The organism is Sphingomonas sp. NCPPB 2930 (genome assembly GCF_042867205.1).
Taxonomy (GTDB): Bacteria; Pseudomonadota; Alphaproteobacteria; order Sphingomonadales; family Sphingomonadaceae; genus Sphingomonas.
The window spans coordinates 115,343-227,244 of the sequence record NZ_JBHZQU010000001.1 but is presented as its reverse complement, the minus strand read 5'-3'; the positions used below and the strand labels follow the sequence as shown (position 1 = coordinate 227,244).

General features: G+C 68.1%; 109 protein-coding genes, 2 other RNA genes and 1 pseudogene (2 of these 112 running past the window's edge). 55 read left to right on the top strand and 57 right to left on the bottom strand.

Going from position 1 to position 111,902, the window contains the following annotated elements; translation table 11 throughout:
* Together ACFX59_RS01000 and ACFX59_RS00995 are read left to right on the top strand one after the other, a co-directional pair.
* Positions 1-1,898, top strand: the 3' portion of a protein-coding gene (locus ACFX59_RS01000) for a PAS domain-containing protein (protein ID WP_387428772.1). 670 nt of this gene lie to the left of the window's left edge; only the last 1,898 of its 2,568 coding nucleotides appear in the window; the start codon falls outside the window, past its left edge; it ends in the stop codon at positions 1,896-1,898.
* 93 nt (positions 1,899-1,991) lie between these two features.
* Complete coding sequence (locus ACFX59_RS00995; protein WP_307100087.1) at positions 1,992-2,687, top strand: HAD family hydrolase; 696 nt, start codon at positions 1,992-1,994, stop codon at positions 2,685-2,687.
* A 7-nt stretch (positions 2,688-2,694) separates the two neighbouring features.
* Here ACFX59_RS00995 and ACFX59_RS00990 read toward each other — a convergent pair whose 3' ends face one another.
* Together ACFX59_RS00990 and ACFX59_RS00985 are read right to left on the bottom strand one after the other, a co-directional pair.
* The gene (locus ACFX59_RS00990) at positions 2,695-3,630 is read right to left on the bottom strand and encodes a cell wall hydrolase (RefSeq protein ID WP_387428768.1); all 936 of its coding nucleotides are present in this window, start codon (positions 3,628-3,630) and stop codon (positions 2,695-2,697) included.
* A gap of 99 nt (positions 3,631-3,729) precedes the next feature.
* Complete coding sequence (locus ACFX59_RS00985) at positions 3,730-6,162, bottom strand: TonB-dependent receptor (RefSeq protein WP_387428766.1); 2,433 nt, start codon at positions 6,160-6,162, stop codon at positions 3,730-3,732.
* A gap of 174 nt (positions 6,163-6,336) precedes the next feature.
* Between ACFX59_RS00985 and ACFX59_RS00980 the strand changes: the two genes are divergently transcribed.
* On the top strand, positions 6,337-8,007 hold the full coding sequence (locus tag ACFX59_RS00980; RefSeq protein WP_387428763.1) for an alkaline phosphatase D family protein: 1,671 nt from the start codon (positions 6,337-6,339) through the stop codon (positions 8,005-8,007).
* A 27-nt stretch (positions 8,008-8,034) separates the two neighbouring features.
* Here the strand turns inward: ACFX59_RS00980 and ACFX59_RS00975 are convergent, their stop codons facing one another.
* Positions 8,035-8,784, bottom strand: coding sequence for an AcvB/VirJ family lysyl-phosphatidylglycerol hydrolase (locus ACFX59_RS00975; RefSeq protein WP_387428761.1), 750 nt, complete (start codon positions 8,782-8,784; stop codon positions 8,035-8,037).
* A gap of 190 nt (positions 8,785-8,974) precedes the next feature.
* On the opposite strand from ACFX59_RS00975, the gene ACFX59_RS00970 reads away from it, so the two are divergent.
* Positions 8,975-12,277 carry a glycosyltransferase gene (locus tag ACFX59_RS00970; protein ID WP_387428759.1) on the top strand — a complete coding sequence of 1,101 codons (3,303 nt, stop codon included), beginning with the start codon at positions 8,975-8,977 and terminating at the stop codon, positions 12,275-12,277.
* A 107-nt stretch (positions 12,278-12,384) separates the two neighbouring features.
* Here the strand turns inward: ACFX59_RS00970 and ACFX59_RS00965 are convergent, their stop codons facing one another.
* From ACFX59_RS00965 to ACFX59_RS00955, 3 genes are all read right to left on the bottom strand, one after another.
* Positions 12,385-13,659, bottom strand: coding sequence for a HAMP domain-containing sensor histidine kinase (locus ACFX59_RS00965; protein ID WP_309696676.1), 1,275 nt, complete (start codon positions 13,657-13,659; stop codon positions 12,385-12,387).
* 77 nt (positions 13,660-13,736) lie between these two features.
* Positions 13,737-14,426, bottom strand: a complete 690-nt coding sequence (locus ACFX59_RS00960; RefSeq protein WP_307100074.1) for a response regulator transcription factor — start codon at positions 14,424-14,426, stop codon at positions 13,737-13,739.
* Positions 14,395-14,823 carry a hypothetical protein gene (locus ACFX59_RS00955; RefSeq protein ID WP_387428755.1) on the bottom strand — a complete coding sequence of 143 codons (429 nt, stop codon included), beginning with the start codon at positions 14,821-14,823 and terminating at the stop codon, positions 14,395-14,397. The genes ACFX59_RS00960 and ACFX59_RS00955 overlap by 32 nt, the downstream gene beginning before the upstream one ends.
* Before the next feature lie 328 nt (positions 14,824-15,151).
* On the opposite strand from ACFX59_RS00955, the gene mprF reads away from it, so the two are divergent.
* Positions 15,152-17,773 carry a bifunctional lysylphosphatidylglycerol flippase/synthetase MprF gene (gene mprF / locus ACFX59_RS00950; RefSeq protein ID WP_387428753.1) on the top strand — a complete coding sequence of 874 codons (2,622 nt, stop codon included), beginning with the start codon at positions 15,152-15,154 and terminating at the stop codon, positions 17,771-17,773.
* Between the two features lie 132 nt (positions 17,774-17,905).
* Here mprF and ACFX59_RS00945 read toward each other — a convergent pair whose 3' ends face one another.
* A complete protein-coding gene (locus ACFX59_RS00945) occupies positions 17,906-18,937 on the bottom strand; it encodes a N(4)-(beta-N-acetylglucosaminyl)-L-asparaginase (RefSeq protein ID WP_387429605.1) in 1,032 nt (343 codons plus the stop codon).
* Between the two features lie 357 nt (positions 18,938-19,294).
* Here ACFX59_RS00945 and ACFX59_RS00940 point away from each other — a divergent pair, with 357 nt between their 5' ends.
* Complete coding sequence (locus ACFX59_RS00940; protein WP_309701573.1) at positions 19,295-22,351, top strand: TonB-dependent receptor domain-containing protein; 3,057 nt, start codon at positions 19,295-19,297, stop codon at positions 22,349-22,351.
* 126 nt (positions 22,352-22,477) lie between these two features.
* On the opposite strand, the gene ACFX59_RS00935 is transcribed toward ACFX59_RS00940, so the two are convergent.
* From ACFX59_RS00935 to ACFX59_RS00925, 3 genes are read right to left on the bottom strand one after another with little or no spacing between them, the layout of a single operon-like run.
* Positions 22,478-23,419: a Gfo/Idh/MocA family protein gene (locus ACFX59_RS00935; RefSeq protein WP_387428751.1), complete on the bottom strand. Its 942-nt coding sequence runs from the start codon at positions 23,417-23,419 to the stop codon at positions 22,478-22,480.
* A gap of 5 nt (positions 23,420-23,424) precedes the next feature.
* Positions 23,425-24,054, bottom strand: coding sequence for a 2-dehydro-3-deoxy-6-phosphogalactonate aldolase (locus tag ACFX59_RS00930; RefSeq protein WP_387428749.1), 630 nt, complete (start codon positions 24,052-24,054; stop codon positions 23,425-23,427).
* Positions 24,051-24,950: a 2-dehydro-3-deoxygalactonokinase gene (locus ACFX59_RS00925; RefSeq protein ID WP_387428746.1), complete on the bottom strand. Its 900-nt coding sequence runs from the start codon at positions 24,948-24,950 to the stop codon at positions 24,051-24,053. The genes ACFX59_RS00930 and ACFX59_RS00925 overlap by 4 nt, the downstream gene beginning before the upstream one ends.
* A 105-nt stretch (positions 24,951-25,055) precedes the next feature.
* Between ACFX59_RS00925 and ACFX59_RS00920 the strand changes: the two genes are divergently transcribed.
* Positions 25,056-25,547 (top strand): GAF domain-containing protein, encoded by a 492-nt coding sequence (locus ACFX59_RS00920; RefSeq protein ID WP_387428744.1) that lies wholly within the window; start codon positions 25,056-25,058, stop codon positions 25,545-25,547.
* A gap of 126 nt (positions 25,548-25,673) precedes the next feature.
* Positions 25,674-26,675, top strand: coding sequence for an RcnB family protein (locus ACFX59_RS00915; protein WP_387428742.1), 1,002 nt, complete (start codon positions 25,674-25,676; stop codon positions 26,673-26,675).
* A 115-nt stretch (positions 26,676-26,790) separates the two neighbouring features.
* Here the strand turns inward: ACFX59_RS00915 and ACFX59_RS00910 are convergent, their stop codons facing one another.
* From ACFX59_RS00910 to ACFX59_RS00880, 7 genes are all read right to left on the bottom strand, one after another.
* Positions 26,791-28,053 carry a M20/M25/M40 family metallo-hydrolase gene (locus ACFX59_RS00910; protein ID WP_387428740.1) on the bottom strand — a complete coding sequence of 421 codons (1,263 nt, stop codon included), beginning with the start codon at positions 28,051-28,053 and terminating at the stop codon, positions 26,791-26,793.
* Positions 28,054-28,212: 159 nt separating this feature from the next.
* Entirely contained in the window at positions 28,213-29,079 is an 867-nt protein-coding gene (locus tag ACFX59_RS00905; RefSeq protein ID WP_387428737.1) for a manganese catalase family protein, read from the bottom strand.
* Positions 29,080-29,110: 31 nt separating this feature from the next.
* The gene (locus tag ACFX59_RS00900) at positions 29,111-29,632 is read right to left on the bottom strand and encodes a ferritin-like domain-containing protein (RefSeq protein WP_387428734.1); all 522 of its coding nucleotides are present in this window, start codon (positions 29,630-29,632) and stop codon (positions 29,111-29,113) included.
* A 25-nt stretch (positions 29,633-29,657) separates the two neighbouring features.
* Positions 29,658-30,515: an SDR family oxidoreductase gene (locus ACFX59_RS00895; RefSeq protein WP_307100048.1), complete on the bottom strand. Its 858-nt coding sequence runs from the start codon at positions 30,513-30,515 to the stop codon at positions 29,658-29,660.
* A gap of 75 nt (positions 30,516-30,590) precedes the next feature.
* Positions 30,591-31,418, bottom strand: a complete 828-nt coding sequence (locus tag ACFX59_RS00890) for a serine aminopeptidase domain-containing protein (RefSeq protein WP_387428732.1) — start codon at positions 31,416-31,418, stop codon at positions 30,591-30,593.
* Positions 31,406-32,101 (bottom strand): hypothetical protein, encoded by a 696-nt coding sequence (locus ACFX59_RS00885; protein ID WP_309696648.1) that lies wholly within the window; start codon positions 32,099-32,101, stop codon positions 31,406-31,408. The genes ACFX59_RS00890 and ACFX59_RS00885 overlap by 13 nt, the downstream gene beginning before the upstream one ends.
* A complete protein-coding gene (locus ACFX59_RS00880) occupies positions 32,098-32,346 on the bottom strand; it encodes an acyl carrier protein (RefSeq protein ID WP_387428730.1) in 249 nt (82 codons plus the stop codon). Before ACFX59_RS00880 ends, ACFX59_RS00885 begins: the two co-directional genes overlap by 4 nt.
* 322 nt (positions 32,347-32,668) lie before the next feature.
* On the opposite strand from ACFX59_RS00880, the gene ACFX59_RS00875 reads away from it, so the two are divergent.
* The 12 genes from ACFX59_RS00875 to ACFX59_RS00820 all read left to right on the top strand — a co-directional run bounded on the left by ACFX59_RS00875 (position 32,669) and on the right by ACFX59_RS00820 (position 48,127).
* A complete protein-coding gene (locus tag ACFX59_RS00875; RefSeq protein WP_387428727.1) occupies positions 32,669-34,159 on the top strand; it encodes an AMP-binding protein in 1,491 nt (496 codons plus the stop codon).
* Positions 34,156-35,382, top strand: coding sequence for a pyridoxal-dependent decarboxylase, exosortase A system-associated (locus ACFX59_RS00870; protein ID WP_387428725.1), 1,227 nt, complete (start codon positions 34,156-34,158; stop codon positions 35,380-35,382). Before ACFX59_RS00875 ends, ACFX59_RS00870 begins: the two co-directional genes overlap by 4 nt.
* An 88-nt stretch (positions 35,383-35,470) precedes the next feature.
* A complete protein-coding gene (locus tag ACFX59_RS00865) occupies positions 35,471-36,109 on the top strand; it encodes an XrtA/PEP-CTERM system exopolysaccharide export protein (RefSeq protein WP_307100038.1) in 639 nt (212 codons plus the stop codon).
* 14 nt (positions 36,110-36,123) lie between these two features.
* A complete protein-coding gene (locus tag ACFX59_RS00860; RefSeq protein ID WP_387428723.1) occupies positions 36,124-37,632 on the top strand; it encodes an XrtA system polysaccharide chain length determinant in 1,509 nt (502 codons plus the stop codon).
* Positions 37,629-38,672 (top strand): AAA family ATPase, encoded by a 1,044-nt coding sequence (locus tag ACFX59_RS00855; RefSeq protein ID WP_387428721.1) that lies wholly within the window; start codon positions 37,629-37,631, stop codon positions 38,670-38,672. The genes ACFX59_RS00860 and ACFX59_RS00855 overlap by 4 nt, the downstream gene beginning before the upstream one ends.
* Complete coding sequence (locus ACFX59_RS00850; protein WP_387428719.1) at positions 38,669-40,363, top strand: hypothetical protein; 1,695 nt, start codon at positions 38,669-38,671, stop codon at positions 40,361-40,363. Before ACFX59_RS00855 ends, ACFX59_RS00850 begins: the two co-directional genes overlap by 4 nt.
* A 19-nt stretch (positions 40,364-40,382) precedes the next feature.
* Entirely contained in the window at positions 40,383-41,720 is a 1,338-nt protein-coding gene (locus ACFX59_RS00845) for an ExeA family protein (RefSeq protein ID WP_387428717.1), read from the top strand.
* Positions 41,710-42,576 carry an XrtA system polysaccharide deacetylase gene (locus ACFX59_RS00840; protein WP_387428715.1) on the top strand — a complete coding sequence of 289 codons (867 nt, stop codon included), beginning with the start codon at positions 41,710-41,712 and terminating at the stop codon, positions 42,574-42,576. Before ACFX59_RS00845 ends, ACFX59_RS00840 begins: the two co-directional genes overlap by 11 nt.
* Complete coding sequence (locus tag ACFX59_RS00835; protein ID WP_387428712.1) at positions 42,573-43,604, top strand: FemAB family XrtA/PEP-CTERM system-associated protein; 1,032 nt, start codon at positions 42,573-42,575, stop codon at positions 43,602-43,604. The genes ACFX59_RS00840 and ACFX59_RS00835 overlap by 4 nt, the downstream gene beginning before the upstream one ends.
* A complete protein-coding gene (locus ACFX59_RS00830) occupies positions 43,601-44,758 on the top strand; it encodes a TIGR03087 family PEP-CTERM/XrtA system glycosyltransferase (RefSeq protein WP_387428709.1) in 1,158 nt (385 codons plus the stop codon). The genes ACFX59_RS00835 and ACFX59_RS00830 overlap by 4 nt, the downstream gene beginning before the upstream one ends.
* A complete protein-coding gene (gene xrtA / locus ACFX59_RS00825) occupies positions 44,755-46,239 on the top strand; it encodes an exosortase A (protein WP_387428708.1) in 1,485 nt (494 codons plus the stop codon). Before ACFX59_RS00830 ends, xrtA begins: the two co-directional genes overlap by 4 nt.
* 4 nt (positions 46,240-46,243) lie before the next feature.
* The gene (locus ACFX59_RS00820) at positions 46,244-48,127 is read left to right on the top strand and encodes an XrtA/PEP-CTERM system amidotransferase (RefSeq protein WP_387428705.1); all 1,884 of its coding nucleotides are present in this window, start codon (positions 46,244-46,246) and stop codon (positions 48,125-48,127) included.
* A 46-nt stretch (positions 48,128-48,173) separates the two neighbouring features.
* Here ACFX59_RS00820 and ACFX59_RS00815 read toward each other — a convergent pair whose 3' ends face one another.
* The 4 genes from ACFX59_RS00815 to ACFX59_RS00800 all read right to left on the bottom strand — a co-directional run bounded on the left by ACFX59_RS00815 (position 48,174) and on the right by ACFX59_RS00800 (position 51,878).
* Positions 48,174-49,157, bottom strand: a complete 984-nt coding sequence (locus ACFX59_RS00815; RefSeq protein ID WP_387428703.1) for an alpha/beta hydrolase — start codon at positions 49,155-49,157, stop codon at positions 48,174-48,176.
* A gap of 106 nt (positions 49,158-49,263) precedes the next feature.
* Positions 49,264-49,410 carry a hypothetical protein gene (locus tag ACFX59_RS00810; RefSeq protein WP_309696624.1) on the bottom strand — a complete coding sequence of 49 codons (147 nt, stop codon included), beginning with the start codon at positions 49,408-49,410 and terminating at the stop codon, positions 49,264-49,266.
* Positions 49,410-50,459: a deoxyhypusine synthase gene (locus tag ACFX59_RS00805; protein WP_309701615.1), complete on the bottom strand. Its 1,050-nt coding sequence runs from the start codon at positions 50,457-50,459 to the stop codon at positions 49,410-49,412. The genes ACFX59_RS00810 and ACFX59_RS00805 overlap by 1 nt, the downstream gene beginning before the upstream one ends.
* Positions 50,460-50,642: 183 nt before the next feature.
* On the bottom strand, positions 50,643-51,878 hold the full coding sequence (locus tag ACFX59_RS00800; RefSeq protein ID WP_387428700.1) for a type III PLP-dependent enzyme: 1,236 nt from the start codon (positions 51,876-51,878) through the stop codon (positions 50,643-50,645).
* A 141-nt stretch (positions 51,879-52,019) separates the two neighbouring features.
* On the opposite strand from ACFX59_RS00800, the gene ACFX59_RS00795 reads away from it, so the two are divergent.
* The 4 genes from ACFX59_RS00795 to ACFX59_RS00780 all read left to right on the top strand — a co-directional run bounded on the left by ACFX59_RS00795 (position 52,020) and on the right by ACFX59_RS00780 (position 54,690).
* Positions 52,020-52,982, top strand: coding sequence for a threonine/serine dehydratase (locus ACFX59_RS00795; RefSeq protein WP_387428698.1), 963 nt, complete (start codon positions 52,020-52,022; stop codon positions 52,980-52,982).
* Complete coding sequence (locus tag ACFX59_RS00790; protein WP_387428695.1) at positions 52,979-53,146, top strand: hypothetical protein; 168 nt, start codon at positions 52,979-52,981, stop codon at positions 53,144-53,146. Before ACFX59_RS00795 ends, ACFX59_RS00790 begins: the two co-directional genes overlap by 4 nt.
* Before the next feature lie 212 nt (positions 53,147-53,358).
* On the top strand, positions 53,359-54,033 hold the full coding sequence (gene mtgA / locus ACFX59_RS00785) for a monofunctional biosynthetic peptidoglycan transglycosylase (protein WP_387428693.1): 675 nt from the start codon (positions 53,359-53,361) through the stop codon (positions 54,031-54,033).
* 255 nt (positions 54,034-54,288) lie between these two features.
* Positions 54,289-54,690, top strand: a complete 402-nt coding sequence (locus tag ACFX59_RS00780) for a hypothetical protein (RefSeq protein ID WP_387428691.1) — start codon at positions 54,289-54,291, stop codon at positions 54,688-54,690.
* A 22-nt stretch (positions 54,691-54,712) separates the two neighbouring features.
* Here the strand turns inward: ACFX59_RS00780 and ACFX59_RS00775 are convergent, their stop codons facing one another.
* The 8 genes from ACFX59_RS00775 to ACFX59_RS00740 all read right to left on the bottom strand — a co-directional run bounded on the left by ACFX59_RS00775 (position 54,713) and on the right by ACFX59_RS00740 (position 60,384).
* Complete coding sequence (locus ACFX59_RS00775) at positions 54,713-54,967, bottom strand: hypothetical protein (protein WP_219020342.1); 255 nt, start codon at positions 54,965-54,967, stop codon at positions 54,713-54,715.
* Between the two features lie 75 nt (positions 54,968-55,042).
* A complete protein-coding gene (locus tag ACFX59_RS00770; protein ID WP_307100000.1) occupies positions 55,043-55,366 on the bottom strand; it encodes a YbaB/EbfC family nucleoid-associated protein in 324 nt (107 codons plus the stop codon).
* Between the two features lies 1 nt (position 55,367).
* Positions 55,368-57,047 (bottom strand): DNA polymerase III subunit gamma/tau, encoded by a 1,680-nt coding sequence (locus tag ACFX59_RS00765; protein ID WP_387428688.1) that lies wholly within the window; start codon positions 57,045-57,047, stop codon positions 55,368-55,370.
* 206 nt (positions 57,048-57,253) lie between these two features.
* Positions 57,254-57,351: signal recognition particle sRNA small type (gene ffs / locus ACFX59_RS00760), an RNA gene on the bottom strand.
* Positions 57,352-57,421: 70 nt separating this feature from the next.
* Positions 57,422-57,745, bottom strand: a complete 324-nt coding sequence (locus tag ACFX59_RS00755; RefSeq protein ID WP_307099996.1) for a hypothetical protein — start codon at positions 57,743-57,745, stop codon at positions 57,422-57,424.
* Between the two features lie 97 nt (positions 57,746-57,842).
* Positions 57,843-58,148: a 2Fe-2S iron-sulfur cluster-binding protein gene (locus ACFX59_RS00750; protein ID WP_309696605.1), complete on the bottom strand. Its 306-nt coding sequence runs from the start codon at positions 58,146-58,148 to the stop codon at positions 57,843-57,845.
* Positions 58,145-59,218 carry a cysteine desulfurase family protein gene (locus ACFX59_RS00745; protein WP_387428684.1) on the bottom strand — a complete coding sequence of 358 codons (1,074 nt, stop codon included), beginning with the start codon at positions 59,216-59,218 and terminating at the stop codon, positions 58,145-58,147. The genes ACFX59_RS00750 and ACFX59_RS00745 overlap by 4 nt, the downstream gene beginning before the upstream one ends.
* Positions 59,215-60,384 (bottom strand): cysteine desulfurase family protein, encoded by a 1,170-nt coding sequence (locus ACFX59_RS00740; protein ID WP_387428681.1) that lies wholly within the window; start codon positions 60,382-60,384, stop codon positions 59,215-59,217. Before ACFX59_RS00740 ends, ACFX59_RS00745 begins: the two co-directional genes overlap by 4 nt.
* Here ACFX59_RS00740 and ACFX59_RS00735 point away from each other — a divergent pair.
* Positions 60,371-61,027: an alpha/beta hydrolase gene (locus ACFX59_RS00735; RefSeq protein ID WP_007404127.1), complete on the top strand. Its 657-nt coding sequence runs from the start codon at positions 60,371-60,373 to the stop codon at positions 61,025-61,027. The two genes, ACFX59_RS00740 and ACFX59_RS00735, sit on opposite strands and share 14 nt — an antisense overlap.
* Before the next feature lie 65 nt (positions 61,028-61,092).
* Here the strand turns inward: ACFX59_RS00735 and ACFX59_RS00730 are convergent, their stop codons facing one another.
* From ACFX59_RS00730 to ACFX59_RS00715, 4 genes are all read right to left on the bottom strand, one after another.
* Positions 61,093-61,788, bottom strand: coding sequence for an aspartate/glutamate racemase family protein (locus tag ACFX59_RS00730; protein ID WP_387428679.1), 696 nt, complete (start codon positions 61,786-61,788; stop codon positions 61,093-61,095).
* 56 nt (positions 61,789-61,844) lie between these two features.
* Positions 61,845-63,068, bottom strand: a complete 1,224-nt coding sequence (locus ACFX59_RS00725; protein ID WP_387428677.1) for a flavin monoamine oxidase family protein — start codon at positions 63,066-63,068, stop codon at positions 61,845-61,847.
* Positions 63,069-63,070: 2 nt separating this feature from the next.
* A complete protein-coding gene (gene rpoH, locus ACFX59_RS00720) occupies positions 63,071-63,976 on the bottom strand; it encodes an RNA polymerase sigma factor RpoH (RefSeq protein ID WP_007404166.1) in 906 nt (301 codons plus the stop codon).
* A 68-nt stretch (positions 63,977-64,044) separates the two neighbouring features.
* Entirely contained in the window at positions 64,045-64,992 is a 948-nt protein-coding gene (locus tag ACFX59_RS00715; protein WP_387428674.1) for an RluA family pseudouridine synthase, read from the bottom strand.
* 17 nt (positions 64,993-65,009) lie between these two features.
* Here ACFX59_RS00715 and ACFX59_RS00710 point away from each other — a divergent pair, with 17 nt between their 5' ends.
* The 9 genes from ACFX59_RS00710 to rnpB all read left to right on the top strand — a co-directional run bounded on the left by ACFX59_RS00710 (position 65,010) and on the right by rnpB (position 72,681).
* Complete coding sequence (locus ACFX59_RS00710) at positions 65,010-65,414, top strand: Mov34/MPN/PAD-1 family protein (RefSeq protein ID WP_387428671.1); 405 nt, start codon at positions 65,010-65,012, stop codon at positions 65,412-65,414.
* Between the two features lie 44 nt (positions 65,415-65,458).
* Positions 65,459-66,103, top strand: a complete 645-nt coding sequence (locus ACFX59_RS00705) for a histidine phosphotransferase family protein (RefSeq protein ID WP_387428669.1) — start codon at positions 65,459-65,461, stop codon at positions 66,101-66,103.
* Between the two features lie 59 nt (positions 66,104-66,162).
* Positions 66,163-68,487 (top strand): chemotaxis protein CheA, encoded by a 2,325-nt coding sequence (locus tag ACFX59_RS00700; protein ID WP_387428667.1) that lies wholly within the window; start codon positions 66,163-66,165, stop codon positions 68,485-68,487.
* Positions 68,487-68,915, top strand: a complete 429-nt coding sequence (locus tag ACFX59_RS00695; RefSeq protein WP_309696583.1) for a chemotaxis protein CheW — start codon at positions 68,487-68,489, stop codon at positions 68,913-68,915. Before ACFX59_RS00700 ends, ACFX59_RS00695 begins: the two co-directional genes overlap by 1 nt.
* An 83-nt stretch (positions 68,916-68,998) precedes the next feature.
* Entirely contained in the window at positions 68,999-69,364 is a 366-nt protein-coding gene (locus tag ACFX59_RS00690; RefSeq protein ID WP_307099978.1) for a response regulator, read from the top strand.
* 32 nt (positions 69,365-69,396) lie between these two features.
* The gene (gene cheB / locus ACFX59_RS00685; protein ID WP_387428663.1) at positions 69,397-70,500 is read left to right on the top strand and encodes a chemotaxis-specific protein-glutamate methyltransferase CheB; all 1,104 of its coding nucleotides are present in this window, start codon (positions 69,397-69,399) and stop codon (positions 70,498-70,500) included.
* 8 nt (positions 70,501-70,508) lie between these two features.
* Positions 70,509-71,390: a CheR family methyltransferase gene (locus ACFX59_RS00680; RefSeq protein ID WP_387428660.1), complete on the top strand. Its 882-nt coding sequence runs from the start codon at positions 70,509-70,511 to the stop codon at positions 71,388-71,390.
* A 66-nt stretch (positions 71,391-71,456) separates the two neighbouring features.
* Positions 71,457-72,146, top strand: a complete 690-nt coding sequence (locus ACFX59_RS00675; RefSeq protein WP_307099972.1) for an N-acetylmuramoyl-L-alanine amidase — start codon at positions 71,457-71,459, stop codon at positions 72,144-72,146.
* A gap of 153 nt (positions 72,147-72,299) precedes the next feature.
* Positions 72,300-72,681: RNase P RNA component class A (gene rnpB / locus ACFX59_RS00670), an RNA gene on the top strand.
* A 22-nt stretch (positions 72,682-72,703) separates the two neighbouring features.
* Here rnpB and ACFX59_RS00665 read toward each other — a convergent pair.
* The 3 genes from ACFX59_RS00665 to ACFX59_RS00655 form a co-directional block, all read right to left on the bottom strand.
* Positions 72,704-73,780 (bottom strand): hypothetical protein, encoded by a 1,077-nt coding sequence (locus tag ACFX59_RS00665; protein WP_387428658.1) that lies wholly within the window; start codon positions 73,778-73,780, stop codon positions 72,704-72,706.
* Between the two features lie 61 nt (positions 73,781-73,841).
* Complete coding sequence (locus ACFX59_RS00660; RefSeq protein WP_387428655.1) at positions 73,842-74,480, bottom strand: carbonic anhydrase; 639 nt, start codon at positions 74,478-74,480, stop codon at positions 73,842-73,844.
* Positions 74,477-76,057 carry a SulP family inorganic anion transporter gene (locus ACFX59_RS00655; protein ID WP_387428652.1) on the bottom strand — a complete coding sequence of 527 codons (1,581 nt, stop codon included), beginning with the start codon at positions 76,055-76,057 and terminating at the stop codon, positions 74,477-74,479. The genes ACFX59_RS00660 and ACFX59_RS00655 overlap by 4 nt, the downstream gene beginning before the upstream one ends.
* A 185-nt stretch (positions 76,058-76,242) precedes the next feature.
* On the opposite strand from ACFX59_RS00655, the gene ACFX59_RS00650 reads away from it, so the two are divergent.
* Together ACFX59_RS00650 and ACFX59_RS00645 are read left to right on the top strand one after the other, a co-directional pair.
* Positions 76,243-76,782, top strand: a complete 540-nt coding sequence (locus ACFX59_RS00650) for a J domain-containing protein (protein ID WP_307099963.1) — start codon at positions 76,243-76,245, stop codon at positions 76,780-76,782.
* On the top strand, positions 76,779-77,075 hold the full coding sequence (locus ACFX59_RS00645) for a (2Fe-2S) ferredoxin domain-containing protein (protein WP_387428650.1): 297 nt from the start codon (positions 76,779-76,781) through the stop codon (positions 77,073-77,075). The genes ACFX59_RS00650 and ACFX59_RS00645 overlap by 4 nt, the downstream gene beginning before the upstream one ends.
* Before the next feature lie 242 nt (positions 77,076-77,317).
* Here ACFX59_RS00645 and ACFX59_RS00640 read toward each other — a convergent pair whose 3' ends face one another.
* From ACFX59_RS00640 to ACFX59_RS00600, 9 genes are all read right to left on the bottom strand, one after another.
* Positions 77,318-77,719 (bottom strand): SufE family protein, encoded by a 402-nt coding sequence (locus tag ACFX59_RS00640; protein ID WP_307099959.1) that lies wholly within the window; start codon positions 77,717-77,719, stop codon positions 77,318-77,320.
* Positions 77,720-77,825: 106 nt separating this feature from the next.
* Positions 77,826-78,065 (bottom strand): hypothetical protein, encoded by a 240-nt coding sequence (locus ACFX59_RS00635; RefSeq protein ID WP_307099956.1) that lies wholly within the window; start codon positions 78,063-78,065, stop codon positions 77,826-77,828.
* A 33-nt stretch (positions 78,066-78,098) separates the two neighbouring features.
* Entirely contained in the window at positions 78,099-78,356 is a 258-nt protein-coding gene (locus tag ACFX59_RS00630; RefSeq protein ID WP_307099954.1) for a hypothetical protein, read from the bottom strand.
* 27 nt (positions 78,357-78,383) lie between these two features.
* Positions 78,384-78,683, bottom strand: a complete 300-nt coding sequence (locus ACFX59_RS00625; protein WP_309696564.1) for a hypothetical protein — start codon at positions 78,681-78,683, stop codon at positions 78,384-78,386.
* Positions 78,684-78,696: 13 nt separating this feature from the next.
* Positions 78,697-78,993, bottom strand: a complete 297-nt coding sequence (locus ACFX59_RS00620; RefSeq protein WP_307099949.1) for a hypothetical protein — start codon at positions 78,991-78,993, stop codon at positions 78,697-78,699.
* A gap of 40 nt (positions 78,994-79,033) precedes the next feature.
* Positions 79,034-79,417 carry an envelope stress response membrane protein PspC gene (gene pspC, locus ACFX59_RS00615; RefSeq protein WP_307099947.1) on the bottom strand — a complete coding sequence of 128 codons (384 nt, stop codon included), beginning with the start codon at positions 79,415-79,417 and terminating at the stop codon, positions 79,034-79,036.
* Between the two features lies 1 nt (position 79,418).
* Positions 79,419-79,712 carry an envelope stress response membrane protein PspB gene (pspB, locus tag ACFX59_RS00610; RefSeq protein WP_307099945.1) on the bottom strand — a complete coding sequence of 98 codons (294 nt, stop codon included), beginning with the start codon at positions 79,710-79,712 and terminating at the stop codon, positions 79,419-79,421.
* A 1-nt stretch (position 79,713) separates the two neighbouring features.
* Positions 79,714-80,382, bottom strand: coding sequence for a phage shock protein PspA (pspA, locus tag ACFX59_RS00605; protein WP_387428644.1), 669 nt, complete (start codon positions 80,380-80,382; stop codon positions 79,714-79,716).
* A 29-nt stretch (positions 80,383-80,411) separates the two neighbouring features.
* Positions 80,412-80,558: a hypothetical protein gene (locus tag ACFX59_RS00600; protein WP_307099942.1), complete on the bottom strand. Its 147-nt coding sequence runs from the start codon at positions 80,556-80,558 to the stop codon at positions 80,412-80,414.
* 175 nt (positions 80,559-80,733) lie between these two features.
* Between ACFX59_RS00600 and pspF the strand changes: the two genes are divergently transcribed.
* Positions 80,734-81,780 carry a phage shock protein operon transcriptional activator gene (pspF, locus tag ACFX59_RS00595; RefSeq protein WP_309701660.1) on the top strand — a complete coding sequence of 349 codons (1,047 nt, stop codon included), beginning with the start codon at positions 80,734-80,736 and terminating at the stop codon, positions 81,778-81,780.
* Positions 81,781-81,846: 66 nt separating this feature from the next.
* On the top strand, positions 81,847-82,458 hold the full coding sequence (locus tag ACFX59_RS00590; protein ID WP_387428641.1) for a superoxide dismutase: 612 nt from the start codon (positions 81,847-81,849) through the stop codon (positions 82,456-82,458).
* A gap of 195 nt (positions 82,459-82,653) precedes the next feature.
* Here the strand turns inward: ACFX59_RS00590 and ACFX59_RS00585 are convergent, their stop codons facing one another.
* The 3 genes from ACFX59_RS00585 to mtaB are packed head-to-tail and all read right to left on the bottom strand — an operon-like array spanning position 82,654 to position 85,441.
* Positions 82,654-83,268: a septation protein A gene (locus tag ACFX59_RS00585; protein WP_387428638.1), complete on the bottom strand. Its 615-nt coding sequence runs from the start codon at positions 83,266-83,268 to the stop codon at positions 82,654-82,656.
* On the bottom strand, positions 83,265-84,200 hold the full coding sequence (gene ftsY / locus ACFX59_RS00580) for a signal recognition particle-docking protein FtsY (RefSeq protein WP_307099935.1): 936 nt from the start codon (positions 84,198-84,200) through the stop codon (positions 83,265-83,267). The genes ACFX59_RS00585 and ftsY overlap by 4 nt, the downstream gene beginning before the upstream one ends.
* Positions 84,197-85,441 (bottom strand): tRNA (N(6)-L-threonylcarbamoyladenosine(37)-C(2))-methylthiotransferase MtaB, encoded by a 1,245-nt coding sequence (mtaB, locus tag ACFX59_RS00575; RefSeq protein ID WP_387428635.1) that lies wholly within the window; start codon positions 85,439-85,441, stop codon positions 84,197-84,199. The genes ftsY and mtaB overlap by 4 nt, the downstream gene beginning before the upstream one ends.
* On the opposite strand from mtaB, the gene ACFX59_RS00570 reads away from it, so the two are divergent.
* Entirely contained in the window at positions 85,440-86,015 is a 576-nt protein-coding gene (locus tag ACFX59_RS00570) for a DUF924 family protein (RefSeq protein ID WP_387428632.1), read from the top strand. The two genes, mtaB and ACFX59_RS00570, sit on opposite strands and share 2 nt — an antisense overlap.
* Here the strand turns inward: ACFX59_RS00570 and ACFX59_RS00565 are convergent.
* On the bottom strand, positions 85,990-87,534 hold the full coding sequence (locus ACFX59_RS00565) for a putative bifunctional diguanylate cyclase/phosphodiesterase (protein WP_387428630.1): 1,545 nt from the start codon (positions 87,532-87,534) through the stop codon (positions 85,990-85,992). The two genes, ACFX59_RS00570 and ACFX59_RS00565, sit on opposite strands and share 26 nt — an antisense overlap.
* 242 nt (positions 87,535-87,776) lie before the next feature.
* Between ACFX59_RS00565 and ffh the strand changes: the two genes are divergently transcribed.
* The 4 genes from ffh to rimM all read left to right on the top strand — a co-directional run bounded on the left by ffh (position 87,777) and on the right by rimM (position 90,450).
* Positions 87,777-89,297, top strand: coding sequence for a signal recognition particle protein (ffh, locus tag ACFX59_RS00560; protein ID WP_387428627.1), 1,521 nt, complete (start codon positions 87,777-87,779; stop codon positions 89,295-89,297).
* 56 nt (positions 89,298-89,353) lie between these two features.
* Positions 89,354-89,737, top strand: coding sequence for a 30S ribosomal protein S16 (gene rpsP / locus ACFX59_RS00555; RefSeq protein ID WP_307099925.1), 384 nt, complete (start codon positions 89,354-89,356; stop codon positions 89,735-89,737).
* Positions 89,738-89,843: 106 nt separating this feature from the next.
* Positions 89,844-89,984 carry a hypothetical protein gene (locus ACFX59_RS00550; protein ID WP_309701672.1) on the top strand — a complete coding sequence of 47 codons (141 nt, stop codon included), beginning with the start codon at positions 89,844-89,846 and terminating at the stop codon, positions 89,982-89,984.
* A gap of 13 nt (positions 89,985-89,997) precedes the next feature.
* Complete coding sequence (gene rimM, locus ACFX59_RS00545; RefSeq protein WP_387429602.1) at positions 89,998-90,450, top strand: ribosome maturation factor RimM; 453 nt, start codon at positions 89,998-90,000, stop codon at positions 90,448-90,450.
* On the opposite strand, the gene ACFX59_RS00540 is transcribed toward rimM, so the two are convergent.
* Positions 90,440-91,348 (bottom strand): NAD(P)/FAD-dependent oxidoreductase, encoded by a 909-nt coding sequence (locus ACFX59_RS00540; RefSeq protein WP_387428622.1) that lies wholly within the window; start codon positions 91,346-91,348, stop codon positions 90,440-90,442. The genes rimM and ACFX59_RS00540 overlap by 11 nt on opposite strands.
* An 86-nt stretch (positions 91,349-91,434) precedes the next feature.
* On the opposite strand from ACFX59_RS00540, the gene ACFX59_RS00535 reads away from it, so the two are divergent.
* The 4 genes and pseudogenes from ACFX59_RS00535 to rplS all read left to right on the top strand — a co-directional run bounded on the left by ACFX59_RS00535 (position 91,435) and on the right by rplS (position 93,203).
* Positions 91,435-91,707 carry an AbrB/MazE/SpoVT family DNA-binding domain-containing protein gene (locus ACFX59_RS00535; protein WP_387428620.1) on the top strand — a complete coding sequence of 91 codons (273 nt, stop codon included), beginning with the start codon at positions 91,435-91,437 and terminating at the stop codon, positions 91,705-91,707.
* A complete protein-coding gene (locus ACFX59_RS00530; protein ID WP_309696536.1) occupies positions 91,700-92,083 on the top strand; it encodes a type II toxin-antitoxin system VapC family toxin in 384 nt (127 codons plus the stop codon). The genes ACFX59_RS00535 and ACFX59_RS00530 overlap by 8 nt, the downstream gene beginning before the upstream one ends.
* Positions 92,080-92,795: pseudogene (gene trmD, locus ACFX59_RS00525) on the top strand (tRNA (guanosine(37)-N1)-methyltransferase TrmD); the annotation flags it as partial. The gene ACFX59_RS00530 and the pseudogene trmD, both read left to right, overlap by 4 nt.
* Positions 92,796-92,810: 15 nt before the next feature.
* A complete protein-coding gene (rplS, locus tag ACFX59_RS00520; RefSeq protein ID WP_058733020.1) occupies positions 92,811-93,203 on the top strand; it encodes a 50S ribosomal protein L19 in 393 nt (130 codons plus the stop codon).
* 226 nt (positions 93,204-93,429) lie between these two features.
* On the opposite strand, the gene ACFX59_RS00515 is transcribed toward rplS, so the two are convergent.
* From ACFX59_RS00515 to ACFX59_RS00490, 6 genes are all read right to left on the bottom strand, one after another.
* Entirely contained in the window at positions 93,430-94,071 is a 642-nt protein-coding gene (locus ACFX59_RS00515; RefSeq protein ID WP_354296781.1) for a peptidylprolyl isomerase, read from the bottom strand.
* 73 nt (positions 94,072-94,144) lie between these two features.
* Positions 94,145-94,603, bottom strand: a complete 459-nt coding sequence (locus ACFX59_RS00510; protein WP_387428616.1) for a GNAT family N-acetyltransferase — start codon at positions 94,601-94,603, stop codon at positions 94,145-94,147.
* Between the two features lie 139 nt (positions 94,604-94,742).
* Positions 94,743-96,767, bottom strand: a complete 2,025-nt coding sequence (gene rpoD, locus ACFX59_RS00505) for an RNA polymerase sigma factor RpoD (RefSeq protein WP_307099910.1) — start codon at positions 96,765-96,767, stop codon at positions 94,743-94,745.
* Between the two features lie 142 nt (positions 96,768-96,909).
* On the bottom strand, positions 96,910-98,757 hold the full coding sequence (gene dnaG / locus ACFX59_RS00500) for a DNA primase (protein WP_387428612.1): 1,848 nt from the start codon (positions 98,755-98,757) through the stop codon (positions 96,910-96,912).
* A 114-nt stretch (positions 98,758-98,871) separates the two neighbouring features.
* Positions 98,872-99,201 carry an endonuclease domain-containing protein gene (locus ACFX59_RS00495; protein WP_387428609.1) on the bottom strand — a complete coding sequence of 110 codons (330 nt, stop codon included), beginning with the start codon at positions 99,199-99,201 and terminating at the stop codon, positions 98,872-98,874.
* A gap of 250 nt (positions 99,202-99,451) precedes the next feature.
* Positions 99,452-99,904, bottom strand: coding sequence for a GatB/YqeY domain-containing protein (locus ACFX59_RS00490; protein ID WP_309701688.1), 453 nt, complete (start codon positions 99,902-99,904; stop codon positions 99,452-99,454).
* Positions 99,905-100,044: 140 nt separating this feature from the next.
* On the opposite strand from ACFX59_RS00490, the gene carA reads away from it, so the two are divergent.
* The 5 genes from carA to ACFX59_RS00465 all read left to right on the top strand — a co-directional run bounded on the left by carA (position 100,045) and on the right by ACFX59_RS00465 (position 106,287).
* Positions 100,045-101,226: a glutamine-hydrolyzing carbamoyl-phosphate synthase small subunit gene (carA, locus tag ACFX59_RS00485; protein ID WP_387428606.1), complete on the top strand. Its 1,182-nt coding sequence runs from the start codon at positions 100,045-100,047 to the stop codon at positions 101,224-101,226.
* Positions 101,227-101,240: 14 nt separating this feature from the next.
* Complete coding sequence (locus tag ACFX59_RS00480) at positions 101,241-101,741, top strand: hypothetical protein (RefSeq protein ID WP_387428604.1); 501 nt, start codon at positions 101,241-101,243, stop codon at positions 101,739-101,741.
* Positions 101,741-105,073, top strand: a complete 3,333-nt coding sequence (gene carB / locus ACFX59_RS00475; RefSeq protein WP_307099900.1) for a carbamoyl-phosphate synthase large subunit — start codon at positions 101,741-101,743, stop codon at positions 105,071-105,073. The genes ACFX59_RS00480 and carB overlap by 1 nt, the downstream gene beginning before the upstream one ends.
* A 94-nt stretch (positions 105,074-105,167) precedes the next feature.
* Positions 105,168-105,644 (top strand): transcription elongation factor GreA, encoded by a 477-nt coding sequence (greA, locus tag ACFX59_RS00470; protein WP_183953050.1) that lies wholly within the window; start codon positions 105,168-105,170, stop codon positions 105,642-105,644.
* A gap of 4 nt (positions 105,645-105,648) precedes the next feature.
* Positions 105,649-106,287, top strand: coding sequence for a rhomboid family intramembrane serine protease (locus ACFX59_RS00465; RefSeq protein ID WP_307099897.1), 639 nt, complete (start codon positions 105,649-105,651; stop codon positions 106,285-106,287).
* A gap of 157 nt (positions 106,288-106,444) precedes the next feature.
* Here ACFX59_RS00465 and ACFX59_RS00460 read toward each other — a convergent pair whose 3' ends face one another.
* On the bottom strand, positions 106,445-106,660 hold the full coding sequence (locus ACFX59_RS00460) for a DUF4170 domain-containing protein (protein ID WP_307099894.1): 216 nt from the start codon (positions 106,658-106,660) through the stop codon (positions 106,445-106,447).
* 140 nt (positions 106,661-106,800) lie between these two features.
* Here ACFX59_RS00460 and ACFX59_RS00455 point away from each other — a divergent pair, with 140 nt between their 5' ends.
* The 3 genes from ACFX59_RS00455 to ACFX59_RS00445 form a co-directional block, all read left to right on the top strand.
* Entirely contained in the window at positions 106,801-108,057 is a 1,257-nt protein-coding gene (locus ACFX59_RS00455) for an NAD(P)/FAD-dependent oxidoreductase (RefSeq protein WP_387428599.1), read from the top strand.
* 357 nt (positions 108,058-108,414) lie between these two features.
* Positions 108,415-110,532, top strand: coding sequence for a TonB-dependent siderophore receptor (locus tag ACFX59_RS00450; protein WP_387428596.1), 2,118 nt, complete (start codon positions 108,415-108,417; stop codon positions 110,530-110,532).
* A gap of 67 nt (positions 110,533-110,599) precedes the next feature.
* Positions 110,600-111,902, top strand: partial view of an alpha-galactosidase gene (locus tag ACFX59_RS00445; protein WP_387428594.1) — the 5' portion only. 935 nt of this gene lie beyond the right edge of the window; the window shows 1,303 of its 2,238 coding nt (coding positions 1-1,303); it begins with the start codon at positions 110,600-110,602; its stop codon lies off the right edge, out of view.

Below are 111,902 nucleotides of genomic sequence, written 5' to 3'. Positions count from 1 at the left end.
AGCGCGTCCAGGCCGAGGTCGCTGTCGCGATGGCGGAGACCGGCATCGGCCGGGAGGGGCGCTTCATCTCCGAATATCGGCTGGTCGAGGCCGATGGCACGGTCCATTGGGTGTCGGCGCAAGGCCGCTGCATTCCCGACGCGACGGGGCGCTGCGTCCGCTTTCCGGGTGTCAGCTTCGACATCACCCAGCGGATCCGCGTCGAGCACCAGCTGCGCGAGAGCGAGGCCCGCGCCCGTCAGAATGCCGAGCGGGTGCAACTGGCGCTGGAGGCCGGGGCGATCATCGGCACCTGGTTCTGGGACCTGCCGACCGACCGTTTCACCGTGGACGAGCCGTTCGCGCGCACCTTCGGATTGGACCCCGCGCTCGGCCATGACGGGCTGAGCCTGGCGCAGGTGGTGGAGACGGTCCACCCGGACGACCGCGCGGGGCTGGCCGAGGCGATCGACGAGGCGATCGCACGGGGCGGCGCCTATGCGCATCAATATCGCGTGCGCCGCCGCGACGGCCATTATCACTGGCTGGAGGCGAACGGGCGGGTCGATCATGCGCCCGACGGCACCCCGCTGCATTTCCCCGGCGTGCTGATCGATGTCGGCAGTCGCCGGGCGCTGGAGGCGGAACGCGACTGCGCGATCGCCGAACTGCGCGCGCTGACCGACCAGCTCGAACAGCGCGTGGCCGACCGCACCGCCGAGCTGATGCGCGCCGAGGAGGCGCTGCGCCAGTCGCAGAAGATGGAGGCGGTGGGACAGCTGACCGGCGGGCTGGCGCATGATTTCAACAATCTGCTCGCCGGTATCTCGGGCTCGCTCGAACTGATGGCGTTGCGGCTGTCGCAGGGGCGCATCGCCGATGTCGACCGTTACATGGACGCGGCGCAGGGCGCGGCGCGACGGGCGGCGGCGCTGACCCACCGGCTGCTCGCCTTTTCGCGGCGCCAGACTCTCGCCCCGCGCGCGACCGATATCGCCGCGCTGGTCGGCGGCATGACCGACCTGATCCAGCGCACGGTCGGCCCGGCCATCACGCTGGAGACGCGCGGCGCGGACGATCTGTGGACCGTGCTGGTCGATGCGCCGCAGCTCGAGAATGCGCTTCTGAACCTGTGCATCAACGCGCGGGACGCCATGCCCGAGGGCGGGCGGATCACGATCGAGATGGTCAACCGGCACCTCGCCGATGACAATGCGCGCTTCGGCGACATACCCGAGGGCGACTATCTGGTGCTGTGCGTTACCGATACCGGGACCGGCATGACCCCCGACGTCATCGAAAAGGCGTTCGACCCCTTCTTCACCACCAAGCCGCTGGGGCAGGGGACCGGGCTGGGGCTGAGCATGATCTATGGTTTCGCCCAACAGTCGGGCGGCCAGGTCCGCATCCAGTCGACGCCGGGCGAGGGGACGACCGTCCACCTCTATCTGCCGCGCCATGACGGCCTGGTCGAGACGGAGCAGTCCGGCCCCGCCGCCGCGCGCGAAAGTGCAAGCGGCGCGGGCGAGACGGTGCTGATCGTCGATGACGAGGCGACCGTGCGGCTGATGATCGCCGACGTGCTGCGCGACATGGGCTACCGGGTGATCGAGGCGGGCGACAGCGCCGCCGGGCTCGCCCTGCTCCGCTCGGACCGGCGGATTGACCTGCTCGTCACCGATGTCGGGCTCCCCGGCGGCATGAACGGGCGACAGATGGCCGAGGCGGGACGGGAACTCCGCCGCGATCTGAATATCATGTTCATCACCGGCTATGCGGAGAGCGCGGTGCTGAACAGCGGGCATCTGGCGCCGGGGATGCAGCTGCTGACCAAGCCCTTCACGGTGGATGCGCTGGTCACGGGCATCCAGGCGGCGATGGGCGCGGGCGCGCGACGGTACGATCCCCACGCGTCGTGATCCGCCGTGACGGCACCCGGGCGCGCGCCCGGCCGGGCTTGCGCATCATCCCTGAAACGTGATGGAAAGCGGCGCGTAACGGGAGATATGGGCATGGCGATCGAACTCATCTGCCTGGATGCGGACGACACGCTCTGGCACAATATGCGGCATTTCGCCGAGACCGAGGAGGCGCTGGTCGGCCTGCTCGCCCCCTTTGCCGAGGCGCGGGTGGCGCGCGCGACGCTGGAGGCGTGCGAGGGGCGCAATCTGCGGCTCTATGGCTATGGCGCGAAGGGCTTCACCCTGTCGATGATCGAGACGGCGGTGGAACTGGCCGGGCCGACCCTGCCGACCGAGCTGGTCGCACGGCTGCTGGAGGCGGGGCGGCGGTTGCTCGCGCATCCGGTCGAACTGCTCGACGGCATCGCCGAGACGATGGCGGCGCTGGCCGGGCGGGGGCGGCTGGTGCTGGTGACCAAGGGCGACCTGCTGCATCAGGAAGCCAAGCTGGCGGCCTCCGGGCTGGGGGCGCATTTCGCCGATGTCGCGATCGTCAGCGACAAGACGCCCGATACCTTCGCGCGCATCTTCGATCGCCACGGCGTCGCGCCGGAAGCGGCGGTGATGGCGGGGGACTCGATGCGCTCGGACATCCTGCCCGCGCTGAAGGCGGGGGCCTGGGCGGCCTATATCCCCCAGCCGCTGGCCTGGAGCCATGAAGCGGGGGAGGTGCCGCAGGATCATCCGCGCTTCCGGCAACTCGACCGGCTGGGCGACCTGCCCGACTGGATCGACACGATCGGCTGAGCGGGCTTCAGCCCGGATCGCTTTCCTCGCCGACAATGGCCCCTTGCGAAACATCGGGGCGGTCATGCGCGAAACCGTTGCGATGGATGCGGACCCCGGCGGTCGTCACCGGCACCTTGAGCGCGGGCGCCATCTCGGGGCCGTCATCGGCGACGAGGCGCGAGGGATCGCCCCGATGGATGGTCACGCCGTTGACCGCCTCGGGCGCGACGGCGGCGATGCTGTCGGCCATGGCCGGGGCGGCGGCGCGGACTGGGATGGCGGGCTCGACACCGGCATAGCCCTGTCGGAAGGACAGGTCGCGCTCCAGCGCGCCGCGCCAGCGATAGAAGATATGGCTGCCCACCGCGCCGATCCGGTTCAGGCTGGAGGCCCACCAGGGCAGGACGTAATTGGCGTGGTAGAAGGTCGCCGCACCGACCGGCGCATAGACGAGCCCCGCCAGCGCGCCCTGCGCCACCGCCGCCGCGCGGGCCCAGGCGTTGGGGTCGCGCGGCTGGTTCATCGACCCGTCGCAGGTGAAGCTGAACTGGCACCCGGTCGAGCGATCCGAACCCTGATAGACGACGCCGCAGATGCTCTTGGGAAAGGCGCGGTCGCGCACGCGGTTCAGCACCACCTGTGCCACCGCACGCTGGCCGTCGACCGGCTCGGAGCGCGCCTCGTAATAGATGGCGGCGGTCAGGCATTCGGCTGCGCGCGCCGCGTCCCGCGCGGTGCGGGCGATGCCGTGGAAGGCGGGGGCGGCGGCCATCTCGATCGGGGTGCCCGGCGCCAGCGTCTCGGGCAGGTCGGTCTCGGGCACGTCGAGCGCGAGCTGGCGCAGCAGCGTCCGCGTGGTCGGCGGCGGCACGTCCAGCGTCAGATGCGGACGGGCCCGGCGCACCGGCGTGCACGAGGTGGCGACCGCCAATGTCGTGATCAACATCAGCCAGCGCCGCATGACATCCGCTTTCCAGCCCGCCCGTTCATGGACGCCGCTCTAGGGCGGACAGGGTTAGAAAGCGGTTAAGTCACCGGAAACGGACGCGTCTGTTCGCCGTCAGAAGCGCGCGCCCGCCTCCAGGCCATAGAAGCGCGGCTCGCCCGCGATATAGGTGGGCGCGTCAAACATGCCGCCGGTATTCCCGGCATCGATCAGATAGCGCTTGTCAGTCAGGTTGCGCGCGAAGCCCCCGACATGGAACCGGCCCCGGTCGCCGAATTCCAGCCCGGCGCGCAGATTGACCAGCGTATAGCCCCCCTGCGAAATCGCCGCGCTGTTGGGCAGCTCGAAGAACACCTTGGAGCGATAGGTCGCGCTGGGCGTCGCATAGAAGGTCGCCGACGCGCCGACGGGAATGCGCAGGCTCGCCCCGCCCGAGGCGGTCGTATCGGGCTGGAGCCGGAAGCGGTTGCCCGCGAACACGCCATTGGCCGGATCGTTGGCGATGCCGCCATCGATATAGGCGAAGGTCGCGAACAGGTTCAGCCAGCGATGGACCGCCAGATTGCCCTCCAGCTCGACCCCGATATTGTTCGCCGAGCCCGCGCTGCGCGTGACGGTCAGCCCGTTTTCGAAGACCGAGACCTGGAAACCCTTGTAACGCTGGTAGAAGACCGAGGCGGCGCCGGAGAAGGGGCCGACCCGCCCCTTGATGCCGCCCTCGTAATTCCAGACGCTTTCCTCGGGCACGATCTGCAACCGGGGCACCGCGCCCGAATTGGCGACGCTGAGCGGCACGACGCGCTGCGCATCGAGCTGGACCACCGGCGAGCGGCGACCCTTGCTGATCGTCGCATAGAGGTTCACCCCGCCGCCCAGCCGATAGAGCGCGTTGAAGCGCGGCAGGATCGCGGCATAGCTGCGCTGCGCGGTGAAGACCTGTCCCTTGGTATTGGCCGCGCCGAGCAGGCTGGTGAAGATGCCCGCGCCCGCCAGCAACCGGCTGTCGGGCATGACCGAGCTATAGGCCGAACGCCGGTCCTCGATCAGCACGCGCGCACCCGCGGTCAGCTCCAGCGCCGGGGTGGGCATCCAGCTGGCGTCGCCGAACACCGAATAGCTGTTGTTGCGCCCGTCATTGGCGAAGCTGGCGCTATAGGGCAGGACGGTCGCGGCCCCGCGCGACAGGATCGCGGTGGCGCGTGTCGCCGGGATGGTGCCGTTGGCCGCGACGCAGGCGGTGCCGGTCGGCAGTCCGGCGGCGTTCAGCATCTGGCGGATGGGGGCGAAGTCGCGCGCGACCGAACAGGCCAGATAGGTGCCTTCCTCGGTCGAGAAGGGCACCCGCTGCTGCCCGTTTTCGAAGAAGGCGTTCCAGCCGAACGAGGCGCGAGCCTTGGCTCCCTCGAAGGCGAAGCGGCCCTCATGGCTCCACTGGTCGCCGCGCGCATCCTCGCCGAACTCCAGATACCAGGCGGGGCCGCCATCGGCGTCGAAGACCTCGAGCGCATCGAACCGGCGATAGCCGTTGACCGTGGTGAAGGTGATGCCCGGCGCGACATCGACCGCGACGGTCAGGTTGGCGTCATAGACGTTGCGCGTCAGCCCCAGCTTGCGCGCGCCCAGCACTTCGGCGGAGAAGGGCGAACCCGACAGCTCGGCATAGCCGTAATCCCCCGTCTGTCCGCCGGTGGGGGCGAAGACCCGGCTCTTGAACGCGGTGCCGGGATTGCGCTGTCCGTCATAGGTCAGGATCAGGTCGGCGGTCAGCGAACTGTTGGGCGTCCAGCGCAGCGATCCGCGCAGGCCGCGCTGGTCCTGTCCGTTCAGGTCGTCCTGGTCGACGCGGCCCTGATTCCGGTTGGGGATTTTCGGGTCCCCCGCGATGTTGCGGACATAGCCGTCGCGATATTTATAGGCGAAGGCGATGCGCCCCGCGAGCACGTCGTTGCCCGCATTCAGGAAACCCGACACCTGGCTGCGGTCGAAATTGCCATAGGAGGCGACGATCCCGCTTTCGGTCCCCGCACGGGGACGCGCCGAGATGATGCTGATCGCGCCGACTGCGGCGGCGGTGCCGAACAGCGTCGCCTGCGGTCCCTTGGCGACCTCGATCCGTTCGATATCGTACAGGTCCTGATAGGCGCCCTGCTTCCGGCTGGTGTCGATGCCGTTGTAATAGACGGTGACGCGCGCGCCCTGCTGCGCCGAGCCGGAGTCCGACGTGATGCCCCGGATTACGAAGCCGGGGCTGTTCGCGCTCTGCTCCTGGATCTGGAGGCCGGGGATATATTGCGCGACCTCGGACAGCGAATTGACGCCCAGATCGGCCATCCGCGCGCCGGTGACGGCGGTGACGGTCAGCGGCACGTCCGCGATCCGCTGCTCGCGCTTCTGCGCGGTGACGATGACGTCGGCCTTGTCGTCCGCATCGCGCGGATCGCTTTGCGGCTGGATCATCGCCTGCGCCCCCGCCGGTGCGATGAGGGCCGTCTGCGACAGGCCGAGCAGGATTGTGGCCACCGTCAGGCGGCCTGTGGTCGAATGCATTTTTCCCCCCGAAGGACTTTGTTTCGGGCTTCGTAGTTAGCAGGGATTACCAGTCGGTGTCCGGCTTGTTTCAAATCCGTGACGGCGTTCCACCGGTGTCGCCAAACCGTCATCCGCACGCCATCCCCCTGTCGTGGGCGGGGATTAGCCGTGCCGTCCGAAAGGACTGACACGATGACGATCATGAACCGACGCCGCGCGATGGCGCTGATGGGAAGCGGGGCCGCGCTGGCCATGCCCGCCGGAATGGCGCAGGCCGCGACCGGCGCGGTGCGCTTCGACCATGGCGTGGCGAGTGGCGACCCGGCTCCCGACGGCGCGATCCTGTGGACTCGCGCCACCCCGGCGGAGGACGATGCGGCGCGGGACGTGGCGCTGACCTGGCATGTCGCGCCGATCGGCGGTCATGATGCGGTGGGCCTGCGCACGGGCCGCGTCTCCGCACGCGCCGCGCGCGACCACACCGCCAAGGTCGAGGTGACCGGCCTCCAGCCCGGCCGCGATTATCGCTACTGGTTCGAGGCGGCGGGCCTGCGCTCGCCCGAGGGGCGGTTCCGCACCCTGCCGCGCGGGGCCGTCGAGGATGTCGTGCTGGCAGTGGTGTCGTGCCAGCTCTATCCCGGCGGTTTCTTCAATGCCTATGACGCGATCGTGAAGACCGAGCGGCTCGACGCGGTGCTGCATCTGGGCGACTATATCTATGAATATGGCGCGGACGGCTATGGCACGGATCGCGGGCACAAACTCAACCGCCTGCCCGAACCCGCGCACGAGATCGTGACGCTCGCCGATTACCGCCAGCGTCATGCCCAGGTGAAGCGCGACCCCGACATGCAGGCCGCGCATGCCCGCGCCGCCTTTATCTGCGTGTGGGACGATCATGAGGTCGCCAATGACGACTGGATCGGCGGCGCGGAGAACCACCAGCCCGCGACCGAGGGCGACTGGGGCCGGCGCAAGGCGGCGGCGATGCAGGCCTATTTCGAGTGGATGCCGATCCGCGATCCCCGGCCCGGCCAGCCCTGGGAGGCGATCAACCGCAGCTTCGACTTCGGCGATCTGGCGACGCTGGTGATGGTCGAGACGCGGCTGCTCGCCCGGTCGAAGCAGGTCCATGCCAAGGGCGCGGCGCCCGAGCCGGACGAATATGCCGCGATGATGGCCGAGCGGGCCCGACCCGACCGCGAACTGCTGGGCGCGGACCAGCTGGACTGGATCGAACGGACGCTGACCCGCTCGGTCAAGGCGGGCACGCCGTGGCAGGTGATCGGCAACCAGGTGGTGATGGCGCGGATCGACGGCCCCGATCTGGAAAAGCAGATGGGCCCGGCGGGCTATGCCAGGTTGACCGAACGCCTGTCCGAAACCGAGCATCGCAATCTGGCCAAGGCGCAGGCTGGGTATCGCGCGGGCCTGCCGCTCAACTTCGACAGCTGGGACGGGTATCCGGCGGCGCGCGAGCGGCTCTATGCCGCCTTTCGCCGCGCGGGCAGTCGGCCGGTCGTCCTGTCGGGCGACAGCCATGCGGCCTGGGCGAACGACCTGTACGATGCGAACGGCACGCTGGTCGCGGCGGAGTTCGCGGGCACCTCGATCACCAGCCCATCCTGGGGCGACATGATGCCCGGCATCGGCCGCGAGATCGCGGCGGCCAATCCGAAGGTCGTCCGCTTCTGCGACCAGGAGGACAAGGGCTGGCTGCATCTGACGCTGACCCGCGACAGCGCGACGGCGCGCTACATGACCGTCTCGACCGTCATGGCCAAGCCCTATGCGCCGGGCTGTGCGGCGATCTGGCGGACGCGGACCGGCGCCGTCGCGCCGATCGAGCCGCTGCCGGTCTGACCGGCGGCGCGCGCCCTTCCTCCGTCGTTACCGTCGGGCGGCGGGGGAGGGGCCGCCGTGCACCGCCGCCAGCACGGCGGCGACCAGCTTTGCGTCATCATGGTCCAGAAAATGATTGCCGGGCAGGCCGATCACCCTGGCCGGACCGCCCTTCAGCAAGGGGCACAGGCTGTCCTTTTCCTTCAGCCCGTAGATGCAGGTGAGCGGGGCCCAGTCGATCGTACGCGCGGTGGTGATGGCATAGCTGTCCGGCTTGCCCATATAGGCGATCCCGGTCGGGTCGGAGCGGAAGAAGGCGGTCTGCCCCGGCACCACCAGCACGATCGCCGCCACCCGTGCGCGCAGATCGGCGGGCAGGTGCGCCAGCCCGGTCTGGAGCATGTCCGCGCCATAGGATTGCCCCACCAGCACCAGCCGCCGGTCGCCCGCCTCCGCGACGGCGCGGCGGACCGCGTCGGCGATGACCGCATCGACCTGTTCGCGCGTCCGGTGAATCCGGAACAGCACCGGCGAATTGATGCCGATGACCTCGATCCCCGCCGCGCTCAGGCCGCGCGCCACCACGCCCCCCATGCCATAGCGCAGCCCCATGTCGCCCGACAGGGACAGGACCAGGATCGGCTGTGCCCGCCCCTGCGCCGGAAAGCGCGTGACCGGGTCGCGGGCAAAATAATTGCCTGAATAGAGCAGGATGGCGATACCGCCGACGAGCAATGCCGCAACCCCGGCAAGGATACGCCCCCGATGGCGGCCAAGACGTGAAAGTAGAACGGACATAACCTTTCCTAAAGGGTCGGGCGGCTACTTGCCATGCATCGATGTGTCGGGGCGCGGCCGTCACATGAAAAATCTGTAATATCGCGATCACCCGCTCTATGCGCGACGTCTGCCATCGGCGGGGGGATGGAAACATGCGGGCGGCATAGGGGCACCCGCATCATATGGTAACGAACCGGGGACCGACGCAGTGACCAAGCCGATCTTCTTTGACCCGACGGGCCGTCGGGGCGCGTGGGCGCGGCGTGCGGTGGCCGTCCTGATCCTGTCGGTGATCGTCGCCGCGATCGCCTTTGCCACCACCCTGGTCGCGGTGCCCAACTCGGGCGTGCTGCCGCTGCCCTTCGCGCGGCGCCAGGCGATGACGCTGGAGCCGACCGCGCAGCTGAAGGGGCGGCGCGGCGCATGGTTGCCGCGCCGGTCGGTCGCGCAGGGGCATAGCCCGCTGACCATCGCCTTCTACACGCCCGGCAATGACTCGGCGCTGGCGTCGCTCCATGCGCATATGGGCCAGATCGACTGGCTGGTGCCCAGCCTGATGAACGTCGCGGGCGCCAAGGGCGAACTGACGATCAGCAACGATCCCAAGCTCGCCACCCTGTTGGCCCGCGCCGCCCGGCCGCCCCGGCTGTTGCCGATGGTCCAGAACCTGACCGCCGACGAATGGGACGGCACGACGATCGCGCGGATCATCGCCAGCCCGGCGGCGTCCGAGAAGCTGGCGACCCGGCTCGGCCAGTCGGTGACGGCCAACCGCCAGTCGGGCCTGGTCATCGACTTCGAGAACCTGCCCGCCAGCGCCATGGCGGGCTATCCCCGGCTGCTCCAGCGGATCAAGGCGCATCTGCCCAAGGGCGCGGTGCTGGCCGTCACCGTCCCCGCCGAGGACGAGGCGTGGCAGTTGCAGCGGCTGGCGCGCGTCGTCGACCGCATCATCCTGATGGCCTATGACCAGCATTGGCAGACCGGCACCCCCGGCCCGATCGCGGCGCAGCCCTGGTTCCTGCAATCCTCCGAAAAGGCGCTGCGCGAGGTCGGCCGCGACAAGCTGATCGTCGCGCTCGGCAGCTATGCCTATGACTGGCCCGCCAAGGGCCCGGCGGAGTCCAAGTCGATCGAGGAAGCCTGGCTGATCGCGCATGACAGCCAGGCGAAGGTCAGCTTCGACCCGGCCAGCGGCAATGCCGGTTTCGCCTATGACGAGAATGGCGAGCATCACACCGTCTGGATGCTCGACGCCGCGACCAGCTGGAACCAGCTCCAGGCGCTGAAGCGGCTTGGGATCGACGATATCGCCTTCTGGCAGCTGGGGTCGGAAGATCCTGGCCTGTGGGCGGATTTCGCCGCGTTCCGCAGCACGGCGCGCGGGGTCATCCCGCGGCTGGGCGCGGTCGCCTCGCCGCTGAACGTCGATGTCGAGGGGACGGGCGAGATCCTGCGCATCACCGCGCAGCCGACCGAGGGGCAGCGCGACCTGCGCTATGACAAGGATGGGGTGATCCGTAATGAGGTCTATCGCACCTATCCGACCCCCTATGTCGTGCAGCGCGCCGGTGCGCTGCCCAAGACGGTCGCGCTGACCTTCGATGACGGGCCCGATGCCGAATGGACGCCCAAGATCCTGGACGTGCTGGAGCGCGAGCATGTGCCCGCCACCTTCTTCGTCATCGGCGAGAACGCGTTGCAGCATCCCCAGCTGCTCCGCCGCATCGTCGCAGGCGGCAGCGAGCTGGGCAACCACAGCTATACCCATCCCAACATGGCGACGACGGGCGCGCGCACGATCAAGCTGGAGCTGAACGCGACCAAGCGGCTGATCCAGGCCTATACCGGCCGGTCGACGACGCTGTTCCGCGCCCCCTATTTCGGCGACGCCGAGCCGACGACGGCCGACGAGATCGACCCGGCGCTGGTCGCGCAGAATCTGGGCTATACGGTCGTCGGGCTGCACGTCGATCCCAATGACTGGCAGCGTCCCGGCACCGACCAGATCGTCCGGCAGACGATCGATCAAGTCAACGGCGCGACGGCCGATAATTCGGCCAATGTCATCCTGCTGCACGATGGCGGCGGCGACCGCGAGCAGACGGTCGAGGCGTTGCCGCGCATCATCGATACGCTGCGCGCACAGGGCTATCGCTTCGTGGCCGCCTCGCAACTGGTCGGGGTGAGCCGAGACCAGGCGATGCCGGTGGTCGACGGCAAGGACCTGCTGGCGGTGCGCACCGACGTCGCGATCTTCGTGGTGCTGGCCTTCCTGTCCGCATCGCTCGCCTGGCTGTTCTACCTGGCGATCGCGCTGGGCATCGCACGCGCGGTGGTGATGGCGGGGCTCGCCTGGTTCCAGGGGCGCAAGTCCAAGCCGGTGCCGCCGGAATATACCCCCAGCGTCTCGGTCATCATCCCGGCCTTCAACGAGGAACGGGTGATCGCCCAGTCGGTGACCCGCGTGCTGGCCAGCGACTATCCGGGATTGCAGGTGATCGTGGTCGATGACGGATCGAAGGACGGGACCAGCGCGGTGGTGCGCGAGGCCTTTGCCGACGAGCCGCGCGTCCGGCTGCTCACCCTGCCCAATGGCGGCAAGGCGGCGGCGCTGAACCGCGCGTTGCAGGACGCGGCGGGCGAGGTGGTGATCGCGCTCGACGCCGATACCCAGTTCGAACCGGACACCATCGCCAAGCTCGCCCGCTGGTTCGCCGACCCGAAGCTGGGCGCGGTGGCGGGCGATGCGCGGGTCGGCAACCGGGTGAACCTCGTCACCCGCTGGCAGGCGGTCGAATATATCACCGCGCAGAATCTGGAACGCCGCGCGCTGGCCGGATTCGACGCGATGACGGTGGTGCCCGGCGCGGTGGGGGCGTGGCGGCGTGCCGCGCTCGACGCGGTGGGCGGCTATCCCGAGAATACGCTGGCGGAGGATCAGGACCTGACCATCGCGATCCAGCGGGCTGGCTGGCGCGTCACCTATGACCCGCGCGCCGTCGCCTGGACCGAGGCGCCCGAGAGCTTCAAGGCGCTGGCCAAGCAGCGCTATCGCTGGGCGTTCGGCACGCTGCAATGCCTGTGGAAGCATCGCCGGGTGATCCGCACCGGCCAGCCCGCCGGGCTCGCGCGCGTGGGTCTGCCCCAGGCCTGGCTGTTCCAGATCATCTTCGCCGCGATCTCGCCGCTGATCGACCTGGCGCTGGTCCTGTCGATCATCGGCACGGCGGTGCGGGTGGCGCAGCATGGCTGGGCGCAGACCAGCACCGACGTATTCCAGATGGCGGCCTATTGGACGGCGTTCACCGCGATCGACGTGCTGTGCGGCTGGCTGGCCTATCGGCTGGACGGCAACCGGGTGCGCTACCCCGCACATCTGCTGGTCGCGCAGCGGCTGGTCTATCGCCAGATCATGTACTGGGTCGTGTTGCGCGCGATCAGCTCGGCGATCGGCGGGTGGATCGTCGGCTGGGGCAAGCTGGAGCGGACGGGGAATGTCGGGGCGTAAATTCCCTGACGACCACCGTTCGTGCTGAGCGAAGTCGAAGCACAGGTCACGCCGTTTGCCGTCGAGCGTGGCCTTCGACTTCGCTCAGGCTGAACGGAGGTGGTCGTTCAGGCAGAACGGGCGTCGGGCGCGAGCGTCATCCGGACCCGCAACCCCGGCGCATGATCCTCCAGCGCCAGCGTCCCGCCATGCAGATGCGCGACCGCGCTGGCGAGCGACAGGCCCAACCCCGCGCCGCTCTCGCTGCGCGCGGCGTCCAGCCGCCCGAAGCGTTTCAGCGCCTCGTCACGCCGCTCGGGCGGGATACCGGGGCCGTCATCGGCGACGATCAGGACCGGGCCCGGCTCGACCCGCACCGTCACCGCGCCCGACCCGTATTTCAGCGCATTGTCGACCAGATTGGCCAGCGCCTGGCCCAGCAGTTCGCGGTGGACCAGCGCCACCAGCCGGTCGGGCGCCTCGGCCCGGATCGTCATGCCGCGATCCTCGGCCAGCGGCTCGAACATATCGGCCACGTCGCGCGCCATGGCGGCGAGATCGGCCTCGACAAAGGCGTCGCGGCCCAGCCCCGCCTCGGCCCGGCTGATGCGCAGCGCGGTGTCGAGCATCGCGAGCAGCCGGTCGCCTTCCTCCAGCGCGCGCCCGACCGACACCCTGGCGCTTTCGTCCTGGGTCTCGGCCAGCGCGCGTTCCAGCGTGGCGCGCAACCGGGTCAGCGGCGAGCGCAGGTCGTGCGCCAGTCCGTCGGTCGCGATCTTGAGTTCGGTCATCAGCAGCGCGATCCGGTCGAGCATCGCATTGACCGCCCCCGCCAGCGCGTCGAAGGCGTCGTCGCCGCCCTTGGTGACGACCCGCCGCGACAGCTCGCCCGCCGCCACCGCATGCGCGGTCGCCACCGTATCCTCCAGCCGCCGCTCGATCATCCGTGCCGCGATCCAGGCGGCGAGCGCGGCCAGCACGATCGCCGCCGCCATGCCGACCGCCATCGCCTCTTCCATCGCGCGGGCGACGCGCAGCTCGCTTTCGACGACATGCCCCGCCAGCATCCGCGATCCATCGGGCAGGCGGGTGGCGAGCACGCGCATCCGTTCGGGCTGCGAATGGCCGATGCGGAAGATCTCGATCGTCGCGGCGCCGGGGGTAGGGACGTTGGGCGGCCATTCGGCGATATTGCCGGTGACGAAGCGGCCGCGCGCATCGGTCAGCAGGATGACCGACAGCGGCACCCGGTCGGTGGTCAGCCGCCGCGCGACCGCGGCGCGCACCGCCGCCTGTCCGCCGCTGCGCCACATGCCCGCCAGTTCGTCGCTCAGGTCGCTGGCGGCGTCCTCGGCCTGGTCGGCGATCTCGCCGCGGGTCAGGTGGCGGACGGTCGCCACCATCGCGCCCGCGCCGACCAGCTGGAGCGCAAAGACCAGCAGCGCGAAGCGCAGCGTGGTCGAACGGAAGACGCCCGAGGCTATTTCTCGACCCCCAGCTTGTAACCCGACCCGCGCACCGTGTGGAGCAGGGGGCGGGCAAAGCCCTCGTCGATCTTCTTGCGCAACCGGCTGATATGCACGTCGGTGACGTTGGTGTTGGGGTCGAAATGGAAATCCCACACCCCCTCCAGCAACATGGTGCGGGTCACGACCTGGTCGACATGCTGGAGCAGATATTCGAGCAGCCTGTATTCGCGCGGCTGAAGCTCGATCGGCTTGCCCGCGCGCCGGACGCGGTGGGCGAGCAGGTCCATCTCCAGGTCATCGCACACCAGCTTGGTCTGCGGCGCGTTGCCGGTCGTGCCGCCGCGCCGGATCAGCAGCCGGATGCGCGCCAGCAGTTCGGCGAAGACGAAGGGCTTGGTCAGATAATCGTCCGAGCCGGAGGTCAGCCCGGCGACCCGGTCCTCGGGCGAGGACATGGCGGACAGGATCAGGACCGGCGACTCGATCCCGGCGGCGCGGATCGCGGCCAGCACCGCCATGCCGTCCATGCCGGGCAGCATCCGGTCCAGCACGACGCAGTCATAGGTGCCGTCGGTCGCATGGAACAGGCCGTCGCGCCCATTGGCCGCATGGTCGACCAGGAATCCCTCTTCACGCAAGCCGTTGGCGATATAATCCGCCGTCGAGCGATCATCTTCGATCAACAAAATCCTGTTGGCCACGCAGTCCTCCCGATCCGGTCCTTAGCAGCGTGATCGTGTGGAGGCCATGGTCGCGCATGATACGCAGCCGGAGCGGGGCTTCGGGATTGCGAAGCGCCTCGTCGCGCAGCAGCGAGAAGGAGGTGGCGGGGCGACCGTCGACCGCCACCACCGTATCGCCGACGTGCAGCGGCAGATTGTCGATCGTGCCGGGGTCGCCGTCCAGGTCGCTGCGCAGGCTGGTGACGACCAGGCCCGGCCGGTCGTCGCCCATCGGCACGAAGGTCGCGCCATAAAGCGTCGTGCCCGTCCGCATGCCCGCGCGAAGCGGCAAGTGCCCGACGAGCAGCGCCATTGCGCCCGCGCCCAGCAGCGCGACGGCCGCCGCGCCCCAGCCGACGATCCGCAACCCCTTCACGACGCCCGTCCGGCCGGGACGCGCCGATCCATGGCCGCAGGCAGGGCGGCATGGGCGGAGGCAGGGCGGGCGAGGCGTTTCACACCTGTCCTTCTATCGATCGCGACCTGAGGGGAGGGTGGGCGAGACGTGACGCTTCTGTCATCAAATCGCTTGTATCCACATGACACACTTGTCAGGTGGCCGAAAGGTGACAGGGGCAGGGACGGTCCTATGGCCATGGCGGGTCGCTGCGTCGTGCAGGGGTGTGGGCGGGCGATGGGTGGGTGTGCGTAGAGGATGAAAGGTTTGCGGCCATGACGGGCCATCGGGCGGCGGGCGGCGATCTATGCCGTCTCGTCGTGTCGCGTTCGCCGGGGGGCGGCGCATGACGGAGGGGGCGGGGGACATGGGATGGCTCGACCGGGCGCTTGGCTATGCCAAGGCGCGGCGCGGCTATCTCGCGGTCGCGGCCGTGGTGCTGCTTGTCGCGCTGGGGCTGTCGGCGCTGCATCATCTGACCCGCCAGATCCGGCTGGCCGATGTCCGCGCGGCTTTCTACGCGATCGACCCGCACCAGATCATGCTGTCGGCGGCGCTGACCGTCGCCAGCTATATCGCCCTGACCTTTTACGACGTGATCGCGCTGCGCGTGATCGGGCGGCCGCTGCGCTGGCGGACGGCGGCGATGGCGTCCTTCACCAGCTATACGCTCAGCCACAATCTGGGGCTGGCGCTGCTGACCGGCGGGTCGGCGCGCTACCGCGTCTATGCCGCCGCCGGGCTGGACGGTCCCGACATCGCGCGCGTCATCGCGATCGCCAGCGCGACCTTCTGGTTCGGGGTGTTCAGCGTCACCGGCTTGGGACTGCTGTTCCATGAAGGGCCGGTCACGCTCGACGCTTTGGTGCTGGGGCAGAGCGCGGTCCGCTGGGTGGGCGCGGCGGTGGTGGCGGGAGCGCTGGCGCTGATCCTGCTATGCGCATTGCGGCCGGGCAAGCGGGTCGGCTGGCGCGCCTGGAGCGTGCCGCTGCCCACGACCGGGCAGGCTTTGGCGCAGATCGGCATCGCCTCGCTCGACCTGCTTTGCGCCAGTGCGGCGCTGTTCGTCCTGTTGCCGGGCGCCTCGCCCGAGCTGCTGCCCGCCTTCGTCCTCGCCTATGCGCTGGCGATCATCGTCGCGCTGGTCAGCCATGTGCCCGGCGGGATCGGCGTGTTCGAGGCGGTGGTGCTGGCGACGGTGCCGGTCGACCGGACCGAGCTGTTCGCCGCGCTGATCGCCTACCGCGTCCTCTATTATCTGTTGCCGCTCGGCCTGGGCATCGCGCTGCTCGCCTGGGACGAGGCGCGGCGGCGGCCGATCAAGGCGTTGCGCGACATTCGCCGCGTCCTGCTGGGCGTGGCCCCGACGTTGCTCAGCGCGGCCTGTTTCGGGGGCGGGGCGATCCTGCTGCTCTCTGGGTCGCTGCCCGCCATTCCGCAGCGGGTCCATCACCTCGTCCATATCCTGCCGCTGCCCTTTATCGAGGCGTCGCATTTCGCCGCCAGCCTGGTCGGCACCGGGCTGCTGCTGCTGGCGCCGGGGCTGTACCGGCGGCTGGACGGGGCGAGCCTGGCGGCGCGCGCGCTGCTGGTCGCGGGCGCGGTCTTCTCGCTGGCCAAGGGGATCGATTACGAGGAGGCTGCGGTCTGCCTCTCCATCGCGCTGCTGCTCCAGATGAGCCGCCGCGCCTTTTACCGGCGCACCTCGCTGGTCGCGCGGCCGCTGTCGCCCGCCTGGCTGTTCAGCGTCGCGGTGGTGATCGTCGGGACGGGGTGGATCGGCTTCTTCGCCTATAAGCATGTCGACTATCAGGAATCGCTGTGGTGGCGGTTCGCGCTGTCCGACGATGCCTCGCGTTTCCTGCGCGCGGCGCTGGGCGTGGCGGTGATGCTGGCCGGGGCGGGGCTGTGGCGGCTGTTCCTCGCCGCGCCGCCGGGGGAGACCGACCACCCCGCGATGGACCGGGTGCTGGCGATCGTCGGGCAGGCCGAGCGGACCGACGCCGCGCTGGCGCTGCTCGGCGACAAGCGTTTCCTGTTCTCGCCCGAGGACGACGCCTTCGTGATGTATCAGGTGCGTGGGACCAGCTGGATCGCGATGGGCGATCCGGTCGGGCCGCGCGCCGCCTGGGCCGACCTGCTGTGGCAGCTGCGGACGATGGCCGACGCCGCGCAAGGCCGGCTGATGCTCTATCAGATCACCCCCGACGCGCTGGAGATCGCGATCGAGATGGGGCTCCAGATCATCAAATATGGCGAAGAGGCGCTGATCGACCTGGGCGGCTTTGCCCTGGAGGGCGGGCGGATGCGCGGGCTTCGCCAGACGCTCAACCGTTTCCGCACGCGCGAGAATGCCAGCTTCGCGATCCTGCCCGCCGCCGAGGTGCCGGCGATCCTGCCCGAACTGCGCGCGGTGTCCGACGACTGGCTGATGGCCAAGGGGCATGGCGAGAAGGGGTTCAGCCTGGGCCGCTTCGACCCCGCCTATCTGGCGATGACCGATTGCGCGCTGGTGCGGGTGGAGGGGCGGATCGTCGCCTTCGCCAATCTGTGGGAGGCGGGGGATCGGCGCGAGCTGTCGGTCGACCTGATGCGCCATGTCGAGGACGCCCCGGGCGGGGTCATGGACTATCTGTTCGTCGAGTTGATGCTGTGGGGGCAGGCGCAGGGCTATGCCCGCTTCGCGCTGGGCCTGGCGCCGTTATCGGGCGTGGGCGGGCGGCGTATGGCGCCGACCTGGGCCAAGCTGGCCTCGCTGGTGTTCCGGCATGGCGAGCGTTTCTACGGCTTTCGCGGGCTTCGGGCGTATAAGGAGAAGTTCCAGCCGGACTGGGCGCCGCGCTATATCGCGGGGCCGCGCGGGCTGGGGCTGGTCAAGGCGCTGCGCGACCTGAACGCGCTGATCGCCGATGGGGGCGAGCGGGAATAGATCCTCCCCGGCACGGGGAGGGGGACCGCCGCGAAGCGGTGGTGGAGGGGGCTTTCCGCAAAGGACGTCCTGCGTGGAAGCCCCCCTCCGGCAGGCCTTCGGCCTGCCACCTCCCCTTACAGGGGAGGAAGGTTATGCCTTGAACAGCGACGGGGCCTTTTCCACCCGCGTCCGCCCGGCAGCGTCCGTTACCGCATAGGTAAAGCCCGGCAACAGGCAGAAGGCGCCGATCCGTCCCGCCGTGTCCATCGCCAGGAAGCCGACCTGCACCCCCTTGATCGCATCGCCGCGCAGCGCCGCGATATGCCGGGCGGCTTCCTCGCAGGCCGCCTGCGGGCTCAGCCCATGGCGCATCGAGGCGACGACGCGCGCGGTGCCGACGGTGCGGGTGACTTCCTCGCCCAGCCCCGTGGAGGTCGCGCCGCCGATCCCGCGCTCGACATAGAGGCCCGAGCCGACCTGCGGCGAATCGCCCACGCGCCCGCGCATCTTGAACGCCATGCCAGAGGTCGTGCAGGCGCCCGCCATCCGCCCGCCCGCATCGCGCGCCAGCATCCCGATCGTGTCATGGTCGAGCGCGCCGCCCGGCGTGCCGGGGCGGCCCGCGCCGTAAGTGCCGGTCTCGCTATTGGCGACGGGCTTGTAGTTTTGCGTCTTCAGCCATTCGCGCCACGCCTTCTCCGCCTCGGGCGTCAGCAGGTTGGTGCGCGGGAAGCCCCGATCGCGCGCGAAACGCGTCGCGCCCTCGCCGACCAGGAAGGTGTGCGGCGTATGCTCCATCACCGCGCGCGCGACCGAAATGGCATGGACCGTATCCTCCAGCGCGGCGACCGCGCCGACGCCGCCCGCATCGTCCATGATGACCGCATCGAGCGTGACATGGCCGTCGCGGTCCGGATAGCCGCCATAGCCGACCGAATGGTTGTTCGGATCGGCCTCTGGCACCTTCACCCCCGCCTCGACCATGTCGATCAGCGATCCGCCCGCCCGCCCGGCGGCAAAGGCCGCGTCATTGGCCGGTGCGCCGAAATCCCAGGTCGACACGATCGTCGCGCGCGGCCCGGCGGCCTGTGCAAAGGCGCGGGCGGGCGCGGCGGCCAGCCCCGTACCGATCCCCGCCAGCGTGGCGATCCCACCCAGAAAACCCCGTCGACCTTCTTCCATCACGCTTGCTCCCCCCGCCCGCGATCGCCGGGCGTTTCGTCGCCCGATTGTGCGCGGCCCCGCGCGGAGCCGCAAGCCTGCAAACCGATATAACACCAATTGCCCGCCCCGGCGTAACCGTCGGTCAGTCGGTGGGCGAGTCGGCGGCGTGCGGCCGTCCGGGACCGCCGGGGAATATGGCGGCTCTGTCATGCAAAGGTTTCAAATCGTTAATAATTGTGTCTTTCCGGTTACAGTTCCAGGCCAATGCCATCCTTGGGGGCATAAAGGTATGGTTTAGGTATTGACCAAATTCCTCAAAATGTTTGTCTTTCTCCCGCGCCCGACAAAATCAGCCTTGGGCCTTAGGGGAGACGTATGAGAATCCAGCAGTCCGCATCATGGTTGGCCCTCTCGGCCGCGTCGATGATGCTCGCCGCGCCCGCCATCGCGCAGCAGACCGGAACCTCCGGTGCCCAGGCGGACGCGCCGCAGACCGGCGCCGACCAGAATCCGGGCGATCTGAGCGCGAATGCCGCCGCCACCCGCTCGGCCGCGATCACCGGCACCCCGCAGGCCAGCCCGGGCGGCGGCGACGTCGTCGTGACCGGCACGCGCATCACCCGTCCCAACCTCGCCTCCGCCGCGCCGATCACCTCGGTCACGCGCCAGGACATCCAGGCCCAGGCCGCGGTCAATGTCGAGGACGTGCTCAACCGTCTGCCGCAGGTCGCGCCCGACAGCCAGCAGACCTATAACGACTCCGACGGTCGCCAGCGCATCAAGCTGCGCACCCTGGGCTTCGAGCGCACGCTGGTCCTGATCGACGGCAAGCGGCTGGGCACCCAGAACGGCCAAGACGTCGGCATCATCCCGACCTCGCTGTTGCAGCGCGTCGACGTGCTGACCGGCGGTGCCTCGTCGGTCTATGGCTCGGACGCGGTCGCGGGCGTCGTCAACTTCGTCCTGCGCAAGGATTTCGAGGGCGTTCAGCTCGACGCGAACTACAACTTCTTCAACCATTACAACAAGGACACGATCGTATCGCCGCTGGCGCGCGCCGCCGGTTTCGGCAGCGCACGGGGCCTGACCAATGACGGCGGCCGCGCCGACCTGACGCTGACGGCGGGCACCAAGCTGTTCGACGACAAGCTGCACGTCAGCGGCTTCGTCAACTATCGCCAGACCAACGAGATTGCGCTGACCTCGCGCTCGAACGCGGGCTGCTATCTCACCCAGTTGCAGCTCAACGGCCCGCTGTCCTGCGGCCTGACGCCCAGCAGCTCGACCAGCGGCCTCATCACGCCGCAGTCGGGCCCGAATGCGGGCGCGCAATATGTCAACAATCCGGACGGAACGCGCACCTTCGTGCCGTTCGGCGCGGGGCAGGGCAATGCGTCCAACTATTTCAGCGGTTATGCCTATCAGCGCCCCTCGGAGCGCGTGAATGCGGGCGGCTTCGCCACGCTGGACCTGGCGCCGGAAGCCGAGCTCTATGCCTCGGGCATCTGGTTCCGCGACAAGTCGTACACCAACTATCCGACGATCGCGAGCGGCACCGTCAACGTCAACTGCAACAACCCCTATCTGTCGGGGACGCAGGCGACCGCGATCGGATGCGCCACCGGCGTGACCAGCGTGCCCGTCACGCTCGCCTATCGCCTGGGCGAGAATAACGACCGGCCCGACACCTTCATCAACACCGGCGTCCGTCTGACCGGCGGCGTCCGCGGCAAGGTGGGCGACGCCTGGACCTATGACGTCGGCGGCGTCTATGCCCGTAACCATCAGGACTATACGCCCAGCTTCCGCGTTCCCGGCACGCTGCAGAATGCGGTGAATGTCGGCGGCACGGCGGCCAACCCGGTCTGCGCCAGCGGTGCGGCGGGCTGCGTGCCCTTCGACATCTTCAGCGCGGGCAACAACAACCCGGCGCTGATCAACTATCTGTTCGGCACCGGCACGTCGGAAACCACGGGCACGCTGTACGACGTCCAGGCCAATGTCACCGGCGACCTCGGCAAGTACGGCATCACCTCGCCCTTCGCCGAACAGGGTCTGGCGATCGCGCTGGGCACCGAATATCGCAAGGACACGCTGACGTCGCGCGCCGACAGCGCCTATCGCGCCGCGCTGGGCGGCACCGACACGAACCTCAGCCAGGATGTGGTCGAGGCCAATATCGAGGTCCAGGCCCCGCTGATCGAGCACAAGCCCTTTGCCGAGCTGGTGCAGGTCAATGGCGGCTATCGCGTCTCGAAGTACAGCAGCAATCCCAAGGCGTTCAACACCTGGAAGATCGAGGGCGTCTATGCCCCGGTCAGCGACCTGACCTTCCGCGCCTCGTTCAACAAGGCGCAGCGCGCGCCGACCGTGGTCGAGATCCGCCAGGCGAGCAATGTCGAGTTCGTGGGCGGCGGATCGGGCACCTTCACCGACTTCTGCGCCCCGACCGTGACCACCGGCGCCAATGGCGTCACCTATGGCGCGCCGATCGCATCGCGTGAGGTCTGCCGCGCCACCGGCCTGTCGGACGCGCTGTACGGCAGCCGCGACCTGTTGTGCAGCAACGGCACCACGCCCAACGGCAGCAGCGCCTGCGCGGTGCGTTCGGGCGGCTTCACCGCCGATCCGGAAACCGCCTATACCCAGACCTATGGCCTGGTCGTGAAGCCGCGCTTCATCAAGGGGCTGGTCTTCTCGGTCGATCGCTATCGCATCAAGATCGACAACTCGCTCGGCTATAACGACTACAGCTATTACACCGATGGCTGTCTGCGTTCGGGCGGCGACCAGTTCTTCTGCCAGGGCATCGTCCGCAACGCGACCACCGGCCAGCTGTTCAACGGCGGCTATATCCGCCAGGGCACGACCAACTATTACACCTCGATCGCGCAGGGCTGGGACTTCCAGGCGCAATATGCGCTGACGCTGGAGTCGATCGGCCGTCTGGACTTCGGCTTCAACGGCTCGCTGACCACCGCCGCCGGTGGCCAGGACTCGCCGCTTCAGCCCGAGCGTAACTGCGCGGGCTATTACGGCAATGGCTGTGGCCAGTTGATCCCGAAGTGGAGCCATGGTCTGCGCACGACCTACACCACGGTCGACAAGAAGTTCAGCGCATCGCTCAACTGGCGCTATGTCGGCTCGCTGACCAACGCCAACAATTCGGGCGACTCGGCGATCGGCGGCACGCCGGATCGTGTGCTGACCAACTATTACCGCGTCGCGCCGCAGAATTATTTCGACCTGGCGCTCAACTTCGCGATCGCCAAGCAGTTCTCGCTGCGCCTGATCGCGAACAACCTGTTCGACAAGTCCGCGCCGATCGTGCCGGATTCGTACAATATCAGCCTGGCGCGGACCAACACCATCCCGCAGCGTTACGACACGCTGGGTCGCAACATCGCGATCGGGACGACGATCAACTTCTGATCCACGCCCCTGGCGGAGTGCTCCGGCACTCCGCCGATCCTCGAACGGAAAAGGCCGGTCGTCCCTGCGGACGGCCGGCCTTTCCTTTATACCGTCCCCTCGGCTCAGGCTGAACCGAGGTTCGGTTTACTCCACGAAATCCTCAACCTCGCGCCGCTTGCCGCGCATGAAGGCGTCGGCGACGTGGCGCAGCGGGGCGATGTCGACGTCCGAGCGGCCGCCCTTCACCAGTTCGGCGAAGCGGGCATAGAGCCCCGGATATTCGCCGTGCAGCCCCTCTTCGCGATGCGGGGTCGAACCGTCGGGCAGGGTCAGCACCGCGCCGCCCTCGGCCAGCCTGAGCGTGCCGTCGGTCGTCTCGACGACGATGTCCCAGCTTTGATGCCCCTCCTGCCGCCAGTCCAGGTCGAGCGTGACCGGCGTGCCGTCGGTCGTCCGGAACGCCACGTCGGCGGCGATCGGCGCGTCGCGATTGGCGGGGAAGTCCAGCGTCGCGCGTTCGATGAAGAAGGGCTGGGGCATGATGTGCGTCGCGATCGACAGCGCGTTGATACCCGGATCGAACACGCCGAAGCCGCCCGCTTCCCAGATCCAGGCCTGGCCCGGATGCCATTGCCGCACATCCTCGCGCCAGGTGATCGCCGCCGACGTGACCTTGCGGGCGGACAGCCATTCGCGCGCGGGCTCGACCCCCAGCGCGTAGCGGGAATGCCAGCTGGCGAAGAGCGTCACGCCCGCCTTGGCCGCCAGTTCCTCCAGCACCGCCACCTCGGCCAGCGTCGCGCCCGGCGGCTTTTCGAGGAAGACGTGCCAGTTGTTCTCCAGCGCGGCGGCGGCGATGGCGTGGCGGACCTGCGGCGGGGTGCACAGCGCCACCGCATCGACCGTCACGTCGCTTTGCGCGAGTTCCGCGATGTCGTGGAAATGCGGCACGCCCTCGACCCCATTGGGCGAGCGGCTGACGGTGGCGACCAGTTCGAAGGCCGGGTTTCCCGCAATGGCGGGGACATGCTGGTCATGGGCGATCTTGCCCATGCCGACCAGCGCGAGGCGGATCGTGTCGGTCATCGGTATCAGCGTGCCTTTTCGACATAAGCGCGCGCCGACACGGCGACATCCGCCGCCGGCTTGCCCGCGCGATAGAGGTTGGAGCCAAGGCCGAAGCCGTCCGCGCCGTGGGCGCGCCATTCGGCCATGTTGTCGGGCGTGATGCCGCCGACCGCCAGCACCGCGACCTCGCGCGGCAGGACGGCGCGCTGTGCCTTCAGGAAGGTCGGCGAAGCGCCCTCGGCGGGGAACAGCTTCAGCCCGTGCGCGCCCGCCTTCAGGGCGGCAAAGGCCTCGGACGGGGTGAAATAGCCGGGCAGCGAGATCAGCCCTTCCGCCACGCTGTGCGCGATGACCTGCGTGTCGGTGTTGGGCGAGACGATCAGCGTGCCGCCCGCCGCCTTCACCCGGTCGACCTGCTCGGTGGTCAGCACCGTGCCCGCGCCCACGATCGCCTTGTCCCCGACATGCGCCGCGATGGCGGCGATGCTGTCATAGGGCTGGGGCGAGTTCAGCGGCACCTCGATCAGCGTGAAGCCCGCCTCCACCAGCGCATCGGCGACGGGGATCGCCTCGTCGGGGGTCAGGCCGCGCAGGATCGCGACGAGCGGGCAGGCGGCAAAGGCGGTGGCGAACCGTGCGGCGGGGTCGGTCATGACAAATGCTCCCGAATGGCGTGAAGTCCGGCGAGGAAACCGGCATGGCTGTCGAGCGCGACGACGGTGCCGCCCCGCGCCGCGATCCCGATGGTGTAGAGGTCGGCGAGCAGGCCGCTGGACAGAAGGTGGACGGTGCGCCCCGCCATGTCCGGCACCGCGCCGATGTCGCTGCCGATCAGCAGTCCGCTGGCATAGGCCGCCGCGTCCTCGGGCGCGATCCGGCCGAGCAGGACCGAGGCGCGCACCCCGAACAGCGCCGCCGTCAGGTCGCACGCGCCGAAGCCCCGCGCCAGGCCGTCGCGAAAGGCGGGGCCGTCCGCCACGGGGCCATCGAGCATCCCCGCCAATATGCCATGCCCCTTGACCAGCGCGAACAGCTCGCCGGTCATGGTGGTGGCGAAGTCGGTGATCCGGCCGCCCGTGGTGTGCACCCATTTGTTGTGCGTCCCCGGCTGCGCGAACAGCGCGTCGGCGGGGGCGAGCCCGGCGGCGATCGCGCCCAGCACCTGCACCTCCTCGCCGCGCATCACATCGGCGCGGGTCGCGGTCAGCAGCGAGATGCCGGGGACGATGGTGACGTCCTGATCGGCGATGCGGGTCGCCGCACCGGCCAGCATCGCCAGATCCGCTGGGGCGGGGACATAGGCCGCCTCGCGCCAGCCGCGCGTCGACCCGACCATCCCCGCCGCGACGATCGGCAGCTTGCCGAACCGCGTCCGGATCGTGGCAATCTCATCGGGATAGGCATCCGGCTGCATCGACAACACGCCGCGATCGTCGCGCACCGTGTCCAGCATCGTGCCGTCATCGGCCAGGATATAGAGGCGGCGATTGGTGGTGCCCCAGTCGATCGCGATATAGGCGGGCGTCACGTCTGATGGCACGGTGGGCACGGCCTCTCCTTATCTTGTCGGGTGATTTGTAGGACAATAAAATGCCCGGCGCAAGCTGGTCGGCGGGGGGATGACGTCGCGCCCGCACCCGCCTACATTCGGGATATGTACCAATTCGATATCGCCGCCGGATCCAAGGCGGAGCTTTACCGCGACCTCCATGCCGCGCTCGACGCGCTGACCGCCGGAGAGGCGGATGCCGTCGCCAACATGGCCAATGCCTCGGCGCTGATCTGGCAATATCTGCCCGATCTCAACTGGGCCGGTTTCTACCGCATGGTGGGTGGCGAGCTGGTGCTCGGCCCGTTTCAGGGCAAGGCGGCGTGCATCCGCATCCCGGTGGGCAAGGGCGTGTGCGGTGCCGCGGTCGCGACCCGCGAGACGCAGCGGGTGGACGATGTCCATGCCTTTCCGGGCCATATCGCCTGCGATGCGGCCAGCCGGTCGGAACTGGTCGTCCCGGTCCTGCATGACGGCCGGGTGATCGGTGTCCTCGATCTCGACAGCCCCGAGCCGAGCCGTTTCGATGCCGAGGATCAGGCGGGGTGCGAGGCGCTGGTGACGCTGCTCGCGCCGCGACTGGCGGCGGCCGACTGACCCGGCTGATCCGATTCGGGACGCGGGGCGGCGCTATCGGCGATGGTGGCGCGCTGGTATCAAAGCGTGTTTCGGCAAAGGCGTTTAGGGGACGTCCTTCGCATTGATACAGGGGAATTTTACGCCATGCGCACCACCTCGCCTCTGATCGCCCTTACGCTGACCCTGGCGCTCGGCGCGCCGGTCGCGGCGCAGGGGCAGGGGCCCGGCCGGGCCGGGGCCAGCTATCCGCGCCCCGGTCTCGACGCCGCGTCCGCGCCGGTGGCGGCCCCGATTGTCTCGACCAGCACGGTCGGCGTGCCGCCGGTCCGCCGGGATCGCTGGGGCAGCAAGGTCGGCGGACGCTGGTGGGGCGGGGCCAATGCGCCGGGCGGCTGGCCCGCCTATCGTCGGCCGGTGCGCGGGATGGTCGTGCCAGGCTATTGGAACAGCCCGCGTTTCGGCGTGTTGGACTGGGCGGTCTATCGCCTGCCGCAGCCGCCGGTCGGTTATCGCTGGACGCGCTATTATGACGACGCGGTCCTGATCGATCCGCGCGGGGCGGTCTATGACAGCGTCTATGACGTCGATTGGGACGGAGCGGGGTGGGCGGGCCATGCCGGTGGCTATCCGCCGCCGCCGCCCCCGCCGGTCCGGCGTGACGACGGGCTGGGCGGCGCAGCCATCGGCGCGGTCGCCGGGGGTGTCGCGGGCAATCTGGTGGCGGGGCGCGGCGACCGGCTGGGCGGGACGCTGATCGGCGCGGGCGTCGGTGCCGTGGCGGGCTATGCCATCGACCGGGCGGAAGATCGGCGGCGTCGGATGCCGCCGGGCCATGACGATTACGGCGCCCCGGATTATGGCTATCCCGGCGACTATCCGCCCCCGCCGCCTCCGCCGCCACCGGCCATGGGGCGGCGCATCGTGACGCGGGACGGGACCACCGTGACCACCACGACGACCGTCGGCACGCTCGCCGAAGGCCAACCAGGTTATTATGATAGCGGCTATTATTATCCCGCTCCCACAGTGACAACGATTGTGGTACAGGGGGCACCTGTTACCACGACAACGACGACCACCACGACCGAAGTCGTGCGCCAGGCACCGCGCCGGGCGCGGATACGGAGCAAGTTGGTCCGTCGCTGAAGCCTTCCCCCAGGGGGGATTTTCGACCCGAGAGACGCCGGGTCGATAATCGGGATGCCGCTCCGTCTACTCCCACGGGGCGGCATCCCAACTGATGGACGGGGATGCGGCGGCGTCAGCGCCCGCCGAAGGTGACCAGGCTTTCCGATCCGTCCGCCGCCACCGCCGACACGCCGACGAAGTGATCGTCGACCGGGGTCTGGGTCAGCACGGTCTTCGTCTCGGTCACGTCGCGCGACTGGCTCCACTGGCCCGTGTCGTTGCGCCGCCAGTGGACGCGATAGCGGACCGCGCCCGGCACCGGGGCCCATTCCACCTGCGTATCGCGCGACAGCGCCCCGCTGATCGTCACCTTGTCGGGCGCGGGCGGCGCGGCGGCCAGCCGGGCCAGCGTGGCGATGTTGATCGCCGTCACCTTGGCCAGATAGGGAAAGTCCATCTTGTCGATGGTGTCGCCGAACGCGACATTGCCTTCCTTGCGCAGATCCTGGTGCTGCGCGTCCCAATCCTCGTTGGCGACCGAGAAGCGGACGGCGGGATAGCCGAGCTTCAGGAACGGCTCATGGTCGCCGCCGCGCCCGAACCGGTCGGGCCGCCGGTCGAGGAAGACGTCGAGTCCGCCAAGCTTGTCCGCCACGCCGTCGATCGCCTTGGCGAGCGCGCGGCTGGGGCCGTCATCCTCGCCGCCATTGCCGCGCCGCTGGATCTGCTGGGGCAGGTCTTCGGACGCGCGAATCCCCTCGGAGAAGACGCGGACCCAGCGCGCCTCGCGCACGCCGCCCTGGCCGATGGTGTTGCCGACGATGTCGTTGTTCAGCATCGCCGAGACGCGCCAGTTCCGCTGTTTGGCGGTGTCGGCGAGCAGGGTGGCGCCCCACAGTCCCTGTTCCTCGCCCGAAAAGACCGCATAGACGATGGTCGCGTCATAATGCTGCTTCGACAGGATACGCGCCGCCTCCAGCACCAGCGCCACGCCCGAGGCATCGTCATTGGCCCCCGGCGCGTCGGAGGTCGCATCCATGACGTCGGTGACGCGGCTGTCGATATGTGCGCCGACGATGACCACGCGGTTCGGGTCGCGCCCGCGCTGGATGCCCAGCACATCCTCGACCATCACGCCGTTCGGCGCGCGCGGGCCGGTGAAGCGGCGGTTGATCCGTTCGACGGTGATGCAGCCGTCACAGCCTTGCCCGATCGCCTCGAACTGTCGCGCGGCCCAGTCGCGCGCGGCGCCGATCCCGCGCTTGGGGTCGGTGGTGGTCGACAGGGTGTGGCGCGTGCCGAAGCCGACCAGCGTTTCGACATCGGCCTTCAACCGGGCGGACGAGGGGGTGGCGGCGGCGGACGCGGCGGCGGCGAGCAGAAGCGGAAGGATCATCGCGCCAGACTGGCGGAGAGGCGAATGCGAGGCAAGTGGCGGATTTCCCGAGGGATAGCCGCCTGGATGCCTGACGCGACACCGCCCCGGTCGGTGTGGACCGGGGCGGCTTGGGCGTCGATCCCTCCTTCTCGAAGCGGGAAGAAGGGGGAAGCGATCTTATGCGACCGGCTTTTCCGCCATTTGCTCGGCCTGGGCGCAGCTGTCCGGCCGGGCGGGGCCGAGGACCGGCTCCTCGCCCATGGGTTCGTTGCGGAAGACCGAGAATTCGGCGCGCCCGTCCAGGCTCGGTCCCTGCGTCCAGCGCCCTTCGGGATAGGTGCCGTCGACCGAGGTGACGAAGAAGTCGTAATTATGCTCCTGGTTTTCCTTCGCCTGCGGGAAGGAATTGGGAATGGGGAGCGCATCCTTGCCGCCCAGTTCCTCGATCACCGCCAGCCATTGTTCTTGGTGCATGGTGTCGCGGGCGATCAGGAAGTGGAGCATGTCCTTCATCCCCTGATCGTTCGCGGCGTGATAGAGGCGGGTCGCCAGCACCCGGCCGGTGCTTTCCGCCGCGACATTGCAATACATGTCGGCGGCGATGTTCCCGCTGGCATAGATATGGCTCATGTCGAACGGCACCCCGTCCGAATCCGACGGATGCGCCGCCAGGCCGGTCGACAGGATATGCTTGTGGAGCGTGCCCTCGATCGCGTGACGGGGATTCTCGCCGCCCATCACCGCGCCGACGATGCTGTCCGCCGCACCTTCCTCCTGAAGCGAGGCGGGCGCCTTGTCGAGATTGAGCGCGACCGCGGTCGCCAGCATCTCGATATGGCCGATCTCCTCGGTCGCGGTGTTCAGCAGCATGTCGCGATATTTCGGGCTGGGCGCGCGATTGCCCCAGGCCTGGAAGAAATATTGCATGCAGACGCGGATCTCACCCTCCACGCCGCCGATCGCCTGTTGCAGCATCCGGGCGAAGAGGGGATCGGGACTGTCGACCCGGACGGGATATTGCAGGCGCTTGTCGTGATAATACATGGTCGGCCTCGCTTGGTTCGGGGGTGTCGGATCAGTGGCTGGCGGTGTCGCCTGCGGCGCGGCGTTCGAGATAGCGGCGGGTCAGCGCGGCATTGTTGTCGTCGACCCATGCCGCCATCGCGAGTTCCTCGTTCAGCGACTGGGTGAGCAGCGGCACGGCGCTGCCGAAGCCACCGGCATTGGCGATGGTCAGCAGCGATTTGTAGCTGGCCGCCTCGAAATTCTCGAAGGCGAAGTTGGCGAAGCTGTTCTTCAGGATTTCGTCGGGCGCGAAGGTATGGCCGAGCGCGGCCATGTTGCCCGAGAAGGACAGCGCGGCGTCCTTCAGTACCGACCGGCTCTCGTTGAACCCGTCGAGTATGTCCTCCAGCCGGACGATCTGCTGCTCGGTTTCGCCCCGGTGCATCCGCAGCCGGTCGGCGACGTCGGGATAGTTGGACAGGTGGTCGAGTTGCCGGTCGATCAGTGCCAGCGCCTGATGCTCGACGGCATGGGCGTTCTTCAGTCCGGCGACGAAGACCGCCGCGACCACGTCATTGGGGAGGGTAGCCATGGATCATCGCTCCTTCGTTTCGGGATCAGAGGAAGGGGGTGCCGCCGGTGACGGGGATGGTCGCGCCGCTGATGTAGCTGGCCTCGCCGCTCGCCAGCAGGACATAGGGCGGGGCCAGTTCGGCCGGTTGCGCCGCGCGGCCCATCGGGGTCTGCTGGCCGAAGCTCTTCACCGCCTCGGGCGGCATGGTGGAGGGGATCAGCGGGGTCCAGACCGGCCCCGGCGCGACCGCATTGACGCGGATGTTGCGCTCGGCGAGCATCTGGGCGAGCCCGGCGGTGAAATTGTGGATCGCGCCCTTGGTCGTCGCATAGGCGAGCAGTTGCTGGTTGGGCTTGTCCGCGTTGATCGAGGTCGTGTTGATGATCGACGCGCCCTCGCCCATGTGCGGCAGGGCGGCCTTCACCAGATAGAACATCGCATGGATGTTGGTGGCGAAGGTCACCTCCCATTCCTCGTCGCTGATGTCCTCGACCGCCTGGAAGCTGGCCTGGTGCGCGGCGTTGTTGACCAATATGTCGACGCGGCCGAAGGTCTGGACCGCGCGCTCGACGATGGTGCGGCAATGGGCGGGATCGCTGACATCGCCGGGGATCAGCAGCGCCTTGCGGCCAGCCTGTTCGACCAGCCGCTGGGTCTCGGCCGCGTCCTCATCCTCCGACAGATAGGAGATCACGACATCGGCGCCCTCGCGAGCAAAGGCGATGGCGACCGCGCGGCCGATGCCGCTGTCCGCGCCGGTGATGATCGCTTTCTTGTCGGTCAGCTTGCCATGGCCGACATAGCTGTGTTCGCCATGATCGGGACGGGGGGTCATCGCCTCCGTCTCGCCGGGCATGTCCTGTTGCTGTTCGGGTTGGGGTGGGGTGGGGCGTTCGTTCATGGACCGTCTCTCCTTGCCCGATCCAATAGACGGAGCGGAGAGGCGTTCCGGAAAAAACCATTATCCTAAAACGTGTTAATCGGTATTTTTGAGTTCCGTTATACCGTCGTGCAAAGCGCTCGGTCCATCCGATGCCGCCGCCTCGGCCAGCCGGGCCAGGATCTCGCGCTCCAGCGCGTCCAGCGCGTCGGCATAGCTGTGCGAGTCCGTCGCGATGCTGGTCATCGGAAAGCCATGGCCGCGCGCCGCCGCGCGGAACGCCACCCCGGTCGCATCGCCGCGCGCCAGGATGATCGCGGCGCTGTCCCCCCAGTGACCGATCGCGTCGAGCAGCGGCGCGGCGGTCGCGTCGAGCGGGGCGGGGGGCGCGGCGATCTTGCTCAGCCCCTGGCGCAGCCGGTCGAAATCCACCGCGCCACGCGCCGCGCGCAGCCATTCGCGCGGGTCCATCAGCTTGCGGGCATAATGGCGGCGGATCGCGGCGGCGGGGGGCAGCGCGTCGGGTTCGTCCGACAGCCAGGGGTTGGACAGCAGCACCGCGTCCAGCCCGGCCTCGCGCCCGTGGAGCGCGAGGGCGGCGGCGGCGTCGCAATTGCCGAAGCCGATGATCCGCGCGCACCCGCTCGCCTCGGCAAAGGCGTGGACGGCGGCGGCGATGTCGGGGCCGCTCGATTCCCAGCCGCGATTGACGCCCTGGCTGTCGCCGACCCCGCGCCGGTCGAAGCGGAACACCGGATAGCCCTTCGCCGCGATGCGCGCCGCCAGCATCGCCTGGCCGCGATGCGCGCCCATGCGCGGCTCGTTGCCGCCCGACACGATCAGCAGGCCGGTGTCGAGGGCGCCCTCGTCCAGCGTGCCGACCAGCATCGCACCGTCGCAGGGGAAGGAGATCAGCCTTCGCATGATGCGATCCAGTGCGCGATATCCTCGGCCAGGGTCGCGGCGAGTTCGGGGTCTTCCTGCGGCTCGGCGCGGCGCCAGGGGGGCACCGCGTCGATGGTGCGGTCGGCGGGGGCGCGGTCATGGCCGAGGCGCACGACACGGCGCGGCACGCCGGGCTGGTCATAGGGCTCGGCCCCCGCCAGCCCGGCCAGGAAGTGGGGCGAGACTCGGTTCCCCGCGATCCGCACCGGCGACTCCGCGCCGAACAGGCCATGCTCGTCGCCGCGCAGCCCCGCCGCCGCGCGCAGGCGGATCACGTCGCGCAGCACCGCCTCACCGGTCATCGGCGCCAGATGCCAGCGTCCCGACAACAGGGCAAAGCCGTCGATCAGCGTCCCCGCCCGGATCGACACGCCGTAACAGCGCCGGTTGCCCAGCGCCTCGGCGGCGGCCTGATGCGCGTCGCGCCATTGCATGATGCTGGCCTGTTCGGTGTCGATCAGGCTCTCGCCCGTGCCCGGCCAGTCGGGCAGCGCGCCGCCGATGCCATGATCGGCCAGCCGCCGCAGCATCGCCACCGCCAGCGCCCGCGTCCGGTTCGCCTCTTCCCAGAAGGGGAGCGCGACCAGCACGACCGGCCCTTGCGCGGGGCCGAAGCGCAACATCGCCTCGCGCCCGCCGGGCCAGTCATAATAGTCGATCAAGCGGGCGCCTTGGCGCTGGCGAAGGCGACCAGCTGGCCGAAGGTCTCCAGCATTTCGCCGTCCACCTCGTCATCTTCGATCAGGATGCCCAGGCGATCCTCCAGCTCGGTCAGCACGCCCGCCACCGCCATCGAGTCCAGTTCGGGCAGCGCGCCGAACAGCGGCGTCTCGGCGGTGAAACCGGCCACGCGCTCATGCGACAGCCCCAGCACATCGGCCAGCACGCCGCGCACCGTCGCGTCCACATCCCCGTTCGCCTGGAGTCCCAATCCCTGTCGCCCTGTTGTTGGTATCGCCCCCAGCGTTAGTCCGGGAGGGCGCGTTGGGCAACGGCTTTGGGTTTTGGGGGCTTTGGCGATTTGGGCGGGGGGCGGGAGTCCCAGGCCCTCCCCCAACCCCTCCCGCTTGCGGGAGGGGAGAGGAAAGGGGGGCAGCGCTCGCTTCAAAAACCCCCTCGGGGGTTGGAGGAGGGCCGCCCTATCGCCAACCGTCTGCCACAAGGCCCACCACCAACCGCCACACCCGCTCGGCTCGACTTTCCACCACCCCCGGCTGTAGATGACGCGCATGGCCCCCGAACCCGTCGCCCTGCCCATCGACCATGTCCTGCACGGGGCGCCCGATGCGCCCGCCCTGCTGGAACGCGACGCCGCCCTGACCTTCGCCGAGGTGGAGGCGGCGGTCGCGCGGCTGGCGGGATGGCTGGCGGCACAGGGTTTCGCCCCCGGCGCGCGGGTCGCGACATGGTTGCCCAAGACGCGCGTCGCCGCGCTGATGCCGCTCGCCGCGCCGCGCGCGGGGCTGGTCCATGTGCCGGTCAATCCGCTGCTCAAGCGAGCGCAGGTCGCGCATATCCTGGCGGACAGCGGTGCCGCGATGCTGCTGACCCACGCCCCGCGCGCCGCCACGCTGGAGGACGGCGACATACCCCCCGGCGTCCTGCTCGCGACCGAGGCGGGGGAGGGCGAGGCGCTGCCCCGGTCCTCCGCCGATCCGGAGGCGCTGGCGGCGATCCTCTACACCTCCGGCTCGACGGGGCGGCCCAAGGGGGTGATGCTGAGCCACGCCAATCTGTGGTTCGGGGCGATCGCCGTCGCCGACTATCTGCGGCTGACCCCGCAGGACCGGGTGCTCGGCGTCCTGCCGTTCAGCTTCGACTATGGGCAGAACCAGCTCCTCTCGACCTGGGCGGCCGGAGGGGCGGTGGCGCCGCTCGACTATCTGACCCCGCGCGACGTGGTGAAAGCGGTGGCGCGGCACGACGCGACGGTGCTGGCGGGGGTGCCGCCGCTCTGGACGCAGTTGCTGGGGATCGACTGGCCCGAGGAGGCGGTCGCGCCGCTCCGGCGGCTGACCAATTCGGGCGGCGCGCTGACCCCGCGACTGGTGCGGGGATTGCGCGAGCGGTTTCCCCAGGCCGATCTCTACGCCATGTACGGCCTGACCGAAGCGTTTCGCTCCACCTATCTCGACCCGGCGCTGATCGACGCGAATCCCGATGCGATCGGCCGCGCGATCCCCTTTGCCGAGGTGATGGTGCTGCGCCCCGACGGAACCCGCGCCGAGCCGGGCGAGCCGGGGGAGCTGGTTCATGCCGGGCCACTGGTCGCGCAGGGCTATTGGCGCGATGCGGAGCGGACCGCGCAGCGTTTCCGCCCCGCGCCGGGCTGGCCCCGCGCGGTCTGGTCGGGGGATACGGTCGTGGAGGGGGCGGACGGCCTGCTCCGCTTCGTCGGGCGCGATGACGAGATGATCAAGGTCGCGGGCAACCGGATCAGCCCGCAGGAGGTCGAGGAAGCCGCGCTGGCGGGTGGCGAGGCGCGCGAGGCGGTGGCGATCGGTGTCGCGGACGAGGCGCAGGGACAGGCGATCGTGCTGGTCCTGGCGGGCGATCCGGCGAACGAACCCGCGCTGCGGGCGCGGCTGAAGCGCGACCTGCCCAATTTCATGCAGCCCGCGCGCATCGACTGGCGCGAGGAACTGCCCCGCAACGCCAATGGCAAGCTGGACCGCGCCGCCCTGCGCCGCGCGATCGCCGACAAGGATATGACGTCATGAAGCCGATGGGGCCGATCCCCCCCGAATATGCGGGCCAGCGGGGGATGCTGACGATCGCCGGGCGCACTGCGCCGGACTGGCTGGCGCAGCGGGAAGGCCCGGTGTTCGTCTATGACCCCGCCATCGTCGCGGCACGGGTCGCGCGGTTCCGCGCCGCCTTTCCCGCGATCGACCTGCATTATGCGATCAAGGCCAATCCGTTCCCGCCGCTGCTCGCCGCGATGGCGGAGCTGGTCGACGGCTTCGACGTCGCCTCGGCGGGCGAATTGGCGAAGGTCGAGCGGCTGGGGCGTCCGGTCAGCTTTGCCGGGCCGGGCAAGCGCGATGCCGAGCTGTCCGCCGCGCTGACCGCCGGGGTGACGATCAATCTGGAATCCGAAGGCGAGGCGACCCGCGCGCTCGCCATCGCCGAACGGCTAGGCGTGCAGCCCCGTCTGGCGGTGCGGGTCAATCCGGATGTCGAGCTGCGCGGATCGGGGATGAAGATGGGCGGGCGGCCGTCGCCCTTTGGGATCGATGCGGTGCGGGTGCCCGCGCTGGTCCGCGATCTGGTTGCGGCGGGTGCGGACTGGCGCGGCTTCCATATCTATGCGGGCAGCCAGGCGCTCGACCCGCAGGCGATCATCGATACCCAGGCCGCCACCATCGCGCTCGCCGCGCGGCTGGCGGAGGAGGCGGGGCAGGCGCCGCCGCTGGTCAATCTGGGCGGCGGCTTCGGCGTGCCCTATTTCGCGGGCGATACCGCGCTCGACATCGAGCGGGTGGGGGCCGCGCTGGAGACGGCGGTGACGGCGCGCCCCGCTATCCTGCGCGACAGCCGGTTCGCGATCGAACTGGGGCGCTGGCTGGTCGCGGAGGCCGGGGTCTATCTGGCGCGCGTGGTCGATCGCAAGGAGAGCGGGGGCGAGACCTTCCTGATCCTCGATGGCGGCCTCAACCATCAGCTTGCGGCCAGCGGCAATTTCGGCACCGTCGTCCGGCGCAACTATCCGCTGGCGCTGGCGCATGCGATGGGCGGCGAGGCGACCGAGACGGTGTCGGTGGTCGGGCCGCTCTGCACCCCGCTCGACCGGCTGGGTGATCGGATCGCCCTGCCGCGCGGCGATGTCGGGGATGTCGTCGCCATCTTCCTGGCCGGGGCCTATGGCGCCACGGCCAGTCCTTGTGCCTTTTTGGGACATGGTCCTGCGGCCGAGCTATTGCCGAGGGATCACAGCGACTAACGCTCTGTTCACCTCTTCATGGCATAGCGACGCTGCGCAATTTGCCCTTTGTTCCGGCCGGGATAACAGGGTTCAGGAGACTCCTTCGATGGCATCGTTCGCCCGTCCCCTCTTGCTCGCAGGCCTGGCGGCCTCGACGCTGACCGCCTGTTCGACCGGGCGGCCGGACCCCGAATTGCCCTCGGCGGGCTATGTCGCGCGCAAGGAGCAGCCGGGCGAGGAATATGTCATCGGCCCGCTCGACCAGCTCAACATCTTCGTCTGGCGCAATCCCGACCTGTCGACTAAGGTCCAGGTGCGCCCCGACGGCCGCATCACCACGCCGCTGGTCAACGACATGCCCGCCGTCGGCAAGACGCCCGCGATGCTGGCCGACGACATGAAGAAGGCGCTGTCGGAATATGTCTCCAACCCGATCGTGTCGGTGATCGTCGAGAATTTCTCCGGCACCTATAGCCAGCAGGTGCGGATCGTCGGCGCGACCGAAAAGCCCGCCGCCATCCCCTACCGCGCCAACATGACGCTACTCGATGCGATGATCGCGGTGGGCGGGCTGAACCAATATGCGGCCGGTAACAAGGCCAAGCTGGTGCGCACCGACCGCGAGACCGGCAAGCAGCGCGAATATGCGCTTCAGATCAACGACCTGCTTCGCAAGGGCGATTCGAAGGCGAATGTCCGGCTGGAGCCGGGCGACGTCATCATCATCCCTGAGTCGATGTTCTAAGGTCGCGCCTGCGCATGTCGAGCATCCAGGATGAAATCCGCATAGCGATCCATGCGATCTGGACCCGGCGCTGGCTGGCGCTGGGCGTCGCATGGGCGGTGTGCATCGCGGGCTGGCTGTTCGTCTCGCAAATCCCCAGCCGGTATGAATCGCGCGCGCGCATCGCGGTGCAGAATGCGCAGATCCTGCCCGACGGCATCGCCTCGAACCAGGCCAGCCAGATGGATTCGGTCGATCAGGTGCGCCAGACGCTGATCTCGGCGATCAACCTGCAAAAGGTGGTGCGCGGCACCGACCTGGCCAGCACGGTGTCGAGCGACGCCGACGTCGCCGCGCGCGTCTCGGCCCTTGCCCAGTCGATCAAGATCGAGAACCAGCAGGACACGATCTTTCAGCTGACCGTCACCCAGTCCAGCCCCAAGCTGGCGCAGCAGGTCGCGCAGAAGCTGATCGACATCTTCGTCGAATCCAATCTGGTCGGCGATCGCAACAACACGAACCAGAGCCTGGCCTTTCTCGACAAGCAGCTGGACGACCGCCAGAAGCAGCTCCAGATCGCCGAGGCCAAGCGCGCCCAGTATCAGAACCAGTTCCTGGGCGGCCTGCCGGGCAGCGGATCGGTCGCCGACCGGATCGGGCTGGCGCGCTCGCAGATGGCGCAGGTGGACAGCGACATGGCCGCCGCCCAGTCGAGCGTCGCGGCGGTGCAGGGGCAGCTGGCGGGCACGCCGCGCACGGTGGGCGAGGGCGGCGGGGTCGCCGGCCCCGCGCGCGCGCGGCTGGCGACGCTTCAGGGTCAGCTCGCCGATGCCAGGGCGCGCGGCTATACCGACAGCCATCCGGACGTGATCGCGCTGAAGAGCCAGCTGGCGGTCGCGCAGGCCGCCGCGCGGGCCGAGCCGCCGGGCGGCGGGGCGGGTGGGCAGCCCAATCCGCTCTACATGTCGCTCCAGTCGATGGCCGCCGAGAAGCAGGCGCAGCTCGCCAGCCTGAAGATGCGCAAGAGCCAGTTGCAGAACGACCTCGACCGGTTGAACGCCAGCCTGTCGACCGATCCCGAGGCGGCGGCGCAGCAGGGGGCGATCGACCGCGACTATCAGGTGCTGAAGGACAGTTACGACCAGCTGCTGCGCCAGCGCGAGCAGGTCGCGCTGCGCGGACAGGCGCAGAACCAGACCGACTCGATGCGTTTCTCGGTGATCGACCCGCCCACCTATCCGCGCACGCCGACCGCGCCCAATCGCCTGTTGCTACTGACCGGCGTGTTCCTGGCCGCGTTGGGATTGGGGATCGGGACCGCCTTTGCCCTGTCCAAGCTGCGCCAGACCTTCACCACGCCGCATTCGCTGCAACGCGCGATGGGGTTGCCGGTGATCGGCGCGATCGGCGAGGTCGTCACGCGCGCGCAGGCCGAGGTACGGGCCAAGCGGATGAAGTTGTTCCTCGGCGGGACGGCGGCGCTGGGCGCGGCCTATGGGATGGTGGTCGCGATCGAGCTATTGCAGCGGGGTATGGCGGCATGACCAAGCCCTTGAAACCGAACCGGCCCCGGCGGGAGCCTTCGCTGCTCGAACGTGCGGCGAATGTCTACGACTTCCAGTCCTTTGTCCGCGCGCCCGTCATGCCCGAGGGCGAGCGGGGCGAAGACGCCAGGCCTGTCGCGCCGCGCGAGGCGGACCGGATGCCGCCCGCCATGGTCGCGCCAGACAGCGCACCCGATCCCGAATTTCCCGCCAGCCTGAGCGGCATTCCGGCCGAGTTCCTGGCGCAGCCGGGCGACGAGGAATTCCTGGCGAGCGAATATAATCCCGGCTTCAGCGACGTCGCGATGGTCGACCGCGCGATGCTGGCCGAGAACGGTATGATCGTCCCCGGCGCGCCGGTCGGGCCGCTGGCCGAGGAGTTCCGGCTGGTCAAGCGCCAGCTGATCATCACCAGCCGCCGCCTGGTCGAGACGGGCGATGCCGACAAGGCGCGCACCGTCCTGATCTGCTCGGCGCGGCCGCAGGACGGCAAGACCTTCTGCGCGGTCAACCTGGCGCTGTCGCTGGCCGCCGAGCGCGATACCGAGGTGCTGCTGGTCGACGCCGATGTCGCCAAGCCCGACGTGCTCGACCGGCTGGGGCTGGCCGAGGGGCCGGGGCTGCTCGACGCGCTCGACGACGGCGCGATCGATGTCGAGGATCTGGTGATCCGGACCGACGTCCCGCATCTGTCGGTGCTGCCCTGCGGCACGCGCAGCGCCAGCGACACCGAATTGCTCGCCTCGGCGCGGACCCGGACGGTGTTGCAGCGGCTGTTGTCGGCCAATCCGCGCCGCCTGGTCATCTTCGACTCGCCGCCCGCGCTGGCCGCCTCGTCCGCCTCGGTGCTGGCGATGCTGGCGGGGCAGGTGATGATGGTCGTCCGCGCCGACCGCACGCCCGAGAGCGAGGTCGCGGGCGCGATCGCGTTGCTCGATGCGTGCGAGCATATCCAGCTGGTGCTCAACAGCGTCGCCTTCGTGCCGGGCAGCCGCCGGTTCGGCTATTATGGCGGATATGGCAAGGACGACGCCCGGTGACGGCGGCGCGGCCGGTTCTGATCGCCTCGGCGCTGGCTCTGGCGGCCTGGCCGTCGGCGCTGGCGGCGCAGGTGCAGGGCATGGCCGCGCCCCCCTCCACATCCGCGCCGGGCAGCGCAGCCCCCGGCGTCGCGCCCGCGCCCGCAGGCGGCACCCCATCGCGTGTCCGCATCGCCCCCTATATCGAGGTGGGGCAGCTGCTGAGCGCCGATCTGAACGGCGGCGATGTGGTGACCTTCACCAGCCTGGCGGCGGGCGTGAATGCGCAGGCGAGCACCCCGCGCGCGCAGGCGCAGCTCAGCTATCGCTACGAACATCGGTTCGGCTGGAACGATCGCTATGCCGACGATGACATCCATAGCGGGCTGGCGCGCGGCGCCTATCGGCTGACGCGCGACCTGACCCTGGACGGCGGCGCGCTCGCCACGCGGACGCGCTCGGACATTCGCGGCGCCGCGCCGGGCGTGCTGGTCGGCGATACCGGCAATATCTCGCAGCTCTATTCGGCCTATATCGGTCCGGTCCTGACCACCCGCGCCGGGCCGGTGCAGATCGGCGCCAATTACCGGCTGGGCTATACTCGCGTCGACACGCCGGGCTTTGGCGGCATCGCGCCGGGCCAGCCGCGCCTCGACTATTTCAGCGACAGCTGGAACCAGCTGGCGACGGTCAGCGCCAATGTCCGCCCCGGCGCGGTCCTGCCGGTCGGGCTGTCGCTCAACGCCTCTTATGAGCGCGACGATGCCGGGCAGCTGGCGCAGCGTTACGAGGGCTGGTTCGTGCGCGGCGACGTGCTGAAACCCATTTCCCCCTATGTCGCGCTGACCGCCGGGGTCGGCTATGAGCGGATCGAGAGCAGCCAGCGCGATGCGGCGGTCGACGCCGCCGGACGCCCGCTGGTCGACAGCCGGGGCCGCTTCGTCACCGCGCCCACCGGCCCGCGTCGCATCGCCTATCGCACTGACGGCGTCTATTATGATGCGGGCGTGATCTGGCGCCCCGATCGCCGCACCTCGGTGGAGGGGCATGTCGGCGAGCGTTACGGCTCGCTCAGCGTGACCGGCGTCGCCCGCTATCAGGCGTCGCGCAACGTCGTCATGCAGGTCGCGGTCTATGACGGCATCCAGACCTTCGGGCGGCAGTTGCGCGATGGCCTGTCCAACCTGCCGACCAATTTCGTCGAGACGCGCGATGCCTTTGGGCAGCAGTTCAACGGATGCGTGTTCTCGACCAGCGGCACGACGCCGGGCGGGTGCCTGAACGACGCGCTGCAATCGGTGCAGACCTCGCTCTACCGCGCGCGCGGACTGGATGCGATGGTGTCGATAACGCGCGGCCGCTCGACCCTGGGGCTCGGGCTGGGCTATACCAATCGCCGCCTCTTCGCGCCGCAGAACGCGCCGGGCATCGTCGTCTATGGCACCGAGGACGAAAGCTGGTACGCGCAGATTTTCTTCGGCCATGCGCTCGGCCCGAATTCGGGGCTTAACGTTAACGGCTTCGTTAACTATTATGCCAGTAAGTTGGCGGGGGCCGAGGACGTGGTGTCGCTGGGATCGACCGCCAGCTATTACCGCAACTTCGGTCGGCTCGGAACAACCGCGTCGGTGGGATTGTATCACTTCACGGTCGGGGACCTGTCCAGCGCGCTGTCGGCGCAGGCCCTGATCGCGGCACGATACCAGTTCTGACCGGCCGAAAGGCACGATGATGTACGAGACGCATTTTGGTCTGGGCGAGCGCCCGTTTCAGCTGACGCCGGACCCGCGTTTCTGGTTCGAGACGGCGACTCACGGCAAGGCGATGGCCTATCTCGGCTATGGCCTGGCGCAGGGCGAGGGCTTCATCGTCATCACCGGCGATGTCGGCGCGGGCAAGACCACCCTGGTCGGCCATCTTGTCGAGACGCTCGACCAGCGCCGCCTGCGCGTCATCCATATCGTGTCGACCGCGATCGAGCCGAACGACCTGCTCCGCACCGTCGCCGGACAGCTGGGCGTCGACAGCCTGGGTCTGTCCAAGGCGGGACTGCTGGCCGCGATCGAGCGCGCGCTGAACGGCGTCGCGCGCGAGGGGCGTCGCATCCTGCTGATCGTCGACGAGGCGCAGGCGCTGCCGCTCGCCTCGCTCGAAGAACTGCGCATGCTGTCCAATTTCCAGGCAGGGGGGCATGCGCTGCTCCAGATCCTGCTGGTCGGACAGCCCGAATTCCGCGAGCGCCTGCTCGGCTCGGCCGCCATCGAGCAGCTGCGCCAGCGGGTCATCGCCATCCACCATCTCGACCCGATGGAGGCCGACGAGGTTCCCGATTACATCGCGCACCGGCTGGCGGTGGCGGGATGGACCGGCCGCCCCGATTTCGCCGCCGACGCGTTCGACGCGCTGTACGAGGTGTCGGGCGGCGTGCCGCGCCGTCTGAACGTGCTGGCGGGCCGCGTGCTGTTGCAGGCGGCGGTCGAGGGGGTCGAGCTGATCGGCGAGGAAACCGTCAAAAGCGTCGCCGCCGACATGGCCGCCGATATGGGGGGCGATCGGTTCGCGGCCTCGCGCGACGCCGAGGTACAAGCCGAACCCGCCCCGATCGCACCGTCCCAGGCCGCCGCACCCGCCTTCGACCGATCGGTCTTCGGGCTGGGGACGCTGGGCGCCGCGACGCTGAACGGCGCGCCTGCGCCCGCCGCGATGGCCGATCCGATCGTCCGCACCCGGATCATGCCCGACAGCCAGACGGGGCAGGGCGGCAGCCCGCGCATCGTCGCCCCGCCGCCCGCGCCCGAGCCGGTATCGCTGCGCCCGATCCCCGAGCCCCGGCCCGCGCCGGAACCCCAACCTGCCAAGCCCGCCCCGGCGGCGGCCGCCGATCCGTCGCCGGTCGCGGCCCTGGAGGAGCGGATCGCGCGGCTGGAGGCGCGGCTGGAGCAGCAGGAGGCGGCGCTGCGCCGCGTGCTGACGCTGATGGTCGACTGGAGCGATGCCGACGCGCGTGGCGAGCCCCGCCGCGAGGAAAGCCCGACGATCCGCACGGGCGCCTGGGGCCATGCCGCCTGAGCCCGGCGCGGCCCGGCCGCTCCATGGCATGTCGGTCGATGTCGAGGAGTGGTTCCAGGTCGGCGCCTTCGAACGGACGATCGACAAGGCCGACTGGGACCGGCTGGACAGTCGGGTCGAGGCCAATACCGACGCGGTCCTGTCGCTGTTCGCCGAGACGGGGACGCGCGCGACCTTCTTCACGCTGGGCTGGGTCGCGCATCGCCATCCCGGCCTGATCCGTCGCATCGTCGCGGCCGGGCATGAAATGGCCAGCCATGGCTGGGACCATCAGCGCGTCTTCACCATGACCGCCGACCAGTTCCGCGCCGATCTACTCCGCGCGCGCACCGCCATCGAGGATGCGGGCGGGCAGGCGGTGACCGGCTATCGCGCGCCCAGCTTCTCGATCGACACCCGTACCCCCTGGGCGCATCCCGTGCTGGCCGAGGCGGGCTATCGTTATTCCTCCAGCGTCGCGCCGCTGCGGCACGATCATTATGGCTGGGCGGCCTCGCCGCGCTATGCCTGGCGGCCGCTGGCCGATGCCGATCTGATCGAGCTGCCGGTGACGGTGGCGCAGTTCGGCCAGCGGCGGCTGGCGACCGGCGGCGGTTTCTTCCGGATGCTGCCCGCCAAGCTGACCGACATCGCGATCGGGCAGGTCGAGCGCGACCGGCATGGCGCGATGTTCTATTTCCATCCCTGGGAGATCGATCCCGGCCAGCCGCGCGTCACCGCCGCCCCGCTTCGCTCACGCATCCGCCATTATTCGCGGCTGGGCGCGATGGAGGGCAAGCTGCGCGCGCTGCTCGGGCGGCATGACTGGGGCCGGGTCGATCAGGTGGCGGCCAGGGAAGCGGCACAGCTGGCATGAGCGCGACGCTGCCGACCCTGCGCGTCGCCGATCTGGCGCGCGAAACGGAGCGTGCGCGGATCGATGCGTTCGTGGATGCCGCCGGTGGCACGCCCTTTCATCGCACCGGCTGGCTGCTGGCGGGGGCGGCGGGCTGTGGCCAAAAGGCGCATTGCCTGGTCGCGGAGCGCAGCGGCGATCTGGTCGGCCTGTTGCCGCTCAGCGAGATTCGCTCGCCCTTGTTCGGCGCGGCGATGGTGTCGACGGGCTTCGGCGTCGATGGCGGCGTGCTGGGCGAGGGTGTGGACCTGCTGGCGGAGGCGGCCTGGACGCTCGCCCGCGATCGTGGCATCGAGTCGGTCGAGTTGCGCGGAGGGCCGGTGCCGGATGGTTGGACGCCCGACGCCGACAGCTATCTGGGTTTCGTCCGCCCGATCGCCGCCGATGACGAGGCCGAGCTGAAGGCGATCCCGCGCAAGCAGCGGGCCGAGGTGCGCAAGGCGCTGGCCAATGAGCTGACCGTCCAGACCGGCGCCGATACGGCGATGCTGGCCGAGCATTACCGCGTCTATGCCGAATCGGTCCGCAATCTGGGCACTCCGGTGTTTCCGGCGCGGCTGTTCCGCGAGGCGGCGGCGCGGCTGGACGCGGACGTGCTGACCGTGTGTCATCGCGGCCGCGCAGTGGCGAGCGTGCTCAGCCTCTATCATGGCGGTACCGTCTATCCCTATTGGGGCGGGGGCACGCAGGCGGCGCGGGGCCTGCGCGCCAATGACCTGATGTATTTCGCGCTGATGCGGCACGCGCGGTCGCGCGGCTGCCACCGCTTCGACTTCGGCCGGTCGAAGGTTGGGACCGGCGCGGCGGCGTTCAAGAAGAATTGGGGGTTCGAGGGGCGGCCGCTGGTCTATGCCAGCCGCAGCATCCATGGGCCGCGCGCGATCAATCCGCTCAACCCCAAATATGCCGCGATGATCGCCATCTGGAAGCGGATGCCGGTCTGGGCGGCGCGGATCGCGGGGCCGGTGATCGCACGGGGGCTGGGGTGAGGGACCTGCTGTTCCTCGCGCACCGCGTGCCCTTTCCCCCCGATCGCGGCGACAAGATCCGCAGCTTCCACATCCTGCGGCATCTGGCGCGCGACTGGCGCATCCATCTCTGCGCCTTTGCCGAAAGCGAGGCCGAGCGCGATCCGCCGCCCGCATTCCGCGACCTGCTGGCGAGTTGCCATGTGATCCCCCGTACCAAGGGGATGCCGCGCGCCGCCGTCGAGGCGCTGGCGACCGGCCGCCCGGTCTCGCTGACCGCCTTTGCCCATCCCGCCATGGCGCGGGCGGTGGCCGGGGTGCGGCAGGGCGGGGTGGCCGCGACCTATGTCTTTTCGGGCCAGATGGCGCAGTATCGCGGGCAAGGGCCGACCGTGATGGACATGGTGGACGTCGACTCGGCCAAGTTCGCCGCGATGGCGGATGGCGCGACCGGCCCCAGGGCCTGGATGCTGGCGCGCGAGGCGAAACGTCTGTCGGCCTTTGAGCGCCGCGTCGCCCGCGATGCCGATGCGACCCTGTTCGTCAGCGAGGCCGAGGCCGCCCTGTTCCGCAGCCAGGGTGGGCAGGGCCATGTCCTGGCCATCGAGAACGGCATCGACGCGACCGTCCATGCGCCCGGCGCAGTGGCGCCGGTGGTGCGGGACGGCCCGCTGATCGTCTTCACCGGGCAGATGGACTATCGCCCCAATATCGATGCGGTAATCCATTTCGCCCAGACCATCCTGCCATGCATCCGCGCCGTCCGGCCGGATGCGCGCTTCGCCATTGTCGGCCGCGCGCCCGCCGCGGCGGTGCGGCGACTGGCGGGGGAGGCGGTGATCGTCACCGGCGAGGTGCCCGACACGCGGCCATGGCTGGCGGGGGCGGCGGTCTGCATCGCGCCGCTGATGCTGGCGCGCGGCATCCAGAACAAGGTGCTGGAGGCGATGGCGATGGCCCGCCCCGTCGTCGCGTCGCGCGCCGCCGCCGAGGGGATCGATCATGGCGGCACCATCGCGGTGGCGGCGGACGACCGGGATTTCGCGGCCCGCGTCCTCGCCGCGCTGAACGGCCCCGCCACCAACCCCGCCGCGCGCGCGCGGGTGATGGAGCGTTACGGCTGGGGGGCGCGGCTGGCGCCGCTCGACCGGCTGATGAAGGATATGGTGTCGTGAAGCCGGGACGCTGGGGCTATCATCTGGCGCTGCTCGGCGTGGCGGCTTTGTTCGTCCTGTTCCTCCTGCGCCGCGACGTCGCGCATCTGGTCGAGATCTGGTGGACCAGCACGACCTATGGCCATTGCCTGTTCATCGGCCCGGTCGTCGGCTGGCTGATCTGGCAGCGGCGGTCGGAGTTGAAGCAACTCACCCCGGCCGCCTGGTGGCCGGGATTGCTGCTCGTCGCGGCGGGCGGGTTCCTCTGGCTGCTCGGCGAGTCCGCCACGGTCGCGCTGGTGCGGCAATTGGGGCTGGTCGCGACGCTGGAGGGGCTGGTCGTCACGCTGCTGGGCCCGATGGTGGCGCGCGGGCTGTTGTTCCCGCTGGCCTATGCCTGGTTCCTGGTGCCGTTCGGCGCGGAACTGGAAAAGCCGCTTCAGCAGATCACCGTGGCGATCGTCATGCCGCTGCTCGACTGGAGCGGCATCCCCGCCAGTGCGGACGGCGTGCTGATCCATGCCGGGCGCTACTGGTTCGAGGTGGCGGAGGCGTGTTCGGGGTCCAAATTCGTCCTGGCGATGATCGCCTTTGCGACGCTGGTCGCCAATCTTTGCTTCCGTTCGCCCTGGCGGCGCGCGGTGTTCCTGATCGTGTCGGTGATCGTGCCGGTGCTGGCCAACGGCATCCGCGCCTGGGGAACGATCTTCGCCGCCGACCTCACCTCGATCGAGGTGGCGGGGGGCGTCGATCACATCATCTTCGGCTGGGTGTTCTTCGCCTTCGTCATGGCGGCGGTGCTGGCGATCGGGTGGCAGTTCTTCGACCGGTCGCCCGACGATCCCGCCTTCGACCCCGCGCGCCTCTCCGCCATTCCGCGCCGCCGTATCGACCCGCTGCTCGCCGCGATCCTGGCGGTGACGATCACCGCGCTCTACCCCAGCTGGAGCGGCTTTGCCGGGTCGCGCGTCGCCGCGCTGCCCGCACATATGGCGCTGCCCGACGTGCCCGGCTGGACCCCCGCGCCGCAGATCAGCGAATGGCGGCCCTATTATCCCGGCGCGCAGGTGCTGCTGCGCACCTATGCCGACGGGCAGGGGCATCAGGTCGATCTGGCGGTCGGCATCTTCCCGCAGCAGCGCGAGGGCGGCAAGCTGGGCGCGTTCGGGACGGGCATCCTGCACGAAGCCGATCCCTGGATCCGCGTCGCCGATCTGGCGCCTGTCGCGGGCGGCGATGCGACCCGGCTGATCGAGACGACGCCCGATCGCCGGACGATGCAGCGCGTCGTTGCGAGCTGGTACCGGATCGGCGATACGCTGACCCCGGACATGCGACGGGTGAAGATCGAGACGATGAAGGCCAGACTGCTCGGCCGGCGCCAGGTGGCGGTCGCCGTCCATGTGTCGAGCGAGGGGGATGACCGCCAGGCGATCGCGGCGTTCGTCCAGGCGCTGGGACCGATCGATCGCTTCGCCGACCGTCTGACCGGGCGGCGCTGATCCCATGTGCGGTATCGCCGGTCTGTTCCATCCCGCCACGCCCAAGCCGGTCGATCCCGCCCGGCTGCGCGCGATGATCGGCGCACAGGCGCATCGCGGGCCGGACGGGCAGGGCCTGTGGACCGCGCCCGGTGTCGGCTTTGCCCATGCGCGGCTGTCGATCATCGACGTCGAGGGCTCGCCCCAGCCGATGGTCGATGGCGAGGTCGCGGTCTGCTTCAACGGCGAAATCTATAATTACCGCGAATTGCGCGAGGAGTTGCGTGCGGGCGGCGCGGTGTTCCGCACCGATGGCGATACCGAGGTGCTGTTGCACGGCTGGCGGCATTGGGGGCCGTCGATGCTCGACCGGCTGGTCGGCATGTTCGCCTTTGCGGTGCATGACGCCAGGGCGGGGGCGCTGTTCCTGGCGCGCGACCGGCTGGGGGTGAAGCCGCTCCACTGGGCCGAGCTGCCCGATGGCGCGGTCGCCTTCGCCTCGGAGATGAAGGGGGTGCTGGCGCATCCGCTGTTCCGGCGACGGCCCGATATCCGCGCGGTCGAGGATTATCTGGCACTGGGCTATGTCCCCGACGATGCCAGCATCATGGGCGGCGTCCACAAATTGCCCGCCGGGCATTTCCTGCTGATCGAGCGGGGGCGGGCCATTCCGTCTCCCCGGCAATGGTGGGACGTGGATTTCTCCGACCGGGAAACCGGATCGGCCGCGCGGATGGGCGAGGAACTGCTTGCGCGGATGCGGGCCGGGGTGACCAGCCGGATGGTCGCGGACGTGCCGCTCGGCGCGTTCCTGTCGGGCGGTGTCGACAGCTCGGGCGTGGTCGCGCTCATGGCGGAGGCGTCCCCGCGCGCGGTGCGCACCTGCACCATCGGCTTCGAGGAGGCGGGGCATGACGAGCGGGGCTATGCCCGCACCGTGGCCCGGCGTTTCGCCACCGACCATGTCGAGCGGGTGGTGCGCGCCGACGACTTCACGCTGATCGACACGCTGGTCGCGCATTTCGACGAGCCCTTTGCCGATGCCTCGGCGCTCGCCACCTATCGGCTGTGCCAGCTGGCGCGCGAGCATGTCACCGTCGCGCTGTCCGGCGACGGCGCGGACGAGGCGATGGCGGGCTATCGCCGCCACGTCTTCCATGCGGGCGAGGAGCGGGTCCGCGGTCTGTTCTCGGCGGATCTGCGATGCGGGCTGTTCGGGACGCTCGGGCGATTCTATCCCAAGGCCGATTGGGCCCCGCGCCCGCTGCGTGCCAAGACGACGCTGCTGGCGCTGGGGATGGACGGGGCGGAAGCCTATGCGCGGGCGGTGGGCGTCACCAGCCCGGAATGGCGCGCGCGGCTGTTTTCGGCGGAGGCGAAGGCGGCGCTGGGCGGCCACCGGGCCGAGGATCGCTATGTCGCGGCGATGCGCGACGCGCCCGCCCGCGACGCCATCGACCGCGCGCAATATGCCGATCTGAAGATCTGGTTGCCCGGCGATATCCTGACCAAGACCGACCGCACCTCGATGGCGGTGGGGCTGGAGGCGCGCGAGCCGCTGCTCGACCATCGCCTGGTGGAATATGCCGCCCGCCTGCCCGCCGCGATGCGGGTGCGAGGCGGGCAGGGCAAATGGCTGATGAAGAAGGCGCTGGAGCCCTATCTGCCGCGCGACATCCTCTATCGGCCGAAGATGGGCTTCGTCACGCCGATCAGCGCGTGGTTTCGCGGCGCCCTGGCCGACGAGGCGGCCCGGTTGGCGCAATCGGGGCTGCTGCGCGAGACGGGCTGGTTCCAGCTGGCCGAACTGGGGCGCATGGCCGCCGACCACCGGGCGGGGCGGGCCGACCATGGCCGGACGCTGTGGCAAATGATGATGCTGGAGCGGAGCCTGCAAAGGCTGTTCTAAGGGGCTATCCCCATCCGTCCGCACGGGGCGAGCGTAGGTTTGGGCATCACGCCCCCAGCGTCTGGTTGATCCAGCGGTCGAACAGATCGGGCCACAGCCGCGCCGGGGCGCCTTCGGGGGCGCCCAGCGCGCCGAAGCCGTGCCCGCCCTTCTCGAAGAAATGCGCCTCGACCGGCACCTTGGCGGTGCGGGCGCAGGTCAGCAGGTCGAGCGACTGGTCGAGCGGAACCAGCCCGTCATCGACCGCATGGACCAGGAACAGCGGCGGCGTGGTCGCATCGATCCGGCGCGGGCTGTCATAGCGCGCCCTGGTCGCGGGATCGGGATGGGGGCCCAGAAGATTGTCGCGCGACCCGGCATGGGTGGTCGGCGTCGACAGGCTGGCGACCGGATAGACCAGCCCCGAAAAGCGCGGGCGCGCCGATTGGCGGTCGGCGGCGTCGACGGGCGCATAGACCCGGTCGTCATAACCGACGGTCAGCGAACCCGCGAGATGCCCGCCCGCCGAAAAGCCGACGATACCCAGCCGCGCCGGGTCGATGCCGTATCGCGCCGCATCGGCGCGGATCAGCCGCATGGCGCGCTGTGCATCCTGGAGGGGGACGTCGGCCTGATGGTCCCAGCCTTCGGAGGGCAGGCGATAGGCGAGCGCGAAGACGGTGATGCCATGCGGGTTGAGCGTCCGCGCGACGTCGATCCCCTCATTCTGGACCGACACGAAGCCATAGCCGCCGCCGGGAATGGTCAGCACGGCGCGACCGTCGGGCCGCTCGGGCCGGAAGACCGCGACGATCGGGGTGGCGATGCCGCGCAGCCACATTTGCTGCTGCCCCGCCGGGCCGTTCATCGAGGGACGGGGGCTGGGCAAAGTCGCGCGCGCGCCGGGCGGACGGCCGGGCCAGAGGGGGAAATGCTCGGCGGGCGGCCAGGGCGTCATGCCGGTGGCGGAGGCCGGTGCGGCCTGCGCGGCGGCGCGGGCGGCCAGCGGCACGCTCGCCATGGCTCCGATCACAGAGCGTCGGTCGATCATCCTATCCTCTCCATCCGCGCCGCACGGCGTTATCGGGGCAAACCTGCCGGGAGGGCGCGTGCCGGGCAAGAAAAAAGGGCGGAACCCTGCGGTTCCGCCCTTTTTCTCAATGTCCGTACTTCTTGATCCCCCGACGCCGCAGCTTTTCGCGCTTGCGACGACGGGAATAGGGGATCGCGAATGCTATCGCCGCGAGCAGGATCACGCCGATGATCAGATAGGCAAGCTGCTCACGTTCCAAGAAGTCCAACATCAGTCGAAAATAGCCCCCCAACGACGCTTCGCGCGCTCACGCCAGTGGCCGCGATGATAGGCGTCCGAAGCGAGCAGCGGCATCACCGAACCCGCTTCCGCGAACACCATCTGCTCGAGCGCGGTATCGACCTTGCCCCAGCTCGCCGCTTCCTTGAGCGTCGAGGACGAGCAGGCACCGTCACGAACATCGGCCACCGTGATCTGCACGGCGTATTTGTGCATCTCGACGTCTTCATGGCCCAGGATCTCGGCACAGACAACCGTGTCCTGGATGAAATTCTTCGGCACGCCGCCGCCGATCATCAGCAGGCCGGTGGTGCCTGCCTTGATCTTGATGTCGGTCAGTTCGCGGAAATCGGCGATCGCGTCGAGCACCATGTACGGCTTGCCTTCCTTGGCGCGTTCGACCTGGTGTTTGACCAGACCGAAGCCCGCCGAGGAGTCGACAAAGGCCGGGCAGAAGATCGGCACGTCATGCTCATAGGCGAGCTTGACGAGGCTGTTGTCCTTCTTGCCGTGCTCGGCCAGATACTTGCCCATCTCGCGGATGAAGGCGCGGCTCGAATAGGCCTTGGGCTCCAGCGAGTCCGCGATCTTGCCGATCGTGTGGTCGCAGTCCTGAAGCTGCTCTTCGTCGATATAGGTGTCGTAGATGCGGTCGATGTAGAGCGAACGCAGCGTGTTGTCGTCCGGCACTTCCAGCGCCTGGTAATGCTTGTGGCCCAGGCCCTCGAAGAAATCCATGTCGACGATCGACGCGCCGGTCGCGACGACACCGTCGATCATGTTCGAGCGCAGCAGCTCGGCATAGAGGTCCATGCAGCCGCCCGCCGAGGTCGAACCCGCGATGACGAGGAAGATCGAGCAGTCCTTGTCGGCCAGCATCTGATTGTAGATGCCGGTCGCGCGCGCCAGGTCGCGGCTGGTGAAGCTCATCTTGCCCATCGAATCGATGATCGGGCGCGCGTCGAACTTGGTGATGTCGATATGCTCGACCACGCTGGAGAGCAGCTCGGCCTTACGGTTGTCGTTGATCGTGTCGGTCATGATGGTTCCATCATCATCGAGAAGCCGTCGTCGTTATTGGGGACGCGGTAACCCGGCTGGCCCGGACCTGCGCGGGGCAGGGCCGGTATGCGAAGGGGCCTTATCGCGGCGGACACCGCAATGCCACCCCATTCCCCTCCCGCCGAAGCGGAAGGGGATAAAGGAGGTGCTAAAGTCGCCGGGTTACAGCTTGACGACGTTCGCGGGGAGGGCGTGCTCGGCCTCGTCGCGATAGACCGAGAACATCGGCTCGTCGTCGGTCACGACGAACTCGTGACAGGAAAAGCCGTTGAACTGAGTCCGCATCGCCTGGCCATAGGCACCGAGCATCCCGATCTCGAAATAATCGCCGGTATTCGTGTCCGCGGGCAGCGGGAACGGACCCTGCATGAAGTCGAGATCGTCGCAGGTCGGGCCCCAGAAGCTGAAGTCCATGTCGCGCGCGTCGGAATCGGGCTCGCGCAGCAGCTGGACGGGGTACTTCCACCCGATATGCGCCGCATCGAACAGCGCGCCGTACGCGCCGTCGTTGATGTACAGCTCATTGCCGCGGCGACGCTCGACGCGCACCACGACGGACGAATATTCGGCGCACAGCGCGCGGCCCGGCTCGGCCCAGAGTTCGGCCGAATAGGACACCGGCAGGCTCTCGAACGCGCGGTGGATCGTCTCGAAGAAACGCTCCAGCGGCGGCGGGGTCATGCCCGGATAGGCCGAGGGGAAGCCGCCGCCGACATCGATCACGTCGACCGTGACCGCCGCCGCGACGATCGCCGCACGCACGCGCTCCATCGCCGCCGAATAGGCGTCGGGGGTCATGGTCTGGCTGCCGACATGGAAGCAGATGCCCAGCGCGTCGGCGACCTGGCGGGTCGCGATCAGCAGGTCCTTCGACTCTTCCAGGTTGACGCCGAACTTCGATCCCAGGCTGAGCTTCGCATATTCGGACGACACGCGCATCCGGACGCACAGGGTCAGGTCGGTCGCGCCGTTGGTGGCGCGGACGATCTTCTCCAGCTCTTCCAGGCTGTCGAGCGAATAGGTGCGGACGCCGTGCGTGAAATAGGCCTCGGCGATCGCCTCTTCCGACTTCACCGGATGCATGAAGCAGCAGACGGCCTGGGGAACGACCGACTTCACCATCCGCACTTCCGCGATCGAGGCGGTGTCGAAATGGGTGATGCCATTGTCCCACAGGATCTGGATCAGATCCGGCGACGGATTCGCCTTCACCGCATACATCGGCCGACCCGGAAACTTCTCGATGAAGAATCGGGCGGCGCGCGCAGCGGCGTGCGGGCGAAGCAGCGTGACCGGATCAGCCGGGCGACGCTTGGCGATGTCGATGCCGCGCTCCAGGTTGGAGGGGACGGCGGTCGAGTGGGCAGCTAGCCCCAGCGCGCGATGATTCTGGTGCAACTCAAGGGACCTCCAATTGCCTGACGGCATACGGTGACAAAAAGCTGCCTTGCGGTTGGAAGTCCCATGGGGCAGCGGAGGCGCGAAATAGGGTCCACTTTTTCTAATGTAAAGCGGTAGAAAGCGAGGCGGAGATAAAAAGTGACAATCCTAAGACAGCCGACAAAAGCCGGGGTCCGTGACGCCGCCGAAAAGATTGCGCGGGTGTTGCCGCCATCGCCGCTATTCCCGTTTAATATCAATGGGAAAGCGGTGGCCTTCAAGGCCGAATCCTTGCAGCCGATCGGTGCGTTCAAGCTGCGCGGCGCATGGCATCGATTAACCGCGTTGGACGCCGATTCCAGGGCACGCGGGGTCGTCGCCTTCTCCTCGGGCAATCATGCGCAGGGAATCGCCTGGGCCGCGCGGCGGCTGGGGATCGCCGCGACCATCGTGATGCCCGCCGATGCGCCCGCGTCGAAGCGCGAGGGGACGCTCGCGCTGGGGGCGGAGATCGTCGATTATGACCGCGCGACCGAAAGCCGCGAGAAGATCGCGCGGCGACTGGCCGAGGCGCGCGGCGCGACGCTGGTGCCGAGCTTCGACGATCCCTGGGTGATCGAGGGGCAGGGCTCTGCGGGCGTCGAGGCGGCGGCGCAGATGGCCGCGCTGGGCCTGCCCGCGCCCGCCCATGTCGTGACGCCTTGCGGCGGCGGCGGGCTGGCGGCGGGGCTGACGCTGGCGCTGCCCGAAGCGCGTGTGACGGTGGTCGAACCCGAGGGCTGGGACGATATGCGGCGCTCGCTGGAGGCCGGGTGGATCGAGCCGGTGGGCGACAATCCCCCGCCGACCGCGTGCGACGCGCTCCAGACGACGCGCGTGTCGCCGCTGACCTTCGAGGTGCTGGCGCGGCGCGGGGCGGAGGGCGTCGCGGTGTCCGAGGCGGAAGTGGCGGCCGCGCAGCGCTTCGCCGCCGAACGGCTGCGGCTGGTGGTCGAGCCGGGCGGTGCGGCGGCGCTGGCGGCGTTGCTGGCGGGCAAGGTGGCGGCGGAGGATGGGATGCTGGTCATCCTGTCGGGCGGCAATGTCGACCGCGCCGCCTATGCCCGCGTGCTGGCCGGATGACGGAGGCCATCGCCCAGGCCGCGCCGGGGATCGCGATGCTGGCGGCCTTTGCCTGTGTGGCCGGCGGGGTGGTGACGATCCGGCGCGGGGATCGGCGCAAGGGCGTGCTGATGCTGGTGATGGCGGCGGTGCTGGTCGGCAATGTCCTGATCTGGACGGTGTGACACCTGTTCCCCGGCGAAGGCCGGGGCCCAGTTGCTTTGGAGTTTGGGGCGGTGGCTGAATGGGCGTGGGAGGCATTTCCGAGCGGGTCGCTCTGCCTCCCACGCACCGCCTTGCGCGCCTTCGACCGTGAAGGAACTGGGCCCCGGCCTTCGCCGGGGAACGGGGTTCGGTTGCAAGTGACCTGCCGCGCAAACCCCGCTAAAGCCCCCTCATGTTCCGCATCGCTCGCTGGGCCCTGAAGGCCGCGCTCGCCTTTGTGATCGTCAGTGTCGTCTGGGTCGGCATCTATCGCTTCGTGCCGCCGCCCATCACCTTCACCATGCTGGGCGATGTGATCGGCGGGCATGGCGTGACCAAGGACTGGATGCCGTTGTCGGACATGGACCCCGACATGGCGCGCGCGGCGATCGCGGGCGAGGATGCCCGTTTCTGCTCTCATAACGGATTCGATTTCAAGGCGATGGCCAGCGCCGCCTATCGCAACGCCAAGGGCGGGCGGATCCGCGGCGGCTCGACGATCAGCCAGCAGACCGCCAAGAACGCCTTTCTTTTCCAGAATGGCGGCTATGTCCGCAAGGCGTTCGAGGCCTGGTTCACCTTCCTGATCGAGACGCTGTGGGGCAAGCGGCGGATCATGGAGGTCTATCTCAACATCGCCGAGACCGGGATCGGGACGTACGGCGCCAATGCCGGGGCGATGCGCTATTTCGGGCATGACGCCTCGCATCTGTCGCCGACCGAGGCGGCCCGGATAGCGGCCGTGCTGCCGCTGCCCAAGAAGCGCGCGGCGGTGGCGCCGACCGGGTTCGTGCGCAGGCACGGCAACGTCATCGCGCGCTATGTGGGCGTGGTGCGGCGGCAGGGGCTGGATGCCTGTATCCGGTAACGGGGTGGGGGCTCGGTGAGACACCTTGCCCTCCCCCCATCCCCTCCCGCTTGCGGGAGGGGCGTGTTCGTGGTGGCCGACACGCGCCAGCCGGGACCTTATGATCCCGCCGCTATCGACCGGCACGCCCCTCCCGCAGGCGGGAGGGGATGGGGGAGGGCGGTGGCCCCATGCGACCAAGCTCCGGCAACATCCGCCTCGCAAAAACCACGATCCTCCACGACGATCGTAAGGATTCCACGGGAAGCCCATGCGATGCCTGCCGCAATCGGATTGATGCTGCTCCAGGCCGTGCCATCGGCTTTGCCGCTGCCCCGCATCACGCCGCGATCCGAATGTCCCCGGACCCAAGACGAGATCGTGGTACGCGGTCGCCGCGATGCGGCCGAACGCTATCGGATACCGCCGTCCGGGCGCGGACCGTCCGGCGCGACGGGCGAAGCGGGCGCTGGGCTGAGCGGTGCGAATATTCTGGGTGGTATGGGCCCCTGCGGCATCCATGCCGGACAAAGGCGCTGCACATCCGCTGAGGCGGGGCAGGCGGGCTATGGCGGGGGCCGCGATCCGCTGACCCTCGGCCGCAAGGTGCTGACCCGATTGATCGACCCGGATGCGGAGATCGACCCGCCATCGTCGCAACCGACCGGGCGTCGATAGGCCCGGCCGGTCGCGGATAGCTTTACTTGGCGTCGCCCGAAATCGCGTCGCCCGCCTTCTTGGCGGTATCGCCGACGCTCTTGGCGGCCGAGGTGACGGCCGCGTCCCGACGGTTTTCCGCCCCGCCCCGGCTGAACAGATAGAAGCCGCCGACCAGCACCGCGATCAGCAGCACGATGGCGATCGCCATGCCGCCACCGCCGCCGCTGCGCCGTTCGATCACCGTGGTATGCGGCTGCTGGGTGCCATAGGTTTCGGTAACACGTTCATCGGCCATGACATTCCCTCCTCTTGATTATGGAGGGGGCAACGCCATGACCGCCATACCGTTCCCGAAACGACTGGAAGCGGATCAGAAGGGCAGCTTGAAGCCCGGCGGCAGCGACAGGCCGCTGGTCATCTTGGACATTTCGCTGCCCGAAGCGGCATCCGCCTTGGTCCGCGCATCGTTGATCGCGGCGGCCAGCAGATCCTCCAGCATGCCCTTTTCCGACGGCTGCATCAGCGAATCGTCGATGGTGATGCCGATGATCCGCCCCTTGGCCGACGCCTTGACCTTGACCAGACCGCCGCCCGAAACGCCTTCGACCTCGATCGTGTCGAGATTGGCCTGCGCCTTTTCCAGTTCGTTCTGGACGTTCTGGGCCATGGCCAGGATTTCGTCTAGATTCTTCACATCATGCTCCGTTCACACTGCGTTTGCCGGGCCATTCCATCAATTCGGCCTCGGGGAAAGCCTCGCGGGCGGCGCGGACCATGTCCGACTCCCACGCGGCGGTCTTGATCGCTTCCTCGGCGGCGACCTGCTGCTCGTGCAGCGTCGGCTCACCGGGCACATCCTCCAGCGTGACGCGCCAGACCTGGCCCGTCGCCGTCTTCAGCGCCGCGATCAGCTCGCTCAGCGTATCCGCCGCGATCGGTCGCGATCCGCTGAACACCATCTCCGGCGGCGTATAACGCACCAGACGCGCCCCGTGGCGCAACCGTGCGGCGAGCGCCAGCTGTCCCATATCGTCCAGCCGGTCGATCATCGCGACGAAGCTGTCGGGCAGCTTGGGCGGCTCGGGCTCGGCGGGGGGAGGGGGCGGGGCCATGGCGGCGGGCGCGGGTGTGGGCGTGGCCTGTTGCACCGCCGCCGGGGCGCTGGGCGCGGCAACACCGCCATCGCGAATCTGCCGCGCCAGCTCGCCCGGATCGGGGAGCGTCGAGGCATGGATCGCGCGCAGCAGCGCCATCTCCGCCGCCTCGATGGGCAGGGCGGCGCGGGCAACCTCGTCATGGCCCTTCAGGAACAGCTGCCACAGCCGGTGCAGCGCCGGGAAGCTGAGCGATCCCGCCCATTCCTCGCGCGCGGCGCGTTCCTCCAGCGGCTGGGCGGCGTCGTGCGGCGTGCCGACTTTGGTCAGGGTGATGCCGTGCACCGTCTCCAGCAGCGAACGCAGCACCGATTGCGGGTCGACGCCATAGTCATATTGCCGCCGGAGCGAGGCGAGCGCCCCCGCGCCGTCGCCGTTCAGGACCAGCCCCAGCAGGTCGCGCACCGCGCCGCGATCCGACAGGCCCAGCATCTCGCGGACCGCCGCCGCGGTGACGCCGCCGCCCTCCAGATCGGCATGGGCGATCGCCTGGTCCAGGATCGACAGGCCGTCGCGCGCCGAGCCTTCCGCCGCGCGCGCGACGAGCATCAGCGCCTCCTCCTCGGCGGTGACGCCTTCCTTCACGCAGATGTCGGCGAAATGCGCCGCCAGCTTGTCCGCCGTGATCCGCCGCAGGTCGAATCGCTGGCAGCGCGACAGGACGGTGATCGGAACCTTGTTCACCTCGGTGGTGGCGAACAGGAACTTCACATGCGCGGGTGGCTCTTCCAGCGTCTTCAACAGCGCGTTGAAGGCGTTCTTGGAGAGCATGTGGACTTCGTCGACGATGTAGATCTTGAAGCGCGCCGAGACGGCGGCATAGCGCGACGCCTCGATGATCTCGCGCACGTCGTCCACGCCGGTATGGCTGGCGGCGTCCATCTCGATCACGTCGATATGGCGGCCTTCCGCAATGGCGCGGCACGGTTCGCACACGCCGCAAGGGCTGATCGTCGGGCCGCCGGTGCCGTCGGGACCGACGCAGTTCAGCGCCTTGGCGATCAGTCGCGCGGTGGACGTCTTGCCCACCCCGCGCACGCCGGTCATCAGGAACGCATGGGCCAGTCGGTCGCGCTTGATCGCATTGCCCAGCGTCTGGACCATCGCGTCCTGCCCGATCAGCGCGTCGAAGGTCTGCGGCCGATATTTGCGCGCGAGGACGCGATACGCCTCCGCTTTGGCGGGCTGGGGCGGTTCGCCCAGGTCGAACGAATCAGCCATGCCGGGTCTGAGTGGTCGGGGTGTTGGAAAGCATCGCCGACCAACATAGGCGCTCGGGCGCGCGGCGTCAGGTATATTCGTGTAGAATACGACACGCTCTCCGTCATCCCAGCGAAAGCTGGGATCTTTCGCGCGGGTGGTCCACGCGGCAAAAGTCCCCAGCCTGCGCTGGGGCGACGCTGCGTCGCGCGGTTCCGAAATGCTGGAAAGGTGGGAGCCGGGACGACCCGCAGCGAAATCGTTGCGGCTGCTTCCGTCAGGACCTGACCGGGTTGGCGATGACTACGTCCGCCCGACTCCCGCCGCGCATATGGCGAAACGAAGCCGGGGGATCAAGCCCTTATCCCACCGGCCCCGTTCGTCATGTCAGAGGGTCAGCGACGGAAGCACTGACGCTGCGGCCCATCCCAGGTGCGGACCCAGCGGCACACGACGCGCGGGCGTCCGTAACCGCGCCAGCCCGGACCCCGATCCCAGCTGTTGCCGCGATGCCAGCCGGGTCCACGGTCCCAGCCCGGACCCCGGTTCCAGCCGGGGCCGCGATCATGCCAGCCCGGCCCACGGTCCCAGCCCGGTCCACGCCCCGGTCCTGGACCCCAGCGGTCGTGCGGCCCATGCGGTGCGGCGGCGGCAGGCGCGGCGGCGGCGATACCCGAAACGGCGATCAGGCCGGCGCCCAAGACAGCAAGAAGTTTCATAACGCTTTACTCCCGGTAGGCCCGCCCTTCGGCGAGCATGGGAGGATATTGCCGAATCGGCGATGATTGCGTGCTGAACCAGTTGGTTATCGCACGTTCAGGGAAGCCGCGCAGTCAGTCCGTCGAGTTCGGGGGTCAGCAGGACCTGACAGGCCAGGCGGCTGGACCGGGTCGCATCGGGCACCAGGTCGAGCATATCCTCTTCCTCTGCCAAGGGGGGCGCGATCCGGTCGAGATAGGCCGTATCGATCAGGACATGGCAGGTCGCGCACGCCATCTGTCCGCCGCACGTGCCCTCCATCGGCTGGCCTGCCCGCTGCCCGGCGCGCAGCAGCGTCTCGCCGGGCATGGCCTGGGTCGAAACCGCATCCCCCCGGCGGTCGATAAAGGTCAGGCCGATCATGGCCGCTGCTCCCTGGCGGCGGCGTCGAGCCGGGCGATGGCGGCCGTCAGGTCCGCCTCGGTGGTATAGCGGCCGAAACCCAGCCGGATCGAGGATCGGGCCTGCGCGTCGCCCAGACCCAGCGCGCGGAGCACATGGCTGGTCCGCCCCGATCCGCTGGCGCAGGCGCTTCCCGCCGAAAAGGCGATGTCGCGGCAGTCGGACATCAGCCGCGCGACATCCAGCCCCTCGCGCCGGACGTTCAGATTGCCACGATAGCGCCGCTCGGTCGACCCGTTGATCGTCCAGTCCGGCCCCAGCTGCGCGATCGCCATCGCCCAGAGCCGCTCGACATGCGCCATGTCCTCCTCGGCGCGCGCCGCCATCAGCTTCGCCGCCACGCCGAACCCGGCACACAAAGCGGGGCTGAGCGTGCCCGAGCGGCCGCCCTCCTGATCGCCGCCATGGAGCAGCGGGGGCAGGGTGATGCCGTCCCTGATCCACAGCGCGCCGATACCCTTGGGACCATGGATCTTGTGCGCCGACAGCGCGACCAGATCGACGCCGTCGGGAATGGCGATCCGGCCATAGCCCTGCACCGCATCGCACAGCATCCAGGCGCCGACGCGACGCGCCTCCTCGGCCAGCGCGGCGATGGGCTGGACGGTGCCGATCTCGTTATTGACCAGCATCGCGGCGACCAGTCCGGTGCCCTGCGCGACGCCCTGCGCGACGGAGGCGGGCGCGACCAGCCCCTCGTCATCGACCGGCAGGATGGTCAGGTCGCGCCCCGTCGCATGCGCGGTGTCGAGCACGGCGGCATGTTCGATCGCCGTCGTGACGATGCCGCCGCTCGCGCCCTTGATCGCCCAGTTCAGCGCCTCGGTCGCGCCGCTCGTGAAGACCACCCGCCCGCCCGGGGGCAGCAGCGCCGCCACCTGATCGCGCGCGACCTCGACGGCGGCACGCGCCTGTCGCCCGGCGCGGTGGGGGGAATGGGGATTGGCATGGCCCTGCTCCAGCCAGGGGAGCATCGCCTTCAGCGCCTCGGGCGCGAGCGGGGTCGTCGCCTGATAGTCGAGATAGATCATGCGACGCGCGTCCCCCGCGCGATGGCGCGCCAAGCGGTGACGAAGCGGTCGACATGCTCGCGCGTCGTGGAGCGGCCGAAGCTGACCCGCACCACCTCGCGCCCTGCCTGTTCGCTCCAGCCGAGCGCGGACAGGACGTGGCTGGGCTTCAGGCTGCCGCTGGCGCAGGCGCTGCCCGCCGAGACCGAGATATGCGCGAGGTCGAACTGGATCAGCTGCGCCGCCGACGGCTTGCCCGGCATGTGATAGCTGGCGATGGCCGGGTGGCGACGGCTGGCATCGGCGACCACGATCCCGCCCGAGCGCCGGATTGCATCGTCGCAATAGGCGCGAAGTGCGGTATGATCGGGCTCCGGCTCCGCGAGCGCCGCCGCATAGCCCAGCACGCCGGGCATATTCTCGGTGCCGGGGCGATAGCCGCGCTCCTGCCCGCCGGTCGGGGCCAGCACCGCCAGGTTGCGGACCAGCAGCGCGCCGATGCCGGGCGGCCCGCCGCGCTTGTGCGCCGACAGCGCGACGAGGTCGGCATGGTCGATCACCGCGCGGTCCGCGCCCGCCGGCATCTGCGCGGCGTCGACCAGCAGGATGTGCCCGGCGGCGTGGATCGCCTCGGCCAGTTCGGCGATCGGCTGTCTCACGCCGGTCTCGCTATTGGCCCATTGCACCGTCACGACCGCGCGCGGCCCGTTCAGATCGGGCAGGCGCAGCACGCCGTCCGGCCCGACCGGCATCACCACGGCATCCGGGGCGGCGCGCAGCACCGCGTCATGGTCGATCGCGCCGACGAAGCGCCGCTCCGCCATCGCCCGGGTCAACGCGATCGACAGCGACTCGCTGGCCCCGCTGGTGAACAGGATCTCATGCGACCAGCCCAGCGCTCCCGCGATGGCCGAGCGGGCATCCTCCAGCAGCCTTTTGGCCGCGCGCCCCTCCGCATGGGGGGAGGAGGGGTTGGCCCAGGTCGCGCATCCCTGGGCCAGCGCCGCACGCGCGGCATCGGTGATCGGGGTGGTGGCGGCATGATCGAGGTAAAGACGGGACAGGGTTCGTTCCCTAGCTGGAATGATCGAACAATTGCGAAAAGGGCCTTCCCGCCTATATAGCGCAACGTTCCCGGCGCTCCACCAGCGCGATCCAGATCGGCGAGTTTTGATGCCCGAAGTCATTTTCCCCGGCCCCGAAGGCCGCCTCGAAGGCCGTTTCGCTCCCGCTCCGCGTCCGCGCGCGCCCGTCGCCATGATCCTGCACCCGCATCCCAATGCGGGCGGCACGATGAACAACCGGATCGTGCAGGAACTCTACAAGACCTTCCAGCGGCGCGGCTTCGCAACCCTGCGCTTCAACTTTCGCGGCGTGGGCAAGAGCCAGGGCACGTTCGACAACGGCATCGGCGAACTGTCCGACGCCGCCTCGGCGCTCGACTGGGTGCAGAGCTTCCACCCCGAAGCCTCGACCACGTGGATCGCGGGCGTCAGCTTCGGCGCGTGGATCGGGATGCAGCTGCTGATGCGCCGCCCGGAGATTCGCGGCTTCATCTCGGTCGCGCCGCCCGCCAACATGTACGACTTCACCTTCCTGGCGCCGTGCCCCTCCTCGGGCATCATCATCCAGGGCGAGGCCGACGAGGTGGCGACCCCGGCGGCGACCCAGAAGCTGGTCGACAAGCTGCGCACCCAGAAGCACATCACCATCCATCACGACACCATCCCCAAGGCCAACCACTTCTTCGAGCATGAAATGCCCGAGCTGATGGGGTCGGTGGACCGGTATCTGGACATGCGGCTGGACCCGAACTCGCCGATCCGGTGATTGCGTCGGGTCGTTGAACGAAAAGGGCCTCGGCGAAAGCCGGGGCCTTTTTCCATGGCCGGGGCTCAGTCGGCCAGCGCCCGTTTGACGGCGGCGTGCGCGTGCAGCGCGGTCGTGTCGAACACCGGCACGGGGCTGTCCTGCGCGTCGATCAGGAGCATGATCTCGGTGCAGCCCAGGATGATCGCCTCGGCTCCGGCCTCGACCAGACGGCGGATGACCGCGCGATAGCGGTCGCGGGACGTGTCGAGGATGCGACCCGCGACCAGCTCTTCATAGATGATGCGGTGAACCTCGGCGCGGTCGGCGGCATCGGGAATGACGACGTCGAGGCCGTGACGCTCCGCCAGCCGCCCCTTGTAAAAATCCTGCTCCATCGTGAAGGCGGTGCCGAGCAGCCCGACGGTCCGCAGCCCTGCGGCCTTGATCCGCTCCGCCGTGGGGTCGGCGATATGCACGAGCGGGATCGTCACCGCCGCCTCGATGGCCGGTGCCGTGCGGTGCATGGTGTTGGTGCAGATCAGCAGCAGTTCGGCGCCGCCTGCCTCCAGCGTCCGCGCGGCCTCGGTCATCCGGGCGGTCAGGCCGTCCCAATCGCCCTTGTGCTGAAGCGCCTCGATCTCGGCGAAATTGAACGACCAGAGCAGGCAGGAGGCCGAGGCGGTCGGGCCGAGCCGATCGCGAACCCCTTGATTGATGATGCGATAATATTCGGCCGAGCTTTCCCAGCTCATGCCGCCGATCAATCCTATCGTCCGCATCCTGCCCCCGTCTCGCCAATGCCGGTCTGGATGATGGGGGAAGCGGACGAAAATGCCTAGGGCCCGACCGAAAGGACGCCCCGTGCCGCCGCCACGCCCGTTTCATAGGCGCCGTGCGCGGTGGAGAAGTCCTCGCGCGAACAGGCCTCGCCCGCAAAGAAGAGGCGACCGTCGACCGGTTCGGCCAGTCTGCCCCTCGCATCGGCATGGCCGACCCTGGCATGGCTGTAGCTGCCGCCGATCAGCGGCACGTGCCGCCAGCGTGTCGCGTCCAACGGCGTGAAGCGCCGTCGCCAATCATTGCCCAACAGGGCCACCAGTTCGTCGATCGCGAAGGCCGCCGCCGCGCCGTCTTCCTCCAGCGCCTCGGCGCAGGGGCCGCCGAAGAAGCTCTCGACGATCGGCCAGCCAAAGGGGGCCAGCCGGTGGCTGGCGGTGCAGGCGCTATGTGGATTGCCGGTCAGGTGCGCATGAGCGGGCCAGGGCAGGGAGCCTTCGACCGACAGGAAGACCTTGTCGGCGATGCCGAGCGGTAGCGCGGCGGCGGCGTCCTGTTTGGAGGGCAGGGGCGGGTCGAAGGTCAGCCTGCCTTCCGCCAGCACCGTGGTGGGGACGGCGACGATAACATGATCCGTCTCGATCGTACCGGCGGAGGTCTCGATGCGGATGGTCTTGCCGCGATGGTCGATGCGCGTGGCCGTCACGCCGGTGCGGACCGGCAATCCCGCGGCGTGGTGGACGACAACCGTGCCATAGCCCTCGACCACCGCCCAATTGTCGTCGGTCGCGGCATTCTCATAGGCTGCCCAGTCGTGCAGCGACACTTCGGCCAGCGAGGCGCCATTGGCATAGCCCGAGATCGCGTCGATCATCGGTCGCCAGGGATCGTCATCGCTCACGAAGTCGGACAGCGGACGATCCGGCCCGTCGAGCGCGGCCATCGCCGCGTCCTCGAACCGCGCATAAGCCTCGCCCGAGGCGCGTTTCTGGTCAGGGGGAAAGCCCAGCCCGTTCCATTGGACCTGCCAGTTGGGCGAGCGGCGGTCGATGGTGAAGCCCGACTTCTCGGCGATGGCGGTCCATGGATTGCGCCTGGCGGAATGAAGCCAGCCACAGCCATGATCGACCACATGGCCAGTCGGCAGTCGCACGCTCTGCGCCCGCCCGCCCAGCCGGTCCGCCGCCTCGATCAGCAGGACCTCGTGTCCTGCATCATGCAGCGTCCGCGCCGCCGCGATCCCGGCCGCGCCGCCGCCGATGACGACGGTGCGGCCGGTCATGGTCAGGCGGCCGCCAGCAGCCGCTTCTCGCCGGCGATGCGCATCATCGCCTTTTGCAGCTTCTCGAAGGCGCGCACCTCGATCTGGCGGACGCGTTCGCGGCTCACGCCGTAAACCTGGCTCAGTTCTTCCAGCGTCTTGGGATCGTCGGTCAGGCGGCGCTCGGTCAGGATGTGCTTCTCGCGGTCGTTCAGGTCATCCATCGCGCTGACCAGCATGTCGTGGCGGACATCCGCCTCCTGCTGCTCGGCGACGACCGAGTCCTGGAGCGGCGCGTCATCGGCCAGCCAATCCTGCCACTGGCCCTCGCCATCCTCGCGCATCGAGACGTTGAGCGAGGTGTCGCCCCCCATCGCCATGCGGCGGTTCATGCTGATGACCTCGTCCTCGTTGACGCCCAGATCGGTGGCGATCTTGGTCACGTCCTCGGGCCGCAGGTCGCCGTCCTCGAACGCGTCGAGCTTCGACTTCATCCGGCGCAGGTTGAAGAACAGCTTCTTCTGCGCCGCCGTGGTGCCCATCTTCACGAGGCTCCACGAGCGCAGGATATATTCCTGGATCGAGGCGCGGATCCACCACATCGCATAGGTGGCCAGGCGGAAACCGCGATCGGGCTCGAACTTCTTCACGCCCTGCATCAGGCCGATATTGCCCTCCGAGATCAGCTCGGAGGTCGGCAGGCCATAGCCGCGATAGCCCATTGCGATCTTCGCCACGAGACGCAGGTGCGAGGTGACGAGCTGCGCCGCCGCCTCCGGGTCGCCATGCTCCTGAAAGCGCTTGGCGAGCATATATTCCTGCTCCGGGGCAAGGATCGGGAATTTCTTGATCTCGGCCAGATAGCGGTTGAGCGACTGCTCCCCGCCGAGCGCAGGAATCGTCGCCGGGACGTTGCTGCCTTTTGCCATGATCCTTATCTCCCTTTCTGGAGCGTCATTCCGTTTCGCCCCGTCGTCGGGCGCGAGGCGGTCTTCTGCTATACGTGAAGCCGACTGAACAGTTCCTGCATGTCCGGTGGCATCGGGCTCTCAAACGCCAAAGCGTGGCCGCTTATGGGATGAATGAAACCCAGATGCGCCGCATGCAGGGCTTGGCGCCGGAAATCGAGTTCATCGAGCAGGGCTTTTTGAGCACCCTTTGTTCTACCATAAACCGGGTCGCCCAGCAAGGCGTGGCCGAGCGACTGCATATGCACCCGAACCTGGTGCGTCCGCCCCGTCTCCAGGCGGCATTCGACCAGCGCGGCGTTGTTGAGTTTTTCGATGGTGCGGTAATGAGTCACGGCGCGTTTGCCGCCCGGCACGATCGCCACCTTCTTGCGGTTCTGCGGGCTGCGCGCGAGGGGCGCGTCCACGCTGCCTTCGGCGGGTCGCGGAATGCCCCCGGTGATCGCGCGGTAGCGGCGGTCGATCGAGTGCGCCGCGAACTGCTTGGCCAGCCCCTCATGGGTGCGGTCGGTCTTGGCCGCGACCATCAGGCCGGAGGTGTCCTTGTCGATCCGGTGGACGATGCCGGGCCGCGCCACGCCGCCAATCCCCGACAGCGACCCGCCGCAATGATGGAGCAGCGCGTTGACGAGCGTGCCGTCCAGATTGCCCGCCGCCGGATGCACGACCAGCCCGGCGGGCTTGTCGATGACGATCAGATGTTCGTCCTCGTATGCGATGACGAGCGGGATATCCTGCGCCTCGTTATGCGCAGGGGTGGGGGCGGGGACCGCGACCTGGAACTGATCGCCCGCCGCCGCCCGCTTGGCGGGGTCGCGCGCCATCACACCGTTGCGCGTCACGGCACCGCTGGCGATCAGCACCTTCAGCCGTTCGCGCGACAGGGTCGGCACCGCATCGGCCAGCGCACGGTCCAACCGCCAGCCATCCGCTGTGGGCGCGATCCGCGCATCGATGATGGAAACCCCCCGGTCCATGGCCTAGTAAATTGGGCATGACCGTAACGATTTCAAGCGATACGCTGGACTTCCTGTTGAAAACCGCCGCCACTTCGCCCGATCGGGAGGTTTGCGGGCTGCTGCTGGGACAGGGGGATCGCATCGCGCGGGTCGTGCCCTGTACCAATGTCGCGGCCGAGCCCTGGCACCGGTTCGAGATCGATCCGGCCGCGCTGATCGCGGCGCACCGCGCGGCGCGGGGCGGCGGGGCGGCGGTGATCGGTCATTATCACTCGCACCCGACCGGGCTGGCCGAACCGTCGCCGCGCGACGCCGCCGATGCCGCGCCCGACGGCAGTATCTGGCTGATCGCGGGGGGCGGACGGGTCACCGCCTGGCGCGCGGTCGCGGCGGGTGAGCGCCATGGCCGGTTCGATCCGCTCGCACTTGCTTGCGCATAGCGAATGCCCACGTCACAAAGGGCCAGTTTGTCGAGGGATTTTTCATGACCGTCAGCCCGGTGGATTTCGCGAGCCTGTTGTGTTCGCGACTGTGCCACGATCTCCTGTCCCCGGTGGGGGCGCTCAATAACGGGCTGGAGCTGCTGGCCGACGAGACCGACCCCGCCATGCGCGAACGCTGCATGGAATTGCTGGCCGACAGCGCGCGCGCCTCGGCCAATAAGCTGAAATTCTTCCGCCTGGCCTTCGGCGCGGGCGGCGGCTTTGCCGAGCGGGTCGACATGGGCGAGGCGAAGGCGGCGATCGAGGGGCTGCTGGTCGACAATCGCCGCACCACGCTGGGCTGGCTGGTCGAACAGCCCAGCCTGCCCAAGCCTGCGGTGCGCATCCTGATGAACCTGACGCTGATCGCGGCCGAGGCGCTGGCGCGCGGCGGCACGATCGACATCGGGGCCGAGGCGGGGCGCGAGGCGATCGAGATCGCGATCCGGATCGAGGGGCCGCGCATCCTGCTCGATCCCGAAATTCGCCGCACGCTGATGGAGGGGCAGGGGACCGAGCCGCTCGGCTCGCGCACCGCGCCCGCATTCCTGGTCCATACGCTGACCCATGAACATGGTGGCATGACGCTGGTCCATGAGCCCGCGCCCAGCACGATGATCCTGGGGGCGGCCATCCGCGCGGGGTAAACGCCCTTTTAATCTTGTGGCGGCAAGAGGGAGCGGAAAGGACGCGCCCTCGGGGATTTATGGACGATCTGCTGCAGGAATTCATCGCCGAGACGCGCGAGACGCTGGAGGCGCTGTCCGGCGAGATCGTGGCCTGGGAAGCGGCGCCCGCCGACCGGGCGCGGCTCGATGCGATCTTCCGCTTCGTCCATACCGTCAAGGGAAGCTGCGGCTTTCTGGACCTGCCGCGCCTTGCCCGGCTCAGCCATGCCGCCGAGGACGTGCTGGCGGCGGCGCGCGACGGCAGCCGGACGCCCGACACCGCGCTGGTCGATGCGGTGCTGGGGATCGTCGACCGGATCGGCGCGGTGGTCGAGGCGATCGCGACGGGGACCGGGCTGGACGATTCGGACGACGACGCGCTGATCGCCGCGCTGACCCGGACGGAAACCGCGTCCGTCGCCCCCGTCGCCAAGGTGGCGGTGCCGAGCCGCGCCGCACCGCGCAGCATCCGCCTGAACGTCGACCTGCTCGACCGGATGATGAGCGGCATGTCCGACATGGTGCTGGCGCGCAACGAACTCGCGCGGCGGCTTCGCGACTCCGTGCTCGACCCGCGGGTCGAGGCGGCGCTCGACCGGCTGTCGCTGACCGTCGCCGACATGCGCGACACGGTGACGCGGACGCGGATGCAGAAGGTCGACGGGCTGTTCTCCGCCCTGCCGCGCATGGTCCGCGACACCGCCGCCGAACTGGGCAAGGCGGTGTCGCTGCGCATCGAGGGGTCGGATGTCGACCTAGACCGCGAGATGATCGAGATGATGCGCGACCCGTTGGTCCACATCATCCGCAACGCGATCGACCATGGCATCGAGACCCCGGCCGAGCGTCGCCGGCTGGGCAAGCCGGAGACCGGGCAGATCTGCGTCGCCGCGCGCCAGTCGGGCAATCAGATCCTGATCGAGATCGAGGATGACGGCGCCGGGATCGACGTCGCACGCATCGCCGCCAAGGCGGTGGCGAGCGGCGTCCATAGCGCGGGCGAGGTCGCCGCGATGACCGCCGCCGACAAGCAGAAGCTGGTCTTCGAACCGGGCCTGTCCAGCCGTGACACGGTGTCGACCATGTCGGGGCGCGGGGTCGGCATGGACGTGGTCCGCGCCAATATCGAACATGTCGGCGGCCGCGTCGCGCTGGACAACCGGCCGGGCCGGGGGCTGGCGATCACCATCCAGGTGCCGCTGACCCTGTCGATCATGTCGACCATCGTCGTCGCGGTCGGCGACCAGCGTTTCGCCATCGCGCGCCAGTCGATCGAGGAGATCGTCAAGATTCGTGGCGATCAGGTCCGCATCGATCCGGTCGGCGCGGTCGAGGTCGCGACGGTGCGCGGACGGCGTCTGCCGATGCTGCCGCTGGGCCGCTTCCTGGGCGTCGGCCCCGCCGAGCCCATGACGCTGGTCATCATATCGACCCGCGACGGCGACTATGCGCTGGGGGTGGACGATGTGCTCGATACCGAGGAGGTGGTGGTCAAGCCCGCCGCCCCGGCGGTGATGGGCAGCGGCCTTTACGCCGGACAGACGCTGCCCGACAGCGGCCTGCCGATGCTGCTGCTCGACGGCGGCGGGCTGGCGCAGGCGGCCGGGCTCCGTTTCCACCGCGAGGTCATCGCGGCGAGCGAGGACGATGCCGACGAAGCGGCGATCCCGGCGCTGTTGTTCGACGATCTGGATGGCTGCCGCCGCGCCATGCCGCTGGGCGCGATCGACCGGGTCGAAAAGGCGGAGGCGGCGGCGGTCCATCATTCGGGCGGTCGCGTCCGGCTGGTGGTGGGCGAGACGACGATGCCGCTGCACCATGTCGATGCCCGGGCGCTCGACCGCGCGACCGTGGGGGGCGAGATCGAGGTGCTGCGCCTGACCGATGGCGAGGCCGAATGCGCCTATGCGATCGCCGCCGCGCTGGAGATCATCCAGCTGCCCGCCGATATCGCCCCGTCGCCGGGTGACGGCACGGTGCTGGGCGTCGCGGTGTGGCAGGGCGAGCCGATCGAGATTCTCGACCCGCTGGCGCTGTTCGGCGGCACGGCGAGCGGGCCGGGCGACCATGGCCCGCTCCTCTGCCTGCTCGACGGCGCGGGGGCGGCCTGGATGGACCGTTTCCTGCGCCCGGTGCTGGAGGCCAATGGCTATCGCTGCGCGGTGCAGGCGCCGGACGACGAGGTTCCCGCGGTCCGCCTGATGATGGAGGACGAGCCCTTGCCCGAGGATGCCTCGGGCGCGCCGGTGGTGCGACTGCGCCGCGAGCGCGATGCGGCGTCCGATGCCGACAGCGTCTATCGCTATGACCGCCCCGCGCTGATCGCCGCGCTGGCCAGCCATGCGCGCCGGGGAGGCCGCTGATGCCGCTGTTCCTGATCGCCCGCATCGCCGACCAGGGCGTGGTGTTCGACGCCGACCAGGTCGATTCGGTGGTCGATATCGGCGAGGTCGTGGCGGTGCCGCGTGCCGAGCCGTCGGTGCGCGGGCTGACCGCGCTGCGCAGCCGCGTCATCACCGTGGTCGACACCCGGCTGGCGCTGGGGCTGGAGCCGACCGCCGACCATATCCGCCGCGCGGTCATCACCCGGCAGGACGGCCATTATTACGCCATGCTGGTCGATGCGCTGGACGATATCGAGACGTTTGAGACCCGGCCGATGCCGCATGCGCCGCCGCGCGAGGGACGCTGGTCGCGCGCGGCGGGCGGCATGGTGGTGCGCGATGGCGAGCCGCTGCTGGTCCTCGACCTGGCCCGGCTGGTCCCGCCGCCCGCGGCGGCGGCCGCCTGAGCCATTAACCCGGCTCTTACTTTCGCAGGGTTAGATGGCCTTCGGGATCCCGCTGGGGTCTTTGCTGTAACAAGGCGTGCCCCATGAAAACCTGTCTCGTCGTCGATGACTCCAAGGTGATCCGCAAGGTCGCCCGACATATATTGGAGACGCTGGACCTTCAGGTGCGCGAGGCGGGCGACGGGCGCGAGGCGCTGGACGCGTGCCTGGAATCGGTGCCCGACGTCGTCCTGCTCGACTGGAACATGCCGGTGATGAGCGGGATGGATTTCCTGCGCGCGCTGCGCGAGGCCAATCTGGACCGGCGGCCGCGCATCGTGTTCTGCACCACTGAAAACGGCATGGCGCATATCCGCGCGGCGATCGATGCCGGGGCGGACGAATATATCATGAAGCCGTTCGACCGCGACACGCTGGAGAGCAAGCTCCAGCTGGTCGGCGTCATCTGAGCCCCGCCGACCGGCCGCCCATGCGCAGCGCCATGGCGTCTTTCCTCCAACCCGATATCGCGCCGCGACCGGCCAGCCGCATCCTGATCGTCGACGATTCGGCGGTCGCGCGCGCGCTGATCGCCGGGCAGATCGCCGGGCATGACCGCTTCGTGCTCGCGGGGCAGTCGACCCATGTCGAAGGCGCGCTCGGCTTTCTGGCCCAGAACCGGGTCGACATCATCCTGCTGGATGTCGAGATGCCCGGACAGGACGGCATCTCCGCCCTGCCGCGCATGCTGGCGGCGGGGCGCGGTGCGCGGATCATCATCGTCTCGGCCTCCACGCCCAAGGGCGGCGCGGCGACGGTGCAGGCGCTGGCGCACGGCGCGGCCGACACGCTGGTCAAGCCGCTGCCCCAGAGGCTGGCCGAGTTCGGCGAGATCCTGCGGCACAAGCTCGATGCGCTGGCCGGGACCGGGGCCGGAGCCGGGGCGGGGGAGGGCGACGCATCGTCGCCGCCCGCTGCCACAGCGCCGATCGCCCCGGCATCGGCACGGGGTACGGCGCTGCCCGAGATGATCGGGATCGGGGCGTCGACGGGCGGCATTCACGCGCTGGCCAAGCTCTTGGAACGGGTGCCCGCCAGCATGTCGGTGCCGATCGTCGTCACCCAGCACCTGCCCGCGTCCTTCATGTCCTATTTCGCCGCGCAGCTGGCGGCGGTGGCGCGGCGGCCCTGCGACATTGCCGAGGACCGGATGCGGTTGCGGCCGGGCCGGATCCTGATCGCGCCGGGCGATGCGCATGTCACCTTTGTCGGGCTGCCCGACGGCGGCGCGTCGATCCGGCTGAAGCATGACCGGGCGAGCAGCGGCTGCCTGCCCTCGGTTGACCCGATGTTCGCCTCGATGGCGGAGCTGTGGGGCAACCGGGCCTGGGGCATCGTGCTGACGGGCATGGGGCGTGACGGGATGGAGGGCGCGCGGATGTTGAAGGCGGCGGGGGGAAGGATCATCGCACAGGATCAGGCCAGTTCGGTCGTCTGGGGCATGCCCGGCGCGGTCGTCCGCCGCCACCTGGCCGATCAGGTCCTGCCGCCCGAGGCGATCGGCACCATGCTGGCCGCGGGCGCGGCCAAGGCCGCGCAGCCATGATGGCGTCCGTGCCCCACAGCCCCCGCGCGATGCCGATCCGCTCCAACCCCGCCGCCGAGCCCGCCTCCCGCCAGGCGCTGACCGTCCTGGCCGCGCTGCTCGAGGCGCGCACCGGGCAGCAGATCGTCAGCCACCGTTCGACCCGCGTGGACACCGTGTTGCTGCCGCTGATGCGCGAACGGCGGCTGGAGACGCTCGACCAGCTGGTCCTCGCGCTACTCGACGGGCGCGACCCGCATCTGGCGGGCCGGGTGGTCGATGCGCTGATCAATTGCGAGACGTCCTTCTTCCGCGACCAGCATGTCTTCGACCAGATCGTCGAGATCGTCGCCGAGGTGGAGCGCAGCGGCCGCCGAGCGCGGATCTGGAGCGCGGGGTGTTCGACCGGGCAGGAGCCGCTATCGCTGGCGATGATCTTTGCCGAGCGTCAGCAGGTGAGCGGGGCGGCGATGCCCGAGATCGTCGCCACCGATGTCTGCGAGGCGGCGCTCGCCCGGGCCCGCAGCGGCTGCTACACCCAGTTCGAGGTGCAGCGCGGGCTGCCGATCCGGCATCTCGTCCGCTGGTTCGAAGGGCGCCCCAACAATGAATTCGCCGCGCGGCCCGACCTGCTGCGCCACATCGCCTTTCGCCACATGAACCTGGTGCTCGACCCGCCGCCGGGCGGCGCCTTCGACCTGGTGCTGTGCCGCAACGTCATGCTGTATTTCTCGCCCGACCCCAAGCGGCGCGCCTTTCAGACGCTGGCCGCCGCGATGCGGCCCTCGGGCGGACTGATCCTGGGCGCGGGCGAGACGGTGATCGGCCAGACCGACCTGTTCCAGCTTAATCCGGCCGGGCGCGGCGTTTACGAGAAATGCGATCCCGACGATCCCATAAGGAGCCTATGAAGTCATATCCTTGATGCTCCGATGCCGCTAACAGGGGCGGCCCAGCGGGGTTGTTCAGGAGGTTGCATGACGATCGTCGATACGCCGTCACCCAATTTCGACGCGCGTCAACTGCCCGTAACGATGATCGTGTTGCACTATACCGGGATGCAGGACGCGGAATCGGCGATCGCCCGGCTGCGCGATCCGGAGGCCAAGGTGTCGTGCCATTATCTGGTGGCCGAGGACGGCACGGTGATGCGCATGGTCGACGAGGACAAGCGCGCCTGGCATGCGGGGCGTTCGCACTGGCGCGCGATCGAGGACGTCAATTCGGCGAGCATCGGGATCGAGATCGTCAATCCCGGCCATGACTGGGGCTATCGGCCCTTTCCCGACGAACAGATCGCGGCGGTGATGGAACTGGTCGCCGACATCCAGCGCCGCCACGGCATCACGCGCGGCAACATCGTCGGTCATTCGGATATCGCGCCTGCCCGCAAGCGCGATCCCGGCGAGCTGTTCCCCTGGGGCGCGCTGGCCCGGCGGCGGCTGGCGCTGCCGCGCCCGACCAAGAACCTGATGGACCCGATGTGGACCGAGGCGGGCTTCTGCCTGGCGCTGGAGCGGTTCGGCTATGACGTGACCGACCGGATGGCGGCGATCATGGCGTTCCAGCGGCGCTTCCGCCCCGAGCTGATCGACGGCGAGATCGATGCGGAATGCCGGATGATCCTGCTCGCGCTGCTGCTCCCGCGTCCGCAGGGGGACGATTGAAGGGCCGGGACGTGGGCTTCGACTACGCTCAGCCTGAACGGCTCTTTGGATTGATACATAACGCCGTTCAGCCTGAGCGAAGTCGAAGGCCACGCCCCGACGCCCGGCACAAACCCCTTGCCCTCCCGCCCATTCCCGCTACACGCACCCCAGCCAGAGGGCCGGGCGGCCGCGGCCTCGGGAAACCGGGGGCGAGGAAAGTCCGGGCTCCACGGAACGACGGTGCCGGGTAACGCCCGGCGGGGGTGACCCCAGGGACAGTGCCACAGAGAGCAGACGGCCACGGCTTCGGCCAGGTCAGGGTGAAAGGGTGCGGTAAAAGCGCACCGCGGGTCCGGTAACGGAAACGGCATGGCAAACCCCACCGGGAGCAAGACCGAATAGGGACGGCATGGCGCCTTCGGGCGTCGGGGTGTGTTCCCACCCGCCGTCCGGGTTGGTTGCTTGAGGCGATGTGCAAGCATCGTCCTAGAAGAATGGTCGCCCATCCGGCTTTGCCGGTGGACAGAACCCGGCTTACAGGCCCTCTGGCTGATCTCTACGCGTTCGGGCCCCCGTCAGGAGCCCAGCGTGCTGGAATTGATGATGATATTCTTGCCCTGCGATTTGGCCGTGGGCGTGCCCTTGGCGATCAGGTCGACGACCTGGTCGGGGCGGGGCAGGGCGTTGAACGAGGGATAGCTGCTCGCGCTGGCGTCGACATCGTTCAGCCGCACCGTATACGACCTAGTCTTGCGCTTTTCGATCTGGCTCATCAGGTCGGGAAAGACGTCGACCGTCCGTCCGGCATCGGCGAGCGCGATCATATAGCCGTCGCTGTCGTCCCCCTCCCGGCGATAGACCCCGAACATGGTCGTGGCGATTCCGTCGCGGCAGAGCGGAGCGGCCGGCGTGACGGGTTCGGCCTTGGGGTTCGCCTTGTCCTTTTCGGCCTGATCCATGACGGCCGCGTTCATCAGGAGGGTGAACAGCGGATTGGAACTGCTCGACTTTTCCAGCTTGGCCTTGGGCAGATGCGCGAAGTCGGTCTGCGTCGCGCAAGCGGCGACCGGCGCCGCCGGGCCCGGATAGGCGGGGGTGGTCGCAATGGGGGGCTTCAGCGCGGCGATCATCTCGTCCATCCTGGCGTCGAGCGCGTTCGCGGTCAGCTTTTCGGCGGTCAGGCGCACGACCAGCAACCATTCGCCGATCGGCATGACCGCCAGAGAGGTGCTGCGATAGGGGCTGCTGAGCAGCGACCAGCTCTGGCGCAACGCCACCGCCGGGCCCGAGCCGCTCGGCGCGAAGGCGATCGGATCGGCGCTGGCGGGGGCGCCCTTGTCGAAATTCCGGCGCTCCTCGATCGCGATGCGCGAGCGGTCGAACCATAGCGGCACGCTGGGCACCGCCGGGTGGAACAGGAACAGCGTGGCGAAGACGCTCTTGTCCGGGCTTTCCAGTTTGACCGCGATGTCATGCTCGGTGGTGGTGGCGTCGGTGATCGCGACCCGGTTCAGCCCGGCGACGCTGGACCGGACGATCAGCCGCGTCTGGGCATGCATCCAGCCCTTGTCGGCCGGAACTGCCAGATCGCGCGCCGAAGCCGTCCCCGCCACCATCGCCGCCGCCAGCGCCGCGCCATACCAGAACCGCATGTCATCCTCCCCCATGGATGACGCGGAGGCTAGGCGTTCCCCGGACCGCGATCAAGCGCGGTCAGACCAGGACCTTGTCCGGCCGCTCCAGCCCGTCGAGATCGGTATCGGCGTCGATCTCCAGCAGGGTTTTGATATGCCCGTCGCGAATGTCATAGACCCAGCCGTGCAGCCAAAGCTCGCGCTTCTCGGCAAAGGCCTTCTGGATGGTGTCCAGCCGGGCGAGATGGCGCAGCTGCTCCATGACATTGACCTCGACCAGCCGGTTGACCTTGGCCGCCTCGTCGGGCTGGGCGTCGATTTCCTCGCGGTGGCGGTGGAGCACGTCGCGCGCATTGCCCAGCCACTGGTCGACCGGCCCCTCGGTGCCGCCCGTCAGCGTTGCCAGCACCCCTCCACAGCCATGATGGCCGCACAGGATGACATGGCGAACCTTCAGCACGTCGACCGCATATTGCACGACCGACAACAGGTTCAGGTCGTCGTCATGGACGAGGTTGGCGATGTTGCGGTGCAGGAACATGCCCCCCGGTGGGGTCATCGTCATCTGCTCGGGCGTCACCCGGCTGTCCGAACAGCCGATCCACAGGAAATCGGGCTTTTGCCCCACGGTCTGCCGCTGGAAGAAGTCGACCTTCTCCTCGAGCAGTTCGGTCGCCCAGGCCTTATTGGCGAGCAGCAACTGCTTATATTCCCTCATGCGTAGCGCACTCCGGTCGATGGGGCCTTGATCAGCGGCGCGGTCCGCTCGGCGACGTCGCTGCGGACGATCACGGTGATCCCGCGATAATCGGCGCCCTTGATGAAGGCATTGATGATGTCGACATTGTCCAGGTCGACATAGGAGGTCGAGGACAGGTCGATCAGCAGATTGGCGCCGTCCGGCACCTTGGCCAGCGCCTTCTGCAGCTCATACTTATGGATGAAGTACAGGTTGCGCCGCGCGCGGATCAGGCAGTCGCCATCGTCATAGGCATAGGTCAGCGCCGGGCGGAAATTGCGCGCCACGACGAAGACGAAGCCGACGGTCAGGCCGATCAGGATCCCGATCAGCAGGTCGGTGCGCAGGATCGCCAGGATGGTGACGATGAAGGGGATGAACTGGCTCCACCCCTGCTTGTACCGCTCGGTGAACAGCTTGGGCTTGCACAGCTTGTAGCCGGTGGCGATCAGCACGGCGGCGAGCGCGGCCAGCGGGATCAAGTTGAGCACCGCCGGGATCAGCGCGACCGAGATCAGCAGCCAGGTGGCGTGCAGCATGGTCGACAGCTTGCTCTCCGCGCCCGAATCGACATTGGCCGAGGAGCGCACGATCACCGAGGTGACGGGCAGGCCGCCGAGCAGGCCCGAGACAATGTTGCCGCCGCCCTGCGCCATCAGCTCCCAATTCTTGTCGGTGGTGCGACGGCGCGGATCGAGTTCGTCCACCGCCTTGACGCTGAGCAGCGATTCCAGGCTGGCGACGATCGCCAGCGTGATCGCGGTGGTCCACACCGCGCCCATGCCGATGGCGGAGAAATCGGGTAGCTGGAACTGGCCGACAAATTCCGACGCGCTGCCCGCGACCGGCACGCGGACCAGATGACTGCCCGCCAGCTGCCATTCGGGCCGCACCGCGCCCAGCATCATGTTGCCGACCACGCCGATCACCACCACGACCAGCGGACCGGGGAGCAGGCGAAGCGGGCCCTGCTTGGGCTTGGCATGATCCCACCAGAACAGGAAGGCCAGCGACACCGCGCCGATCAGCACCGCGCCGGGCGCGATGTCGCGGCTGACGCTGGACCACAGATCGGTGAAGGTGTTGCCGCCCGCGCGGCTGGCATATTCGAAGCTGCCCTCGAAATCGCCGTCATAGCCGATCGCATGGGGAATCTGCTTCAGGATCAGGATCAGGCCGATCGCCGCCAGCATGCCCGTAATGACCGAGGAGGGGACGAACTCGGCCAGCACGCCCGACCGCGTGAAGGAAAAGGCGAGCTGGAGGATACCCGCCAGCACCACCGCCAGCAGGAAGACCTGGAAACTGGGCAGCCGCTCGATCGCCTCGAACACGATCACGGTCAGGCCTGCGGCGGGCCCCGCAACCGACAGCGGCGATTTGGACAGGAAGCCGACGACCAACCCGCCGACGATCCCGGCGATCATGCCCGCGAAAGGCGGCGCGCCCGAGGCGACGGCGACGCCCAGGCAGAGCGGCAGCGCGACGAGCGCCACCACGATCGAGGCCGGCACATCCGCTCTTGCGGTGGCCAGGAAGGAAGGACGCTCGGCCACGATCGCTCCGTGAAATAAGTGGGTGCAGCATATGCCCGATACGGACATGAACATATGATGACGTTCATGTCATGAACGAGCCGTAGTCGGACGGTCAAGCATTTCGCGCGGCGATTTTGGCCGTGCATGACGCAAAGCAGCACCACGATGCTTGCACCGCTGCGCAACTCGCCTAAATCGGCCGGGTGGCGCGATCTTCTACCCGATCCAATGACTGGGGCTTTCCTCGCTGGCGCAGCTATGGCGCGGCGCGGGAGGCCAAGCCCGTGCGAATCTGCGACCGGCATGGCTGCGACCAGCCGGGCAATTGCCCCGCGCCCAAATCGCCCAACAGCCCCGACCGCTGGTATTTCTGCGAGGCGCATGCCGCCGAGTATAATCGCGGCTGGGACTATTTTCAGGGGCTGAGCGCCGAGGAGGCCGCCGCGCGCGAGGCGTCCGAACGGCGGACCAGCGCGGGCTATGCCCAGTCCAAGCATCAGGCCTGGGCCGGGCCGGGCGACGGCACCCGCTCGCGCGACGAGATGCGCGCGCTCGAGGCGCTGGGGCTGGAGGCGGATGCCGAGTTCGACCTGATCCGCGCGACCTGGCGGGGGCTGGCCAAGGCCAACCATCCCGACATCCGCCCCAACGACCCCGACGCGGCCAAGAAATTCCAGCAGGTCCAGGCCGCCTATGAGGTCCTGCGCGCCGCCGAGGAGCGGCGGAGCTGGAAGCCCGAATGATCCGCCGCGCCAAGGCGGATTGGGAAGCGACGGTTCTGATCTGCGGCAAATGCTCGAAAAAGGTCGGCGGTGGCTTCGGCCCCAAGGGCAAGACCCCGCTGGCCAAGGCGCTGCGGCGGATCTTCGGCAAGGGACGCAAGGCCTCGGTCGGGGTGATCGAGACCAAATGCCTGGGGCTGTGTCCGAAGAATGCGGTGACGCTGGTCGACGGACGGCGTCCGGGCGAATGGCTGGTGGTGACGCCGGACGAGGATGTCGAGGCGATCGCGACGCGACTGGGGCGGGGGGCTTAGGGTTTTAGCGGGGGCTCGGTGAGACCCCTTGCCCTCCCCATCCCAGTTTCAGGTAAACGATGCCCCGCATCGTTTAGGTCATGCCGGGGGCATGACCGACATGAAACTCGCCTGCGGGAGGGGAGCGGCCAGAGGCTTTGGCGTGGCCTTCGACTACGCTCAGGCTGAACGGGCGTTAGTAATAGGCCCGATTCCTTCGCTCCGTTCAGCCTGAGCGAAGTCGAAGGCCAAGGGTAAAACCCTCAATACCGCCCCGCCGTCTCCCGGATCAGCGCGATCATGTTCGGAATCCCCTGGGTCCGGTTCGAACTCAGCTGGTTCTTCAGGTCGAACGGCGCCAGCTCGCCCTCGATATCGGTCGCCAGGATGTCGGCGGGCGTCCGGTCCTGCACCGTCTTGAGGACGAGGGCGATGATCCCCTTGGTGATCGCCGCGTTCGAGTCCGCCAGAAAGTGCAGCCCTTCGCCATCCCCCTTGGTGGGATAGACCCAGACCGAGGCCGAGCATCCGCGCACCAGCGTCGCGTCGGTCTTCAACGCCTCGGGCATCGGCTCCAGCGCGCGGCCGAGATCGATCAGCAGGCGATAGCGATCGTCGGCGTCGAGGAATTCATATTCGTCGCGGATTTCGGCAAGGTCGGACATGGCCATGTCCGCTACCCGGTGCATGCGCCGACGACAAGCCGGTGGTCGCCGGTCGGTGGTGGGACGAGCAAGGGGAGGGCCATTCCCGCTTGTCCCGCGCCCCTTCTTACAGGTCGACGCCTGCGGCGATGGCTTCCAGCTTGCGGATGCGTTCCTTCAGGTCCGCCATCTCGATCCGCGACGAGGCGGAGCTTGCGGGCGGGTAAGGCATGTCGTGCGCGCGGTCGAACTCGCGGCTCTTCAGTTGCAACCAGCCGCGCCATCCGGCCAGCCCTGCGGTGACGATCATCGCCAGTCCCGCAAGGCCTGCGGTCGCGATCACGATGTAAAGATTGGTGTCGGTCATGATCCGGGCTCCCTGTCCGTATCAATGGGTGGATTAGCGGTCGCGCAGGCGCTCGATCTCGCGGTCGAGATCGATGCTCTTGTGCTGGTCGGTGATGACGCGTTCCAGAACCTGGATACGCTCCTTGAGCTGCTGAATCTCGCCGCGCAGCGCCTGGGTGTCGCGGGCGCCTTCGCCGCGCAGATGCTCGACGATGTCGAGACCGGGCGAGCGGCGATGCTTGGACTTGAAGATGCTGGCGATCATGACGATCGCGACGATCATGACGACCATGAACTGTGATCCGGACATGGCGGAAACTCCCCTTTATTCTTGTTGTCAGTGTTCGATGCGGACGGGCGTCTCGCCCGGTACGCGCAGGCCGTCTATCTCGTTGCTCAGCGCCAGGCCGCGATCGGTGACGATCCGTTCCAGCACCCGGACCCGCTGTTCCAGCTTCTCGGTCTGGGCCGCATATTGCGCGGCCTTCTCCGCGACCATCGAGGCTTCGGTGGCCAGCCGCTTTTCGCGATAGGCGAACCAGGGCTTCAGGAACACGCCGCCGATGATGGCGACCAGGCCGCAGCTGATGCCCAGGATCGGGATCAGAATGCCGAGGACGGGAACGATGTCCTTCATGATCCGCTCTCCCTCAGCGATCGCGCAGCGCGTCGATTTCGCGCGCGGTCCGCTCGGCGGGGTCGGTGGCGATGCGCTCCAGCACCGCGATCCGCTCCTCGAGGCGCGAGACCTGGCCGACCAGCTTCTGGTTCTCGGCGGTCAGCAGTTCGACCTTGCGTTCGTCGGCCATGCCGGTCTTGCCGACCATGCCGCCCCATTCGCCGTCCAGGCTGTATCCGTGCTTTGCGCGGATCCAGGTGGTGACGACCCAACCGATCGTCGACATCGCGATGATCGCCAGGACGAAACCCGGTCCTCCCCAAGACATAATCCATACTCCCATAGGATAGTTGATGTGCAGGCCGGGCTCAGCGCAGGCTGTCGATCTCGTCGGCGAGCTGGCGGTTGCGGCTGGTGTAATGCAGTTCGATATCGGCGAGGCGACGGTCGATGTCGCGGAACTTCGAGCGGACCTCGGCGGTCGAGCGGCGCGGATTGCTGCGCACGCCCTGCCAGAACTTGGCGTCCTCGTCCGACTGGTACAGGCCCAGCGGCTTGGCGTTCGCCATCCAGGCGATCAGCATATAGGCGATCGGAACCCAGGGCATGCCGACCCCGGTGATGGTCAGCAGGACTGCGGCGACGCGGACCCACATCACATCGACGCCGGTATAGTCGGCGATGCCCGAGCACACGCCCTTGAACTTGGCATTCTGCTTGTCGAGGTAGAAATTGGTGCGGCTGGCGGTCATCTCAATTCCTCCGATCGAGGCTGTAGTCGTGCTGGCCGAGGCGGCTTTCGGAGCGCCATTCGGACTGCGACAGGCCGGGTTTGAAGTTGGGATTGTCGGCGGCGACGATCCGTTCGACGGTGTGAAGCCGATCTTCGAGCCGCCGGGCGAGCATATGAAGCTCGTCGAGCAGCTGCTCGTCCTCATGGGTGATCTTCGGCGCCTGCTTCCACTTGGTGACATAGTGGAGGATCAGCCAGGGCAGCGCGACGAACAGCGAGCCGAAGAGGATGAAGGGGACAGCGACGTCGTCCATCTCACTCTCCCTTGTTCAGGCGCGCCTTGAGCGCGGCGAGTTCGGCATCGACCCGGTCGGAGGCGCGCAGCTCGGCGATTTCCTCCTCCAGCGTCTTCGGGCTGGCACCCAGGCCCAGCGCCTCGGCACGACCCTCGGCCTCGTCCACCTTGCGCTCGAGGATGTCGAAGCGGCTGAACGCGTCGTGCGTCTTGGGGCCGTTCCACATCTCGCGCAGGCGATAGCGGTTGTTGGCGCTTTCCAGACGGGTCTGGACCGCATTCTGCTTGGTCCGCGCCTCGCGCAGCTTGTTCTGCAGCTTGGCGATATCCTCTTCCGACGCACGCAGCGCATCGTCGAGCACCTGGACCTCGGCCTTTAGCTGGTCGGCCATGTCGGCGGCCTTCTGGCGCTCGATCAGCGCGGCCTTGGCCAGATCCTCGCGGTCCTTCGACAGCGCCAGTTCGGCCTTTTCGGTCCAGCTGTCCTGAAGCTGGTCCAGCTTCATGATGTGGCGGCGGATTTCTTTCTGGTCGGCGATCGTGCGGGCGGCGGAGGCGCGCACCTCGACAAGCGTTTCCTCCATTTCGAGGATGATCATGCGGATCATCTTCGCGGGGTCTTCCGCCTTGTCCAGCAGGTCGGCGAAATTGGCGGCGACGATGTCGCGGGTGCGGGAGAAAATGCCCATCGGATACTCCTTGATGGCGGAATGCGTGATTATGCGATCGGCGCCTCGATCGCTGCAACCGGGGCCGTGGCGGTGGCGACATGCGCGGGGGCGAGGGCGCCCATCAGGCAGGTAGCGCTCATCACGACGGTGCAGGCGATGGCGGCGATCTGGCGGGTGACGTTGGTGGCGAACATGGTGGAAACTCCCTGACATCTTTGTTTCGGTCCGCTCGGTGGCGGGATGCCGGAAGCATTGCAGGGTGCGTGCCAATTTCAAAGATGGCGTAAAATCAAAGGTTTGTGAAATAATTGCGCCGCGGCAACGATTGCGCCCTTGCCAAGGCTTGGGAAATTCCGCCACCTGTTGGGAATGGAGCGAACAAGTCAGGTCATCGGCCAGTCGGGGGCCTTTCTGGATGCGCTGGAACGGGCCAGCCGCGCCGCCGCGCTCGACCGCCCGGTTCTGGTCATCGGCGAGCGCGGGACTGGCAAGGAACTGGTCGCCGAGCGTCTCCACCGCCTGAGCGGGCGATGGGACCAGCCGCTGGTCGTGATGAACTGCGCCGCGCTGCCTGAGTCGCTGATCGAGGCCGAATTGTTCGGCCATGAGGCGGGCGCCTTCACCGGCGCGACCAAGGCGCGCGCGGGGCGGTTCGAGGAGGCCAATGGCGGGACTTTGTTCCTGGACGAACTCGGCACGCTGTCGATGGCGGCGCAGGACCGGCTGCTGCGCGCGGTCGAATATGGCGAGGTGACGCGGATCGGCTCGTCGCGCCCTTTGCGCGTCGATGTCCGCATCGTCGCCGCGACCAACGAGCATCTGCCCGACAAGGTCGCCGCGCACCAGTTCCGCGCCGACCTGCTCGACCGGCTGTGTTTCGAGGTGGTGACGCTGCCGCCGCTGCGTGCGCGCAAGAGCGACATCATGGTGCTGGCCAATCATTTCGGGCGGCGCATGGCGGCGGAGATCGGCTGGAACGACTGGCCGGGCTTCGGCGCGGCGGCGACCGATGCGCTGATGGAGCATCGTTGGCCCGGCAATGTGCGCGAACTCCGCAACGTGGTCGAGCGCGCCGTCTATCGCTGGGACCGCGAGGGGCCGGTGGACGCGATCGAGATCGACCCCTTCCGCTCGCCCTATCGTCCGCAGGGCCAGTCGCCCGCCGCCGCGAAAAGCGAGGGGGCGGGGCAGGGGAGCGCTCCCGTGCCGCCCAATGACGGCGACGAGGTGGCGGCATGCGAGGTCGGCCCGTCCGACTTCAAGTCGCGCGTGGCGCGGTTCGAGCGCGAGCTGTTGACCAAGGCGCTGGCCGACAACCGCTTCAACCAGCGGACGACCGCCGAGTCGCTGGGATTGTCCTATGACCAGCTTCGCCATGCGCTTCGTCGCCATGATCTGATCGGAACGGTTGCGTAACTCCGTTCGGGGAGCCATTTGAGACGCCCGGCGTTGCCACAGGCAAACCCCAAAGGAGCATTTACGATGGCTTTCGAACTGCCGCCCCTTCCGTACGACTATGACGCGCTGGAGCCGGTCATCTCCAAGGAGACGATGACCTTCCACCACGACAAGCACCATGCCGCCTATACCAACAAGCTGAACGAGGCCGTTGCGGCGGACTCTTCGCTCCAGGGCAAGTCGATCGAGGACATCCTGGCGACCATCTCGGCGGCCCCGGCGGTCGTCCGCAACAATGGCGGCGGCTTCTGGAACCATGACTTCTTCTGGAAGATCATGACCAAGCCCGGCACGACCCAGCCCTCGGGCAAGCTGGCCGAGGCGATCGAGGCGTTCGGCGGTCTCGACAAGCTGAAGGAAGAGTTCAACACCAAGGGCGCGGGCCAGTTCGGTTCGGGCTGGGCCTGGGTGATCGCGGACGCCGAGGGCAAGCTGAAGGTCACCTCGACCCCGAACCAGGACAACCCCCTGATGGACGTCGTCGCCGACAAGGGCACGCCGATCCTGGGTAACGACGTGTGGGAACACGCCTATTACCTGACCTATATGAACGACCGTCCGGGCTATCTGAAGGCCTGGTGGGACGTGGTGAACTGGGACGAGGCCGGTCGCCGGTACGAGGCGGCGGTCGCGTAACGTCGCGACGATCCGGTTCGGATAAAGGAAAGGGCGGCTCCGCGAGGGGCCGCCCTTTTTCTTTCCTATTCCTCCCCTGCAAGGGGAGGGGGACCAGCGAAGCTGGTGGAGGGGTGTTCCGCTATCGAGAGGGCGACACCCCTCCGTCAGGGCTTCGCCCTGCCACCTCCCCTTGCAGGGGAGGAATTTGCGGTTTCACTCCACCGGCGGTTCGTCGACCTTGGCGGCGTCGGCGTTCAGCCCGTGCTTCAACAGCATCGGGATATTCGCGACGGCAAAGCCCAGCGTCAGCGGCATCGCGCCCCACAGCTTGAAGCCGACCCAGAAATCCCAGGTCGAGTTGCGCCACACCGCCTCGTTCAGCACCGCCATGAAGGCGAAGAAGATCGCCCAGTTGCGGGTCAGCTTGCGCCAGCCCTCGGGCGTCAGCCCCGAATAGACGCTGCCCAGCACCATCTGGATCAACGGCCGCCCGGTCACCAGCCCGAAGAACAGCATCGCCGAGAACATCGCATAGACGATGGTCGGCTTCATCTTGATGAAGCGCTCGTCGTGGAAATAGAGGGTCAGCCCGCCGAACACGACGACCAGCGCGCCCGACAGCCACAGCATCGGCGAAATGCGGCCCAGCTTCACCTTGCTGATGATCATCGACACCACGGTCGCCGCCATGAAGACGCCGGTGGCGACCAGCACGCGGGTCAGCGGCCCCAGCGGCGCGAGGAAATTGACCGCGAAGAACAGGACCAGCGGGCCATATTCGATCCCCGCCTTCAGGCCGGCGCTCGCTTCCTTTTCGGGGGCGCTCATTTGCGGCCTCCCTCGATGCCCGCGATGATCCGGCTGACCTCGTTGGCGTCGAAGGGGCGCAGGTCGGTCATGCCCTCGCCGACGCCGATCGCATGGATGGGCAGGCCGTATTTCTCCGCCGCCGCGACCAGCACGCCGCCGCGCGCGGTGCCGTCCAGCTTGGTCATGACCAGCCCGGTGACGCCCGCCACGTCCTTGAACACCTCGATCTGGTTGAGCGCGTTCTGGCCGGTGGTCGCATCGAGGACCAGCAGGATGTCATGCGGTGCCTCGGGGTTCAGGCGACCGAGCACGCGGCGGATCTTGGACAGCTCGTCCATCAGCTCGCGCTTGTTCTGAAGGCGCCCGGCGGTGTCGACGATCAGCACGTCGATGCCGGTCGCGGTCGCCTGCTTCACCGCTTCATAGACGATGCCCGCCGCGTCGCCGCCTTCCTTGCCCGACACGATCGGCACGCCCACGCGCTCCGCCCAGGTGGCGAGCTGGCCGATGGCGGCGGCGCGGAAGGTGTCGCCCGCCGCCAGCATCACGCCGTAATCCTGCTCCATGAACAGATGCGCCAGCTTGGCGATGGTCGTCGTCTTGCCCGACCCGTTGACGCCGATGACCAGGATCACCTGCGGCCGTGGGAAAGCGTCGATCTCCAGGGGCGTGGCGACCTTGGCCAGCGCCTTCTCCACTTCCTCGGCGACGACCAGGCGGATGCCGAGGTCCTCCATGTTCCGCTCGAAGCTGCCATCGGCCAGCCGGTTGCGGATATGGCCCGCCGTTTCGGGGCCGAGATCGGAGGCGATCAGCGCTTCCTCGATCTCGTCCAGCGTCTCCTCGTCGAGCCGTGCGGTGCCCAGGCCGGCGAGATTGCCGACCAGCCGGTCCGAGGTGCGACGGAAACCGCCGAGCAGCTTTTCGTGCCAGGAGGAGGAAGAACTCATGCCAATTGTCCGATCAGATGGGTTTCGGTCGCCGCCGTGACCCTAACGCGGGCGATGCTGCCCGGTTCGGCGGCGGGGGAAAAATGGATGTCGGCGAAGTCGGGCGCATGGCCGCGCGTGCCCGGCCGCTCGACCAGCACGTCGCGGGTCTGCCCGACCTGGCGCGCCAGCCAGTCGCGGCGGCGGCGCGCGGCGGCTTCGCGAAGCTTGGCGGCGCGTTCGCGGCGCAGCGGGTGGGGCACTTGCGGCATCCGCGCGGCAGGGGTGCCGTCGCGCGCCGAATAGGGGAAGATATGCGCATGGACGATCCGACAATCGTCGATCAGCGCGAGTGTATCCGCCGCCATCGCCTCGTCCTCGGTCGGGAAGCCCGCGATCAGGTCCGCGCCGATCGCGATGTCGGGGCGCGCGGTCAGTAGCCGCTCGACGATGGCGACCGATTGCGCGCGGCTGTGGCGGCGCTTCATCCGCTTGAGGATCAGGTCGTTGCCCGCCTGGAGCGACAAATGGAGATGCGGCATCACCCGCGCCTCGCCGGTCACCAGATCGAACAGCCGGTCGTCGATCTCGATCGAATCGAGCGAGGACAGCCGCAGCCGGGGCAGGGCGGGGACGTGGGTCAGGATGCGTTCGACCAGCAGGCCCAGGCTGGGCTGGCCGGGCAGGTCATGGCCATAGCTGGTCAGGTCGACCCCGGTCAGCACGACCTCCTGGTGGCCCAGCTCGACCGCGCGCGCGATGCGCTCGATCACCAGCCCGGCGGGCACCGAGCGGCTGGGACCGCGCCCGGTCGGGATGATGCAGAAGGTGCAGGCATGGTCGCAGCCATTCTGAACCTCCACGAACGCGCGCGCATGGCCCGCAAAGGCGGCGGCCAGATGCGGCGCGGTCTCGACCACGCGCGACAGGTCGGCGACCAGCATGGGTTCGGCCGAGGCCCAGCTTTCGGGGCGCAGCTTATCGGCATTCCCCAGCACGCGCGCGACCTCGGGCATGGCGGCGAAGCTGGCTGGGTCGATCTGCGCCGCGCATCCCGTGACCACGATCTGCGCATCGGGTCGCGCCTTGGCCGCGCGGCGGATCGCGGCACGGGTCTGCTTGACGGCTTCATTGGTGACGGCGCAGCTGTTGACGACGACCATGTCCCCCCGACCAGCGGCGAGTGCGCGGATCGTTTCGCTTTCGGCGATGTTGAGGCGACAGCCCAGACTGATGATCTCGGGCCCAGGGAGGGACGACATGACCGCCGATCTAGGGATGGATGAGGCACGTGTCCACGCGGAGACGCAGGACATTCTCGACTTCTGGTTCGGTCTGCCGCCCGAGAAGCACTTCGCGAAGGACGACGACCTCGACCGGATCATCGCCGAACGCTTCGGGGCCTTGCGCGACCGGGTGCTGGCGACCGAGGCGATCGGCTGGCGCGACGATCCCGACACGCTGCTGGCCGCGATCCTGTTGCTCGACCAGTTTTCGCGCAATCTGCACCGCGGCTCGGCCCAGGCCTTTGCCGCCGATCCGCTGGCGCTCGACCTGTGCCTGACCGCGATCGATGCGGGGTGGGAGGATCGCTACCCGCCCGAACGTCTGGCGTTCGTCTATATGCCGCTGATGCACGCCGAATCGCGCGCGATGCAGGATCTGAGCGTCGCCAAGTTCACCGAGCTGGGGCGCGAGACCAATCTCGCCTTCGCGCGCGATCACCGCGACGTCATCCGGCGCTATGGCCGCTATCCCAGTCGCAACGAGGCACTCGGCCGGGCGACGACCGAGGCGGAGCGCGCCTATCTCAGCCAGCCAGACGCGGGCTGGTAGGACCGCTGGCGGCGATACCGGCCAGCAGCCGCTTCTCCGCCAGCAACTGGCGCACTTGCGCCAGATCGAGCGGCGGACCGTAAAGAGGCCCCTGGCCATGCGCGCAGCCGATCTCGCGCAGCCGCTCCTCGGTCCCGGCGTCGCGCAGCCCCTTGGCCGCGATCGGCAGGTGCAGGCTGTCGCCCAGCTGGACGATGGCGGTGACGATCGCGCTGCAATCGGGGTCGGCGATCATGTTTCGGATGAAGTCGGGATCGATCCGCACCCGGTCGAAGGGCAGCGCACGCAGATGGGCGAGGCTGGAATAGCCGCTGCCGAACGCGTCGAGCGCCAGGGCGATACCCTGGTTCTTCAGGCTGAGCACGATCGTCTGGGCCAGCGCCATATTGGCGAACAGCGCATGCTCGGTGATCTCGATTTCCAGCCGATGCGCGGGAAAGCCGCATTCGGTCAGCGTCTTGATGACCTTTTGCGCCAGCCAGGCGTCCTGGAACTGCGAGGCGGCCAGCGGGAAGGACAGGGTCAGCGACGGGTCCCAGTCGCGGGCGCTGGCCATGGCCTGTCGCATCAGCGCCAGCGAGACCTCGCCCGACAGGCCGCACGCCTCGGCGACCGGCATGAAGCGGTCGGCCGAGATACAGCCCAGCGTCGGATGATCCCAATGGCCCGACACCTCGAACCCGGTCAGGCGCGCGGTGCCCAGATCGACCTGCGCCTCGAAACGCGGGCAGATGTGGTTGTGCGCCAGCGCGATGCGCAGGTCGGCGATGATCGCGTTGCGTTCGGCCATCGCGCTTTCCATCGCGGGGTCGAACCATAGCGGCTTGCCGTCTCCGCGCGTCTTGGCGGCGATCAGCGCGAGATCGGCCTTGCGCACCAGCTGGTCGATCGTCGCCGACATCCCCTCGACCTGCGCCATGGCGATCGCGGCGCGGGGGGCGAGTTCCTGGTCGGTCAGCCGGACGGGCTGGCCCAGGCGGATCGCGAGCCGCTCGGCCAGCCTGTCGATCCGGTCGCGGCCACGCGGCGCGACGGGTATGAGGCAGCCGAAACAGTCGCCCTCGAACCGCGCGACGATCGCCTCGGACGGGGCCTCGTCGCGCAGGACCTTGGCGACGTGCTGGAGCAGGGCGTCGCCCGCTTCATGGCCGAAGGAGCCGGCGATGGCGCGGAACCGGTCGATGTCGAGCAGCAGCAGCGCGACTCCGCGCTGACGCCGATACGCCGTCGCGATCATCCGCTGCCCGGCGTCGTGGAAGAAGGGGCGGTTGGCCAGTCCGGTCAGCGGGTCATGCTGGTCCGGCACGCTCGTCCGGTTCGGACGCCTGGCGGGCAGGCGCCAATAGACGATGGTCAGCGCGATCGCGGCGGCGAACAGCACGATCTTGGCCGGGGTGTCATGGCCGAGCTCGATCAGCAGGATGGCGATCGCGACCAGCAGCGCGCCACCCGCCACGGCCATGGCGAAGAACCGCGTCGAGGCGATCGGCTTGGCTGTGATGTCGGACGGACCCCGCATGGCGAATGGTTCGCATGTAAGGAGTGTACAACAGGTTAACGCCGTGATGTGGCGACCATGGCTTGCGCGCCTCCGGCTTTTGCCATAAGGACCCCGCCGAAGTTCCGTCGCGGAACGTGAAGAGAAGCGCCCAAGGGTGCACGCTGGCCGGCGAGGTTTCGCCCGCCGGCGCTTTTGCGTTTGGACGGGCGGCGTTGGTTTTTTGAGCTCCGGTCCCCGGACCGGCGTAATGAGGTGAGGCGATGTTCGACAGCTTGAGCGATCGGCTTGGCGGCGTTTTCGACCGCCTCCGCGGCCGTGGCGCGCTGACCGAGGCGGATGTCCGCACCGCGATGCGCGAAGTCCGCGTCGCATTGCTGGAAGCCGACGTTGCTTTGCCCGTCGCGCGTGATTTCGTCGACAAGGTGACCGAACAGGCGATCGGCCAGAACGTCCTGCGTTCAATCACGCCGGGCCAGCAGGTCGTCAAGATCGTCCATGACGCGCTGGTCGCGATGCTGGGCGCGGATGCCAGCGAGCTGCTGCTCGACGTGGCGCCGCCCGCCGTCGTGATGATGGTCGGCCTCCAGGGTTCGGGTAAGACCACCACCACCGCTAAGATCGCCAAGCGGCTGTCGAGCGGGGCGATGGGGCGCGAGCGCAAGAAGGTGCTGATGGCGTCGCTCGACGTCAATCGCCCGGCCGCGCAGGAGCAGTTGGCGACGCTGGGTACGCAGGTCGAGGTGTCGACCCTGCCGATCATCGCCGGGCAGCAGCCGGTCGAGATCGCCCGCCGCGCGATGCAGGCCGCCAAGCTCCAGGGCTATGACGTCCTGATGCTCGACACCGCCGGTCGCCTGCACGTCGACCAGGCGCTGATGGACGAGATGAAGGCGGTGGCGGACATCGCCCGGCCTCAGGAAATCCTGCTCGTCGTCGACTCGCTGACCGGCCAGGACGCGGTGAACGTCGCGACCAGCTTCTCCGAGCAGGTGCCGCTGACCGGCGTGGTGCTGACCCGCATGGACGGCGATGCGCGCGGCGGTGCGGCGCTGTCGATGCGCGCGGTCACGGGCAAGCCCATCAAGTTCGCCGGTGTCGGCGAAAAGATGGACGCGCTGGAAGCCTTCCACCCTGAACGGGTCGCGGGTCGCATTCTCGGCATGGGCGACGTCGTCAGCCTCGTCGAGCGCGCGGCCGAGACGATCCAGCAGGAAGATGCCGAGCGCATGGCCAAGAAGATGGCCAAGGGTCAGTTCGACATGGACGACCTGCGCGGCCAGCTTCAGCAGATGCGCCGCATGGGCGGCCTGGGCGCGCTGGCGGGCATGATGCCCGGCATGAAGAAGGCGCAAGGCGCGCTGGCCGAGGCCGGTGGCGACAAGATCCTGCTCCGCATGGATGCGATCATCACCTCGATGACGCCCAAGGAGCGCACCAAGCCCGAGCTGATCAACGCCAAGCGCAAGATCCGCATCGCCAAGGGTTCGGGCACCACGGTGCAGGACGTGAACAAGCTCCTGAAGATGCATCAGGAAATGTCCACGGCGATGAAGAAGATCAAGAAGATGGGCGGCATCAAGGGCATGATGTCGATGCTGGGCAAGGGCGGCCTTGGCGGCCTGGGCAATGCGCTGGGCGGTCCGCAGATGGGCGAGATGCTCAACAAGGCGGGCAGCAACGGCCTGCCCGGCGGCGGCCTGGGTGGTCTGGGCGGCGGCAAGCTACCCGACGGAATGCCCAAGCTTCCCCCCGGCTTCGAGAATCTTCTCAAGAAGAAATAACCCCCGCGCCGGACGGAACGCCGGTAATTTTGAACTTTTACTCCAAGGACTGAAATATGGCTCTCAGCATTCGTCTGTCGCGTGGTGGCTCCAAGAAGCGCCCTTACTACCGCATCGTGGTGGCCGACGCCCGTGCGCCGCGCGACGGCAAGTTCATCGAGAAGATCGGCAACTACAACCCGCTCCTCGCCAAGGACAATGAGCAGCGCGTGCAGCTCGACGCCGAGCGCGCCAAGCACTGGCTCGCCAATGGCGCGCAGCCGACCGACCGCGTCGCCCGCTTCCTGGACGCCGCCGGTGTCCGTGAGCGCGCCGCGCGCAACAACCCGAACAAGGCGAAGCCCGGCGAAAAGGCCACCGAGCGCGCCGAAGAGCGTGCCGAGAAGCTGAAGGCCGCTCAGGAAGCCGCCAACGCTCCGGCCGAAACCGCCGAGGCCTAATCGGCCTTGATCCTGGATGGGCACCGGTCGGTCACGATCGGGCCCGTCCCAGGCATCGGAATGCGGGGCCATGCGTTCCCCCAAGCCCATGGCTTAGGAGAAGAGCATGACCCCGCCGACCGAACCCGATCCCCGGACCGCACCCGACGACCATGACGACGCGACCAACCAAGGCGTCTCCGCCCCCGACCCCGCCGAAGGCGGCGACGACACCCCCGACGGGGAAAGCGACTCCCCCAGCGGGTGAGCCGCACGTCACGCTGGCGGTCATCATCGGCGCGCATGGCATTACCGGCGAAGTGCGGTTGAAGGTCTTTGCCGACGACGTGTCGGCCTATCGCTCGTTCAACAATGGTGCGCTGACGCTGAAATCGGCGCGCCACGGCTCGAACGGTGTGATCGCGCGCTTCGCCGAGGTGACCGACCGCAATGCCGCCGAGGCGCTGCGGGGCACCGAACTGACGGTGCCGCGCTCGGCGCTTCCTCCGCTGGAGGAAGGCGAATATTATCATGCCGACATTATCGGCCTTGCCGCGATCGCCAGCGATGGCGAGGAGCTGGGCCATGTCGCGCTGATCGAGAATTTCGGTGCGGGCGACGTGCTTGAGATCGAACGACCCGATGGCCGCCGCTTCATGGTGCCGATGAAGGTCGAGGCGGTGCCCGAATGGGATCGCGAGCGCCTGATCGTGGAACGCGCCTTTATCGCCTGATCGGCTGTTGCCGGTCGAGCATGTTGCGGATCGTCGTAGCCGCGACCCCCGCCTCGCCCATGGCGTGGCTGATCTGATCCAGTCCCTTCACCACATCCCCCGCCGCGAACAGGCCGGGGACCGAGGTGCGCTGATGGTCGTCGACCTCCAGGCAACCGCCGGGGGCCGCCTTCGCGCCCGCTGCGATCGCAAGCTCCGACCGGATACGCGACCCCAGCGCCGGATAGACGCTGTCGAAACGCATTCGTCCCCTGGCGGTGTCGAGTGCCAGCTGGTCCCCTTCGATCGCCCAGCCGCCGCACGGGCCGTCGACCCGCGCGATCCCCGCATCGTCCAGTGTCCGGGCACAGGCGGGGTCGAGCGCATGCTCGGCCTCCGGGGCGATGAGCGTCACGTCGCGGGTGAAGCCGCGCAGGAACAGCGCCTCGCGCATGCCATGGTCGCCGGTGCCGATCACCCCGACCCGCTTGTCCGTGACCTCATAGCCATCGCAGACGGGGCAATAGCGGAGCAGCCCGCGCTCCAGCGCCGGGTCATGGACCTCGGGCAGCAGATGCCGGGGCCGGTGATTGACCACGCCGGTCGCCAGCAGGACGCTGCGGCTGTGATAGGTCGCGCCGTCGGTGGTGACGCGAAAGCCCTCGTCCTGCGATTGGATGCCGGTCACGCGGTGTGGGATGCAATGCGCGCCGTAACGTCGGGCCTGCTCGTACATTCGGGCAAGCAGCGCCTTGCCGCTGATCCCGTCGGGATAGCCCGCATGGTTATGGGTGCACGGGATCATCGCGGCCCGGCTCGATCCGCTGTCGAACAGGCGGATGCGCAGGTGATAGCGCGCGAGATAGATCGCGGCGGTCAGCCCGGCAGGCCCCGCGCCGATGATGATGCAATCGTCCATGGCGCAGCCAAAGCGCCACGCGGCGCAACGTTCCTTGGCGGGGAGGGCGGTTTGATGTATATACGTGGTGTATATACGGAGGCGACATGGGCAAGGATTATCAGGCCAAGGTCTTCCGCTCGGGCAACTCGCTCGCGTTGCGCCTGCCAGCCGCGCTGGGTCTGACCGAGGGGACCGAGATGACGCTGCGCGAAGAACAGGGGCGTTATGTGTTCGAGCCCGTCCAGGCGCCGCGCAGGACGATCGACCTGACGGGGATCGCCGGGTCGATGCCGTGGCTGGAGCCGCTGACGCGCGAGGAACGCGAAATGGAACCGCGCGAGCTGGACTGGGACGGAAAGCTGCTCGGCCGTGATTGAGCCGCGCTATCTGCTCGACTCGAATATCTGCATCTATGTGCTGCGCGATGCAGGGGGGCGGGCCGCCCAGCATCTGGCGACCTGCGAGCCCGGCAGTGCGGTGGCATCGGCGATCACTTATGCCGAGATCATGCGCGGGCTGGAACGTCATGGCGCGGAGGCGATTGCGGCATTTGATCGCTTTTTCGAGCGCGTGCCGATATTGCCGTTCGACCGTCGTGCCGCATCTGCCTATGCGACGATTCCATTCCGCCGGGGGCGGTTCGATCGATTGATCGGCGCACACGCCCTGGCAACCGGGCTGACGCTGGTGACCAACAACGAAGCCGACTTCGCCGACATACCTGGCCTGACCATCGAGAACTGGACGCTGTGACCTTTCGCGCAACGATATTGACACTCTATCCGGAGATGTTTCCGGGACCGCTCGGGGCTTCGCTGGCGGGGCGGGCGCTGCGCGAGGATCGCTGGGCGCTGGAGACGGTGCAGATCCGCGACTTCGCCACCGACAAGCATCGCTCGGTCGACGATACCCCCGCTGGCGGCGGGGCGGGCATGGTGCTGCGCGCCGATGTGCTGGCGGCGGCGGTGGATTCGGTGGCCGACGACCGCCCCGTGCTGGCGATGACGCCGCGTGGGCGCCCGCTGACCCAGCCGCGCGTGCGCGAACTGGCGGCGGGGCCGGGCGTCACCGTGTTGTGCGGCCGGTTCGAGGGGTTCGACGAACGCCTGTTCGAGGCGCGCGGAATCGAACAGGTGTCGATCGGCGACTATATCCTGTCAGGCGGCGAGATGGGCGCGCTGGTGCTGCTCGACGCTTGCGTTCGGCTGCTTCCCGGCGTAATGGGCGCGGCTTCCAGTGGAGTCGAGGAAAGCTTCGAAAGCGGCCTCCTCGAGTATCCGCAATATACCCGACCTGCTGAGTGGGAAGGGCGCATGATCCCTGAAGTGCTGCGATCGGGGGATCATGCGAAAATCGCGGCCTGGCGTCATGCCAGGGCTTGCGAGGATACACGGTCAAGGCGGCCGGACCTTTGGGAACGTCATGAGGGCGTTCGGGTCGGTCGCCCTCTGGCGCGCGGCGACGATTGAGGAATAGTGTCATGAACGTGATCCAGCAGATCGAAGCTGAGCAGATCGCCAAGTTCAACGAGACGAAGAAGATCCCCGAATTCCGCCCCGGCGACACGCTGAAGGTCGGTGTGAAGGTCGTCGAAGGCGAGCGCACCCGCGTCCAGTTCTATGAGGGCGTCTGCATCGCCCGCGCGAACAAGGGCATGGGCTCGTCGTTCACCGTCCGCAAGATCTCCTTCGGTGAGGGCGTGGAGCGCGTCTTCCCGCTCTACTCGCCGAACGTCGACTCGATCGAAGTGGTTCGTCGCGGCGCCGTGCGTCGTGCGAAGCTCTATTACCTGCGCGGCCGCACCGGCAAGTCGGCGCGTATCGCCGAGCGTCGCGATCCGCGTCCGGCCAAGGGCACCGCTGCCGCCGAGTAATCGGTGCGGCGGACCGCTTGCGGTTCGACAGGAAAGGGCGGTGGCACCCCGGTGCCGCCGCCCTTTTCCTTTGCCTCAAACCACCGCTCAGCCCGACAAAATACCGCCCTCCGTTCAGCCTGAGCGAAGTCGAAGGCCAAGGGATGCCCTCGCCCCATGAGGTGGCGAGCGTTGAAGCGTGGCCTTCGACTACGCTCAGGCTGAACGGGGGGATGGGTAAGGGGCGTTACCCCCCGAAATTATACAGCCACATCTTGGGCTCGCCCGTGGGTCGGGGCGTGCCGTCCAGCCTTTTGGCGGTCATGATCCGCACGGGCTTCAGGATCATCTGCCCCTTCATCGCGTCCAGCCCGCCGCCCGAGGGCTTGGCGAGGATCTTCTTCACCGTGTCCATGCCCGCCACGACCCGGCCGAAGGCCGCATAGCCCTGATAGCCGGGCCGGGCGTCCATGCCCGGCGTGGGGCCGACCGTGATGAAGAAATTCCCGCCCGCCGAGTCCGGCGACTGCCCCCGCGCCATCGAGATGGTGCCGTCGAGATGCTTGATCCCGGTCTTCGCCGTCGTCTCCAGCGGGAAGGGCGGCAGGATGCGCCGCGCGTCGGTGCGGATGCCGCCCTGGACGAAGCCCTCCTTCGGGTTCCGCTTGTCGCGCGCGGTGCGGTAGAAGACCGTCCCGTCGAACCGCCCGTCATCGACATAGGCCAGGAAATTCTTCGACGTCGCGGGCGCGTGGCGCGTGTCGAGCGCGACGACGATCGGCCCTTCGGAGGTGTTGATCTGCACCCGGACGTAGCCGGGGCGGGGGACATTCTGGTTGGCGGGCGCAGCGGCGATCAGCAGGGCGACCAGCGGGAGCAGGCATTTCATCCGCCGGGGATTATCGCCCCCGGCCGCGATTGTGGAGCCCAAACCCGTGGGATGCGCCGAATGGCGGCCCCGATCAGGCGGTCAGATCGCGCGTGAAGAACTGGTTATGCGGACTGGGCTGGTAATCGGCAAAGGCCTCGCAGGATCGGAAGCCCGCGCTGCGATACAGCGCGACGGCGGGCCGATAGGGCGGCGTGGTTCCCGTTTCCAGGCTGATCCGATCGTAATCGCGGCGCTGCGCCTGAGCGATGACATGGTTGAGCAGCGCACGGCCGATGCCCCGGCCCAGAAAGTCGGGCGCGACCCGCATGGATTTCACTTCGCCATGCCGGGCGTCCAGTTGCTTCAGCGCGGCGAAACCGGCCAGCGCCGGGCCGTCCCAGATCGTCCAGAAGGACATGCGGGGATCGGCCAGCGCCGAGGCGTCGAGCGCGAAGGAAAATTCCTCCGCCTCGCCGCGCATGTCGCGCAGGTGATAGGCGAGCAGATCGGCGACATGCGGCGCGGTCGGATCGTCGAGGCGGATATCCATGTCAGTCCCTTGGGTCCGGCGTGCGAGATGGCTGATGGCGGGCAGTCTATCGCGGTCCGGGTGGGGGCGACAGGCGATGGCCCACAAAAAAGCCGCCGACCGGGTGGTCGACGGCTTTTCCGTTTCGTAGCGTCCGACCTTACTGGTCGAGGAAGCTGCGCATCTTGCGGCTGCGGCTGGGGTGCTTCAGCTTGCGGAGCGCCTTGGCCTCGATCTGGCGGATACGCTCGCGCGTCACCGAGAATTGTTGGCCGACCTCTTCCAGCGTGTGGTCGGTGTTCATGCCGATGCCGAAGCGCATGCGAAGCACGCGTTCCTCGCGCGGGGTCAGGCTGGCCAGGACGCGGGTGACCGTTTCCTTCAGATTGGCCTGGATCGCCGCATCCACCGGAATGACCGCGTTCTTGTCCTCGATGAAGTCGCCCAGATGGCTATCTTCCTCGTCGCCGATCGGCGTTTCGAGGCTGATCGGCTCCTTGGCGATCTTCATCACCTTGCGCACCTTCTCGAGCGGCATGGAGAGGCGCTCGGCCATCTCTTCCGGAGTCGGCTCGCGGCCCTGCTCGTGTAGGAACTGGCGGCTGGTGCGGACCAGCTTGTTGATCGTCTCGATCATGTGGACCGGGATGCGGATGGTCCGCGCCTGGTCGGCGATCGAGCGGGTGATCGCCTGCCGGATCCACCACGTCGCATAGGTGCTGAACTTGTAGCCGCGGCGATATTCGAACTTATCGACCGCCTTCATCAGGCCGATATTGCCCTCCTGGATCAGATCCAGGAATTGCAGGCCGCGATTGGTATATTTCTTGGCGATCGAGATGACGAGGCGCAGATTGGCCTCGACCATTTCCTTCTTGGCGATGCGGGCCTCGCGCTCGCCCTTCTGCACCATGTTCACGATGCGGCGGAATTCGGTCAGCGCCATGCCGGTCTGCTGCGAAATCTCGGCGATCTCGCTGCGGATGCGGTCGACGGTGGCGGCTTCGTTCGACGCGAAATTGCCCCACTTCTTGTCGAGCCCGCGCACCGTGTCGAGCCAGTTCTCGTCCAGCTCGTGACCCAGATAGCGGTCGAGGAAGTCCTTGCGGTTGACCTTGTGCCGCTCGGCCAGACGCAGCATCTGGCCGCCCAGCGCGGTCAGGCGGCGGTTGAAGGCATAGAGCTGGTCGACCAGGAATTCGATCTTGGCGTTGTGGAACTGGACGCTCTCGACCTCGGCGGTCAGCTCCTCGCGCAGCTTGTGATACTTGCGCTCGTCCGCCGCCGACAGCTCGCCGCCCAGCGCCATGGCTTCCAGGCGCTGCTGCTGAACCTTCGAGAATTTCTTGTAGATGTTCGTGATGTTGGCGAACTTCTCCAGCGCCTGCGGCTTGAGCGTCTCCTCCATCTGGGCGAGGCTGAGGGTGTTGTCCTCCTCCTCGTCCTCGGCGCGGGGGCCACGGCGTTCGCCGCCCTCGTCATCCTCGTCGATCGAGGGTTCCTCGGGCTCTTCTTCTTCCTTGAACTGCGGACCGGCGTTCTTGGCGCTGATCTCGCCATTGTCGTCCTCGTCCTCCTCGCCCAGATTTTCCGGGCCGGCGTCCTTGGACAGCATGGCGTCGAGATCCAGGATCTCGCGCAGCTGCATCGTGCCTTCGTTCAGCGCGGTCGACCAGTCGATGATCGCGTTGAAGGTGATCGGGCTTTCGCACAGCCCCAGGATCATCGTGTCGCGACCCGCCTCGATCCGCTTGGCGATGGCGATCTCGCCCTCGCGCGACAGCAGCTCGACCGCGCCCATTTCGCGCAGATACATGCGGACCGGATCGTCGGTGCGATCGACGGTTTCCTTCTTCTTGGCCTCGGGCTGGGGGCCGGAATCGACGTCGCCATCGCTGGCCTCGGCGTCGTCGGCCTCCTCCTCGGACTCGCCGTCCTCGCCCTGCTCCTCATTCTCGACGATATTGACGCCCATCTCGTTGAGGGCGGCCATGATATCCTCGAGCTGGTCGGAGGACATCTGGTCCTGCGGCAGCGCTTCGTTCAGTTGGTCATAGGTGATGTAGCCGCGCTTCTTGGCGCGCGCGATCAGCTTCTTGATCGACGCTTCGTTCAGGTCGATCAGCGGCGCATCGCCCGTTTCCGTGGTATCGGTCGTATCCGCCGCCATATTCGCCTTCGCCATCAAATGCCCTCGGGTCTCAATGCCCGGCCTCTTTCACGCACGCCGCCGGTTTGGCAAGCGGGTGAGGGGGCCATGCGTAATTTTCCAGTGTGGGCGTGGGTCGCCCAATATGCCCCGGATATGGGGCGCGGGGGTAGCCGTATCAAGCGGCCTCCCCGGCTTGCTTGTCCGCCAGGTCGCGGGCCGCCTCCAGCCAGCGATAAAGCTGGTCCAGCGATTGCGCATGGGCGGCGTGGCACCGCGTCTGTTCGGCGAAGCGATCCTCGGTCATGTCGGCGCGGAACGCCTCGACCGCGCGCTCGCGGTTCGCACGCGTCTCGCTTTCCTCCAGCATCACCTCGATGACCTTTTCCAGATCGCGCACGGCGATGGCGGGGTCGGACATCTTGCTGAAGAAGCTGAAGGCGAGGTCGCGGGTATAGTCGCGCGCGTCGATCGGGTGGACGTCGGTGGTCGCCATGATCTGTTCGATCAGGCTCTCCGCCTCGGCGGCGTCCTTGCGCGACAGATGGGGATCGTTGACCGCCGCGTCGAGCAGATGATGCCGCCAGTCGTTGAGATAGCGGTCGCCCATGTCCAGGCGGCTGATCTCGTCCATATAGCGGCACAGGACATGCGGATAGCGCATCAGCCCCAGCAGCACCGCGCGCTTCAGGCTGTATTCCACGCCGCGCCCGACATGGCGATTGGCCTCGGCCACCGCCTGGTGCACCGCCGCCGCATTGACCCGCCGGATGCCGAAGACGTCGAAATAGCGCGACATCAACGCGCGCTTATATTCGTAGGCCAGATCCTTGTGCGGGATCTGCTGCGCCAGTTCCTCCAGCCGCTGCTTCAGCGCGGCGCGCCCCTCGGGCGTGTCGGTCTGCGCCTGCGCGATCTCGGCCTGCCAGAGCAGGTCGCTGAGCGGGGTCGCGCGGGTGAGCACCGCCTCGAACCCCGCCGCGCCCTTTTCCTGGACCAGATCGTCGGGGTCCTGCCCTTGCGGCAGGGTGACGAAGGACAGGCTCTTGCCCGGCTGGAGCATGGGCAGCGCGCGGTGCGCAGCGCGGATCGCGGCCTTCTGCCCGGCCGCGTCGCCGTCGAAGCACAGGGTCGGCACGTCGACCATGCGCCACAGGCGTTCCAGCTGGTTCTCGGTCAGCGCGGTGCCGAGCGGCGCCACCGCCTCGGCGATCCCCGCCTGCGCGAGCGCGATCACGTCCATATAGCCCTCGACCACCAGCACGCGGCCGGACTTGCGCACGGCAGGCGCGGCGCGGTCGAGATTGTAGAGCGTGCGCCCCTTGTCGAAGAGGGGGGTGTCGGGCGAGTTGAGATATTTGGGCTCGCCCTCGCCGATGATCCGGCCGCCGAACGCGATCACCCGGCCCCGCGCGTCGCGGATCGGGATCATCAACCGGCCGCGGAACCGGTCATAGGGGTCCTTGCCATCGACCTTGATGAGCAGCCCGCACTCGATCAGCGCCGGATCGCCATAATCCTTCAGCGCGGCCTTCAGCTTGCCCCGGCTGTCGGGCGCGAAGCCCAGCCCGAAGGCGCGGGCGGTCTCGGGCGTCACCCGGCGACGGGTCAGCAATTCGCGGGCATCGCCGCCCGACAGGCCGCCTAGTTGCTCGGAGAACCAGGCGGCGGCGTCCGCCATCGCGTCGTGCAGCCCCTTGGCCCGCTCCGCCTTCTGCGCGGCGCGGCGGTCCTGTGCGGGGACTTCGAGCCCGGCGGCCTGGGCCAGTTCCTTGACCGCATCGATAAAGGGCAGGCCGCGCTGGTCGGTCATCCAGCGAATGGCATCGCCATGCGCCGAACAGCCGAAACAGTGATAAAAACCCTTGTCGTCGTTGACGTAGAAGCTGGGCGTCTTTTCGTTATGGAAGGGGCAGCAGCCCTTATATTCCCGGCCCGCCTTTTGCAGCTTCACCGTCTTGCCGATCAGCGCCGACAGGCTCGTGCGAGCGCGTAGCTCGTCAAGGAATTGCGGGGTCAGGCTCATGGCGTCCGCGCGATTATAATGGGTAGCCGGAATGGGGCGTTTTGGCAAGGGTTGGGGTGGTGCGGAAGGTCCGGGATTGCCCTCCCCCAACCCCTCCCGCCTGCGGGAGGGGAGTTATTCAGGATTCTCCTCGCGGCTTGCGCTTCCCCTCCCGCAGGCGGGAGGGGAGGGCGGGGCCGCGAGCGCACGCTCGATGGTTTCGACCACGCCCTCCAGGTTGCGCAAAACGTCGTTGTTCCAGAAGCGGAGGACCCGCCATCCCTGGGTTTCGAGGTAACGGGTGCGGGCTTCGTCGTAAGCGGCGCGTTCGTCATGCTGGCCGCCATCGACTTCGACGATCAGCTTCTCGGATCGTGCGGCGAAGTCGGCAATATAGGGGCCGACCGGCACCTGCCGGTTGAAGCGGACGCCTGCGATCTGGCGTCTCGACAGGGCTCGCCACAACCGTCGTTCCGCATCAGTCGGGTTGAGGCGGAGTTCGCGTGCTTTTTGCGTAGGGCGGTCTTGGCGGAAAGGCCGGGGGCCCTCCCCTCGGTCCCCTCCCGCTTGCGGGAGGGGATGCGTTCTTGGCGGAGGGCAGTCTTTACCCCCAGGCGCAACAGGCTCCCCTCCCGCAGGCGGGAGGGGCTGGGGGAGGGGACTACGCTTGCGATCGAAATCCCGCACCAGCCCCACTCCCCACTCCCCACTCACATCACGCCAGCGCCGCCTTCACCAACCCGCTGGCCTTGCTCATATCCAGCACCGCCGCATGGCGCGCCTTCAGCTCGGCCATCACCCGGCCCATGTCCTTCATGCCGCTCGCCCCGATCTCCGCCTTGATCGCCTCGATCGCGGCCTTGGTTTCGTCCTCGGTCAGCGTTTGCGGCAGGAAGCGCTCGATCACCGCGACCTCGGCCTTTTCCTGGTCGGCCAGTTCCTGGCGACCGCCCTGTTCGTACATGGCGATCGATTCGCGGCGCTGCTTGACCATCTTCTGGAGGACTTCGATCACGACCATGTCGTCATCGGCGGGCGCGGTGCCGGTGCGGAGTTCGATGTCGCGGTTCTTGATGGCGGCCTGGATCAGGCTGATCGCCGCGCGGCTTTCTTTGTCGCCAGCCTTCATGGCGGCCACCTGCGCGGCCTTGATGTCGTCGCGAATCATGTTTTGTCCGTCTTGTCTGAAAGGCGGAGACGATAGCGCCCCGAACCGATCACGTGAACCGGTTGACGCGACGCCCGTATGGCCCTAGCGGACGCCACTTAGCGACATTGCAGACATTTTAGCAGGAGTGCCCGCCGATCATGGCCGACGCCAAGCCATTCGCCATGCCCGAAAAGCCTGAAGGCGCCACGGGCGTTCTCGTTCTGGCGAACGGAGACGTGTTATGGGGGCGCGGTTTCGGCGTCGAGGGTGATGCCGTCGGAGAGGTGTGCTTCCACACCGCGATGACCGGCTATCAGGAGATCATGACCGATCCGTCCTTCGCCGGGCAGATCATCACCTTCACCTTCCCGCATATCGGCAACGTCGGCGCGAATCCCGACGATATCGAGGCGGACGCGCCGCACGCGCTGGGCATGATCGTCCGCGAGGACCCGACCGCCCCGTCCAACTTCCGCGCGATGGAGAACCTCGCCGGATGGATGGCGCGGCACAACCGCATCGGCCTGGCGGGCATCGACACCCGCGCGCTGACCCGCCGCATCCGTGCAGGCGGCGCGCCCAACGGCGTGATCGCGCATTCGGCTTCGGGCGAGTTCGACATCGCCGCTCTGCTCGAAAAGGCGAAGGCCTGGCCGGGGCTGGAGGGCATGGACCTCGCCAAGGACGTGTCGACCGAGCTGCATTATGGCTGGGGCGAGACGCGCGAGGGCGGGTTGTGGCGGCTGGGCTTCGGCTATGCCGGGGAGGAGGGCGAGGATCGCCCGCACGTCGTCGCGATCGATTATGGCAGCAAGCACAACATCTTCCGCAATCTGGTTCAGGCCGGTGCGAAGGTGTCGGTGGTCCCCGCCACTGCGTCCTATGAGGATGTGATGGCGCTGAACCCCGACGGCATCTTCCTGTCCAACGGCCCCGGCGATCCGGCGGCGACGGGCGAATATACCGTGCCGGTGATCCGCCAGCTGCTCGACACGGGCAAGCCGTTGTTCGGCATCTGCCTCGGCCACCAGCTACTGGGTCTGGCGGTCGGCGCCAAGACCACCAAGATGCACCAGGGGCACCGCGGCGCGAACCACCCGGTCAAGCGCCTGTCCGACGGTCTGGTCGAGATCACCAGCATGAACCACGGCTTCGCGGTCGAGCGCGAGACGCTTCCCGCCAATGCGCGTGAGACGCATGTGTCGCTGTTCGACGGGTCGAATGCGGGCCTGGAACTGACCGACCGCCCGGCCTTCTCGGTCCAGTACCACCCCGAAGCCTCGCCGGGCCCGCAGGACAGCTTCTATCTGTTCGAGCGGTTCGTGGGGTCGCTGCGTTGAAGCGTGAGAGAGTATTGAAGCAGGGCCATGAAGATGGCCTTTGCGGAATTTATTCTCTCCTCAACTTTTTTCAGAATGAGCATCTGTTCACGGATTTGGCTGGCAAGAGCCAATTTTGGATCATCTGCGAGGTTGCCGAACGTCTTGGGCTTTTGAAGGCCGATCACATAGCCAACGGTTATGCGGCCTATCAGCTAAAAGAGATATTTGACGCGGTGTGCTCGAAGTTGTGCCTGCCATATCGTTCGGAGCTTGTTCGTGAAGTGGACCGGCATCTTGAAGAAAATCAAGGTGCCGCGTTCAAGAAGATTGTCGACCAGGGCGGTGCGCTGATCTTTATGCCGGAGGATGGCCATTGGGCGCTTCTGCATGGATATGATGAAAGCGGCTTTCATATCGATAATTCTGGGCGGAAGAGACAAACCTCTCGAATGCCTGAATGTGGATATGAGGACATGCCTTCCGAAGCTGGCGTCGTTCTGATTTCTGAAACCCCCAAAGTGGTTTTCCAATAATGCCAAAACGCACCGACATCTCCTCCATCCTCGTCATCGGCGCGGGGCCCATCGTCATCGGTCAGGCGTGCGAGTTCGACTATTCGGGCACGCAGGCGATCAAGGCCCTGAAGGAAGAGGGTTATCGCATCGTCCTGGTCAATTCGAACCCGGCGACGATCATGACGGACCCCGAGCTGGCCGACGCGACCTATGTCGAGCCGATCACGCCCGCCGTCGTCGCCAAGATCATCGAGAAGGAGCGCCCCGACGCGGTCCTGCCGACCATGGGGGGCCAGACCGCGCTGAACACCGCGCTGGCGCTGTTCCATGACGGCACGCTGGAGAAGTTCGGCGTCCAGATGATCGGCGCCGATGCCGAGGCGATCGACAAGGCCGAGGACCGTCAGAAGTTCAAGGTCGCGATGGAGAAGATCGGGCTGGAATCGGCCCGCTCGGCGATCGCGCATTCCGAGAAGGAGGCGCTGGAGGGGCTGGAGAAGGTCGGCCTGCCCGCCATCATCCGCCCCAGCTTCACGCTGGGCGGCACCGGCGGCGGCGTTGCCTATAACCGCGAGGAATTCATCGCGATCGTCCGCGCCGGGCTCGACGCCTCGCCGACGACCGAGGTGCTGATCGAGGAGTCGCTCCTCGGTTGGAAGGAATATGAGATGGAGGTCGTGCGTGATCGCAACGACAATTCCATCATCATCTGCTCGATCGAGAATATCGATCCGATGGGCGTCCATACCGGCGACTCGATCACCGTCGCGCCCGCGCTGACCCTGACCGACAAGGAATATCAGATCATGCGCAACGCCAGCCTGGCGGTGCTGCGTGAGATCGGCGTGGAGACGGGCGGCTCGAACGTGCAGTTCGCGGTCAACCCGAAGGACGGCCGCCTGATCGTCATCGAGATGAACCCGCGTGTGTCGCGCTCGTCGGCGCTGGCGTCGAAGGCGACCGGCTTCCCGATCGCCAAGGTCGCGGCCAAGCTAGCGGTCGGCTATACGCTGGACGAGATCGAGAACGACATCACCGGCGCGACCCCGGCCTCGTTCGAGCCGACGATCGACTATGTCGTCACCAAGATCCCGCGCTTCGCCTTCGAGAAGTTCAAGGGCTCCGAGCCCGTCCTCTCCACCGCGATGAAGTCGGTCGGCGAGGTGATGGCGATCGGCCGCAACATCCATGAATCGATGCAGAAGGCGCTGCGTGGTCTGGAAACCGGCCTGAGCGGCTTCAACGACGTCGAACACCTCGTCGGCGCGCCGCGTGCCGAGATCGAGGCGGCGCTGGCCAAGGCGACCCCGGACCGGCTGCTGGTCGCGGCGCAGGCGCTGCGTGAGGGCTTCACCGTCGCCGAGGTCCATGCGATCGCCAAATACGATCCCTGGTTCCTGGAGCGGATCGCCGAGATCGTCGCGGCCGAGGCCGAGGTGATGCAGAACGGCCTGCCGCAGGACGCGGCCGGAATGCGCCGCCTGAAGGCGATGGGCTTCTCCGACAAGCGGCTGGCCTATCTGGCGCTGCAATCGGCGAATTTGCGCGGCATGGATCGCGGCATCGCGCGCGGTTCGGGCCTGATCCACGAGGTCGTCAAGATGATGACCGGCGGCGTGACCGAGCAGGAGGTGCGTGAGCATCGCCAGAAGCTGGGCGTGCGTCCGGTCTTCAAGCGGATCGACACCTGCGCGGCCGAGTTCGACGCCAAGACGCCGTATATGTACTCGACCTACGAGGCCCCGACCTTCGGCGAGCCCGAGGACGAGGCGGTGCCCAGCGATCGCAAGAAGATCGTGATCCTGGGCGGTGGTCCGAACCGGATCGGGCAGGGCATCGAGTTCGACTATTGCTGCTGCCACGCCTGCTTCGCGCTGGCGGATGCGGGCTATGAGACGATCATGGTCAACTGCAACCCGGAGACGGTCAGCACCGACTATGACACCTCGGACCGGCTCTATTTCGAGCCGCTGACCGCCGAGGACGTCCTCGCCATTCTCGACGTCGAGAAGTCGAAGGGCGAGCTGGTCGGCGTGATCGTGCAGTTCGGCGGCCAGACCCCGCTGAACCTTGCCCGCGCGCTGGAATCGGCCGGTATCCCGATCCTGGGCACCAGCCCCGACGCGATCGACCTGGCCGAGGACCGCGAGCAGTTCGCGGCTTTGGTCGACAAGCTGAAGCTGCTCCAGCCCAAGAACGGCATCGCGCGCAGCCGTGAGGAAGCGCTGATCGTCGCCGAGCGGGTCGGCTATCCGGTGCTGATGCGCCCCAGCTTCGTGCTGGGCGGCCGCGCCATGGAGATTGTCGACGGGCCGCAGCAGCTGGAGGATTATATCCAGACGGCGGTGCAGGTGTCGGGCGACGCACCGGTGCTGATCGACCAGTATCTGCGCGACGCGATCGAGGTGGACGTGGACGCGATCTGCGACGGCGACCAGGTCGTCGTGGCGGGCGTGCTGCAGCATATCGAGGAAGCCGGCGTCCATTCGGGCGACTCGGCCTGCTCGCTGCCGCCCTACAGCCTGTCGGCGGAGATCATCGCCGAGATCGAGCGTCAGGCCGAGGCGCTGGCGCGCGGCCTGAACGTGCGCGGCCTGATGAACATCCAGTTCGCGGTGAAGGACGGCCAGGTCTATCTGATCGAGGTCAATCCGCGCGCCAGCCGCACCGTGCCTTTCGTCGCCAAGGCGATCGGCACCCCCATCGCCAAGATCGCCGCGCGCGTCATGGCGGGCGAGAAGCTGGCCGACCTGCCGCAGATCGATCGCCACATCGATTATTATGCGGTCAAGGAAGCGGTCTTCCCCTTCGCGCGCTTCCCCGGTGTCGATCCGGTGCTGTCGCCCGAAATGAAGTCGACCGGCGAAGTCATGGGCATCGACCCCGACTTCACCACCGCCTTCGCCAAGTCGCAGCTGGGCGCGGGCACCGTCCTGCCGACCAGCGGCGCGGTCTTCATCAGCCTGAAGGACGGCGACAAGGAACAGATCGTTCCTGCCGCCCGGATGCTGGCGGAGGCGGGCTTCGCGATCGTCGCGACCGGCGGCACTGCCGATTATCTCGACCGGGCAGGGGTCTCGGTCGAGAAGATCAACAAGGTGGCGCAGGGACGGCCGCATATCGTCGACCGGATCAAGGACGGCGGCATCACCCTGATCTTCAACACGACGGAAGGGTGGCAGAGCCTGAAGGACTCCAAGCCGATCCGCGAAGCCGCGCTGGGGCAGAAGATTCCGTACTTCACCACGGCCCCCGCCAGCATCGAGGCGGCCAAGGCGATTGCGGCGGCGGGCACCCGTGGTCTTGAAGTACGTCCCCTGCAATCCTACTATTCGCGTTCGCACAACTGATCCCGACATGAGAACATGATGTGCTGGCGGACCGCTTTCCCGGTTGGGAGGGCGGTCCGTACCGGGAATGCGTATGGAAGTGGGGACTAGGATTATGGCGACCGTCGAAAAGATGCCGATGCTCCAGGAGGGCTATGACAAGCTCACCCAGGACCTGCGGCGTCTGAAAGAGGAACGGCCGCTGATCGTCGACGCGATCGAGGAAGCGCGTGCACACGGCGACCTGTCCGAAAACGCCGAATATCATGCGGCCAAGGAGCGGCAGGGCCAGGTGGAGGCGACGATCGCCGACATCGAGGACAAGCTGAGCCGCGCGCAGATCATCGACCCGAAGGACCTGTCGGGCGACAAGATCGTGTTCGGCGCGACCGTCACGCTGCTCGACGAGGACGACAAGCCGGTCAAGTACCAGATCGTCGGCCAGACCGAGGCGGACGCCAAGACCGGCCGGATCAGCTACAACTCGCCGCTCGGCCGTGCGCTGATCGGGCGCAAGCTGGACGAAGAGGTCGAGGTGACGGTGCCGTCGGGCGACCGCTATTATCTCGTCAGCAAGATCGAATTCATCTGATCCGATGAATTGGGCAGCGGCACGCGCGACGACGGCCATCGCGGTCGTGACGGCGGTCGTGTCGCTGTTGCTGATCGTCACGGGGCTGGTGCCCGAGGCGGCGATCGGGGCGGGGTTCATCCCGTTGCGGTTCGAGGGGGCGGCGCTGCCCCCCGATCTGGGCTTTGCGGTGCCGACGCTGCTGACCCCGCTGACCGCCACGCTGATCCATGGCGGTTTCGCGCATATCGCGTTCAACCTCGTCATGCTGGTCTATTGCGGCGCGCAGGCCGAGCGGGCGCTGGGCGCGCGGGGGATAGCCGTCCTCTATGTCGTCGGCGCCTATGCGGCGGCACTGGCGCAATATTTTCCCGATCCGGGTTCCGCCTCGCCGATGATCGGGGCAAGCGGTGCGATCTCGGCGATCGTCGGCGCCTATGCGCTGCTCTTCGGGCAGCGGCGGGCGACCCGTGGGATTGCCGGGCTGTCGGCTGAGTTCACCCATGTCCTGTGGCTGGCGGCGGGGTGGATCGGCATCCAGCTGTTGCTGGGCTTTGCGGGCATGGGGATGGGCGCGATCGCGGTGGGCGCGCATATCGGCGGGTTCATCGCCGGGCTGGTCTTCGCGAAGCCGCTGCTGCTGTGGCGCTACCGTAACGCCTGAGCAGGGCTCAATCAGTCTGGTCGTAGTAGATGCGCCACGCACCCAGCGCGCGCATCAGCATCGCTCATAGCGAACGGAGCGGGGGGCGGCGGCCCAGCCCCCGATCGGCCTGGGCGAAGTCGAAGGCCATGCCCCCGACCTCGCCCGGCAACCCGGATCAACCCAGCGTCGGCTCGAGCAGGCGGTGCAGGTGCACCACGACGAACTTCATCTCCGCATCGTCCACCGTCCGCTGCGCGGCGGCGCGCCAAGCCTTTTCGGCGCTGGCATAGTCGGGGAACACGCCCACCACTTCCAGCGCGGAGGGATCGACGAAATCGAGGGTCTGCGGATCGCTGACGCGGCCGCCGAACACGAGGTGCAGCTTGCTCATGGTGTCTCCTGATGGGGTTTGCCTGTCCCTAGCGGCAAGCGCGGCCGGATTGAAGATGCTGTTTCGCGTCGCAACGCTTTGTCATGTCCGTTGGCGGTGGGAAGGTGACAGGGGTGCCCCTGTCATTCTAGAAGTTGGGAATGAACCAGACCGCCGCGCTCGCTTCGCCCGTCGCCTATGATGTCGTGATCGTCGGCACCGGCCATGCCGGCGCGCAGGCGGCGATCGCGCTGCGCCAGGAAGGCTTTGACGGCACGATCGCGATGATCGGCGAGGAGGCCTATCCCCCCTATGAACGCCCGCCCTTGTCCAAGGAGTATCTGGCCGGGGACAAGCCGTTCGAGCGTATCCTGATCCGCCCCGAACGCTTCTGGGCCGAACGCGCGGTGACGCTGCGGCTGGGCGAGCGGGTGATCGCGGTCGATGCCGAGGCGCGGCTGCTGACGACCGAGGCGGGGGCGATGGTCGAATATGGATCGCTGATCTGGGCGGCGGGCGGCCATGCGCGGCGGCTGACCTGTGCGGGGCACGACCTGGCGGGGGTGCACGGCGTGCGCAGCCGCGCCGATGTCGATCGCCTGATCGCCGAGCTTCCGGCGGTGCGCGAGGTGGTGGTGATCGGCGGCGGCTATATCGGGCTGGAGGCGGCCGCGGTGCTGACCAAGTTCGGCAAGCAGGTGACGATCGTCGAGGCGCAGGACCGGGTGCTCGCAAGGGTCGCGGGCGAGACGCTGTCGCGCTTCTACGAGGCCGAACACCGCGCGCATGGCGTCACCGTCCGGCTGAACGAGAGCGTCGCCTGTATCGAGGGCGAGACGGCGGTCTGCGGCGTCAGGCTGGGCGACGGGACGGTGCTGCCCGCGCAGATGGCGATCGTCGGGATCGGCATCGTCCCCTCGGTCGAACCGCTGGTCGCGGCGGGTGCGGCGGGCGACAATGGCGTCACCGTCGATGCGCAGGGGCGGACCAGCCTGCCGCATGTCTTCGCGGTCGGCGACTGCGCGGCGCATGCCAATGGCTTTGCGGGCGGGGCGGTGATCCGGCTGGAGTCGGTGCAGAACGCCAACGACCAGGCGACCGTCGTGGCGCGGACGCTGGTCGGGCGCGAGGTCGCCTATCATGCGGTGCCGTGGTTCTGGTCCAACCAATATGACCTGAAGCTGCAGACGGTCGGGCTGTCCACCGGGCATGACCAGGCCGTGCTGCGCGGCGACCCGGCGACGCGCAGCTTCTCGATCCTGTATCTGCGGGAGGGGAGGGTCGTCGCGCTCGACTGCGTCAACGCGATGCGCGACTTCGTCCAGGGCAAGCCGCTGGTCGTGGACGGCGCGGTGTTGCCCGCCGAAATGCTGGCCGACTCGACCCAGCCGCTCAAGGCCCTCTGGCCCAGGCCCTAGGGCCGATCGCCATTCAGCGATGCCTTTCCCTCCCTCGCCCCTCGCAGAGGGGAGAGGGTTGCGCAGACTAGGCCTTTGCGAAAGCAAAGGCCTAGTCGGAGCTGGGTGAGGGGTGGGCGCTCGCCAAGCGAGCGCGCGAGCCTTTGGCTCGCTCAACCCCTCACCCAAGCTGCGCTAGCCAGCAGGCTGGCAAGCTTCGCTAACCCTCTCCCCTGTCCAGGGGACAGGGGAAGAAGATACAATATTGAATGTTGATCCGCCCTAGCGGCGAGGGCGGTTGCGTGAAAAAAACGTCACATTGATATGTTGTAACGCAACCGACCTTTGGATATGCGCCCCCTCCACGGGAGTAATGTCATGTTCATCCATCGTTTGCCGACGCGGTTCGGCCGCGCATCCTTGTCGTTCGTCGCGCTGATCCTGGCGACCGGCCCCGCCATGGCGCAGACCCGCAAGGAGGCGGCGGCGCCGGACGATCATGGCGACATCGTCGTGCTGGGCACTCGGTCGCAGCGCGATTCCACGCTCGGCTCCGACCTGTTGACCCGCCGCATGTCGCAGTCGAGCCGCTCGCTGGAGCGCGACCTGCTGGTCGCCAACGGCACCTATCGCCTGTCCGACGCGCTGGAGCTGTTCAGCGGCATCAGCCAGCAAAATAATCGCGGCGGCTTCATCGACAATTTCGCCATTCGCGGCTTTCTAGGGACGCCGGACGGCGGCGCGGAATATTATATCGACGGCTTCCTTGCCAATCGCGGCCTCGCCCCGCCGCGCGACCCCGCCACCACGGAGCGGATCGAGGTGCTGAAGGGCCCGGCGGGCGCAGTGTTCGGCGATATCGATCCGGCGGGCCGGGTGAATATCGTGTCGAAGACGCCGCGCTTCACCCCGGCGGTCAACGCCACGGTGATGGTGGGATCGTTCAACACGCGCCGCGCCGAGCTGGACGTGACGGGGCCGTTCTCCGACACGCTGGCTGGGCGCATCGTCGTCGCGGGCGAGGATTCGGACGGCTATCGCGACTATACCAATCCGTCGCGCCGCGTCGTCTCGCCCTCGCTCACCTGGCAGCCGCGCGCCGGAACCCGCCTGACCGCGCTGGCCGAATATACGCGCTTCGCCTCGGCCTTCGATCGAGGCGTGCCCGCCATCCGGGGCGACGCGCTGGCCATTCCGTCCAACCGCTATTTCGGCGAGCCCGCCGACGGGCTGCATCATGCCGACAATACCCGGCTGCAACTGACCGGCGAGCATGGGCTGGGCGGCGAATGGTCGATCAACGGCGGGGTGAACTGGCGCTACACGACCCTGCGCGGCTTTTCGAGCGACCAGTCCAGCCTGCGTTCGGACAACCGCACGCTGTGGCGGCAACGGCGCGAGCGGGGCTATGAGGCGACCGACTTCTCCGCCCGGATCGAGCTGGCGGGCCGGTTCGACGCCTGGGGCGTCCATCATCCCAGCATCGGGATCAAGGGCTATACGCTCGACTATCTCGAACTGCTGCGCCGTTTCCGCCCGTCCGCCGCGCGCCCTTATGCCATCGACGTCTTCAATCCCGTCTATGGCCAGCCGCGCCCGGCGGTCGCCAATTTCACTGACCAGCGGGAGAAGCGGGCGGTAGGGACCGTCTATGCGCAGGACATGTGGGACGTCACCGACCGGCTGACCCTGACCGGGGGTATCCGCTTCGACACCTATCGCCAGAAGCTGCGCCGCAACCTGACCGGGCTGGAGACCGAGGCGACGGGCGATCCGGTCAAGTTCCGCTTCGGCGCGCGCTACCGCGTCACCGACGCGATCGCGCTCCATGGCAATTGGGGCGAGTCCTTCCTGCTCAATTCGGGAACCGGCCGACCGACCGCCGACAATCCGCAGGGGCCTTCCTTCGGTCCCGAAGAAGCCAAGGGGTATGAACTGGGCATCGCCGGACGCTGGCCCGGCGTGAACGTCGCGGCAACCTTCTTCGATATCGAGAAGCGCAACATCCTGACCAACGATCCGGTCGATCCCAACTTCCTGGCGCCGGTCGGTTCGCTCAAGAGCCGGGGTGTCGAGCTGGACGCCTCGCTCGACCTGGCGAAACGGTGGCAGGTGGTGGCGAACTATGCCTATGTCGACGCCCGCGCCGATGACCGCACCTTCGCCACGCCCGACGTGCTGAACGTCGCCAAGCATTCGGGGACGCTGTTCGTCGTCGGCCGCTATCCGACCGGCTGGGGCACCGACTGGTCGGTGTCGGCGGGGGCGGCCTATGTCGGCGATCGCGCGGGGGCAGTGGACAATAGCGGCCTGCGCCTGCCCGCCTACACCAAGGCCAAGATCGCCGGAGAGATCGGCGTGACGCCCGCGCTGACCGTCCGGGCGGAGGCGGACAATCTGTTCGACGTCCATTATGCGATGAGCTCCTACAGCCCCGTCTGGGTCTATCCGGGTGCGCCGCGTACGGTTCGCGTGTCGGCCAGGGTCGCCTTTTAAGACAAGCAGCTTGCGCCCACCCCGCGCCTTATGTCAGATTTAATGCAAAGGTTTGCAGGAGAGTCTGATGCGCTGGCGCAACGTCATGGCGGCGGGGGTGGGCATGGTCGCCCTCGCCGCCCCGGTATCGGCACGGGTCACTGCCCCGGCGGGGGCGAAGGTGTTTCGGCTCGACGGGGGCGGGGTCACCTATGCCATGGGGGTGGACGAGAAGGGCTATCTCCAGCCGCTCTATTGGGGATCGTCGCTGGCGGAGGGTGACCCGCTGGTCTCGGGCGATCCGGTCAAGACCGGCGATCCCATCGTGTTGAAGGCGCCGGGCGAACTGTCGGGCTTCGACCCGGCGGGGTCGGTCACGCTCCAGGAGTTTCCGGGGCAGGGCGAGGGGCTGGTCAGCGAACCGGGCGTCAAGGCGCTGTTCGCCGATGGCAATCGCGACCTCGTCCTGAAATATCGCAGCCACAAGGCCAGCGGCGAGACGCTGACCGTCGAGCTGGCCGATATCCGCCGCCCCCTGTTCGTGACGCTGACCTATATGATCGATCCCGAGACGGGGATCGTGGCGCGGTCCGCGCGGGTCCGCAACGGCGATACCCGCCCGGTGCGGGTCGACCAGCTGGCGGCGGCGGTCTTCTCGCTGCCGGTGGGGGATGATTACCAGCTCCACTATCTGACCGGCCGGCATGCCGCCGAATGGACGCAGAAGACGGTGCCGGTCGAGGCGGCGGAGACCGTGCTGGAAAGCCGTCGCGGCTCGACCGGCCATGGCAACAATCCCTGGTTCGCGATCGGTCGCGAAGGGCTGACCAGCGAGGTCCATGGTCCGGTCTGGTATGGCGCGCTCGCCTGGTCGGGGTCGTTCCGGATCAGCGTGGCATCGGACAATCTGGGCCGGGTGCGGATCGCGGGCGGTTACAACCCCTATGACTTTTCCTGGACGCTGAAACCGGGCGAGTCGCTGGACACGCCGGTCTTCTATGCGGGTTATTCGGACAAGGGGCTGGGCGGCGCGTCACGGACGTTCCATGACTTCGAGGTCGCCAACATCCTGCCGCACGGGCGCAAGGCGCGGCTGCGGCCGGTCCTGTACAATAGCTGGGAGGCGACCGCCTTCGACGTGACCGAGGCGGGGCAGATGGCCCTTGCGGAGAAGGCCGCCAGGATCGGCGTCGAGCGTTTCGTGGTCGATGACGGCTGGTTCGGCGCGCGCAACAGCGACAAGGCGGGGCTGGGCGATTGGACGGTCAATCCGGCCAAATTCCCGAACGGGCTGAAGCCGCTGATCGACCGGGTCAAGGGACTGGGGATGGACTTCGGCCTGTGGGTCGAGCCCGAGATGGTCAATGTCAACAGCGACCTGTATCGCGCGC

Bases quoted from the DNA above. Each gene is read 5' to 3' on its own strand.
- ACFX59_RS00755 (WP_307099996.1), bottom strand. From the start codon at position 57,745: ATGAAACTTCTTGCTGTCTTGGGCGCCGGCCTGATCGCCGTTTCGGGT.
- ACFX59_RS00695 (WP_309696583.1), top strand. From the start codon at position 68,487: ATGCCGCTGTTCCTGATCGCCCGCATCGCCGACCAGGGCGTGGTGTTC.
- ACFX59_RS00845 (WP_387428717.1), top strand. From the start codon at position 40,383: ATGTACGAGACGCATTTTGGTCTGGGCGAGCGCCCGTTTCAGCTGACG.
- ACFX59_RS00905 (WP_387428737.1), bottom strand. From the start codon at position 29,079: ATGTATTATCACGACAAGCGCCTGCAATATCCCGTCCGGGTCGACAGT.
- ACFX59_RS00985 (WP_387428766.1), bottom strand. From the start codon at position 6,162: ATGCATTCGACCACAGGCCGCCTGACGGTGGCCACAATCCTGCTCGGC.
- rpsP (WP_307099925.1), top strand. From the start codon at position 89,354: ATGGCTCTCAGCATTCGTCTGTCGCGTGGTGGCTCCAAGAAGCGCCCT.
- ACFX59_RS00630 (WP_307099954.1), bottom strand. From the start codon at position 78,356: ATGTCCGGATCACAGTTCATGGTCGTCATGATCGTCGCGATCGTCATG.
- ACFX59_RS00665 (WP_387428658.1), bottom strand. From the start codon at position 73,780: ATGCGGTTCTGGTATGGCGCGGCGCTGGCGGCGGCGATGGTGGCGGGG.
- ACFX59_RS00730 (WP_387428679.1), bottom strand. From the start codon at position 61,788: ATGCGGACGATAGGATTGATCGGCGGCATGAGCTGGGAAAGCTCGGCC.
- ACFX59_RS00590 (WP_387428641.1), top strand. From the start codon at position 81,847: ATGGCTTTCGAACTGCCGCCCCTTCCGTACGACTATGACGCGCTGGAG.
- ACFX59_RS00715 (WP_387428674.1), bottom strand. From the start codon at position 64,992: ATGGACCGGGGGGTTTCCATCATCGATGCGCGGATCGCGCCCACAGCG.
- ACFX59_RS00705 (WP_387428669.1), top strand. From the start codon at position 65,459: ATGACCGTCAGCCCGGTGGATTTCGCGAGCCTGTTGTGTTCGCGACTG.
- ACFX59_RS00975 (WP_387428761.1), bottom strand. From the start codon at position 8,784: ATGTCCGTTCTACTTTCACGTCTTGGCCGCCATCGGGGGCGTATCCTT.
- ffh (WP_387428627.1), top strand. From the start codon at position 87,777: ATGTTCGACAGCTTGAGCGATCGGCTTGGCGGCGTTTTCGACCGCCTC.
- ACFX59_RS00455 (WP_387428599.1), top strand. From the start codon at position 106,801: ATGAACCAGACCGCCGCGCTCGCTTCGCCCGTCGCCTATGATGTCGTG.
- ACFX59_RS00915 (WP_387428742.1), top strand. From the start codon at position 25,674: ATGCGCACCACCTCGCCTCTGATCGCCCTTACGCTGACCCTGGCGCTC.
- ACFX59_RS00740 (WP_387428681.1), bottom strand. From the start codon at position 60,384: ATGACTTCGGGCATCAAAACTCGCCGATCTGGATCGCGCTGGTGGAGC.
- ACFX59_RS00860 (WP_387428723.1), top strand. From the start codon at position 36,124: ATGTCGAGCATCCAGGATGAAATCCGCATAGCGATCCATGCGATCTGG.
- ACFX59_RS00900 (WP_387428734.1), bottom strand. From the start codon at position 29,632: ATGGCTACCCTCCCCAATGACGTGGTCGCGGCGGTCTTCGTCGCCGGA.
- ACFX59_RS00565 (WP_387428630.1), bottom strand. From the start codon at position 87,534: ATGCGGGGTCCGTCCGACATCACAGCCAAGCCGATCGCCTCGACGCGG.
- ACFX59_RS00980 (WP_387428763.1), top strand. From the start codon at position 6,337: ATGACGATCATGAACCGACGCCGCGCGATGGCGCTGATGGGAAGCGGG.
- ACFX59_RS00910 (WP_387428740.1), bottom strand. From the start codon at position 28,053: ATGATCCTTCCGCTTCTGCTCGCCGCCGCCGCGTCCGCCGCCGCCACC.
- ACFX59_RS00515 (WP_354296781.1), bottom strand. From the start codon at position 94,071: ATGAAATGCCTGCTCCCGCTGGTCGCCCTGCTGATCGCCGCTGCGCCC.
- ACFX59_RS00820 (WP_387428705.1), top strand. From the start codon at position 46,244: ATGTGCGGTATCGCCGGTCTGTTCCATCCCGCCACGCCCAAGCCGGTC.
- ACFX59_RS00540 (WP_387428622.1), bottom strand. From the start codon at position 91,348: ATGGACGATTGCATCATCATCGGCGCGGGGCCTGCCGGGCTGACCGCC.
- ACFX59_RS00465 (WP_307099897.1), top strand. From the start codon at position 105,649: ATGAATTGGGCAGCGGCACGCGCGACGACGGCCATCGCGGTCGTGACG.
- mprF (WP_387428753.1), top strand. From the start codon at position 15,152: ATGCCGTCTCGTCGTGTCGCGTTCGCCGGGGGGCGGCGCATGACGGAG.
- rpoH (WP_007404166.1), bottom strand. From the start codon at position 63,976: ATGGCAAAAGGCAGCAACGTCCCGGCGACGATTCCTGCGCTCGGCGGG.
- ACFX59_RS00890 (WP_387428732.1), bottom strand. From the start codon at position 31,418: ATGCGAAGGCTGATCTCCTTCCCCTGCGACGGTGCGATGCTGGTCGGC.
- ACFX59_RS00570 (WP_387428632.1), top strand. From the start codon at position 85,440: ATGACCGCCGATCTAGGGATGGATGAGGCACGTGTCCACGCGGAGACG.
- ACFX59_RS00450 (WP_387428596.1), top strand. From the start codon at position 108,415: ATGTTCATCCATCGTTTGCCGACGCGGTTCGGCCGCGCATCCTTGTCG.
- ftsY (WP_307099935.1), bottom strand. From the start codon at position 84,200: ATGAGTTCTTCCTCCTCCTGGCACGAAAAGCTGCTCGGCGGTTTCCGT.
- pspA (WP_387428644.1), bottom strand. From the start codon at position 80,382: ATGGGCATTTTCTCCCGCACCCGCGACATCGTCGCCGCCAATTTCGCC.
- ACFX59_RS00660 (WP_387428655.1), bottom strand. From the start codon at position 74,480: ATGAGGGAATATAAGCAGTTGCTGCTCGCCAATAAGGCCTGGGCGACC.
- ACFX59_RS00675 (WP_307099972.1), top strand. From the start codon at position 71,457: ATGACGATCGTCGATACGCCGTCACCCAATTTCGACGCGCGTCAACTG.
- mtaB (WP_387428635.1), bottom strand. From the start codon at position 85,441: ATGTCGTCCCTCCCTGGGCCCGAGATCATCAGTCTGGGCTGTCGCCTC.
- ACFX59_RS00645 (WP_387428650.1), top strand. From the start codon at position 76,779: ATGATCCGCCGCGCCAAGGCGGATTGGGAAGCGACGGTTCTGATCTGC.
- ACFX59_RS00625 (WP_309696564.1), bottom strand. From the start codon at position 78,683: ATGAAGGACATCGTTCCCGTCCTCGGCATTCTGATCCCGATCCTGGGC.
- ACFX59_RS00725 (WP_387428677.1), bottom strand. From the start codon at position 63,068: ATGACCGGCCGCACCGTCGTCATCGGCGGCGGCGCGGCCGGGATCGCG.
- ACFX59_RS00765 (WP_387428688.1), bottom strand. From the start codon at position 57,047: ATGGCTGATTCGTTCGACCTGGGCGAACCGCCCCAGCCCGCCAAAGCG.
- ACFX59_RS00855 (WP_387428721.1), top strand. From the start codon at position 37,629: ATGACCAAGCCCTTGAAACCGAACCGGCCCCGGCGGGAGCCTTCGCTG.
- ACFX59_RS00510 (WP_387428616.1), bottom strand. From the start codon at position 94,603: ATGGATATCCGCCTCGACGATCCGACCGCGCCGCATGTCGCCGATCTG.
- ACFX59_RS00810 (WP_309696624.1), bottom strand. From the start codon at position 49,410: ATGTTGGACTTCTTGGAACGTGAGCAGCTTGCCTATCTGATCATCGGC.
- ACFX59_RS00865 (WP_307100038.1), top strand. From the start codon at position 35,471: ATGGCATCGTTCGCCCGTCCCCTCTTGCTCGCAGGCCTGGCGGCCTCG.
- ACFX59_RS00835 (WP_387428712.1), top strand. From the start codon at position 42,573: ATGAGCGCGACGCTGCCGACCCTGCGCGTCGCCGATCTGGCGCGCGAA.
- ACFX59_RS00460 (WP_307099894.1), bottom strand. From the start codon at position 106,660: ATGAGCAAGCTGCACCTCGTGTTCGGCGGCCGCGTCAGCGATCCGCAG.
- ACFX59_RS00620 (WP_307099949.1), bottom strand. From the start codon at position 78,993: ATGTCTTGGGGAGGACCGGGTTTCGTCCTGGCGATCATCGCGATGTCG.
- ACFX59_RS00490 (WP_309701688.1), bottom strand. From the start codon at position 99,904: ATGATTCGCGACGACATCAAGGCCGCGCAGGTGGCCGCCATGAAGGCT.
- ACFX59_RS00735 (WP_007404127.1), top strand. From the start codon at position 60,371: ATGCCCGAAGTCATTTTCCCCGGCCCCGAAGGCCGCCTCGAAGGCCGT.
- ACFX59_RS00815 (WP_387428703.1), bottom strand. From the start codon at position 49,157: ATGATCGACCGACGCTCTGTGATCGGAGCCATGGCGAGCGTGCCGCTG.
- carB (WP_307099900.1), top strand. From the start codon at position 101,741: ATGCCAAAACGCACCGACATCTCCTCCATCCTCGTCATCGGCGCGGGG.
- ACFX59_RS00585 (WP_387428638.1), bottom strand. From the start codon at position 83,268: ATGAGCGCCCCCGAAAAGGAAGCGAGCGCCGGCCTGAAGGCGGGGATC.
- ACFX59_RS00710 (WP_387428671.1), top strand. From the start codon at position 65,010: ATGACCGTAACGATTTCAAGCGATACGCTGGACTTCCTGTTGAAAACC.
- ACFX59_RS00775 (WP_219020342.1), bottom strand. From the start codon at position 54,967: ATGGCCGATGAACGTGTTACCGAAACCTATGGCACCCAGCAGCCGCAT.
- mtgA (WP_387428693.1), top strand. From the start codon at position 53,359: ATGTTCCGCATCGCTCGCTGGGCCCTGAAGGCCGCGCTCGCCTTTGTG.
- ACFX59_RS00700 (WP_387428667.1), top strand. From the start codon at position 66,163: ATGGACGATCTGCTGCAGGAATTCATCGCCGAGACGCGCGAGACGCTG.
- cheB (WP_387428663.1), top strand. From the start codon at position 69,397: ATGGCGTCTTTCCTCCAACCCGATATCGCGCCGCGACCGGCCAGCCGC.
- ACFX59_RS00790 (WP_387428695.1), top strand. From the start codon at position 52,979: ATGACGGAGGCCATCGCCCAGGCCGCGCCGGGGATCGCGATGCTGGCG.
- ACFX59_RS00780 (WP_387428691.1), top strand. From the start codon at position 54,289: ATGCCTGCCGCAATCGGATTGATGCTGCTCCAGGCCGTGCCATCGGCT.
- ACFX59_RS00640 (WP_307099959.1), bottom strand. From the start codon at position 77,719: ATGTCCGACCTTGCCGAAATCCGCGACGAATATGAATTCCTCGACGCC.
- ACFX59_RS00535 (WP_387428620.1), top strand. From the start codon at position 91,435: ATGGGCAAGGATTATCAGGCCAAGGTCTTCCGCTCGGGCAACTCGCTC.
- ACFX59_RS00870 (WP_387428725.1), top strand. From the start codon at position 34,156: ATGAAGCCGATGGGGCCGATCCCCCCCGAATATGCGGGCCAGCGGGGG.
- ACFX59_RS00995 (WP_307100087.1), top strand. From the start codon at position 1,992: ATGGCGATCGAACTCATCTGCCTGGATGCGGACGACACGCTCTGGCAC.
- ACFX59_RS00940 (WP_309701573.1), top strand. From the start codon at position 19,295: ATGAGAATCCAGCAGTCCGCATCATGGTTGGCCCTCTCGGCCGCGTCG.
- ACFX59_RS00745 (WP_387428684.1), bottom strand. From the start codon at position 59,218: ATGATCTATCTCGACTATCAGGCGACGACCCCGCTCGCGCCCGAGGCG.
- ACFX59_RS00930 (WP_387428749.1), bottom strand. From the start codon at position 24,054: ATGACCGACCCCGCCGCACGGTTCGCCACCGCCTTTGCCGCCTGCCCG.
- greA (WP_183953050.1), top strand. From the start codon at position 105,168: ATGGCGACCGTCGAAAAGATGCCGATGCTCCAGGAGGGCTATGACAAG.
- ACFX59_RS00935 (WP_387428751.1), bottom strand. From the start codon at position 23,419: ATGACCGACACGATCCGCCTCGCGCTGGTCGGCATGGGCAAGATCGCC.
- ACFX59_RS00690 (WP_307099978.1), top strand. From the start codon at position 68,999: ATGAAAACCTGTCTCGTCGTCGATGACTCCAAGGTGATCCGCAAGGTC.
- ACFX59_RS00920 (WP_387428744.1), top strand. From the start codon at position 25,056: ATGTACCAATTCGATATCGCCGCCGGATCCAAGGCGGAGCTTTACCGC.
- ACFX59_RS00875 (WP_387428727.1), top strand. From the start codon at position 32,669: ATGGCCCCCGAACCCGTCGCCCTGCCCATCGACCATGTCCTGCACGGG.
- ACFX59_RS00750 (WP_309696605.1), bottom strand. From the start codon at position 58,148: ATGATCGGCCTGACCTTTATCGACCGCCGGGGGGATGCGGTTTCGACC.
- ACFX59_RS00990 (WP_387428768.1), bottom strand. From the start codon at position 3,630: ATGCGGCGCTGGCTGATGTTGATCACGACATTGGCGGTCGCCACCTCG.
- dnaG (WP_387428612.1), bottom strand. From the start codon at position 98,757: ATGAGCCTGACCCCGCAATTCCTTGACGAGCTACGCGCTCGCACGAGC.
- ACFX59_RS00635 (WP_307099956.1), bottom strand. From the start codon at position 78,065: ATGACCGACACCAATCTTTACATCGTGATCGCGACCGCAGGCCTTGCG.
- carA (WP_387428606.1), top strand. From the start codon at position 100,045: ATGGCCGACGCCAAGCCATTCGCCATGCCCGAAAAGCCTGAAGGCGCC.
- ACFX59_RS00895 (WP_307100048.1), bottom strand. From the start codon at position 30,515: ATGAACGAACGCCCCACCCCACCCCAACCCGAACAGCAACAGGACATG.
- ACFX59_RS00840 (WP_387428715.1), top strand. From the start codon at position 41,710: ATGCCGCCTGAGCCCGGCGCGGCCCGGCCGCTCCATGGCATGTCGGTC.
- pspF (WP_309701660.1), top strand. From the start codon at position 80,734: ATGGAGCGAACAAGTCAGGTCATCGGCCAGTCGGGGGCCTTTCTGGAT.
- ACFX59_RS00945 (WP_387429605.1), bottom strand. From the start codon at position 18,937: ATGGAAGAAGGTCGACGGGGTTTTCTGGGTGGGATCGCCACGCTGGCG.
- pspB (WP_307099945.1), bottom strand. From the start codon at position 79,712: ATGGACGACGTCGCTGTCCCCTTCATCCTCTTCGGCTCGCTGTTCGTC.
- rplS (WP_058733020.1), top strand. From the start codon at position 92,811: ATGAACGTGATCCAGCAGATCGAAGCTGAGCAGATCGCCAAGTTCAAC.
- ACFX59_RS00550 (WP_309701672.1), top strand. From the start codon at position 89,844: ATGACCCCGCCGACCGAACCCGATCCCCGGACCGCACCCGACGACCAT.
- pspC (WP_307099947.1), bottom strand. From the start codon at position 79,417: ATGACCGCCAGCCGCACCAATTTCTACCTCGACAAGCAGAATGCCAAG.
- rpoD (WP_307099910.1), bottom strand. From the start codon at position 96,767: ATGGCGAAGGCGAATATGGCGGCGGATACGACCGATACCACGGAAACG.
- ACFX59_RS00965 (WP_309696676.1), bottom strand. From the start codon at position 13,659: ATGGTGGCGACCGTCCGCCACCTGACCCGCGGCGAGATCGCCGACCAG.
- ACFX59_RS00600 (WP_307099942.1), bottom strand. From the start codon at position 80,558: ATGTTCGCCACCAACGTCACCCGCCAGATCGCCGCCATCGCCTGCACC.
- ACFX59_RS00805 (WP_309701615.1), bottom strand. From the start codon at position 50,459: ATGACCGACACGATCAACGACAACCGTAAGGCCGAGCTGCTCTCCAGC.